This is a genomic window from Clostridium sp. HMP27 (assembly GCF_000765165.1).
Classification (GTDB): domain Bacteria; phylum Bacillota; class Clostridia; order Clostridiales; family Clostridiaceae; genus Clostridium_AK.
The window spans coordinates 1-115343 of the sequence record NZ_JMFY01000006.1 but is presented as its reverse complement, the minus strand read 5'-3'; the positions used below and the strand labels follow the sequence as shown (position 1 = coordinate 115343).

Here is a 115343-nt window from a genome sequence, read left to right as displayed (position 1 = left end):
AGTGGCAAGTTGGAATAAATTAATTAGATATTAAATACTCAATAAATGAACCATGGATAATTCAGCTTTAGAAACTGATATTGATCCATGGTTTTCATTTTAAATTCTAGTTAGCATGTTTCCACACATAAAACTTAATCTATGCCAACTACTTTACTTCTTCTCTCCATTAAAACTACATCATGCCATATCCCCTCATTGGTCTTAGCTATCTTTTCTCTTATTCCTATTTCTCTAAAACCGCACTTTTTATGAAGGGCTATGCTTGCACTATTTTGTCTTATAATCGAAGAATACAAAGTCCAAAAGCCACTTTCTTCTGATAGTTTAATTAAATGTTCAAAGAGGGCCGTTCCTACACCTTGTCCTTTATATTTTTCTCCTATGTAAATACTAACTTCTACTACTCCTACATAGCAGCATCTACCTGAGGTCGGACTCAGTGCTGCCCAACCTAATACATTATCCCCTAAACGTGCAACTAATCTGCATGAATTAATATGACCACTATTCCACTCTTCCCAAGTAGGTGCTTCCGTCTGAAATGTTGCTCTCTTTGTCTTTATTCCCTCTAAATAAATATTCTTTACCTGTTCCCAATCAGATGATTTCATTTCTTCAATTTTATATTCCATGCACTATCCCCCTATTATTTTTATTAAATTTAATAACAATTTTCATGCTCTGTTTAATTCTTTTTAATCTAGCTCCCAGAAAGCCTTTTTGCTACCTTGTCTAACCAGCTTCCCCCTAAGTCCTTTTAGAAAACTCTGTTTTGCACCTTGAGCAAGTAATTGTAACTTTTCCCTTCCCTTTTGGTACACGAAGCTTTAGCTTACAGTTTGGGCATTTGAAAATTCGGTGGGTCTTCATAGATTTTATTTCATCAGACTTATTTATAAATTTATGGGATATCTTATTCCACCACTGTAAAAATACCATATTCTCTTTTCGTCGTTTTATAATGTCACGAGATAATATTCTAAATAAACATATTCCCCACAAAATATAACCAATGATCATTAGAGCTTTAATACCTGTAATAGAAACTATTAAAGAAATTGCCATATAACCTACTATTAAAGCTATACATATATAATCTACACCATTTCTCCCAATCATAAATCTTCTTAACCAGTTCATTATTTTTACCCCTTCCGAAATTATACTTTATTTAATTTCCTCATAAATTTTATCCACAGTTTCTTTATTAATTATTATACTATTCCACAACTCCTGTGCCTTTACCGCTTGCCCTATTAACATATATAAACCATTTACTCCTTGTATTCCTTGCTCTCTTGCGTATTTAAGCAATAAGGTTTCTTCAGGATTATAAATCAAATCAATAACAGAGCTAAACTTTGAAACGTCTTCCTTACTTAAAGGAGAGCTTTCTACATTAGGGTACATTCCTAGTGGAGTACAGTTAATTACTATATCTTCATTATTTAGATACTTAATTTTATTATAATCAATAGCTTTAAATTCATTAAACTTTTTCTTACATTGTTCTTCATTTCTGGTTGCAAAAGTAACTTCATTCACACCATTGTCTAAGAGGAATTGAAGCACAGCTTGGGAAGCTCCCCCTGAACCCAAAATAACTGCATTTTTTCCTTTTACTTTCACATTAAATTTATCCAGCATCATTCCAAAACCATAATAGTCTGTATTATATCCTATAGTTTTTCCATCTTTAAAGCATATTGTATTAACTGCCCCTATGTTCTTGCCTTCTAGTGATACATCGTCTAAATATTTTACTACATCAACCTTGTAGGGAATGGTGACATTTACTCCTGTTACTTTTAGAGCTTTAAACCCTAAGACTGCATTATGCAGCTCCGCCTTATTCACTTCGAATAAATGATAGTATCCTTCTATATCTAATTCTTTAAATATTAGTGAATGTATTTGCGGCGAAAAACTATGCCCAAGCTTTTCTCCCAATAATCCATATAATTTTTTCAAAATATTATCCCCCTTTATTATAAAATAGTATATACACAATACCTATCTCTACTATTTTAATTTTTATTTGTTATTATAGCATAATTAAAGGAAATTGCGACGTTTTTAATGTTGAATCTTCCGTATGGGATTTGTATTTAGGAAGGCGTTCACTACGTAAAGAAGCTCTAATATTTCTCAATTTAAAGCACCTAAACTTTTTAAACTCGCTGTCGCTCAGACAGTAAAAAGTTCTTTACGGTGCTTTAAATTCATAAATAAAGAACTTCTAATTACTTGTTCAAAGCCTTCTACAATGCAAATCCCATACTAAATTCAACATTAAAAATGTCTTCATGTATACTGCTGAAGGAAGAAATTTCGCCTTGGCGAAAGTTTCTTTAAATGGGCACTTATCAAAGGACTGATAAGCCCGCAGACCGATAGGTCGTAAAATGTTAATCATTCTATTTTCGCTAAAAACCTTTATTATATTATCTTATCTTTAACTTGTAAATTAAATTTTCTCATTTATTCCGTATCAGCTCTTGTAACGTCCGGGCTGCCGCCCTAAAAGATCTTTGTGTACTAATTCCTAAAATATTTTAGAAATTCAGTTTGCTGAATTTCTTCCTTCAGCTGTTCACATGAAGAACTTTTTAATGCTCTAGAAGTATAGAATTTTCATCGTAGAAGGTATTGGATGAGCCTTAGAACGGCTTTATTTATAAATTTAAAATACCGTTAAGAACCGCCTACTGTCTGAGTGATAGCGAGTTTAAGCGGTTTAGGAATTTTAAATTTATAGATATTAGCTGTTCTCGGCAAAATGAACGCCTTCCTAGATGAAAATTCTATACGACCCAGAGCATTAAAAATGTCGTAATATTTCTAGTTTTTGATTTAAATCACATTATTTTTAATGCTAATGATTTACAATTTAAACATAGAAGATATAAAAATAATTTATAAGGGGTGTTATTTATGAAAGCGTTTGTTGATAAAGATACCTGTATAGGATGCGGATTATGCGCTGGAATGTGTCCGGAAATCTTTGAAATGAAAGATGATGGGAAAGCAGAAGCATCAGAAAATGAAATTTTGGAAACACTAATAGAAAGTGCAAAGGATGCTGAAACAAGCTGCCCAGTAAATGCAATAATAATTGAATAATATAAGCTTGCTTAAAGCATAAATCTTTCACAGAAATTTATTTATGGAGGGATAATTATGAAAATAGAAAAAATATCAGATAAAATGGTGTACTTAGATGAGACTATTACAAAGAGAGTTCTTTTTAATGAAAATAAGATTCTTAATTTTATTTTAAATCTAAAACCTGGCCAAGAAGTGCCTCCTCACAACCATGAAAATAGCGATCTTATTGTTCATGTGCTTGTAGGTGAAGGAGAAGTTACTGTAGAGGGAACTATGAGTAAGCTTACTGAAGGTGATGTTTTACATTGCGATGGAGCAGCAATGTTTGCTTTAAAAAATACAGGAGATAAAAACATGTCCTGCTTTGTTATTCTAACGCCAAACCCATCCACTATATATTCTAAAGAAATATAGAAAAAATGCTAAGCATTTTTTAGCAGCCAGTTACTAGTAACCAGTGACCAATAAAATATAGTTTTGCCTTATAAAACATCTACATTGGTTACTGGTTACTAGCATACTGATTATTATAAAATTAAATCATCCAACTCTCTCTTAGGTACATGGTGCACTGCATTTTCATCTCGCCAATATTTAATGTCTCCATTTTCATTCATAGATTCAATAACCACTTCTTCCTTTGGATAACCTAATGCTAATACAAGCGTTATTTCATATCTCTCATCTAAATTAAGCGCCTCAGCTAATTTTTTCTTATTAATATTTTTAATGAAACACCCTCCAAGACCTTTTTCAACAGCACCAAGTAAAATGCTTTGACCTGCTATTCCTTCATCCTGTGGTAAAGTAACACCTAGAGACGTATCACTAACAACTACTAAATACGCACTTGGTCTTTCTCCTTCTTCTGGGCCGCTCCAGTCTTTCAAATACCCTGCCCACCCTAAGCAATCATATATCTTATCATTTTTCTCCTTAGTATTTGATATAAAATATTTTAATCCCTGTCTATTAGCACCTGAAGGTGATAATCTAGCCAAATCTACAAGCTCTCTTAAAGTGTCCATTTCAATAGTTTTATCCTCATAAAATCTTCTATAGGATCTATTTTTTAATATAAATTCTTTAATCATTTTTTACGCCTCTCAATCTTATTTCCATTTTTAAGTATATGCTTGAATATTTCTGTTATATATCTATTTTATCTCACTTTGTGCATTACTCTTTTCTGCTGAAACTATATTAGAAACCTCATCATGATATGCAAATTTAACTCCTGCTAAGTATATAAGTATTGCTATTATTATAAGATATAAACTTATATATGCTGCGTTTAGCATACTTGCAGGGACTGAACCATATAGTGTTAAAGTTCCAAAGAACATAAATATTATTCCTGCTATCCACTTTATGTATACCTCAGGAATATTTTTGCACATCCATGCTCCACCTATAATTCCTATACTATCTGCAACCATCATACCAACGGTTGTTCCCATAAGTATATAAATTGGTTGTTGATATTGTGCTGAAATAGCTATAGTCATAAGCTGAGTCTTATCTCCCATTTCTGCTAGAAAAAATGCTATAGCTACGGTAACAACTGGACCAAACTTAGCCTTTTTCTCATTTTCATCATCAATTTTATCTCCTCTTAACGTCCAAAGACCAAAGATTAAAAATGATATTGCTGCAACAATTTTTACATTATTCATTGGAATAAAAGCACTTAAATAGCTTCCAACTGCTACAGCAAGAGCATGATTAAAAATAGTAGCAATAAAGACTCCTATAAGTACCTGCTTTGCCTTGTATTTACTTGCCATAGCCATTGCTAGCAGCTGAGTTTTATCACCCATTTCTGCCACAACTACAAATAATAATGCTTTGATAAATGCTGTCATTATTATGACCTCCTTTTTAAACTAAAATATAAAAAATTAAAGACCTTCAGCACAACGCTTATCTTTGTGTTGAAAATCTTTTTTAACATAATTATTACGCTAAAAAAGACCTTCAACACAACGACAAATAAGCCATTGTGCTAAAAGTCTCACTTGACTAAAATAAGCCACGATAAAGCCAGACTCGAAAGCCAGTATGTTGACTTTATCACCCTAATACGGGCAGCTACTCCCTTTTAACATTAAAGTAATTTCTTTACTAATTTGTTTTCATAGTATCACAAATAAAATAATTAATCAATATTAATAATTTTAGCTATTGTCTACTATTCACTTGCCATGTGGGTGGCACGTGACATCTGAGCTTCCATTTTATCACTTGCCACTTGCCACGTGGGTGGCACTTTATTTTACTTTATTTTATAAAAGTGTCGTCTACAAGCTGGTCAACATCTGTTGCTTGATCAAGTATTCCTTGTTTTTTCATAGCATCTAAAGTATTTTTAAAGTCTACCTTTGCCTTTTCTTTATCAGATACAAACTTATAATCTCCAATTAGTTTGCTGTTTGCAACTTCATCTCCGCTACTTACATATTTCTTATCAACGGCCATTTTTCCTGCATCTTCATGATTGTGTTGTACCCATTCATTTGCTTCTTTCCAAGCATTATCAATTGCCTTTGCAATTTCAGGTTTATCCTTGGCAAGTTTTCCATTTACCCCTAAGAAGCAGCAGTAACTGTCCTGTGCACCATTTTCACTATTGTTGTTTCCAAATATCTTTCTAGCCTTTCCTGAAGATACTGCCATGGCTCCATATGGATCCCAAGCTGCAAATGCATCAATATCCCCCTTGTCAAGAGCCTGCTGCAGGTTGGCCTGAGGATATACTCTCCACTCTACATCAGTTTTTGCATCAATATTATATTTACCAAGTTCAAGAGTTAAAAGTACCTGAGGAACTCCCCCTATAGCATCTATACCTATTTTCTTACCCTTTAAGTCCTTAACAGATTGTATTTTTGAGTCCTTTGATACAACTCCTTGGATACATCCTGTATGTACTCCATTTGTAAGTTTAATATTAAGTCCCTGTTCTATTGCCTTAAACATTCCTGGAGAAATTTGAGCTCCATCTATTTTTCCTGAAGCAAGTCCTTCTTTAAGAGTTTCTGAGTTTATATTTACAAGTTCTACATCTAAACCATACTTCTTAAAAGTACCATTTTCAACTGCTGCATATAGTGGCGCCTCACAAGTACCGTTATATGTTCCAAGCGTAACCTTTGTAAGTTCACCCTTTGCATCCTTTGAAGCAGTTTCTTTTGATTTGCTTGAACATCCTGTTGCAAGCACCGCTGTAATTGATAATACACTAATAATTCTTATAATACCTTTTTTCAAAATTGTTACCCCCTAAATATTTATTTTGCATGATTTATATGAATATTTAAATCCGTTATAAGCCAATATGCCTCAATTTATCATATATTTCATCTCAATCCTTTTTAGCAAAATTAAGCACTTCTAATATTTCATTTCTAAGTTCCGTAAATTCCTTACCATTTCTTCTTCTTGGTCTAGCCATATTAACATCTATAACCTTTTGAACTCGACCAGGGCGTGGTGACATTATTACTATCTTGTCGCTAAGATAAATTGCCTCGTCCACATCATGAGTAACCAGAATCATTGTGCTTTTACGTTCTTTCCATATTCTTAGTATTTCATCCTGCATATACATACGAGTGAAAGCATCTAGCGCTCCTAAAGGTTCATCTAAAAGCAGCACCTTAGGATGATTTACTAAGGCTCTTGCAATAGCTACTCTCTGAGCCATTCCCCCAGATAATTGATGAGGATAGGACTTTTCAAAACCCTTAAGTCCAACAAGGTCAATGTATTCTGTTACATCATTTTTTCTTTCCTTATACAATTTTCTAGCAACAAGCCCTGTAGCCACATTATCATGGACATTAAGCCATGGAAATAACGTTGGGTCTTGAAATACTAATCCTCTTTCATAACTTGGACCATTAATTTCATCATTGTCTAATAATGTACCTCCATTACTTGGCTTTTGAAGGCCTGCAATTATTCTAAGTAATGTTGACTTTCCACAGCCACTTGGTCCTACAATTGATACAAATTCTCCAGCATTAAATTCTAAATTAACTTTATCTAAGGCTGTCATTTTATTACCTTCATGGTCTATAAACTCACAGCTCAAATTTTTCACTAATATTTTTCCTTCGCTCTTTACCATTTTATAAGCCCCCTTTGCCATATCAGTATTCTATCTCTAACCTTAAATAATAGCGTTATAATTGTAGAGAATAATAGGGACATAACAACTAAGCTCGCATAAACCTTTTTATATTCTGCCCATCCTTGAGCCCAGTTAATATACCATCCAAGACCAGCTTTAACTCCTAACATTTCTGCTACTATTAATGTAACAAAAGATGTTCCAAGACCCATAAATAATCCTATAAATATATTTGGCAAAGCTGAAGGCAGTGCTACTTTAAATATTAAATACCACTTGTTAGCACCAAGGGTTTCTGCTACCTCAAAATATGACTTTCTAACATTTGCAATTCCAGAGCTTGTCATAACCGTAACTGGAAACCACACTGTTAGTGCCAGTATAAATATACTTGCAGCAAAGCTTGTAGGAAAAACCGTCATTGCAATTGGAATCCATGCTGTTGCCGGTATTGGTCCTATGACCTTTTGCAGCGGGGAAAGCCAATAGTTTAATTTTTTATTCCAACCAATCATTGTACCTGTGATAAGTCCTAGAACTGCTCCTACAAAATAACCTAAAAACAGCATTCTAAGTGAATATAGCGCACTTGTTAAAAGCATTTTCCAATCAGTTATCATAGCATCCACTACTTGTCCTGGTGCCGGAAAATATGGTAGTGGTAATATCCTTGTTTTAGCTGTTAATACTTCCATTAAGGATAATATAAAAATCGCCACCGTAATTAATGGTGCCTTTTCCTTTAAATTATGTAAAAGCTTTTTGTTTTTCAATGAAATAAGTATTAATAATAAAAATATTATTGCAAATGTACAAATAAAAGGAACCCAGTAAACTGTTCTATATGCCTGTATTTTATTAGGTACAAATTTACTAATAAGCATTGCAATAGCTGAAGCTACTAATGGTAAAAAAATCTTAAAATTAAGCCTACTCTTCATTTCAACACCTCCAGATTGTTATAGTATTCATATATAAATACTAGGTTTAACTATTAATTAATACATCTCAATTTCATTGAGATGCTTTATTTTGTAATTTATATAATTTTATTATTTTACTTTAAATTGACGTCATCTTTATAACTATTCCTATAGGTTTACTTAGTTTTATTATGTTCATTTTATATTTTTATTCATAATATGTCAATACATATAGTTAATTTCACCAAACAATTACTTTTCAAAATGTTTACCTCTATTTAATAATTTGTTAAATAACATATTGAATAAAAAAATATAAAAATTTTACTGAAAAACTAATATTTTTTATGAATACTACTAATAATAAACTGGCAACCTTTTAATATATTTTTAAAATTAATAATCACTTAAGATAAATGACGTTCTAAGGAGGTATTCAAGGTGACAGTTGGTTCAAAAGTCAAACAAACTCTTGCTAATTTAAAAGGAATTGAAAGTACACTTAGGATTTATTCACTACAAAGCAGAAATGAAGAAGAAAAAAGTGCTTATAAAGAAGCATTAAAAGATGCTGAATCTGTAATTTATGATATGGAAAATAGAATTAAAACACTAGAATTTGAAGAACCACAATATAAAGGTAATTAAGTGAGGGATATATATGCAAGCTTGGTTTATAGTACTTTTAAGAACTGTAGTTTTATTTTTTGTAGCTTTAGGCATAACTAAAATTGTAGGAAATGAAAATTTATCGAAGTCTTCCCCTTTTAAAGTCATAAGTTACATATTTGTATCTATAATAACGGTTTTGATTTCTTTAGGTTTAGTACCAAACATTGCTTTTGCCTTTGTTGCCCTAGCAAGCTGGGTTTTACTCTTGCTTGCACTAGATTATTTATCGTTAAAAAGTAAAAAACTTCATGATTTCATAAATGGAAAAGAAACAGTTCTTATGAAAGACGGTAAAGTTCTTGAAAACAACTTAATGCAAGTAAAGTTTACAGGTGACGAGCTTTTAAGGGAGCTGCGTTCAAAAAGTGCCTTTAACTTAGCTGATGTGGAGTTTGCAGTTATGGAAACCACAGGAGATGTAAACGTCCTATTAAAATCTGATAAAAAACCTGTAACCCCTCATGACTTACATCAAAAGGTTAATCCCACTTCAGAGCCTGAGACTGTAATATTAGATGGAAATATCCTTGATGAAGGCTTAAAAAATATAGGGCTTAACAGAGAATGGTTAAAGGTTCAATTATCCAGCTCTGGAGTATCACTAGATAATGTATTTATTGCTCAAGCTGATTCTTCTGGTGATTTGTATATAGATCTTTTTATGGATTCTATAGACGTACCTCAGGCTAAAGTTAAGGAATTGCTATATGCAAGTATTGCCAAAGCTCAATCTGATTTACTTTCATTTTCTTTAGAGGTAAATAACCCGGAGGTTAAAAAGGCATACTTTAACAATGCAAATAGATTAAAAAAGGTCATGGATAAATTAGAGCCTTATCTTATGCGTTAGATAAATTTTATTGGAAGGTGATTTTTGTGTCTAGCAAAAAAAAGAAAGAATTAACTCCTACTCAACAGGAATATCAAGACTTTGCAAAGGATAGAGAACCCAAACGCCCTGTTTTTAAGAACTGTATAAGAGCTTTTTTAGTTGGAGGACTTATATGTGCTATAGGTCAAATCTTACAATTCTTTTTTATTAAAAACTTTAACTTTACTCCTGAAACTGCAGGCAATCCGACTTCTGCAGTACTTATAATAGTTTCTATTACACTTACTGGCTTTGGAGTTTTTGACCATATTGCACAATGGGCGGGAGCTGGTACTGCAATCCCAATTACTGGTTTTGCAAATACCATGGCATCAGCTGCCATTGAACACAGAACTGAGGGATATGTTTTAGGCGTTGGCGGAAATATGTTCAAACTTGCAGGTTCTGTTATTGTATTTGGAACATTTTCTGCCTTTGTAGTTGCAATAATAAAACTTACTCTTCAATGGTTGGGGGCGATGTAAATGCTTAAAGGCAATCAATCATGGATTTTTGAATCAAAACCTGTAATTATATCTTCTGCTGCTGTAGGTGGACCTTTTGAAGCAAAAGGTAATTTGGCTAACGACTTTGATATACTTCATGAAGATACATGGATTGGCCAAGATAGTTTTGAAAAAGCAGAAAAAACACTTTTACAAGAAGCTTGCGAAACTGCAATTCACAAAGCCAATATGAAAAAAGAAGATATCACTTTTTTCTTAAGTGGTGACCTTATGAATCAAATAATTTCTAGCAGCTTTGCAGCTAGAAGCCTTGGAATACCCTATCTTGGAATATTTGGAGCCTGTTCAAGTGCTATAGAAGGTTTAGCTATAGGTTCACAGCTTATAGACAGTGGTGCTGCCAATTACATAATTGCCGCTGCATCAAGTCATAATGTAGCTGCAGAAAAACTTTTTAGATATCCTACAGAATATGGAGCACAAAAACCTCCAACTGCTCAATGGACCGTAACTGGTGCTGGAGCAGGCCTGGTTGCTTCAAAGGGCACTGGTCCTAAAGTAACTTCAGCTACCATTGGTCATGTGGTTGATATGGGAATTACAGATCCATATAATATGGGAGCAGCTATGGCCCCTGCTGCGGTAGATACAATTGAAGCACATTTTAGAGATTTAAACATAGATCCAACTTACTATGATTTGATTGCAACAGGAGATTTAGGAAGGGTTGGTCATCAAATATGTGCTGATTTATTAACTAAGCATGGATTAATAATCCCTAAAAAGACTTTTACTGATTGTGGACTATTGATTTATAAGGAAGACCAGCCAGTATTTGCTGGAGCTAGTGGATGTGCTTGCTCAGCAACAGTATTACATGGTCATTTATTAAACCGCATGAAAAAAGGAGAGCTTAAAAGGATATTAATCATTGGTACTGGGGCACTTCTATCTCCTTTGTCCTATCAACAAAAGGAAAGTATCCCTTGCATAGCTCATGCAGTATCTATAGAAATGTAAAAGAGGTGCAAACATATGGAGAAAATATTTTGGGCATTTATTGTAGGTGGTGGAATATGTGTTTTAGGACAAATAATGATGGATGTATTTAAACTCACTCCTGCCCATACAACAAGTACAATGGTAGTTATGGGAGCTATACTTGGAGGTCTTGGATGGTATGATCCTCTGATAAAGTTTGCAGGAGCTGGGGCCTCTACTCCAATAATGAGTTTTGGAAACGCCTTAGTTAAAGGAGCCCTAGTGGAAGCGCAAAAGACTGGATTTATTGGTGTACTTACGGGGATTTTTGAAATAACCAGTGCAGGAATTTCCGCTGCTATAATATTTGCGTTTTTGGCATCACTTATATTCAAACCAAAAGGATAATGAAAGGAGGTGATTTATATGACAGTAGGAACTCAAATGCAACAAGCTATTGCTGGTATTCAAAGTGCTTCAGCAACTATGAAAACTTTTGCTCTAGAAACTGAAGATACTCAGGCTAAAAAAGACTTCCAAAATATTGCTCAAGACCTTGATACTGCACTTCAAACATTACAGCAAAGACAGCAATATATACAACAACAAGAACCTCAATACAATCAGCAATAAAACCATTAATTTACAATTAAGTAGGGCATTTTAGTTTTAGCTAAGATGTCTTTCTTAATTACTGTAAATTACTCTACATTACGAAGGGTGGTAATATACATGGGAAATGCTCTAGTGGAAGGATTGTCCAAGCTAACTACTTCTTCCATGGAAATTATTTCAGATATTTTAATTTTAGAATTTACTGTTGTAAATGCCTTTTTAGTTGGTAATCCTAAGGATAAGTCTTCTAAATGGGTACTTGTGGATGGTGGCCTTGAAAATTCAGCAGATTTTATTTTAGAATCCGCTGAAAAACGCTTTGGAAAGCATGGTCGCCCTGAAGCAATTATACTCACTCATGGACACTTTGACCATGTAGGATCAATAATACAGCTTATTAATACGTGGAATGTGCCTATTTATATCCATGAACTGGAACTTCCCTATGTAACAGGCAGAAAAGATTATCCCTTAGCAGATCCAGCCGTTGGTGGAGGAATGGTTGCAAGATTATCACCTACTTTTCCTCACACAAGTATTGATTTAAAAGAGCATGTAAAAGCTTTGCCATCCGATGGTACCGTTCCTGGTATGCCAGATTGGAAATGGATACATACTCCTGGACATACTGAAGGCCATATATCGTTATTTAGGGAAAAAGATGGAGTCCTTATAGTTGGTGATGCCTTTACGACAGTAAAACAAGAATCTCTTATATCTGTAATAACTCAAAAGGAAGAGATAAGCGGTCCCCCAAAATATCTTACTACAAATTGGGATTCCGCTGAAAAGTCCGTAAAAGTACTAAAAGATCTACATCCTTCGTTAGCTCTTCCAAGCCATGGCCAGCCCATGGGAGGTGAAGAACTTTCAAAACACCTATCCTTACTTGTTCATGAATTTGAAGAAATTGCAGTACCTGATCAGGGAAAGTTTTTAAAAGAATAATATTTATTTAAGTGAATTTTAGTTTGCTAAATAGTCCCTAGTCACTAAAATATTGTTACATATAAAAAGCTAGTTTTAAATAGACTAGTTTTTTTATGTTAACTACAAGCTAACCATTAACAACTGCTATATAAAATTATCAAGTGGTTGGTTATAGTTAACTACTAGAGACTAGAGATTTAGGTCTATATAAAATCAGAGACACCACAAATCCTCCAATTAATCCCCCAATATGTCCGAAGTTATCCACATTAGCCATAGAAAAACCTATAATTAAATTTACAACTATAACAGACATAATGTTATTTACAAATCCTCTTCCAACTTTATCTTCAGATCTAACTGCAAATACTAAAGATGCTCCTAAAAGCCCAAATATAGCACCAGAGGCACCTACAGAAATACTGCTGGAAAAAATATAGCTTAAATAAGAGGAAGTAATTGCTGAAACAAAATATATAATAATATATTTAACTTTTCCAAATACCTTTTCAACAAGTGGCCCTAATGCAGTTAAGGCATACATATTAAAGCCTATGTGCATTAATCCTCCATGTAAGAAAGCCGCTGTAATAAGTCTATAGTACTGCCCTCTATCTATTAAGGGGTTAACCTTTGCTCCTAAAAACACTAAAACTCTTGTATTACTGTCTATTATATTTCCTGATAGAAATGCAGTAATTAAGTACATAAGCACATTTAATCCTACAAATATATATGTAAGTATAGGTTTTTCTTCTTTTACTTTCTTTTCATCTTGTATGATATTACCTCTATTTAAATAATAAGAAATCGTCTGTAATAATTCTTCCTCATCCCCTGTATAAAAGGCAATAGCATTACTTTGTAAATCTACAGCTATATAATTATCACCATTTAATGAATTGCTATTAGCTTCGTCCATTACCTTCCTAGCTGCTATCTCTCCATCTATTAAATATACCCTAGTAATTTTCACAAAGGATTCATTGGTATTTTTGCTGAAGTTATATTTAACCCAATTGTCATCAGATACATTATAGTCTTCTCTGCAAAACACTATCCCCTTTAGCTGGCCCTCTTCATTTTCCTTTAAAAGTCCCCAAGGCGATGCAATTCCTCCGCTCTCACTTTCAAGCTCTATTAAAGTATATCCAAAATGTTTTGTTAAAGCCTCTATAATATATGTTGTAAATTCATTCATTAAACCTTCCCCTTTATATAATTATCAGTTTATAACTACGAATCTTAACTTCCCAGCTCTCAATTAGAACTATTATAGCATAGCAGTGAATTAGTCACCACATAATAGTTAAGTTTCCATATTTATTAATACATTCATTCTTATTTCCAATTAAGTATGCCCATGAACTTAAAATTTTATTGATTTTTATCACCTAATTTTTCATATTGTTACTTAAAATATTACCTTAATACATATATAGTTAAAATTAAAATTTTATGAATAAAGTTTTAATTTTTATAGCATAATAACATGGTAATCCATTCCATAAAATAAGTATTTTTGCTTCATATAATCTTTATATTTAATTATTAAAATCCATTATATACCATTCAGGTGTACTTTATATTTATTAGGAGGTTTCATCAATGAAAAAACTAAAATATTTGAAATTTATTACCCTATCAACACTGCTTACTTTATCACTAACAGCTTGCGGCAGCACAGTTAAAGAAACTAAGGAGCAAACTCCAAATAATGATCAAAAACAATCACAGGTAGAAAAAAAACTATCTCCTGTTGTTTATACCGCTAACGAAGGTGGAACTGTATCTAAAATCGATGGCACCACCTATGAAGTACTTAGTACAATTAAAAATGAAGGTTCTCCTCATAACGTTCAAATTTCTCCAGATGGAAAAGTTGTAGCATTTACTTCTGCGGTGAAAATGGAAGAAGGTAAAACAGAGCATGGCTCTATGAATATGAAGGGTTCCGCATTATTTTATGATGTAGAAACTGACAAATTAATAAAAAAAGTTGAAGTGGGTGTACACCCAGCTCATATAGTATTTACTGAAGATGGTAAGTATGTATTGGTTACAAATAATGATGATAATAACGTATCTATAATAGATACTAAGGATTATAAATTAGTGAAAAACGTTTCAACTGGAAAAGGCCCTCATGGCTTTAGAATATCATCAGACAGCAAGTATGCTTATATCGCTAACATGGCTGAAGATACAGTAAGCGTTATAGATATTGCAAATGCCAAGGAGCTTAAAAAGATTAAAGTTGGAAAAAAACCAGTAACTACTGGCATAACTAGAGATGGTTCGATTTTAGCTGTTACTTTAAATGGAGAAAATGCAGTAGCTATTGTGAACTTAGATACTGATAAAATGGATAAAGTTGCTGTTGGCGCTGGTCCTGCACAGCTTTATATTGATCCTAATGATAAAATTGCTTTTGTTGCAAATCAAGGCACTAAGGAAAAGCCTGGAAACACCGTATCTAAAGTTGATTTAGAACAGAAAAAAGTAATTGCTACCATTGAAGTTGGCAAAGGTGCTCATGGAATCGCTACTAGCGCAGATAACAAATACATACTTGTAACAAATATGTATGAAGATACAGTTAGCGTAATCGATATAAATAAAGATGATGTAACTAAGACAATAAAAGTTGGTGCTGAGCCAAACGGAATTAGTGTCAGATAATAAAAATTACTAGCCCCTATATCTAATCACCGCGTTAAAGTAACAACACTGCGCGGTGATTAAAGACTAGAGGCTAGTAAATTATTAATTTATAACCTATAACTTTCTACTAGGTAATAGTAAATGTTTTCCTAACTTATAGTCCCTATGTCCTAAGTCAGATTTAAATAACCATTTCAACAACCAAACTGGGATTTTTTAACAAATCTATTTCATAAAAAGGTATCGGGGATTTTTGCTCTGCGTCATAAAACATTCTAAGTACAGGTCTATCTGGGAATCCCTTATTTTGTCTTATAACATATCCTTCCTCACCATTAGAAATTCTCACTCTACATCCTAAAGGATATATAGCGAAAGTATCTTTAAATTTTTGAACAACGCTCATATCAAAACTTGTTCCCGCACCTGAAAGTATAAGTTCATATGAATCATTGGGGCTAAACTTTCTTCTATAACATCTATCATTACTTATAGCATCGTACACATCACAAATGCAAATTATCTTAGCTGACTTAGATATTCCATTACCAGAAAGCCCATATGGATACCCTTTTCCATCCACCCTTTCATGGTGTTGCTCTACCATATGTACAATGGAATCTGAAATACTTATATTTTTCTTTAAAATTTCGGCCCCATACACAGGGTGCTTCTTTATTTCTCTAAATTCCTCATCTGTAAGCTTTCCTTCTTTATTTAATATCTTACTAGGAATCTTAGTTTTTCCTATGTCATGCAAAATTGCACCTATTCCTAAATCTTTTAAACTTGCCTCGTTAAATCCTGAGCTAAGCCCTAAAAATGAAGTCATAATGCAAGTGTCTAGCGAATGTACATATGTATAGTTATCAAAAGTTTTTATATCATTTAAGCTTTTATTTACATCGCCTAGGTCTATAATGTATTCGATTAGATTTTCTACAACATTTAAACATTCTTTTAATTCCTTCTTATTTACGTTATTTACATTCCTTATAAGACTGCCCATGGTTTTCATGGTAATTTGCTTAAGTTCTGATAAATGTTCATCTTCTACTTGTACATCATCTAATCTTTCGTCTTCCACATAAATATAAAATACTCCTAGTTCCCTAAGCTTCTTTATATACGAGTCAGTGAGCTTCATACCTGCACGTAAAAGAATTTTTCCATCACTTGATAAAATACTTTTACCTAAAACTTCTTGCTCTTTAACTCTATTAATAAACTCCAGTCTCATAGCAATACTCCTTAATTTTCCTCATATTTTATGCTATCTTAAGTAAATAATACCACAGGTGTCAAATAAATAGAATACTTTCCTCGCTATTTTATTGAATTTTCAGCAAAGTTCAATAAACAGCTCAGTAGTTTCAAGTAAAACTTAAGTTTAACTTGAAAATCGAAAAAAATTTATATTCTTTCATATCATTTTCTAATATTTAATTATAATCTTGATTAATATATAATATATTTATAGTAAAAAGCTTAAAGGTGATGTTATTGAGAAATAAAAAGATTTTAAAGTATGTAGTTTTATTATCGGTGGTTTCAATTCTTTCTATAGTATTACGCACTCGAATTATTAGCTACAAATCTCAAGAAATTAACTATGCAGTAGAGTATAATCTTACCCATGGAATATTTAATCGCTATAAACTTTACAGTATCAACAATCTTGAAATGTCTTATTCAGATGGTAACATTGCAGTAGTAAGAGTTGAAGGTGTTGAAAAAAACAAATCTCATCGAAAAGCACTTTATAATGTATTCCTTGAAAGAACCTCAAGAGGAGTATGGAAAGTTAAAAAACTATATCCTATAATGGAATAATACTAAAAAACCGCTAGTACCTACACTTTTAGAAACTAGCGGTTTTGATTATTTATGCTTTTTTACAGTGCAATCCTTACAAACACCTTGAAATTTTAAATCCAAATGTGTGTCTTCAGTTAAAGTAAATCCAGTTTTATTTCTTATAAGCTGCTCTACTTGCTGCATCGGACAATCTATTTCTACTTCCTTATGGCATACAGCACACTCTAAAATATGCTTATGTTCTTCATGATTAATTACATAATTATACCTGCCATCACCTAGATCAAACTTGTTTATTATTCCTTTGTTTGTGAAAAGTTCAAGGTTTCTATATATTGTAGAAAGGTCTAAAGACTCTCCTCTATTTTTAAGCTGTTCATTTATCTCGTCCACAGAGAGAGCATTTTCACTATTGCTTAAAATACTTATTAAGATTAGCCTTCCTTGAGTTATCTTTATTTTATGCTCTTTTAAAATTTTCTCCATAATCATTTCACTGCTTTCAATTTAATCATAAAATCTTTAATTAATTTTATCATTAAATAGTACAATTTTCAATGATGTTAAAAGTAAAGTCTTCCCTCTATTCTTCTTTCATAAGCAGTCCATGTATTAGGTTCTAAATCCTTTGTAATTATATCTAACTTATTGAAAATTGCATCCGTATAATCAGCCAAATGTACTACATAGGCCTCCTGTGTGTTTGGCGATTTTGGAGAACCATATTCCTGCTTTCCATGATGCTGAATTATACAAGCTTTCATCCTAGTTTTAAAATCCTCACTATAACATTTAGGATCTGCATTAAAAGCTTCTTCAAGCATGGATACCCCAATTACAATATGACCTTCCATATCACCTCTTAAAGTATAGGAAAAAGGTCCATCATAATATAGCTCCTCTGTTTTTCCTATATCATGAAGCTTTGCTGCTAAAATTGCAATTTCCTTATTTCTAATATCATATCTATGGGCAAACACTCTAGCAAGATACATAACATTTAAAGTATGTTCTGCTAAACCACCTAAATAATTATGATGTTGGCTTACCCCTCCTATTCCTCTTTTAAACTTATCTAAAAACTTCTCATTCTTAAAGAAATAATCATCTAAAGCTTTAGTTTCTCTGCTTAAAAACTCCTCTTTAGATATATCCTCTATATCCTTCATAATATCCTCTATAGGACGCTGAACTTTAGGAATATAATCATAAATATCATAGGAATCTACTCTATTTGCACTTTGCACATCAAAAAAATTTCCTTGAGTACCTTTGATATTTAATACATCCCCTACCTTTAGCTTTTGCTTCACATCAAGCAAAGTAACTTTAATATCCCCTGTAATATCTCCTACATATGCGGTGATGCTTGTTTCTCCTTTGCTGACTATCTTTTTTATCATAAATGTAGATTCTATAGTTTTTCCTGGGGCTATGTCCTTTATAAAAACACTTTTCATATGTATCACATCCTTCTCTTTTAGTAACCAGTAGCCAGTATGAATGTTTTGCAAGGCAAAAACTAAATTTTACTGTTTACTGACTACTGGCTACTGATTTTACTTTTCAACTTGCTACTATTATTATGGACAAATATGTTTTTTATTATTAGTTAACATAATAGCAGCTATTTTTTAACCCGCAAATTAACTTTAAAGCAAGTTAAATATATTTGCAATTTGCATTAATACAAGTGTGTCCGTATTTGTCATTATTGCATTTATTAAAGCATCCTTTTCATTTTGACTAAGTCCTCTATATATCCCCTTCACCACTGCGGCATCATTACTATAATTATAGGATGGATTAGCTATAAGCTTATTTAATGTCTGTATCATAAGTGATATTACTTTATTTCCTTCTTCAGATCCTGTATTATTTTTAACTCCTGAAAGTTGATTTCTCGCCTTTGTAAGAAGATTTATTTTTTCTTGATCTGCATTATTATTTCCCTGATCATTTTTATTATCTTCAATTGTTTTATCTACACCACTTGCTATATCTTCTGCTTGCTTTTTACCCTCTGTACTTTTAATATTTTTTGAAATATCTTTTAATCCATTTGATATCTCATTTAATATATTTTGCGATGGGTTTTTAATTCCTTGTTGAAGCCTATTTAAAAGTTCCTCAATTTGTTTTTTCTCTTCGCTGCTTAAGGCCTTTTTTCTTAAATCATTAAGCTTATTTTTCAAAGCTTCCAACTGGCTTTTTATTTCATTATTATTAAATAACTTTGATGGATCAAATTTATCTATTTTAAGAGTTAATATGCTATTATGTAGCACAACAGAGCTTATGTCCACAGGTACTATATCCTTATTTATATATATCTTCTCATTCCTTACCTCTAAGCCCTGAGCTTTATTACTCTTAAGTCTATTTAAAACCACAGCTTTAGGAATAGGAAATTTACCTACTTTGAAATTTGCAGGATTATATATTATATTACCTTCATCATACCCTATGCTCCCAGTACTCCAAACTACTACACTTACCCCTTTATATATTGCAGGTATCCCCACGGTTAATTTATCATCATTAAATTTAAATTGAGGAGTTTTTATTGTAATATTTGCCACTTCCTCCGGGGACTTATATACTGCTGCAAGAAGTTCATTTACCTCTTTTTCAGTAAATGCAGCTGTTCCTCCTGTTTTTTCTGCAGCTATAACTCTATCTAGTGCCTTAAAGGAAAGTTCCTCTAAAGTATATCCTGATTTATTAAAAGCTAAGCCTATAGATATCCCTACTGCTAAAATTAATATTAAAATAATTGAAAAGATAACTTTTATTATACGTTTCATTAGTACCACCTCTGTACATATATTTTCACTTTATTAATACGATACTTTTTATTATATCATGCTATTCAATTAAATAATTTCATATAAAACTTAAAGATGGGCCTTTATTAAATCCTATCTCGTAAATGTAAACTTTTATAAATGTACCCAGCTCCAAAACCAATTAATGAAGATATAATTTGAGCTTTAACCTTACCCCCGCTATTAGGTCTTATAATACAAGTATCAGGCTTTATAACTAGCTTCTCAATATACTTTGGTTCATCCTTGGCTTGCAGATGAAACCAATAATAATATCCCGACCAAATAAACCAACTGATATACCAAATAATATACGAATAAAATATATTATATCTGGGCCCATAACTTATCAAATTAGTATACCTCTCTGCAAAAAATTCAAATACTATTAAAATAGTAGTCCACTTCAGTGCCTTAATAGCCTTTGCCTTTAACCCTTTTGGTGAATATCCAAGCCATAATAAAGCTAAAACTGGTATTAAGAAAAAGTTAAATGCTACTGAAATAATTGGCATATTTATTATTCGTGCTGGATAAGTCCATAAATTAAGAGTCTTTGCTGTCCAAGCCCAGGTTCCTGAATATACTATGACGAAATACTTCATATATATACACTTCTTAAATTTGCTTCTTTTCAATCCATATACAATTATTGAAATTATAATTATAGCATATTGAGCTATTATTTCTATCATTTTAAAACCCCTCACTAATTCATAATTGTATATATTATTTGTTACTTACACATATTTAATTCTCAAGTATTTTATACTATTTTAGTCTAAATTCAATAAATAAGCTTCATCAACTGCTCATATCTCCCATTTTATTTATATTTTTAAAATTGACATATATATTTTTATATGGTAGTTTTATATTGTAGTAATAGTTCAGTACATTAATTTATATTTAACATATATTGTTTGTAATATAACGTACATTAAGCATAAATTTTATATATATCGTTAGGAGGTTGTTGTTATTGAAAAATGAATGGATGGGATTTAATGAAGGATTATGGACAGGCGAAATAAATGTTAGAAACTTCATTCAAAAGAACTATAAGGCCTATGCTGGAGATGATAGCTTTTTAGATAATCCAACAGATAGAACAAAAGAGCTTTGGTCAAAAGTTGAAAAGCTATTAATAGAAGAAATCGAAAAGGGACTATTAGATGTAGACACAAAAACTGTGGCTGGAATAAATAATTTTGCCCCTGGATACATTGATAAAGAAAATGAACTTATTGTAGGTCTTCAAACTGATGCCCCACTTAAGAGAATGGTTAACCCTTTTGGTGGAATAAGAATGGCCGAACAATCTTTAAATGAATACGGTTATGAAGTTGACCCTGAAATGCATGAGACATTTACGCAGTATAGAAGAACTCACAATCAAGGAGTTTTTGATGCTTATACAGATGAAATTAAAAAAGCTCGTAGTGCAGGACTTTTAACTGGACTTCCTGATGCTTACGGCAGAGGACGTATCATAGGTGATTTCAGAAGAATAGCTCTTTATGGAATAGATTTCTTAATTGGACAAAAGAAGATTGACTTATCCAAAATTAAGGGTCCACTAGTTGAGGAAACAATAAGACTTAGAGAAGAAGTAAGTGAACAAATTAAAGCCCTAGAAGAAATGAAAAACATGGCCATGTCCTATGGCATTGATATATCTAATCCTGCTAAAGATGCTAAAGAAGCAATTCAATTTTTATACTTGGGATATCTTGCAGGAGTAAAAGAAAATAATGGTGCAGCTATGTCCATTGGAAGAAATACTACATTTATAGATATATATATTGAAAGAGATTTAAAAAATGGACTATTAACTGAAATTGAGGCTCAAGAGCTTATAGATCAATTTGTATTAAAGCTTAGACTTGTAAGACACTTAAGAACTCCTGAGTATAATCAGATATTTGCAGGAGATCCAAACTGGGTAACAGAATCCATAGGCGGAATGGGACTAAACGGAAAAACATTAGTTACAAAGACTGCCTTCAGATTTATAAATACTCTTACAAATTTAAGCCCAGCACCAGAACCAAATATCACAGTTTTATGGTCAGAAAAGCTTCCTGAAGGATTTAAAAAATATTGTGCAAAGATGTCTATAGAAACAGACTCACTTCAATATGAAAATGACGATATTATGCGCCCTTTATATGGAGATGATTATGCTATAGCTTGCTGCGTATCTGCTATGCAGCTTGGAAAGCAAATGCAATTCTTTGGGGCAAGATGTAACTTAGCAAAATCCCTACTTTACGCTATAAATGGCGGTGTAGATGAAAAGAAAGGCACATTAGTTGTACCTGGAATTTCTAAGATAGAGGATGAAATACTCGATTATGAAAAAGTTAAAGAAAACTACTTTAAAGTATTAGAATATGTGGCAACTATTTATATAGACGCTTTAAATATAATTCACTTTATGCATGATAAATATGCTTATGAAGCAGGACTTATGGCTCTTCATGATACAGTAGTTCATAGATTTTTGGCCTGTGGTGTAGCTGGATTATCCGTTGCAGCAGATTCATTAAGTGCTATAAAACATGCTAAAGTTAAACCTATAAGAAAAGATGGCATAGCTGTAGATTTTGAAACAGAAGGAGATTTCCCTAAATACGGAAATGATGATGATAGAGCTGATGACATTGCTGTAGAAATAGTTAAGAGATTTATAAAGGAACTTAGAAAAAATCCTACTTATAGAAATGCAGAACACACATTATCTGCTCTTACTATAACTTCAAATGTTATGTATGGTAAAAAGACTGGTTCAACTCCAGATGGAAGAAAAGCAGGTGAAGCTTTAGCTCCTGGTGCAAATCCTATGCATGGACGAGATGTGAATGGAGCTCTTGCATCACTTAATTCTGTAGCAAAAATACCTTATAGAGATGTTTGCCAGGACGGTGTATCAAATACTTTCTCTATAATTCCTGATGCATTAGGAAAAGATGAAATTTCAAGAATTGACAATTTAGTATCAATACTTGATGGATATTTTGCACAAGGATCTCATCATTTAAATGTAAATGTGCTTAACCGTGAAACTTTACTAGATGCTATGGAAAATCCTCATAACTACCCTACTCTTACTATCAGAGTGTCTGGTTATGCAGTAAACTTTGTGAAACTTTCAAAGGAGCATCAGCTAGAAGTTATTAAGAGAACTTTCCACGAAAGAGTGTAATACGGAGGGTTTAATATGATAAAAGGATATATTCACTCCACTGAAACTATGGGTTTAGTGGATGGACCAGGCATTAGAACTGTGGTGTTTTTTCAGGGCTGTGCACTTAGATGTTCCTATTGTCACAATCCTGACACATGGAACTTTGAAGGCGGACAGGAAATATCCCCTGAGGAGCTTTTAAAGAAGGTTCTTCGCTTTAGGCCCTACTTTGAAAAATCCGGTGGTGGAGTTACATGCTCTGGCGGAGAACCCCTAATGCAGCCAAAGTTTTTACTGGAATTTTTAAAACTTTGCAAGGAAAATAATATTCATACAACCCTTGATACTTCAGGAGTTGGCCTTGGAAATTACGACAAAATTGTTAAATATGTGGATCTTGTTCTTTTAGATGTGAAACATTATGCTAAGGACGGTTATGAACAAATCACTAAGCATAGCATGGACAAATTTAATGAATTTGCCGAAAGCCTCATTAAATCAAATGTTCCTCTTTGGATTAGACATGTAGTAGTTCCTGGAATTACTGATAGTCAGGAACACATGCTTGAGCTTAAAAAGTTTATATCTAAATTCAAGAACATACAAAAGGTAGAACTTCTCCCCTACCACACCTTGGGAGTAAATAAATATGAAAAGCTTGGAATTCCATACAATCTGGATGGCGTTGAGGCAATGGAAAAAGATAACTGCAAGCAGTTAGAAAAATGGTTAATATAGGTTTACCCCAGGGATCATTCCATAAAGTGGAACGACCCCTGGGTGTTTTTTATTACATTCCATTGTTCTCAGTTTTAGAAATTCGTCTTTTAACTATTAAACTAATTCCTTGCAGAGTATACCACGTGATTGTTCCAAAAATGGCTCCTGAAAAATCTAGCAGTATGTCCCCTACCTCAGAGGTTCTGCCTTTCACAAAACTTTGATGAAACTCGTCTGATACCGCATAAAATAAAGTTATAAATAAAACATATACTATAACATTTTTATTTCTTATACCAAACTGCCAAAATACATTTGCGATTAAAATAGCAAGTACAATATATTCAAGTGCATGTGCCCCTCTTCTTACAAGATAGTTTTGAAATTTGAGCTCTTTATCATTTGCAGCATTGTTAGATTTTTTTATCGTACTTGAATTTGAACTATTACTTTTTATAGAGTCTTTGACATTCCCTTTAGTGATTTCAGTGCTATTATTTTTACTTGCAATATTGTTATTTTTATCTCCAGAACTATCTGCTTTCTTAGCTTCATTGTCAGCATTAAAGCTTTCCACGCTCTTAGGTTTTTTCACAGTATTCTTCATTTCTATATAGTATTTTTTTATGTTTTTTAAAAACTCTTCACTTCTAGCATTTGATTCTACTCCATTTTGAGAGGAATTATAAAATATAAATCCCATCCATGCTAGACATAGAATTATAGATATAATTTTCTTCAAAACTTTACCTCCATTTTCTCCAAGGAACTAGGCATATGGATTGTATTCCCAGGAACCTAGCCCCTTTTACTCAATTATATCACACTTTCAACAAATGATTTATTTCTCACCTTCATTTTTCATTGTTATCTATGATTATTGACATATAGTGAAATTTTAAACCATTAACCAGTGGGCCAGGCCGATGGAAAAAATAACCATGGGTCTGGCCCCAAAATGATATTTCTGTTATAATACTATTGTTTATTACAGGGCCCTGCCCTCTTAAAGGAGCATATTTATGGATAAAACACTCAAAGATTATTACTTTAATATATTTTTAAACCTAATTAGAGCTACTTACATGAATTTAGAAAAGGATTGGGAGAGCTTAGCCATAGAAGCTGGTTTAACCCATGCTCAAATGCATGCCCTTTGGATATTACATCTTGACGATGGTTTAACCTTAGAGGAGCTTGGAAATATTGCCCTTTGGAATAAATCCACCACCTCTGCCCTCATAAGCAGATTAGAAAAAAAAGGTTATATAGAAAAGCAAAAGTTTTTAGATAACAGCAGAACTATCAAAATTTACATAACTGAAACAGGAAAAGAAGCTTTAGAAAAAAGTGTAGGAACTAAGTCTGCTTTTCAATTTATGGGACTTTTTGAGCACTTTGAACATGATGAAATTGAGTCCTTTCTAAAAACCCTTCAAAAAATTTCAGACATGGTTGGGACTTGGGATTTAACTGATTTTCAGAAGTTTCTAGAATCTTCCTCAGAAAAACTGTTAAAAAAATAACATATTTCTCTTGATTTTTTTATTTATCTCTATATAATATTACATATAGAGATAAAATTCGCCTCCAAATGTTATTATTTTACACTATACTCTGTGTAAATTTAATACCCTTTTATCAAATCTAACATATTAAATTAGCTGTTTATTTTTTTACCAATAAAATTCGTTAACGAATACAACTGTTTTAATGCTGCTAATAAAAAAATATTAAAATTGCCATACTATCATAGAAATTAGGAGGTATTTATTATGTCAAAACTTTTTACACCTATTAAAATTGGTAACCTAGAATTAAAAAACAGATTTATGCTTGCCCCTATGGAAAATGGTTTAGCAGACCTTGGGGGAGAAGTTAATCAAAGAATAATTGATTTCTTTGTTGAAAGAGCTAGAAATGAAGTTGCTATCATAATCTCAGGATCTGTTGGAATCTCCCCTGAGGGCCGAGGACTTCCTACTCAGCTAAGTATATATGATGATAAATTCATTCCAGGACTTAAGAAAATGACTGATGCAGTACATGAAGCTGGTGCTAAGATAGGCGCTCAGATATATCATGCAGGCAGACAGGCTAGTGAAGCTGTAACTGGCATCCAGCCAATAGCCCCTAGCGCTATTCCATGTGCAATACTTGGAAATAATCCTCGTGAAATGACTAAGGAAGATATTATAGAAATAAAAGAAAAATTTAAAAAGGCTGCAGAAAGATCCATAGAAGCTGGCTTTGACTTAATAGAAGTTCACTTTGCTCATGGCTACTTACTTCACAGCTTCCTATCCCCTCACAGCAATAAGAGAGAAGATGAATACGGCGGCTCATTAGAAAACAGAATGCGTTTTCCTATGGAAGTTTTGAAAGAAGTTGTAGAAGTTTCTAAGGGAAAGGCCCCTGTAATCATAAGAATAAGTGCTGACGAGTACCTAGAAGACGGCTTAAAATTTGAAGAAGTAAAAACTATATGCAAAGAAGCTGTAAATGCTGGTATTGATGCTATAAGCTTAACTGCTGGAAGCTATGATGCTGTTGAATACACAATCCAGCCAATGTTTATTAATCAAGGGTTTTTAATACCGTTTGGCGAGCAGCTAAAAAAGGAAGTTAATATTCCAATTATAGTAGCTGGAAGACTTAACAGCGCAGAGCTAATCGAAAGCATAGTTGAAGAAGACAAAGCTGACATGGTTGCCATTGGAAGAGGACTTATTGCAGATGAAGAACTTGTAGTTAAGATGAAAAATAAAGATTATGAAGACATACGTTACTGCATTGCTTGTAATCAAGGATGTATTGATAAAGTATTTTTAGGTCAAGGCATAAACTGCTTAGTTAATGCTCGTGCTGGATACGATAGAGAAAGAAAATTTAAAAAAGCACCTGAAGTTAAGAATGTTGTAATCATTGGTGCAGGCCCTGCTGGACTTGAAGCTGCTAGAGTATCAAGACTTAGAGGTCACAATGTAACAATTGTTGATAAAGAAAATAAGGTTGGCGGTAAGATGGAAACATTATCTACTCCACCTGAAAAAGATACATTCCTATTCTTTAGAGATTACTTATATAATCAATATGTAAGACTTGGAATTAAATTTGTACAGCAAGATGTTAAATCCCATGAGGATATAAAAGACTTAAACCCAGATGCAGTAATTATAGCAACTGGTGCTTCACAAACTGTTCCTCCAATAAAGGGAATCGAATCTAAAAATGTAGTTCTTGCTGAGGATGTATTAAATGGAGATGCTAAGGTTGGCTCCACCGTTGCAATCATAGGCGGAGGACTTGTAGGAACTGAAACAGCAAAATATCTTGCTACTCAAGGCATTAAAGTTCATATTATAGAAATGATGGATGCCATAGCAAAGGATATCGGTGCTACCTTTGTAGGACACTTATTTGAAGTTTTAAATAAAAATGGCGTCGAGCAGCATGTTAATGCTAAAGTAAAAGAAATAACTGAAAGTGGAGTTATTCTTGAAGATGGCGAAATTAAAGCTGACAATGTAATTATTGCCGCTGGATATAAGCCTAATGATGAAATTGCTGATGACATTAAAAACAACTTCAAAGAAGTATATACTATAGGTGATGCAAAGAAAGCAAGAAGAATCATGGATGCTGTGGAAGAAGGATTTACAGTAGCCTGTGAAATATAAATTTACTAAGGGACCAAACCCCTGGGATTTGCCCCCAGGGGTCTGGCCCCTTTTTTACATCAACTTGCCACTTGCCACGTGGGTGGCACTTTTTATTTTCATAAGTATACCTGCAAAAATCCCACCTGAAGTATCAATTAAAACATCTCTAAACTTTCCTTCTCTTCCTGGAATAAAGATTTGATGAAACTCATCGGAGCAGGCATATAAAAATGTTATTACCAAGGATATAATCAAACTTTGCCTTAAAGAAGATGTGTCTTGTAAAGCATTAAATAACAATGCATATAATATAAAATATTCCGTAAAGTGACCCGCTTTTCTAACTATAAAATTAGCAAGTTCTCCAAAATAACTGTTTAAGTCTATGCCTAAAGCATTTAAGATTTTTAATACAAATCCACTTTTTTCATCTGATACAGCTGCAGGATCATTGGAAAATAAAAATATGACTATCATCCAAGCTAGTACCAATATCCATTTAAAATATGTTTTATTCCATTTCATAATAAAACTTCCCCATCCTTTATTTCAACTTTCTTAAAATCATATAACAACAATTTAAGTATATCATAATTATTAATGAAAATGTTGCTGTCTACAATAAGAGCCAAACCCCTGGTTAAATTACCCAGGAGTCTGGCCCCTAATTTATTACTTTAACCTTTGTTACTGTTTCCTTTCTTAACTTCTTGCCCTCTTCATCCTTTACCTTGTCACTTACTACAAGATAGTACGAGCCCTGTTGTAATTCATCTTTTAAGCTTATGGTAGCTTTACTACCCTGTGTTACTTCTATATTTGCTGATATACGCTGTCCAGTATCCCCATTTATTAGTTCAATAGTTTCATTATTTGCAGTTTTAGGATCTACTGCCTTATTAAACTTTATGGTAAATGTTTTATCTTTACTATTTTTAGTTAAGCTTTTTAAAACCTTATCGTTAGGATATAAAAGATTTGTCTTATCTTCCAAGTTTCTATCTAAACCTTCACTAGCAAAACTTGTCCATCCACTTCCCTTACCTAAGAACAAGTTATCAGTATCTGTATTATCTATAAGATATTTATAAGCTTCCCAGTTTTCATCTTTTCTAGCTTCATTCATATTTATATAAAAGCTTTCATTATTAATTAAAACCTTTATATAACCTTGTTTATTATCTAATGACTCTATATTCTTACTATTATCTGCTTCACTTAAAAGAAGATCTGATAAATATAATGAATCAATATCCTTATCATCCACCTGAAAATCTGGACTTACTCCCACGTGATTAATAGTATTTTTATATGGAGATAAAAATTCATAGGTAGTGAGCTTAATAAAACTTCCATCACTTAAAGGAAATATACCTTGAGCAACTCCCTTTCCATAAGTAGTTTTCCCAATAAAAATAGCTTTCTTATAATCCTTTATCGCTGCTGATAAAAGTTCAGAAGCACTGGCACTATACTGATTGATTAAAAAGATTACCGGCTTGTCTATTATCATGTCATGTTTATAAGCTTTAAAACTTGTCGAAGCTCCTGTCCCATTTTTTATTATCATAAGAGACTTGTCTCCTATAAAATATCCCCCAATGTCCATAGCTGCCTCTACATATCCTCCTGGATTATATCTTAAATCCACTATATATGACTCTACATTTGCCTCTTCCAGCTTTTCTAGGTTTTGTTTAAACTCATCTGGTGTACCTTCTCCAAATGAATTAATTTCTATATATCCTATATGATTGTTTAAAACTTCACCTTCTACTGTAGGCAGAGATATTTGCTTTCTTATTACATTAACCTCAAAGGTGCTTGAATCTCTTTTTATAACAAGATGTACACTTGTTCCTTCTTCTCCCTTTATGTAACTTATAGCCTGTTCTGAAGATAATCCCTTTAAAGCAATATCATTTGCTTTTACAATAATATCTCCCACTTTTAATCCCGATTCTTCTGCTGGAGAAGTGTTAAAAACACTAGTTATCTTTACCCCCTCTTCATCCGTAAGCACCTGTATACCAATACCCGTAAAGTTATTATCTATACTACTGATGAAACTTTCATATTCTTCTTTAGTAAAATAAGTAGAATAAGGGTCGTTAAGCTGCTTTACCATGTCTTCTATAGAACTAGAGTTTAAGACCTCATCAGAAACATCATTTAAATAATAATTTTGGATTATATTTCTAGCTTCTAATAAAGGACTAGCTTCTGCTGCATTGACATATGAATAATTAAAGCTGCTTATAAATATTACTAAGGTTGCAACAATTCCTATGGTTTTAGTTTGTGCCTTTTTCATATTAAATAATTTCATAAAGTTCTCCCCCGTATATCACATATGTAATGATATTAAAGTGTATTCTGTTGATATTATTATATCAAATCATTTAATATAAAAATACATTTTTTTCTAGATGGAAGCTAGAGACTTCAGGTAGAGTTGCTTTTAGATAGTGGGAAGAACCTATCTGTTATTAATGTTAAAGTATTATGAGTAAATAAGAAACTGGGTCTGTCGCATTAAGAAATTAAACCGCAATATATTGTTTTAGAATTTAAAAATCTAATACAATATATTGTAGTTTTTATTCTTTGTGCGACAGCCCCAGTTTTTATTAAACTAGAAATTATCTAGGATCTTCCTCATTACAAAAGTATTTAAACCTTGGCTGTGTCTGAATATAATATCCTGACCTGACATGGCAAGTCCAGCTTTGAAAAATTGATTTCCAGTCAGTTCTTTGGAAAAAGGTCTCAATAGGATTTATTACTGTAGAATCCCACTCTAATATTAAGAATGGAGAAATTCCAAAAGACCATATTCCATTTTGCTCTACACCTGTTTCCCTAATAAGAAGTAAGGGTAATCCGTATTCATAAGCCATTGCAGGTTCAATTTGTGCAAAAGGACTTCCTACCCATGTTGTAGTTTCTATAGGCTGCAAAAGATTGTCTTCAATAATATTAACCCTTCGTTGCCTTAAATTAAGGGACACCATTCCGTAGCTGGATAAAATCATTCTGCGAATATTGGTAATCGGTGTTTCAGGATATTGTTCAGTTATAGGTAATGTTCTTGGAAAAAGCAGTTCTTTTCTAATCTTTCTTATTATGGCATCCACAAACTGCTGCTGAACCACATTTAGTCTACTTGGGTGACTTAAAAACGTTGGTATTCTAAATGAAAGATTTGAAGATTCTTGCATCAATTCTGTGGGATGCTCTGGACATATCGTGGCAATATTTTTTTGTATATTTACGGATTGCTTTTGAGAATTTATATTAATTTTGTTATCTACTCTATTCATTTCCATGATATTCACACCCCAATATATATTATGGAACGGGGTTCGAGTATGTGCAATAATCAAGAGTATATGAATGTGGATTCAGGTGAGAAGCTGGAATTCTTCATGAAATATTCATTTTCTTAGTTTAGAGGCTTGTTTACTTTTGCTGATCCTTGTGATGCAGGTACTGTCTTTGGTTCTGACATAATCTCTAGTATTCTCTGTTCTGCTTGTTCCTGGGTTAACACCTTGCCCTTATTCGGCTTTTTCATAATAAAAATCAACTCCTTTAAAAATTTATAGTTTCTATAAATAAAAGTTTTTAATCAAATAATATAGAGACCATAATGACTTTTATTAGCATTATGGTCTCCAACTAAATTTGCCTCAATTTATATTATATCACATTTAAACAAAACTTGCTGAAAATACACTTTTTTGTCACTTACACTTTCTCCCAGGGGTCTGGCCCCAAAACTTTTCCGTCTTTTATTTCAATTATTCTGTCTGCCTTTTTAGCAATCCTCTCATCATGAGTTATTATGACAAAGGTGGTTTTAAAGTTTTTATTTATATCTCTAAATATGTTATATATATCCTCTGCTGAGTTAGAATCTAGATTTCCTGTGGGCTCATCTGCCAGTATAATCTTAGGATTATTCATAAGTGCCCTTGCAATGGCAACTCTTTGCTGCTGCCCGCCAGATAAATCATAAACCCTTTTCTTCTTAATTTCTGAAAGTCCAACTAAATCTAAAAGCATTTCTGCCCTTTCTCGAGTTTTTCTCCCGTGAAAAATGTTACTTATAGTATGGGGCATAAGTACATTTTCTAGAGCATTAAACTCCGGGAGAAGATAATGAAATTGAAATACAAATCCTATCTTTTTGTTTTTAAGTGCTGCTAAAGCTCCTCTCCCCATTTTATCAATTCTTTTATTTTCAATATAAACCTCTCCACTTGTAGGTTTGTCTAATGTTCCCATTATATTTAAAAGAGTAGTTTTGCCACTGCCCGAAGCTCCTATTATGGAGTTAAAGGAACCTTCCTCAATAGATATATTCACATCATGTAATACTTCAGTCTTAACCCTTCTTCCATATATCTTGCTTATATTCTTAAGTTCTATAATACTATCCATTTTTAATTACCTCCATTGCACTTAATCTAAGTGATTTTAATGCTGGAAATATTGCAGCTAAAATTGAAGCTCCTACAGAAATTAAAGAGGAAAGAACTATAAACCTATTATTGATAATTATGTTCACAATCGGCTTTCCATCAGAGGCAACTATGTATCTATTAAAACCTTTTATATATAATAATGTGAATAAAATCCCTAAGGCTGTTCCTATTACTCCTAAAATAATAGCCTCCAGTAAAAATATAAGAGCTGCAGTAGCATCTTTTATTCCCATGGCCTTTAAAATACCAATTTGCTTATATTTTTGTACCACACTTATATTAAGAATACTCGTTATACTAAGTACCGCTGCAAGGAGCACAAAAAACTGAATTATAATGGAACAAATCTTTTGCCCAACTATAGCACTAGCTACAAACTTATTTTGTTCCTTCCAATTTTCCACTTTTAAATCTCTGTCCTTAAGATGATTTTGTATGTCCCTTCCAATATAATCTGCATTGTAAGCATCTTTAACTGAAATCTCCATAGAAGTAATCTTATCTCCAAGGCCAGATAAACCCTGAGCAGTATTTAAATCAGTTATAATCCATGCACTATTTAGCTTTACTGCCCCTAAATCATAAAAGCCTGCTACAGTAAGCTGAGTCTTCATTCCCTTAAAATTTACTATATCTATTTTATCTCCAATATTTATATTTAACTTATTCTTTAATTCCTTTCCAATAAGAGCTTGTCCGGATTTATTAATCATCTTTCCTTCATAAACCTTATTTTTCATATCATAAAGTGTATTAATATCCTCAGGAAGTAATCCTCTAACTTGTACATTTTTCTTCTTATCCCCTAAACTTATAAAGGTATAATAATCAGCTACTGGTGCTACCGTAGTTATATCCATATCTACAGAGCTTATCTTATCTTTTACATTCTTCCAAGCTTCTATATCTTCTTTAGTTGATGATGTGACACTAATATGTACAAAGCTTCCTACTACCTTGCTTAAAAGGCTTTTTTCAAGTCCCTGGCTTATAAGTCCTATAAAAATCTGCACAGATACCGCTATAGCAATACCAATAGCTATAATACAGGTTTGTATCTTGCTGCTTTTTAAAAATCGTACGGCTATTTTTAAAGATGTTAACATAACTAATCCCCCATTAAGTTATAATTGTTATATCAATAACTTAAGTATACCATAACTTTTCCAAATTCAACGCAGTATAATATTTACCAGCATAGTATTATACTTTAACTGCACAATCATAGTTAAAGCTATAAATTATAAAATATAAAACTTTACCCCTGAGATAACTACTCTCAGGGGCTGCTAACTACAATTCTATTTCAGTTTTTTCTCTGTCTACCACGTAAGCACCGCTCTTGCTGACTAAATCGCCATCTTTAGTTTCAAATACATTTTGAGCAATTATAGTGTCCATAAGAGTATTTGCTTCTGCAGGAGTTACCGCATCCTTTATATTATTCACAGTAATGCTTGTCTTTTTTCCTCCAACGTTCACAAAGGATAAAACTAAACTCTTAGCCATAAATCATTCCTCCTTTTTAATTAGCCAAGCACGCTATCTTCTTCTTTTTTAACATATAAAAGTCCATTTTTAAGTACAGGTGCCATTGCCTGTGCCACAGCATTTAAGGCATCATCAGTTGCAGCAGTCTTGATTTTGGAGAATCTTTGACTTCCAAGAACGTCTTTGCCCTCGTCGTCTGTTCCCACTACATATTCAAGAATTAAAGACTTTTTAACCATATCAGCTGTAACAGCCATACTATCCACTCCCTTCATTATCACATCTCAATTCATTAAGATGTTTCACTATTTAATATGCAATAAAAAAGAAAGTGAGAAAAAATAAAACTCAGCAAACTCTCTCTATTCTTTGCTGAGCTGTTTCATTATTACTTGTGTTTTACCCAAAGTGTCTGACCCCTATATTAAATAATCTTTTTCTTTTCTTACATTCATAATCTTCCGAATAATAATTATAGTATCTAGCTCCATAATATCCTTTATTACTTGTATCTACCTTATTTAATACTACACCCAGTATCTTAGCTCCTACCTTATCTAAAAGACCTTTTGCCTTCATAGCTGCACCTCTATCCGTCTGACCTGATGCTACAACAAGTATGCAGCCATCTACATATGTGGATAAAAGCTGAGCATCTGTTACTGCAACTATAGGTGGAGTGTCTATTATAATTGAGTCATATTTCTCTTTTAGCCTCTGTAAAAACCTTTTCATTTTTTCTGAGGATAAAATTTCTGATGGATTTGGAGGCTTGGTTCCTGAAGGAAGCATTTCTAAATTCTCTATTTGTGTTTTATAAACTGCATCTTTAAATTCCACTTCATCTGCTAGTATATTTGATAATCCACATTCATTGGATAATCCAAATACCTTATGGATACTTGGTTTTCTTTGATCACAATCTATAAGTATGGTTTTACTTCCCGTTTGAGCCATTACAATTGCTAAATTACAAGCAGTTGTAGATTTTCCTTCATTAGGACCTGAACTTGTAATAACTAAAGATTTTATTTCTTTATCAAAGGATGAAAATTTTATGTTAGTTCTAAGTGTTCTATACGCTTCTGATATAGGATTCATAGGGTTCTTTATGGAAATTAAGTATGATTCATTCATCTTTCTCACTCCAATTACACTATAATAATTATTTTTAAAAAAGAAAAATGCGAGCTTAAACTTCTACTTGTTTTGATACCATTGTTCTTTTTGACAGGATAGTTGTGTTTGTATTTGCCTCTGGCAGCTGTGGAATTATTCCTATACCAGGTAGTCCTAAATATCTTTTAACATCATCTTCAGTTTTTATAGTCTTGTCCATATATTCTAGTACAAATGTAACAGCTACAGATATCATAATTCCTAAGAAGAAAGCCATAACTACGTTAAGAGCCCTTTTAGGAGTTATTGGGCTTTTAGGAACACTAGCTCTATCTAATACTCCAATGGTTCCTCCTGTTGGGAATACTGCTTTAGCTTCCTCCATGAAAGCTGAAGTTACTGCATCTATTACTGCTGCAGCTTCTTTAGAACTTTTATTTTCTGCCTTTATCTCAAGTATTTGAGTCTCCTGCTGAGGCATCACACTTATCATAGATAAAATTTGCTTAGGTGTATATTTAAGCTTTAACTTAACGGCTGCATTATCCGCCACTCTTTCAGACTGTGCAATTACAGCATAGGTTTTTAATAACTTTTGGTACATTGTAACATCATTATTTTGTAGTTTACCTTCAGCTAACTGTGCTTTACCCACTATTATACTTGTTCTTGCTTCGTATATGGGTTTTATTATAAAAAAACTTACTATTGCCGATAACAATGTACATGCTATTGTTATGGCTGCTATTAACTTAATTCTTTTTCTAAGGATCATAAGAATTTCTCTAAAATCTAGATTTATTTCCTTTTCCATAAAGCTCCTCCCCCTTTGTTAAGCTTAATTTTATATATTTATTCACCGCTTAGTGACTGCATAAAAATTTAATCTCCAAATCTGTCCTAAAACCATTATACAACACACTTTATCCATATTTCCATTAATTTTGGTAAATAATTCAAGGTATTTTTTTCTATAATTTCTTTTTAAATTTCATTTAAATATCCCTATTAATAGGAGACTTAAACTGCAATAAAATACAAAAAACTCGATAATTATGAATTATTACCCTTCGTAATTGTCGAGTTTAATAAGTATGGTATTTTTAAGTTTTAACAAATTATTTAGTTGCTACTTTAAAAACTCCTTAAGTTTTTGAAGTATCTGCCGCATCCTATACCTGCCCTGATTATAACTAATCCCCTTTACCTTTGAGTATTCCTTAAGACTTTTCCTATCAATATACACCCATTTAATCATTTCCTTTTCTTCTTTACTTAATTTTTCAATGCCCTGTCTAAGTCTTTTGTAAGTTTCCTTCTTTAAATACTCCTCCTCTAAATTAAAGTTATTCTCTAGTCCGTCTTGCAGTGTCAGCCCTTCCCCTGTTTCAAATTCCATGCTGTATTCCGTATTGTGCCGGGATTCCTGTCTTATAAGGTAATAAAAGTTTCTCTTAATTGATGCCAGTGCATAATAATTAAAATTCTTATTACTGGGCTTGTACATTTTTATTGCTTTTATAAGGCTTACATATCCCATTTGAATTAAATCCTCCATTTCATAACCCTTTACATAGGTACAGTGAGCTTGTTTTGTTATATAGGGGTTAAAATACTTAATTAAGTCTTCTAAAGATTTTTTATCTCCACTTTGAGCTTTAAGAGCTAATTCTTCTAAATGCATAGAGTTTTCTTTCTTAAAGTCATTCATATTCAAAAGGTTCTCCTTTCAATAATAATGCTAGTGGATATTAAAATTAAGCTGATATATACTTAAATACCTCTGCCATAAGCTCTGCCTCATCTTTATGTTCTTTCCCCCACATATACATTTGCTCCTTTGCTTGTCTTTGAAACCTTTCAATCCTTTTTAAAGCTGTATGATATCTTAATCCTCTCTCCCTTGCATAGGCTTCAACAGTAATATCTTGATTTTTTAAAATAAACTCCAGTACATCTTTACTTTGATCACTTAACTTATCCTCAATAGTACTAATTAAAGGACTATATACAAGTTCATCTTCTACAGTGTGAAGCATTACTTCACTAGATTCTTCAGCAAGCATATCAAGGTATCCATCTTCGCCATAGGTTTCTCTTAAATATTTATCTTCCTTCCTCATTTTTCTTCTTTTCTCTCTTTTTCTAAACATATTTATAAAAAAGTTTTTCATTGATTTTATAACATAATATTGATTTACTTTTTTATTTTCCTTTTCAATTTTTTCATACAGCTCAAAAAGAGCCATAATTGATTGTGAAATAAGCTCCTCTAAGTCCTGCCAAGCAAAATATTTGCTATTACAGCATCTTTTAGCATATGAAATTATACATCTTTCAATATCATCCCAATGCTGTGATGTTTCTTCTCCAAACACATACTGTATTTCATCTAATAATCTTTTAGCTTCATAATCTGTCATGTTATAACACTCCCCCCACATAATACTTATATTTACACATTAGTATAATTTATCCCTGTATATTATATAAAACAAATAAGTCTCTCCAAAAAAGACAGCGAAATAAAAAAAGTTTTTTTATTTTGCTGTCTTTTTTGAGAAAGCTGATTTGTTTATGTATGTAGGAGCATTTTTAAGGAGGAAAACATAATGGATAAAAAATGTGTTGTTATTGATGTAAATCTAGCAGTAGTGCTTGGAGTATCTGAAAGTATAATAGTTCAGCAGATGAGCTATTGGCTTGAAAAATCCACTCATATCATAGAAGGAAGACCTTGGATATTTAATAGCTATGCAAATTGGCAAAAACAGCTGCCCTTCTTTTGTGAAAGCACCATAAGAAGACTTATAAAAAAACTTGAAGACATGGGAATAATCCTATCTGGAAATTTCAACAAATGTAAGATGGATAAAACTAAGTGGTACAGCATAGATTATGATGCCTTAAATAGGCTTCAACAAAAAGATGATAACTTAACCTATGCTAATAAAGAGCAAATGGATGAAACCACTCACGAGGAGAACTGCTCAAACTTAGCAGTGGATGAGATTAATTTAACTAAAGCAATACCAGAGAGTACTCCTGAGACTACTCCAAAGGATGTTGTAGTAGTAGAAGAGGTCAGCCGCTTGGAAGAAAAAGCAGGCTTTGATGAGGTTATAAACTTTTTCAGCTCAAACCTTCACCTGCCCACTCCCCATGAGCGTGAAAAGCTAAGGCTTTTGTATGAGGATTTAAAAGGCGGAGATTTAATCATAAGGGCCATGGAAATTGCTGTGGAAAACAGAGTTAGAACCTTTAGATACATAGAATCTATCCTGTATAACTGGATAGATCTTAATTTGCATAGCTTAAGTGAAGTTCATGAGTATATGCAAAACTATAAAGCCTCTACCCCTGGGGTAACAAAGGAAAGAAAGGATGATAATCATGGAACAAAGAAATATTCAAACTGGGGAGACAGACAACATTCAATCTATAATAAAAAGGCTCAGGGAGAAGTCCAAGGAAAATATGCAGGATTTAGAGCTGAGGAACCAGAGCTTCCAGAATTCACAGAAGAAGACTTTGATGAATTTTTATGATGTTTGTCCTATATGCCGTGGAGTTGGATTTATTGTGAAGAGTGATGGAAAGTATCAAGATATTATAACTCCCTGCAGCTGCACTATGAAAAGTAATATTAAGTCCAAGTGGAAACTTGCAGGGCTAAATGTGGATAGCTCCCAGCTTAATTTAAAAAACTATAAGATATATAATGCTGTAAGCAGAAAATGCAAAATGGCAGCTTTAAACTACCTTAAAAGTTTTAATGAAATAAAACACACAAAAAATAACAGCATAGCTTTTCTTGGACAAGTTGGCAGTGGTAAAACTCACCTGTGCACGGCTATAGCTCTTAATTTAATGGACAAGGGAGTAAAGGTTATTTACATGCCCTATAGGGATGTTATAACTAAAATTAAGCAAAATATGCTGGATGGAGAATGCTACAGCTTAATTCTTGGAAAATACAAAACCTCAGAGCTTATAGTAATAGATGACTTATTTAAAGGCAAAATCACCGAATCAGATATAAACATTATGTTTGAAATAATAAATTATAGGTATTTAAATAACTTTCCCATGATAATTTCCAGCGAATACACCATGGAAAAACTTCTAGAACTTGATGAAGCAGTAGGAAGCCGAATACTTGAAATGTGCAGGGGTAATACCCTAGAAATACAAGGGAAGGAAAATAACTATAGGGTTAATGGTGAAAATTAATGAATAAAATACCCAATGTGTTCTCCCTACTTTTGTATAGCAGATGGTAACCACCGAGTAATGGCCAAGTATGCAGCAGGTGAAACTACAATTCAAGCATATATACTAGATCCTGAACATCACCTTGAAGCGATGCTTTTTAATGTTCATCGCACCTTATTTAAAGTTCATTATAATCTTAATGAGCTTAGTAAATGTATGAGCTTGGAAAGACCCATTAGGTATATGAAGTTGCTGCCACTAAAATAGAAATAACGAATAATAAAAAACTCAGCAAAATGGAGAGCATATCATTTCTCTTCATTCTACTGAGTTCTACTATCTTGCAGTTAATCTCAGGCACCTGACCTCTGGATTTATTTGGTTGCTGCTGCCTCTTCAGAAGAAATAGTAGAGCTCTTAATTTCCTCTGCTTTAATTGTATTTAATAAGTATTCCATGAAAGGTTCTCTTAAATCTTCTCTTTTTAAAGCCATTTCAACTGTGGCTTGTAGGTATCCTAATTTATCTCCAACGTCATGTCTTCTGCCTTCAAACTCATAGGCATAAATTGCTTGCTGAGATAATAATGTTTTTAATGCATCCGTTAACTGAATTTCTCCACCCTTACCTGGCTCTGTGTTTTCTAAAATATTAAATATTTCAGGCATAAGTATATATCTGCCTAGAATTGCTATGTCTGATGGAGCTTCTTCCATGCTTGGCTTTTCTATTAAGTCTTTAACCTTGCAAATTCTGCCTTCTATCTTTAAATCTTTAACAATACCATACTTAGAAACTTCACTTTGTGCCACACGCTGAACCCCAAGTACTGATGTCTTATATTCACTAAAACAATCTATAAGCTGCTTTAAACAAGGTACTTCATTGTCTACCACATCATCACCAAGCATTACAGCAAAGGGCTCGTTGCCTACAAAGCTCTTAGCGCAATGTATAGCATGTCCTAGCCCTTTAGGCTCCTTTTGTCTAATGAAATGTATATTTGCTAAATGGCTTATATCCCGTACCACCTTAAGCAAATCCTGTTTATTTTTTTGTTCTAGTTCTAACTCTAATTCCACAGATTTATCAAAATGATCCTCTATACTTCTCTTATTTCTACCAGTAATTATAAGTATTTCTTCTATCCCCGACTCTACCGCTTCTTCTATAATATATTGAATAGTAGGCTTGTCTACTATAGGAAGCATTTCCTTTGGCTGAGCTTTAGTTGCTGGTAGAAATCTTGTTCCTAATCCTGCTGCTGGAATTACTGCTTTTCTGATTTTCATTTATAACTCCCCCCAATAAATTCTGTAACTCTTTTCTTGGCTACTGTCGATTTTTGTACTATTTTTTCTGTGTTTTTTCGATCGCCTGTAATTTTATAGATACAGGCTTAATTATAACTTATTATATAAGTGACTACCTCTCAAAAGCTAATTCAGCATTATTCATCTTGCTGAACTTTTTTAAAAACACAAACTTTCAAACACATGTAGCATCTAACACATTTGCTCTCATTTATCACTGGATATACAAATCCTTCTTCATCTGTTTTCATACTTATTGCATCTTTTGGGCAAATAGCATAACATGCAGTACAACCACAACAATCTTCTTTTTTTTCATACAAAATAGGTAAATCCTTTTCTGATTTGATTAAATTAATTGCTCGCATAATAAATTATCCCTTTCCATTTCCAATATTATCTGGTGAATTGTTTATTGACTTCCATATAAAAGCTATATAATTAATCTTTATAGTTAAATAGCCTAAATTATTTTATCAATTGTTTTTAATTGAATATTAATATAATGCACTATTAATTGGTACCAACCTCTATCTTCCTCGCAAAAGCTTAAAAGTCTTATATTTTTGCTGCTCTACCATACTCAATATTAGCTCTTATCATTATCTTAAATATTTATTAGTCACCTTGCCTTAAGATATTGATAGAGATAAATTATGTGTTAATTAAAAAACTCAGATATTTATTCTTCTACTATGTAATCAAATATGAAACTCTCTCAATTGTCTAAAAAACTTTAAATTATTAAATAATATTCTTTTAATTTCTATTTTTAAAACTATAATCTATTTATTTTTCTGAAACCTTTATATACCGCCCAAACTCTAATGCATAAAACGACAAATTCAGTTAAGCATGTACAAATGCAAATGGTGTAAACATTTAGTATATCTAAATAATACAAGGCTATTAAACCTAAACATTGAAATATTGAACCAATTACATTAGAAGCATTTGCATATTTGGTCATATTTAATGGTGTTAGTACTGGATATCCTAATAAATAACTAGGCAAAGCAATGATAATCAATGGTAGCATATACCTTAAAATATTAGTCGCTTCTATATATTCCTTGCCAAACATAATCATACATATTTCTTTTGCAAATATAGCTATAATTATGCAACTTACAACTAAAATAACCTCACCTATTAAAATTATATTTTTTATCAACCTATAATTTTTATGTCGAATCATATAAGGATATATACTATCTGAAATCGGCGTTATTGCCCCTCTTCCAGCAGTAATTAGTCTTTCTGATGCTGAATAAAAACCCAATATGCTTCCAGAAGGATATATAAATCCTAAAACAAGTGTATTCATTGCCGTATAAGCTGTACTTGCAGCCCTAGAAACAAAGAATTGAACCGACTCAAATAATGTTTCTTTCACCTCATAAAAGCTAACTTTTACAAATCTCAACTTTAGCTTTTTTAATACATGTGCATATACTGCTAATACAGCTCCTAATGACCCCAAAATATAAAAGCATGGTACAAATCTATACTGCGTTTGATCTTTTACTGTTATAAAAATACATATAGTAAAAAAAATTTTTACCATAACTGTTCTAAAAGTAACAATCTTCATATTTTCAATGCCACGATACAAAAAATCTGGAATTAACGAGTTGATGGACATATAGAGAAAATATAATACATATAATACCCAATCACTTCGGAATATTGGAATAAAAATCAAAATTATACCTATACATACTGATGAAATTAAAATTAAAATGAGTTTACAAATAACAACGCTAGTCATAATTTTTGATAATTTAATATTATCTGCCCTATTAGCAGCTACTCTAGCAGTAGCAGAATATAAAAATCCAAAATCAAGTACCAATTGAATATACACAGCAAATGCAGTAGCAAATCCAATTTTCCCGTAGACTTCAGCACCTAATACACGAGTTAGATATGGAACTGTAATAAATCCAAAGACATAATTAGAAAAAGTAAGAATATATAGCATTATGGTATTTATTAAAAGTTTATTTTTCATCTTATCTATCCCTTCAAATATGTACACATTAGTAAAGAGTAAAAATATAATTCTATTCTTTTAATTTCACATTTACTAATGAAAAAGTAATACACCTGATATCATAAAACTTCATAATTATATAAATAATGTATAAACTACAATATACCAAAAATATAAACTTCTCCGTACATTTCATACTTCGTTGTAAGATTTTAAGTTATTCCAACTTTTTCAATTAAATGTTTATAATAATTTTTTTATACGTTCTAAGATTCCAAGTTTATATAATATTGGTTTTAGAAATGCTTTGATTTTGTTTTTTAGTTTTGGTGGTAGATACTTATTTATTAATCTCTTATAATCTAGTTTATCTAAATCAAAATAAAAGTCATTTCTAAGTTTATTAGGAGTAGCCGCCTGATCAACCATGATCCCATCTAATTTTACCAACACAGTTGAATCATATTCTTGCTTACGCAAATCAGTAATCTTGTTAAATATCTCCTGACCCTTTTTCGTATTGATTAAAACTGATGTAGTTCCCTTATCATCATCAAAATCTGCAGAAATCTCCCCAATGCTCCAACAATCAAATATTGTAAAATCAGAATAATGATTTCTTCCTTTGACTCCGCACTTATAGCAAGATTGCCTACTAAGAATCTCATTTACAAATAGAGCTAGCATAGAATCTGATTCATGCCCTTTTCTATAAACTTTGCCATTAGAAAATTTTAATTGCATTGAAGGACTTGAAAAACCTAGGCTTTTATCACGAAATTTAACATCAATGACTTTACTTTTATAATTATGTTCCTGAAATCGAATGTATTTTTTCCATACCTTAGGAGATGGAACACCTTTACACGCAACATCTACTGTAATCAAATTATACTCACCATTTCCAATAAAAGCCTTTAATCCCATTATTTGGCAAGGCGTTCCACTAAAACAAACAGAATAATTCTTGGATAATAGTTTTTTTACCATTCTAAAACAATCTCCTAAGTCACTTTGTACATACTTAGAACCACGGAGTTTGTACAAATCTTCTCGCTTATCTACCATAATGTGCCTAACACAATTATCATTATCTATTGTTGCGCCAAAAACTACCCCATTATTATTAATCACAAATTCAGCAATTGCAGTAAATGCACCACCTGAAGTGCTCTCATATTGGATATTGTTATCAAAATGCTGTACTACATATCCTATCTTTTTATATAAATATCCTCTTTCATCAACTTCCATTTTCTGCCTCCACATTAGATAATTGAGCTTTTAAATACGATGTTGATTTTTCAATCAGCCTTTTAAGTTTATTTTCAACTAAGTTATAATCGATATCATCAGAAATCAACGATAATGCCTCAGCTTTAACTTCAGTATCACTCATTTTTCTAGAAGTTAAGCATAAACTATCAAGCAAAGTATCAATTCTTGAATTTGTAGATCCTTTTGATTTATTTACATGCCTACTAAAAGTTAAAAACTTTTTATTATATAGAATTGAAAATATGGTTCCATGAAATGAATCTGTACATATATATTCAGCATTTTTAATCAATCCTAAAAATTCCGAAGGTCCAACATCAAATAACTTATAGTCACCAAAATCAAAATCTTCTTCCACAATTTCATCCATATAAGGTAATGTAATAATTTTGAATCCTGTTTGTCTTTTTAATTTTTCTGCAAATTCACGATGAAATTTATTGTTTCCGAGAAAATAGCAAAAAATATATTTTTCATCTAACATATTCGGCTGTCTAGCAATAGTGTCCCAATGAGATTTCGGTAATAATAATGTTGGATCTAATACCACAGGTACATCTTTACCAGTAAATTGTTTAACTATTAACGCTCCTGAATTTTCCCGTACAGAAATTGAATTAATCTTACTAAGATATTTACATGTTGCTTTTTGTTGAATCTTAGGTATATAAGAAACGCCAAAACTTGCAGCATAAGTTATTTTATATTTGTTATGCGGTATCCATTCCATGGTATAATAATGACTACCTAAATTTATGGGATGCCATACTTGATCACTCCCCAAAACAAAAGCTGAAAAATCATCAGCATATTTTTTTAAGTTGTCAATACCTATATAATGACTTGAACAGTTAAAATTATTTTGAACAAACTTATCAAACTTTAAATTTCTTTGTAAAATTAATTTATTTAATTCTTTATTTTTAAATTTCAAATACAATTTCTTATGAACACCTTTATATTTCATAAGTACAACTTCTTTAATCATAAGCTGTGGTAAATACTCCATATATTGCTTGAGTCCTCTATCCTTATTATAATAAATACTTACTGCGTTATATCCCAGATTTTGTATTGCTTTTTCCATTGCATATGATTGCAATACACTACCATAATTCTTTATTTGAAAACAGTTCAGAACTCCAATCTTTAACATAATTATCTCTCACTTTCCCTATAAATAATTGGTTTCAACATTTTAGGTCCGCTAATTTTTCTACATAAAAAGTATATAAATGGTATAAAATATAGAATGGCTGTTTCTATATATGATAGTCCATACCAAACAAATCTAAAAGATGCAACCATTAAAAAAATGTATAGATAATACCTATATGCAGAACTTTTTCTTACAATTTTATATAAGATAAACATATATATATTGGTAACAATCAAAACTCCAATAAAACCAAAGTTAATAACAGGTTCCGTTAAAATATATTCTCCTCCTGGCGTACCGTATAAAGTTTTTATTATACCTCCAGCCCTTAACGGTGTATCAAACATTGGTATAGCCCCTTGTATATATGTTATATACGATCTTCCTTGTAACAATCCATAGTCTTCTACATATTTTGTACTACTATGAAAAACATATCCTATATCAGATGCTGTATTTTGTGACACTATATGCTTTAATAACATAGATAAATCTATTGAAATATTCCCTGCTCTTACTTCTCCTATGTATACCAAAAATCCAAAAATTATGAATATCATTATTCCATATCTCATAATAAATTTTGCATTAATTTTTAAATTCTTTTTTATTGCAAATAAAGATATAAATGCAAAGCAGAAACCAACTATATCTACTCGCTCATAATGAGCTAGAAACCAAAATACTATAAATACTAACGATATTTTGATAAACATGCTATCTTGAATTCTTGTTACTGCAAAAATAAGTGCAACTATAGCCAAATGATTCCATCCATTTCCTGGAAGCAGTGATTGAAATCTAGTTGAGCTGTCAAAGGTAAATATCATTTGTGGGAATGCAATTATAACAGCAATGATTGCAATAATTGCACATGTATTAGCTGCAATCCTATTTATCCAATAATGTCTTTTTAATAATATCTTTTCATAGTCCAAGAATTTAGTTAATGTAATCCAAATATAAATAGAGAAATTAAACATAAGATTATATATTAGCATCTCACTATAGTTAAGATCTTTTACATGAGCTAAGATACCATATGCTTGTCCTGTTTGATAATAGAAAAACAAGTTAATTAAAACATAGTTTGATATAACAACTACTAATGTAACTAATGAAAACTGACATTCAGAAATAATTGCTAGTACCAAAACCATATTTGCCCAGAATATTATATTGGGGTTGCAATTTGAGAATATATATAAAGTAAAAAAAATTAAAATTATAAACATACATTTTAATATTGTTAATATTGGCGTAGCCATATTATCTTTTTTTATTTTTAGCACCATATCTTCCTCTTATATCAACTAATTTTTTATATAAATCACTTAATTTCTTACTTTCAACCAAAATATCATACCCGGCATTGGTTAAAGCTTCTTTGTAATAAGTTGTTTTGTTGTCATTGGGAGATAACATCCTATCTACCCATAGTGAATTGTTTTGAGTCAATGGAACAAACTCCACCAAATCCGTAATCTTAGCTGTATGTGCTACTGTATCACTAAAAATACATCTTAATCCTGCTGCTTGAGCCTCAAGGCTTACAACTGGAAGCCCTTCAAAAAGTGAAGGAAGAACAAAAATATCCATAGCTCTATACATTGGTACCATTTTACTAATTGTACCGATAAATTTGATTTTACTATTTAAATTAAGTTGATTGCCTAATTCTTTGATGTTATTCTCTAATTCACCTGTACCAACCAGTAATAAAACAGCATCTTCTCTAATTTTTACAACGTCATTAAATATTTCAATTAATCGCTTATGATTCTTCTGTTCTGTGAAACGACCAACATGGCCTATAACAAAATTATTAGAAACTCCTAAATCTTCTCTTACTAATTTTCTATGTTTTTCATCTGGTGCATATTCATCAAGGTTTATTGCATTATTGATTATAGTAATTTTATCTTTCTGCATTCTTTTCTTGCCATATAAATACTCACCAGCTTCATGTCCACAAGCGAAAAACTCATTAGAAAACATAATAATCAACATCTTGCAAAAATTTGCAAAAATGCTGTAATAAAAACTTTTGTTTTTCTCAGCTATATGTGAATGACTTATTCTTATTTTGGCACCACATATATATCCTACGAACATTGGGAAGAAATTCATCAAATTCATATGTGAGTGAATAATATGTGGTTTGTATTTTCTAATAAGTTTATAGCTTTCAAATAAGTTTTTAACTGGATTTTTTTCCTTTGAAGTTACTCTAAATGTTTTACATCCTGCATTTTCAATTTTTTCAATGCAAACTTTAATTGGATCATGCTGATACACAACTATAAACTCAAATTCATCTTTATCCATATATGAACAATAATTTACTAACATCTGTTCAACTCCACCAGATACTAATCCTGAAACAAAATGCATAACTACTATTTTTTCAGACACATTACACCTACTTTCTACTTACATTCAGCACCGTTTTATCTAAATTAGTTTATCAGTTTCTTTCCTACTACTGTACTTTACATGTATTTATCAAACATCATTATTGCTTATATAGATATTTACGATTGTAATTATCTATACCTCAAGAGTACTGAAAGCGTCGCTTTTTATTATTCTATACATCTTATTTTTTATAAAGATATCACAGTACAAATTACATAATACTGACCTATGATGAGAATTAATCTGGATTTATCTAATTTGATTCTCCTAATTTATATCTTTCTTGTATTTTTCTAATGCATTCATTCCTTCCAATGAATATTATACTTAGCCTTAATCAACAATGGTCTACCATATGCTTGTAGTAATCCAGATAATCTAACTGATACATTAATAGGTAGTTTCTTATACAACCTTAAGTAGATTTCCTTCCATCCTTGATTAACCTTATAAATTCTTAACTTCTCATCCTTCCATGGACTCATATTTTTATACTCAATCCACTTTTCTGCATATGGATGCTTACTTCCCTCATTCCAAGCTCGCCTAGAAAGAAAACTTGTTGTAAAATGAACAATTACAGGATTATCTCTAGCATTCTCTATTTCACTTTTACTGTAATAGTAAGGTGATTTACGGTATATCATCATGTCTTCATAAGTAAAATCATAAAAAAGTGTTATAGCATTAAACTTCGGATGTATTAATAACGTTTCTTTACTAAGAATAGCCCCTAATGCTCCTTGATCACCTTGCGGAATAAGACCATTATACTTATTTATTAAACTTAATAATCTATCTTCAACATTATTTAACTTCCATTTCTGAAAGTTAATAAGCATAACACCTGAATTGAAAAGAACATCATTTTTCTCTAAACCAAGATTCTTTCTATATAGAATACTAAATGGATCGAGCAATGCTGCAATTGTCTTACCTTTAAAATCCATATTCCACAATTCTGAGATTGATTTATTAACAATAATATCACAATCAAGGTACAAAACCCTATCTAAATCTTCTGGAAGAACTCTTGAAATAAATAGTCTTGCAAACTGGCTGATAGAACCTCTATCTTGCCTGACCTCAATACCAAGAACATCATTTATATTTATAGCTGGAATCCATACGGGAAGTTCACGGTTGTATGTTCTAAACACCATTTCAACTCGCTGTTTATTCTCATCATTTATACCACTGTCTAATATGTAAATTATAATTTCTGACACATCCTTATTATTCTGAAATAAGGACAAAATGGACACGCCCATAATTTCGGCAAAATTGTCATCGCTAGCATAAACGATATGCATTTTACTCTTATAATCTCTTGATTGCACCATTACACAACTCCACTTTTCTTAAAATTCTTATCATTTTATTAAGTATTTAATATGATATTGCACGTAAAACTGCTATGTCTTTATGAAATAACTTTGCCATCTCTCTTGTAATACTTTATTACTATGACTTTATCACTTATAATTTCATTTTACTACATATGACTTCATTAACTTTTCACTTTATCTGTATTCTAAGTAGAACTAGAAACATTGTCTTATTTTCAACATTCGCTAATATCAATATAGTCACCCTATTTTAAACTATTGTTTTAAAGTATATATCATATTTATTTTTTAGCTTGCATTCTCATCCCCAAACAGCACGCCGAAGGTTTTAAGTATTAGTTTTATATCCGTTAAGGTGTTTCTTTCCTCTACGTATTTAATGTCTAGTTCCATCCATTCTTCAAAGCCTATTTTGTTTCTGCCGCTTACCTGCCAGTAGCAAGTTAGTCCTGGTTTAGCTATAAGTCTTAACTTTTGACGCTTTGTAAACTTCATAACTTCCTTTGGAAGGCTTGGTCTTGGGCCTACTAAAGACATGTCCCCTTTTAACACATTAAATAGCTGTGGAAGTTCATCTATGCTTGTCTTTCTTATAAACTTTCCTGCTTTTGTGATTCTTGGATCTTCCTTTATCTTAAACATTGGACCTGTCATTTCATTTTTTTCTTGAAGCTTGTCTAAAAGTTCCTCAGCATTTATTACCATGGAACGAAACTTGTACATTTTAAATATCTTGCCCTTTTCTCCTACTCTTTCTTGAGAAAATACTATAGGGCCTTTAGATTCAAACTTAATACATATTGCTGTAATTAACATTATGGGAGACATAAGAACTAACCCAGCTAAGGCACTAATTATGTCTATTGTCCTTTTTATAAAAAAATAAGTTCTACTTTTATCATATTGTTTTGAATAAGTCCGTGGTACTTCTATTTCCTTTGGAAATAACATATCTTCGTTTGTTTCAATTTCTCTTTCAAGCCTTACCTCTTGCATCCTTACTCCCCCTTCTACCCTTTATTATACATTTTAATTCGTTAACAAATCATTAATAAATAGTTAACAGCATAGTTATTATATAACAATTTGCTAATGCCCTTAAACCGTGATTATTTAGACTCCTTGGTAAATAGGTCAGAAATACTCGGTTTAACTTAAGATACCTGTCACATTCTTTGCTATACTTCCATGATTTTCTAAAAAAGATGCTTATAGGGTTTTTTTTAATTTAGCTGAAAGTAGAATTAAAGCTTTTTTATCGATTATTCCAACATATGTAATAAACGTTACATTTTTTATGTATTTCATGTTTTTATTTTCAGGTTTTGGTGTAACAATTTTGAATTTAATTCCATTTTTCCTTTTGAAAACCTTCTCCTTATTAAAATATATTTAAAATATTCATGTTATTAAATAGTTATCTCGCTAAAGTAACGTAAAGTTAAATGTTTAAAAAAATTTTGCGACAGTTTTCTACAAGATAAGAGGATAAATAGAAATTCTGCAAGATTCACTTAATAACTCCTGCAGAATTTCCTATATGCCGCTTATTTATTTTTATCACTGCCATCTTCTTCTGCATAATAGCTATAGTAAGCTCCATAATATCCCTTATGAGTTGTGTCTACTTTATTTAATACTACTCCAAGCATATTAGCATCTACCTTTTCTAATAGCTCCTTTGCTTTTATAGCTGCGTCTCTATCTGCCTGCTGTGATGCTATTACAAGTATACAGCCATCTGCATGTCTCGACAATAGCTGAGCATCTGTTACCGCAACTATAGGAGGGGTATCTATTATTATAGTATCATATTTTTCTTTTAAAGATTCTAAGAACTCTTTCATCGTTGCTGAAGCTAAGAGTTCTGCAGGGTTTGGTGGCTTTGTTCCTGATGTTATGATATCTAAATTTTCTTGTTCAGTACTTTGAACTGCATCATCAAATTTTATTTCCTTTGCTAAAATGTCAGATATACCTCTTTCATTAGACAGTCCAAATACTTTATGAAGCCTTGGTTTTCTTTGATCACAATCTATAATTACAGTTTTATTACCTGCTTGAGCCATAACTGCTGCAAGATTTGATGCCGTAGTAGATTTTCCTTCTCCAGGGCCCGAACTTGTAACAACTATAACCCTTATTTCCTTATCTACAGATGAAAACTTTATGTTGGTTCTAAGTGTTCTATATGATTCTGAAATAGGTGACAGTGGTTTTCTTATTGTAATAAGTTCTGAAACTTTCATCTTCTTCACTCCATTTAATTTTAAGTCGTACAACTCATTTAATTTGCATTAAAAAGCGATTTTCCTTTAAAAAAGCTAAAAATACTCTTTCTCTCTCTTATAAACCTATAATTAATTTCTATTGGTTTATCTTCTAATAAACATTTACAATTTTGTTCTATATCTTCTACAATTCTTGGTGAGATTTCATTTATTATTTTGATTCCATTTACTATACCTGGACATCTTTTATTTAGGGTATGGCAGTCTGATCCTATGAAATTTACTATTCCATGCTCTATGAATGTCACTGCAGTATCTTTAACCGCTTTTCCAAATAACCCCTTTAAACTCACTGCATTTATTTGAAAAAGATATTCCTCTTCTAAAAAGCTATTTATCAATGATGGTTTTTCTATAAAATACTTATATCTTTCAGGATGAGCTATAATTGGATTAACCCCTCTAACTCTTAACTCATATAAAATATCTAGGGCATTTTTAGGTAACTTATCCATAGGAAATTCTACAAGCATATAACTTGTATCTCCAATGCACCCTAAAAGCCCGTTTTTATAATCCTTTAAAGTGCAATCATCTAAGTACACTTCTTGCCCATGGAGTACTTTTATATTCATACGGTTTTCCTGTATAATAACATTTAATTCCTTTACCTTTTTCTTTATGCTTTCATATGAATTTTCATAATATCCCCTAGCATAATGAGGAGTTGCAACAATATAATCAAATCCCTCTTCTTCTGCAATACCTACCATCTTTAAGGATTCCTCTAATGTCTTTGCTCCATCATCTATACCATGTACTATGTGGCTATGTATATCAAACATAGAATCTCACCTCTTTTAACCTTCTACTTGCTTTGATATAACTTTTCCTACAGACGCAGCTGAATAATTCTTTTGCACTTCTTCTTCATATTTTGGAATAATTCCTATAACAGGCATACCTAAATATCTTTCAACATCTTCCTCTGTCTTTATAGTCTTGTCCATATACTCAAGCACAAAGGAAAGTCCAACAGACACCATAAGTCCTAAGAAAAAAGCTATAGCTACATTGAGAGCCTTCTTAGGCTTTATTGGGTCTTCTGGCACCTTTGCTCTATCTAGTATTTCAATGGTTCCTCCTGTTGGAAATGATACCTTGGCTTCTTCTACAAAGGCTGAAGTTATAGCATCGATTACCGCTGCTGCTTCCTTAGAATCCTTGTTTTCCGCTTTTATTTCAAGGATTTGTGTATCCTGCTGTGGTGTTACATTTACCATTTCTTGAATCTCTTTTACTGTATATCTATCACCTAATTTAGCTGATGCATTTTGAGCAACTCTTTCAGACTTTGCAATTACAGCATAGGTCTTTATAAGCTTTTGATACATTGCAACGTCATTGTTATCAAGCTTTGATTCAGTTGTTTGAGGCTTTCCTACTATTATACTTGTCCTCGCTTCAAAGGTAGGTTTTATTATAAAAAAACTTAATATTGCTGAAAGTAATGTGCATGCAATAGTTATAGCTACTATTAATTTAACTCTTTTTCTAAGCATTATAAATAAATCCCGAAGATCTAGGGTTATTTCCTCTTCCATTAACTTTATTCCTCCTTAAAAACTAAGCCGGCAAAAATCCGGCTTGTTAATTATTTAATTGATAATCTATAGGTTACACTGCTACCATTATCATCCCTTATTGTTATGGAGCTATTATTAAGCATCATAATGCTTGAGGCTGATAATCCATCTCCCTCTGTATCTAACCCCTGATCTCTTAGATATACTATTAAATCCATGTTTTTTCTATCATCCCCATAGAGTCTTTTTATTGTAGCTGCATCTACTTCTGTTCCTGCAACCTTTGCACTCTTTATATCCTTTGATGCTGATACTATTATCTGAGTAATCTTACCATTGAAGCCATCTGGCAAATCTACGATAACCTTGTCGCCATTTATAGAGGTAGGTACCTTAGTTCCATCATCAGTTTTTAAATTAACAGATTGAACTTCCACTGGATCAGACGGAACTACTACTCCGCCACCGCCTCCTGGAACTTCAGGATCTACAGGCACTTCTGGTTCTACAGGTACTTCTGGATTTTCAACTTCTGTACCTTGTCCTTTATTTGCCTTTATTTCATTTATGACACTGTTTGAAACCACAGCTTCTCCGCCTAGAGCAAATAATTTTGCTTCCTTTGTAAGATCAGAAGCGATATAACTTTTTATTTCCTTAGGTAATGCTTTATCTGTGAGTATCATAGGTGCATTCATCTTTGCAGCTAGTGCAGCTCCAGATAATGCATCTGCAAATTCATTACCCTTTGGTCCGTTTCCTAGGGCAGCAAATACATTTGCGCTGCTTAATTCACTGCTAAATTCCTTTAAAATTGCCACGTTAGTTGCAAATCTATTTTCACCATATATTCTATGGGAGTTTCCAATGTTATTTTTTAAGGTTTCACTTACAACTCCAGTTCCACCTATTATGTAAGCTTTATTTACTGTCTTTCCTTTTAGATAATTTGATGTATAGCTTGACAGATTATCCTTAGGAGTTAAAAGTATTGGCATTTCTTTAACTGCAGCTATTGGCGCCATGGAAAGTGCATCTGCATAACTTACTGAGGAAGTTAATGCTACTTCTCCTTTAAAATCCAGCTTTTCTGCAATTTTAGTTGAAGTTTCAAATCTATCTTTCCCACCAATTCTTTCTAATGCTGCACTTTTAAATGTATCTTTTATATATTTTTCAACCTTTGTAGATATGGAACCTTCTCCCCCTACAATTATTATATTTTCAGGGCTTAACCTTGTTAGCTCTTCTTCTGCTTCCTTGACTAAAGTATCTTTTGACGTTAAAAGTATTGGTGCATTGTATTTTTTTGCAAGTGGTACTGCGCAAAGGGCATCTGGAAAGTTTTCTCCTTGAGCTATTATTACATAATTTGAACTTGTCCACCCATAACTTGAAATTGCCTTTGCAGTTGCATATCTGTTGTTACCACTTAACCTTTGAAAGCTTTCTGCATCTTCTGCAGCCTTTGCTGTCATCGGTGCTAGTAATAGTGCTAGTGCCAATGCTAAAGATATTTTTTTGTTGTTCATCATAACCCTCCCATTAATTATAGATAATAATTTATGAGGAAACTTTGTTTTACAAAATTTCTACTATAATTATTAATTATTTTTTGTTAATTATCTCTGATATTGTTACATTCCTAGAAGCTGTCTTATTTGACTTACATTATTCATATCTACATTTGAAAATATAGCATTCTTTACCTGAGCCTTTTCCTGCGGAGTTAGCTTATTATATAAGCCTCTTGCAGCTGCTGCATCTCCTCCATAATTATAGTATGGATTTGAAGCCATTTTACCTGCTGTTGAAACCATTATGCCTATAGCTTGCTTTCCTACGGGCGAACTTACAGCTGACTGTGCTGCTGATAGCTGTCCCGATAATCTGGCAAGTGACGCTTTAGCTTGTGCTTGATTTTTATTTATTTCCTCTTGCTTTTTACTTGCCTCTTCTTTCACCTTTTCAACTTGCTGCTTTTTATTTCCATCTTTTATACTTTTCGATATATTATCTATATCCTTTACAATATTCTGCAATATTTCCCGGGAATTAGAGTTTATATTTTTATTTATTTTGTCTATAACTTCTTGTATCTTTTGATTTTGCTCTGCTGTTAACCCTTTTTCTTTTAATGAATTTAATTCATCCTTTAATTTGTCCAGTTCAATTTTAGCACTTTTCCCTCCATCAAACAACAAACTCGGGGAAATTTTGCTAATTTTTATATTCATTGTATTATTTCCCACATTTATATCAGCTACAAAAAATGGAAATGCCTTTTTATTTACTAATATATTATAATCCTCTATAATTATATTTTCATCTTTGAGCTTAGATTTCAACTTACTTATAACCACTGCCTTTGGCACTGTAAGCTTTCCTACTTTAAAGCTATCTGGCGAATATATTATATGTTCTCCATTTTGGGAGACACTTCCCTTTGTCCACAAAACCACTTCCATGGATTTATAAGTCACAGGTATCTTTGCTATTACCTTGTCTTCTTCTAAATCAACTTGAGGAGTTTTTATAATCACATCTCCCTTTTGTTTAGGATTTTTATAAACCATTGAAAACAATGAGTTTATTTCATCTTTTGTTAAAGCTATTGCTTTTTCTTCTTTCTCAGCAACGGTTATTTTATTTATAACACCTTCTGCTGAAGAGTTGTTTATGGTATACCCTTGTTTATTAAAAGCAAGAGCTACAAAGCCTATAACCAATAGGGCTATTATTATCAAAGTCAAAAAAAACTTTCTTAATGTTTTCACCATTACTTTATCCACCCTTAATTATGAATTATGAATTTTCAACTTACCATCTTTAATTTATCGATAATCGAAAATTTTATTTAATTAAATTTAAATTAACCTTTAAATTTAACTATTTACATTATACATTATATTTATCATAATTTTTAGTACAATTTGTCGAATTTTATTAAGGTAATTGATGTTATTAGTGGAATTAATCATTATCATAAACTAAAAAATAACTCAGGTGAGATTATCACCCGAGCTTATTTTTAATTACTTAGTTAAAGTTAACTTTCAATGTATAAGTTATAGCTTTTCCTTTAGCATCTTTTACTGTTAATTTGTAACTGTCTTCAAAATCACCATAAGTCATTCCTTCATAGTCAGTTCCAAACATTGCATCCAAGCCTGCTTTTAAATCACTACCCTTAGCATTTTCAAAGTTTACTTTTACGTTTCCTCTTTCAATGCTTTGTAATGTTAGTCCATCAACTGTCACAGCTGGTGCTGTTACGTCAAGCTTATTTGTTATCAATCTTTCTGCTACCTTAACTGCATCATTGAAATCAAATTCATCTTCTGCAATTCTAGCAGCTATAGCGTTGTAGTTTACTGAACCATCTTGATTCATATATTTTTCAGAAGCTTGTTTTGAAGCTACATATTGCATTAATGTCTTATTTCCAACTTTAATATCAACGTTACCCATAAGGTCATTTAACTTTTCTAATCTAGTTGCTGTTATCATTTCTTTTTTAGCATTAAATGTTGTTGAAAGTTTCTGTTCCTTCTTAGCTTTGTCTATAGTAACAGTCATAACTCTACTGCTATATTGTACTTCTGGATACTCTGATACTTCACCTGGGTGTTGATCTACAAATGCATTATATGCAAGTATAGCCTTACCAATTTTTTCTTTTAGCGGGTCAGTAGTTACTGTTCCACCGCCGCCACCGCCTGGTGTGCTATCTCCTGGTTTTACTGCATCTGAAGCTCCCTCTCCAGTTACGTTGTCTGGATTTGCTCCTTCAACCTTAACTTCAGTTCCAGCTGGAACATCTATTTTAGATGAATTTTTAGCCTTATCAGTCTTTATCTTTATAAGAACCTTAGTACCTGCTTCTGTTCTTAGCTGAACTGCACCGTGAACTTCTACAATTCCCATTTCTCCGTAAAGTCTTATTTTATCATCACCCTTTAAGGAGATAGTTCCTGTATAGTTTCCTAAAAATTCTACATCTTTTACATATAAGTTATCAAGTACTACAACTGTTGATCCAAGTGTATTTTTAGCATCTAATATTGCTGAAGAGAATATTTCTATATTTTTAATGTTAGAAGTTCCTTCATTAACTATTCTCACTTGGTTCTTACTTGAAATAAATAATGTGTCAGTAGTTACATTATCAAAATGTATACTTTCCTTTGCTCCAGAAAGAACTACTATTTTCTTTGCAGTAACTCCATTTAATTTTGCATTTCCTTGTGCTCCTGGATTTATAAATAAAGTACCATCAACTTTTACATTGTAAAGTTCTGCATTATTTCCTTCTAAATAAAGATTTCCTGTAACTTTCATGTCACTTAATTTTACACTTTCTTTGGAAACTACAGCATTTCCAGTTACATCTTTAGAAGCTTCTATAGTTTGTCCCTTTACCTTGTATGAGTTTATTAATGAGTCAGATAAATTAGCTGTTCCACCAATAGCTGTTAATTTAGCTGTTGGAGATAATTTCTCTTCTAAAAGTGATTTTGTAGCAACATCTGCTGCATTATTTGATATTATTACAGGATATCCACCTCTAGCAGCTATAGCTGAAGCTGTTAATGCATCTGCAAATTCTTTTCCTGTAACACCATTTGCTAATGCAAAGTATGCTTGATCAAAGTTAAAGTCAAGTGCAAAGTTTTTTACTATTTCAGAGTTAGTTTCCCATCTGTTTTTTCCACCAAGTCTTATAGCATCAGGAACTTGCCCCTTAACTTTATCACTTACGGAAGCTGTTCCACCAACTACAAAAGTTTTCTTTATTCCTTTTGCCTTTATGTAGTCAGAAGTTGCCTTTGGAAGTTCTCCTGCCTTAGTTAAAAGTACAGGTATTCCCTTTACTGCTGCTGCTGGTACTGCAGATAATGCATCTGCATAACCTTCTCCTGAAGCAAGCATAGCTTCAGAAACTGTTCCAAGCTTTTCTGCTATTTTTGCGGAAGTAGCATATCTATCTAATCCACCTATTCTTTCTACGTCAGTTGTAACATTCTTTTTAATTGCTTCTAGTATGCTATTTGGCATAACACCAGTTTCACCAATAACATATACCTTTTTAACTTTTAATCTTTTAAGTTCGCTTATAGTTTCATTTGATATTCCTTTTGAGCTAGTTAAAAGTATTGGAGCATTGTTTTTCTTTGCAAAAGGTCCTGCAGATAATGCGTCTGCATATGCTTCTCCATTTGCAACTACTGCATATTCTGATCCCTCTACCCATCCAGCTTTAGAAACTTCTACAGCTGTTAAATATCTATCCTTACCAGATAGTCTTTGGAATTCTGCATTAGCTGCGGATACTTGGTGTGCTGGAATGATTCCTGCAATAAGTGCAGTAAGTGCAGCACTAGCTAAAGCTTTGCTTGTTGTTTTCTTCATGTAAAAAAACCTCCCCTTAAAATTATAAATTATTTCATTAAATTACATTTGGTTAATTATTGAAAAATATAATTTAACATTGAACTTTGTCTGATGGTTCCAAATCATCTCATTCTTAAACTATTATACTACAATATTTACATATTTCCAAGGATTTAGGAAATAAAGCAAGTAAAATTATGGTTATTACTTTTTATTATCGAGCTTTATGTAAAATTCTTTATATCAGTTTTTTATAGCTTATATTCCAATTAGCGTGTTTCCCAACAAATTAATCATAATAAAAGCTGGATACTTACTAGCATTTATTCACTATTCTTTGTTATATCAGCTATGCACTCATGTACCACATTATAATTACATTTTGTAAATACAATTATATCACAAATAACTGCTTCAATAATTAATCACCTAAAGTTGTAGCGTGTAAATTTATGGAACATCATCTATGGCAGTTATATTTTCGCCATAAGTCCTTGGTTTCCTTTATAAAAAAATCATCTTAAGTCCAAATAATATAAGTATTATTCCGCCTATATAATCTGCATATTTACTTATAATTTCTATTTTACTCAAATACTTTGCTATAGCAAGAGCTAAAAGACACATAATTAAGGTTACAACTCCCACAAGTAATGTGCTTTCAAATATTGCTGCAATACCTTGTATTTCATGAAGGGCAGTAAAACCTACTACCATGGCATCTATACTTACGGAGATTCCAAGAACTATTGCAGTCCCCGGTCTTAATAGTGCACACTCTTCCTTTTCCTCCATACCTTCTTTTAGCATTAAAACTCCCACTATACCAATTATGATTCCACCTAGTATTTCAGGAATTGACGCTATATATGTATTAAATAAAAATCCTGCATAAGCTCCAATTAGTGCAAATAAAAATTGAAAAAATGCCGAAGATATTACACAGAGCATCTTATATTTTACGTTTGCCCCTCTATTAAGTCCTACACAAAGTGTTACCCCAAAGGCATCTAGTGATAATGCTAGTGCAATTAACAGCAACGAATAAAAATCCATGTTATCACTCCTTTTTAAATACATTATCTATTATATTCAACTTCTTACCATAATAAAAGACTTTACTAAAATTTAATCTCCCCAATGTTGCGCCCCTGGGGCAGACCCATAAAATGTCAGTACCCCAGGGGTACTGACATTTTTTTCTTTCACCCCCAATGTAACTTTTTCATATATTAAATTGAGGTGATGTTTGTGCTAGAAAACTTAAAAAAGTTTCCTGCTACCTTCATATTTTCTTTATTTATTTTTACGCTTTCTTTGGCCACCGGACTTTTATCTGAAGTAGTGTTTCCTTCACTTATATGTTCTTTAGTCTTTGCTTTTGCATTAATCACAGCAATATATATTGAAGAAATCACTTTTAAATATATTTTATGTGTAATTTCCCTTATAGTTTTAGTCACCCAAGTGGTTTTGTTCGGCATAAGCTTTACAAATTATGCTTCAATCATATTTTATGTGCCAATTATTTATGTTTATATCGTTCCAAGTATAATATTCCCAAACCTTGCTAGCGTAGTGCTTAGTCTATTATTTTTTAGATATAAATATTTTGAGTCATCACAAAGCCTGCGACCATTTTTAGATATAATGATATATAAAATTATGCCTGCCCTTGTTTTATGTTCTATACTTTTTACAACAATTGGCTTTCTGATAAGACAACTTGTTAAAGAACGCGACAAATATAAGGAGCTCAGTATTATCGATTCTCTAACAGGTCTTCCAAACTTAAGTTATCTTATTAATTTGGGAGAAAAGATGTATAATAGACACTCCAGCATCACTATCTTTATTATAGATATAGACAATTTTAAACATCTTAACGATACCTATGGACATCTCATTGGAAATAATGTTTTAATCCAGATGGGGAGAACTCTTGACGAAGAGTTAATGGATGTTCAAGGAATTGTAGGACGACTTGGCGGTGATGAGTATGTAGCACTGGTTGAGAACTTAGCCAAGGATGAAGCTCATGATATGTTTTTAAAACTAAACCAATCTCTGGCAAGTAAGCATTTTAAGTGCGATCCTGCTCTAAGCCCTATTACTATTTCTTGTTCCATCGGAATGTCTTATGCAGAAAATGGTTCTGTTGTAAGGCTTCAGGAACTTTTGCATTTAGCAGATATGAATATGTACTATAATAAACAAAAAAGTCGTGGTTCTTCAGTAAACCTAAACTCCACTAATCTAATTCAAGATAAGTATAAAAGTCTTCTCATCACACTGGCAGAAAAGGATATGTATAGCTATGTGCATTCACAATATGTTGTTTATTATGCTGTAACCCTTGCAACGGCCTTAGACCTTCCAAGTGATACTATTGACCAAATATACTTGGCTGGTTGGTTCCATGATATAGGAAAAATTTTGATTCCAAATGATATTTTGCGAAAAAAGAGTCCCCTTACAAATGAAGAGTACAATTTAATAAAAGGACATGTAGTGGATGGACTAAATATACTTGAGAGGTTTCAGCTATCCGATGTAGTAATAAATTCAATAAAATATCATCATGCAAGATATGATGGCAAGGGCTACCCTTTTGAAATAAAAGGACAAGATACCCCCATTGAAGCAAAAATACTTCAAATTGCAGATGCCTTTTCTGCCATGACAGTAAAAAGAGTATACCGAGAGCTTATGTCTGAAAAAGATGCTCTTCAGGAAATATGTTCTCATAAAGGTACCCAGTTTGATCCAGAAATAGTAGATATCTTTGTTAAGACAATGAAATCTTAAAAGGGTTAACAACTCTTTGCCTTGCTCAAATAGTTGTTAACCCTTCCCTATTTTTTAACGATTCTTGCATCTATATTAAATTCAGGTGAATATTTTGAGAAGGTTTGAAGCACCATGCTGTCATCATCATATTTTTCTATGCTTTCTTGAATTTTAAGATATCGTCTTCCCTGTGGAAATCTTGTAAAGAAATCATAGTCTACATACTTTACCCCATCCCTTGTGTATTCATGGGTTGGATCTGCTGGAATCCATCCGTATTCTGGAAGATAAAATTCCACCCAGGCATGTCTAAAGTAATTCCCATCATTATTTGCTGCTTTAAGCTCACTGTCATAAAAACAAAATCCTGTATTTACTCTAGCCGGCACGTTTCCTGCTCTTAAAAGCGCTGTCATAAGTGCCGCATAATCTTCGCACACTCCTACCTTAGTTCTAACAGCAGATAATGCCCCTTGATTAGAATAAGGGCTATTTAGATCATATTTCATATTTAAAACCACATAATCAAAGGCCTTCTTTGCCTTTAAATAAGGATTTGTCACCCCTTTAAAGAGACTGTTTGCCAAATTTGTGATTTCCTTTTCATTACTTTCCACATGATAGGTTGGCTTTAAATAGTAACTTATATCACTTGTTATTTTTGAGTAGTCACCCTTGGTCCTTGATAAATCCACTGTGGATTTTATATTATTTACAGTGTAGGTTTTCGATACTTTAAAGGATTTTTGCACTCCACCCTTAACAGTACCTGAGGCCAATGAAGTTATTCTTGTATCATCTTCCTTTAACTTAAAATCTGTAGACCTCGAACTTATATACTTTTGGAAGGTTCCATTAATTTTCCCTAAATTAATTGCCACCCTATAGTCATTATTTACAGTGGAAATGGAGTTATATTTAAACCTAATATCATATGTAAGCTCATAGGTTGCCTGATCTATTGTACTAAAGACATTTCGGACAGCACCTGGAGGATTTTCTACCACAAAATCCATCTTAGCTGGAGTATTTAAAGCTGTACCTTTATTAGTTTTCAAATCATAAATGTATAATGTGTAGGTTTCTCCATACTTAATCTTTGTATAATCTGGAGTAACCTTAAAAAACTTATCATTTGTACTATATTCAAAAGTTAAAGGTATAGCTTCCTTGGTAGATTTACTTACAAGCTCTATATTGGTACTATTTACTGAAATCCCATCTAAAGGATATGTAACTTTTACCGTCCAAGCCTTTTGAAGCGGCACATCATATTGAGTTTCTAATATTTTATAGTTCGTTAAATCCCTTATGGTCTCTGCCGCATAAATTGTGTTTGAATTAAAAATCATACATAGAAAAATGAGTATTATAGATAAAACTCTTTTAATATTTTTGCTACTTGCCATTACCCGTCCCTCTCTTATCCATTTTCTGGCGGCCACCCCTGAGGTAAACCCATAAAATAGATCTACCCCAGGGGTAGACATTTAACTAAACCTCTTTCTATATCCGCACTTTCTGCATAATTCTTCTACTACTTTTCCTCTTGAGAATCCATCAAAAAGGTTGCTCGCTCGCTCCCCTTCTATTATTTCAGAAAAATCAGTGCTGTTTATATTGCCAAGATTAATTACCGCTTCTCCATCAAGACAGCATGGAACTACAGTTCCATCTACAAGCACAGCTACTTGATTTCTAAGCCCATGACAAAATCCACTGCCAGTATCTTCATCTTCATCTAAGCTTGGCCATGTAAATTCATAATCTTGATTTAAATATAGCCTGTCATCAATTTTAACTCCTCTTCCTGGAATAATTTTTTCTTCAATTTTATATGGCAGATTAAATTGATTTTCAATTAGCTGCAGTATGTGCCGATTTCTTTGTCTTTGAAGATTAGTTACATTATCTTGATCCAAATTCCATAATCTAAGGGATATTAACATATTGGTACTATTTAAGGCTTCCTTTGTAAATGAGATAATATTATTAATATAAGAATCCTTATCTTTCCCACCTTCGTTTCCATCAAAGCTATGAAGGGAAAAGTTAATTTGTCTTAGTGCAGGTTTTGTTATAAGTTTGTCCTTGGTTTTATTTATCAAAGTTCCATTTGTTGTTATATTGACCTTTAGCCCTTTTTCATAACTTAAATCTAAAAACTTATCTATCTCAGGGTGAAGAAGCGGCTCTCCTTTTACATGAAGATATATATAATCCGTGTAGGGTCTTATTTGATCTAATATCTTTTGAAAGGTTTTTATACTCATAAACTCTGATTTACGCTGGGTTTGTGGGCAAAAGCTGCAAGCAAGATTACATACATTTGTAATTTCAATATAAAACTTCTTAAATTTTTTCATAAATTTATACTCCTTCTAATTTATGGCACCACTCCCTAAGTAAATCCATTTAATGGATTTACTTAGGGAGTGGCACTAAAAAAGGATGCACCTTATTCCAAGATGCATCTTAATTTAAAAATATCCGTTAATATATACTATAATCTTAATTATCTGCTAACCATCATCTAATCACGCAAACTAAATATAAGCTTTGCCCTTGTTAAATCAAATTCATCTTTTAATAAAATGTCATTTTTAACAACAACACTTAGAATCCTTGCTTTCTGCGCGCTTATCTTAAAATCCTCCAATGTATACATTGCCGAAAATATTACATCTTTATTTTCATCCTCTAATGTAAGCGGAAGTTTTTCAAGCGTAACTTCTTCATCCGCTCCATTTCTAAAGACTAAAGTTAAAAGTATGTCTCCATTTTTATATTGAAGCATTGTAAATACATTAGCTGCAAACTGTCCTTTTTCAATCTTACGGATTTTTGTTAAAAAATCATTGAAGGCATTTTTATCTTTTTCCGTCATATCTTCAGGAAACTTTTCAAATTCAATTTCTGCATACTTTACAGCTTGTATATTTCCATCAAATACTAGTTTCCAATCATCATGTTTTATTTCATCAACAAATACATTTCCCTTGTTGAAGTAAACTTTTCCAGGTCTTGCAGAACAAGGTGGAATCTTTCCCATTTCTTTCAGGTCAAATACTTGATATGCAACTTCTTCACCTGTTGAATTTATAATTTTTAAAGGTATTTTCCCAATGCTAATCTCCTGGTTAAATCCATTTGCAATATAAAATTTAACTTCTAGCTTGTCTCCATCTTTATAAGCATAAACTCCTGAAATATTGATTTGTCCTTTTTCCATTTGTGGAATTGTTTCTGCCATTTCTTCTTCTAAGTAGTCCTTTTGTACTTCAGACATCACAGTTTCTACTTCTGGTGCTAATGAAAGCTTTATATCAAGTGCATTTTTATCCTGCATGTTAATCCTCCAAAACTTTGTATTTTAAATATTTAAAAGTAATACTTATTACTCTATGGAGATTACCTCTAAATCTCCTGTTGCCTCTGCTACTGCAGTATTTATTTGAGTTTCAAGTGCTTTAGTAATAACTCCTGTTCCTCCAACTATTTTAACCTGAGTATCCTGAGCCACCGTACTTCCTATGAATGAATTTGCTCTTGTTATATCAGCACTTCCTGCTCCAAGTCCTGATAAAACTACCATTGATCCATCCTTTGCAGCTGCTGCTGATGCTACTAATGCATCGGCAAACTGTGCTTTTGAGTCTGCTCCCCCAGCTGCTACATACATTTTAGTAAGAGACATCGTAGATTTATATTTAGTTAATACATTTATATTTGTTTCGAATCTATTCTTTCCTTGAGCTTCTCTTGTGCCATTTACAGCTTTTAAAATAGAGTCTGCTAAAACTCCACTGCCCCCAACTCCCATTACCTGAAGACTATTGTCTGTTATAACCTTTTTAACCTCAGGGTCCATTGAAGTAGCACTTGTTATAAGTACTGGTATATTCATAGTTGCAGCAATTGAAGATACACTTAAAGCATCTGCATAGCCTAATGCTCCATTTACAAGAAATGCCTTTTTAACACCTGCTTTTTTAACAACTTCCTGTGCAACAATGGCATTTGTCGTATATCTTGATCCTGTAGAAGTACCATAACGAGTTACCTTAAGACCTTCTTTTTCTAATTCAGCTTTAATTCCATCGCTTACAACTCCAGTTCCTCCTACTATGTATACATTTGTAGCTTTTAGAGTTTTTATAGTACTAAGCACTCCGCTTGACAGAGTCTTTGCTTCAGTTAAAAGCACCGGAGCATTTAACTGTTTTGCAAGAGGCGTTGCACTAACTGCATCCGCAAATCCTTCTCCATTTACAAGTATTACATTAGTGCTTGTACCAAAGGTTTGCTTAGCTAAATCTTGAGCTGTTGAATATCTATTGCTACCACCTACTCTAACTACGCTGGCAGCCTTTACTCCTAAAAAGTTAAAGGAAGTGCTTATAATAAGTCCTGCCACAGTAATTCCTAAAATGGTTTTTAAATTTCTCTTCTTCATTGGTAATTATCCTCCTCATAAACTATACTATCTTTTAATATACGTTATAATTCTATCTTAAGTTTTTCACTTTATGTTATTTTCTAATTATATCACACTATAAGTAAATTGTGATATAATTTCCTTAATTGCTAATCACCAGTCACTAGACACCAATTCCTATGGGATTTAACATCCTAAGTTTCAGTGCCCAGGACTAGCAACTAGAGTTTGAAAAAGAGCTTTGCACTTTTTCTAAGGTTATCATGGCTATTATCGATAATTTTTTTCAAAACTTTATTTACAAAATATTCATTATATACTACATAATACCTCTAAATTTTCTTTAAGTCAAACTTTCTATGTCTTCCTCAATGTTTTCTAGCGTTGATTCTACGCCGTCTAATCTAGACTCAATATCATCCAATCTTTCTTCTATTTCCACAAGCCTTAATTCAATACCTTCTAGTATTACATTTATGGGCTCCAGCTTTTGATCCAATAACTCTTCTATTGCTTTTAACAACAATTCATTTTCCATAACTTTCACCACCAAAAATTATTATTTACATTTTCACCCAGAGGTCTGGCCCTTCAGTTGCGATTTTCCCATTTCTACCCAAGGGTCTGGCCCCTTTGGGGTAACCCCTTTTCTTTATTATCATTATATGATATTGTATAATATTAACATACCAATTTATAGACAGGGGGCTTATTCAAAATGGAAGTACAAAACTTGGAATGTGAACATTCCACTAGTTTGAAAGAGGGGTTTATTTCAGGACTGCCTATTGTTATTGGATATATTCCAGTGGCTATGGCATTTGGATTACTTGCAAAATCCATGAATGTCTCTTTTAAAGACAACTTTTTATTTTCTTCAGTAGTCTTCGCTGGGTCAAGTCAGTTTTTAGCATTGGGGCTTATACAAGCTGGCATTTCCGCAGGAAGCATTATTCTTTCCGTATTTTTATTAAATTTACGTCACTTTATGATGAGTGCTGCTTTGTCCATGCGCCTTAAGGGAGTCAAAAGAAAATGGTTATTTTTAATTGCTTTTGGAGTTACAGATGAATCTTTTTCTATAGCATCCTTAAATAACAAGAAGCTTACTTTACCTTTTATACTTGCATTAGAAGGTATGGCATATGCTTCTTGGGTAGGCGGCACTGTGCTGGGGTATTTAGTAGGGTCTATTTTACCCGAAACTGTGCAAAGCAGCCTGGGCGTAGCTCTGTATGCTATGTTTTTATCAATACTCATTCCTGAAATGAAAAAATCTTTAAATGTAGTATTTTTATCAATTCTCTCAGGTATTATATATGTAGTAATTTCCCACTTCAATATTGTTCCAGAAGCTTGGAGCATTATCACTACTATAATACTAGCCTCAGCACTGGGAGTTATGATATTTAAAGACGAAGAGCAATCTAAAGATGAGGATTTATCATCACATGAAGGATTAATAGAAGACGAGACAAAGGAGGCTACAATATGAAAAGTTATTTACCTCTTATATTAGGTATGGCAGCTGTTACATATATACCTAGACTGCTACCTTTAATTACATTAACAAATAGAGAGTTAAATCCTCTGCTTAGAAGATTTTTAACTTATATTCCTTATACTGCTTTAAGCACTATAATTGTTAAAGGACTTATAGATTTAAATGGCAGCATGCTTGTGGCAACCTTTATAGGTCTTGTCTTTGGAGGAGTTTTATCTTGGTTTAAAGGAAATATGGTATTATCCGTTGGAGCATCAATAATTGCTACATTCTTCATACTGCAAATGTAGTTAAGGGCCAAACCCCTGGGATTTTTGCCCAGGGGTTTGGCCCCTATAAATTATTTATCTTTTCCTTTACTTTTACCTTTTTCACTTTTTTCGCTGTTTTTATTCTTCTCGTTACCTTTATTAGTTGAAGTGTCTTCTGATACAGCTTCTTTTTCAACTACTTGTGATTGGATAGTTTCTGGCTTAGATTTTTCTTCTTTCTTTTCTTGAGAACTATTAGGCTTGTCTTGTTTTTTCTCCTCTATATTTACATTTGCTTTTTTATTTTCTGAAGCTTTAACCTTTACTTCCTTTACTTTATTCACAGGTTCTTTAACCTTTTTTACCTCTTTAGTTGATGTTACTTGCGATTGTATCTGTTGCTCTGCAGCTTTTGTTATTGAAGCTTTTACTGCACTACCTTCTGCTTCTTCTACCTGCTTATCTAATTCAGCTTTCTCTTCATCTGTTACTTCATCTACTTTATCTTGTTCTCCTGTACTTCCATCAGTTCCTTCTGCTGCTTCCTCACTACCATCTACCACTTCTTTAGGCTGACTCTTTACAGCAGCTTGTTTCTTATCAAATACTTCTACCATAGTTACTTTATCTGTTTCATAAATAGCTTTGCTTTCTTCTAATGCTGTTTGAGCTGCTGCAATAGCTGTTTCATCACCTGACTTTTGGGCTTTTATTAAAGCAACTTTAGCTTTATTCATAGCCTTTCTTGATGCATTAAGTTTATGTCTTTGTGCAACCATAGCTTTAACAGCTTCCCTTTTTGTTATCTGCATTTCTACAACATCGGAAATAACCTCTTGCGCGTCTTCTCCTGCTTCATCTTCTAGGTTTTCTAAAACCTCTAAAGACTCTGTCTGTGCACCCTGTACTATTTCTTCTAGTTGTTCTAATTCTTCTAGTTCTTTTGGTTCCTCTGGAACTGTTACCTCTCCTGATTCTTGTATTACTGCTTCACTATTTTCAAAGTCTTCTTTAATTTCAGCTTCAGTAGTTTCTAGTACTGTCTCAAGAGCCTCAGCAGCTTCCCCCATTTTGTCATTATATGCTCCCAAAGCTTCACTAGCGAGTTTAGTATTGCCATCTTCAAACATTATCTCGCTTTCTCCTAGTCTTTCTTGTGCTTGGGCTGCTAGTTCTTCTATCCTCGCCCCATCACTTAATGAAAATTTAACTTCTAAACTTTCTAAGGACGTATCAATTGGATATAATATACTATCTGGCGTAATTCCCGCTTCTTCCTTTAGAGTAACCTCTTCCGCTGCAAAAACACTTGTTGAAAAAGTCAATGCTGCAAACATAGTTAAACTTAAAAGTAATTTTTTCTTCACATCCGATCCCCTCCATGATTTTTAAAATATTATTTAATTATATTAACGAACTCATTTAACATTTCTGAAGAGATTTAGGAATAAATAATTTTATAGTTTAAAATCATAAAAGCCAGGGCACTTGTCCCTGGCTTCTTATGCCAGCACCCCAGGGGACACTCCATAAAATGGATTGATCCCTGGGGTGCTGACTAATTTTATCTTATTGTAGTAGCTTGCACGTTTGTAAGAATACACCTGCTTGGATTGATACGAGTTAAAGTTCCCTGTATTGTCATATTTCTTAATTCATAAGTATTGGTGTCGCTACTTTCACCGCCAATGGTTATATTACCATTTATTGTAGCTCCATTGCCTTCAATTAGAACATGGTCATTATCAAAGGCATTAGGTCTTGATATCGTTATATTTTGAGGCAGAGTAATATTTAATGCACTATCAAACTTAATATATCTAACGTCATCATCATTTATTGCATCAGCTAAAGAATTTAAAATATCAGATGCTGAGCCGCTGTTCCTTATCACACGGTAATCACGTGTGTTAGAATATGCAACCTTAATCAAATTAAGTTCCTCATTAAAATTTGTTAAAGCATAATTTAAGGTTTTTAAATCCTTCATAAGATCATATAAAGTAACGTTTTTATCGGATTTAGAACCAGATGATGTTGAAGTTATATAGTCACTTATAATGAAGTCTTTTGTCTTATCGTCCCCAATTCTAGGGACTATAGTTCTCTTATCTACTAATTTTCCATTTGTATCATAGGCATAAATATTTACCTTATATGTTGTTGAAGTTTCAATATTCAAGCCAGCTTGTCCTAAAGTAAATCCTTTAAAGTCACTTCTAGGCTCTAATATTTTACTTTCCATAATAACTCTTCCTCTTGAATCCGTTATATTCACTATGACTTTTTTAACATCATCAAGTGTAAGTATATCAATATTAGTTAGTTTAGGAGCCGCATTACTTTTTGTGGAATTTGATACTCCATTGTATTTATGAATTGTTTCTATCTTAGTTATGTATCTTTTAGGAATAAATACATTTACATCCCTTGGCGCATTGTATCTCAAAATATTATCATTAATCTCAGATGCGCTTCGTTTTATAAAAACATCTTCAAATCCGTCAGCAAATTCGCTTGATGAAAATGCAATTTTAAAATTAGAAAGCTGTGTATACTTATCAAATTCTATAACTCCTGGCTCTATAGTTATCTCATAATTAATAATATCAGGATCTAAGTCACCTACAACAATCTCAACTTCATTGCTATCTATTGAATTTACTGCATACATTTCAACAATTCTAGGTGTTCTCATTAGTACAGCATTCCCTGCAGCTGCAATTCTTACTCTACTTGCAATTTGACTATCATTGATTGAATCAACATATATACCCTCATCAAATGTAATCTTTATGATATTACTATTATCTTCTCTTGCTAAAGTATATGTATAGGGTACTGCTGCCTTAGCCTCTGAGGAAAAAAGAACAGCTTGCACCATTACAAAAGACATTATTAATACTAGATTAAGTAAAAACTTGCTCGAGATACTTTTGTACGCTTGTTTTAACATTATTTTACCTCCTCCTTACTTTATGTTACTTAATAGTTTCATCTTTTGTATCAAGTAAAGTTTTATCATAGTCATAGGCACTTATCTTAGCTATATCTCCTTTTTTAAGCGCTATAGTCGTCGTATAAACTCCATCGCCTTCATAGTCTAGCTTTGTGCCGCCTACATATACATTAAATACCTGTGATGATGTTTTAACTTTTACCTTATAAATACCTAAGTATGAATAATACTCCATATCAACATCATATATATGTTTTTCTTTAATATCTTCATCATTACTTTCATCGTCATTTTCTACTTTAACTTTAATTACAGGCTTTAAATCTGAGTTTTTAATTTTACCTGTAACTGTTTTTGTTCCAGTAGCACTTGTGCTGACAGAGCCCCACGTTACATCTACATATCCTGTACTATCATCTGAATATGTTACCTTTACTCGTTCGGGCAAATCAACTTTTTCTCCCTTGTTTACAGTGATTGCATTAAGCTCATAAATTTCTTTTATCTCCAAAGCTTCCTCAACATTAAAAGATTTAGTTGCAGCTAATTTAATATTTTTGCTTTTTTGTTTATTTTTAATTTCATTTGTAACTACTACTGTATATTTTTCTCCAGCAATCAAGTCTTTCTTTGCCTTGATAATTACAGTGCTATCATCTGGATATGAATATGTACAAGAAATCTTCTCATTAGTACTTTCCTGTATAACATATAGTGTTTTGCTATTTATTGAGCCTTTATAATATTCTCCCTTAAACTTAACTGTCCACTGAGTTTTATTAGTATCTGCATTTCCCTCAGAAAATTTTTTAGATTCTCCTGCCAGTGTTGTACTATTCACTAAAAATACAAAGCACATACAAAGTAATAGTGCATTAATATAATTCTTACTTTGAAATTTTTCTTTAATTTTCATTCTCATCACATCCTCCCACTTAGATTATTTTACCATAATTACGAATTGTTGTACACATTCTGCCTCTCAATTGATAACTGTTATTACTTTACAAACTAATGCGACAAATATGGCTACTTTTAATGAACAAAAAGAAACAAGGACACGCTAAGTGTCCTTGCCAAAAGATATGCATTAATTTTTTTCAGTTAGGGATATGATCTAACCATTTTATGATAATAGAGATGTAAAATCCGCTCATTTATTTACATGGGAGAAGGATAACCTGCAGATTATCCCTCTTTTACTTATAATTTGTTTCTTCGTTTATGACCTTTAAGGTCTAGTAGATTTTATTAGAAATCTACTTCTACTGACTTAGAAGCAACAGCTTTTCCATCTGTATCAACAACCTTAAATATTATAGTACCATCATCACCTGATTCTACTGTAACTCCGTCTTCTAAATCATAAACATCAGAATAGTCAACTTCTTCACCGCCAATAGTTCCTACTGCTGAAATTACAAATCTACCAATTTCCTTATCGCCATCACTCCATAATCCATCTGCATCCTTGTCAATATATAGAGTTCCAGCTTCTAATTCGCCTCCAGCCTGTAATTGTATACGGATTGGTTGAGACACTGATTTACTTAATGTAATGCCACTAACCTTTGGATCATTACCTGAACCAGTTGTTGTTAATGCTGACTTATAATCAAATGTCTTACCATAAGTAGGATCAGCTATTGATTTAAAGCTTACAGATTTAATAGTAGTTCCTTTATCAACAACTGTAATTTTCTTTGTATAAATTACGTTAGTATCTGTATTTGTTACTTTTATTGTTGCAGTTCCTTCTTTACCTGCTTTAACAACTATCTTATCATTATTAGCACCAGCGATAGCATAGTCAGCTATAACACCAGCTTTGGATTCTGCTACATCTACACTTAAAGTAGTAAGAGGATCTAGCTTTACATTTTCAGAAGTATATCCGTTTAATTCATAAACAATATAATTGTCATCTGAAACATCAATAGTTGTATCATCAGAGAAATTATCTGTAGTTAAACCACTATCTCCATCAAGAGCAAGAGCATCAGCAGCATCATCATCTACTGGCTCATATAAGTCTAATACATATTTAGAAGCATCAGCATTTTCTGTTGTCTTTACTGTTAATACAGAGTTAGCAATTTTATATCCGTCTTCATCTTTAAAAGTAATAGTAGCGCTACCTTCATCTACAACAGTTATTCCTAGTACTGTATCTACATCTGCATCAATATCAATACTATCAGGAACTGTAACTATTGATGTATCTGAACTTATAGGTTGAACATTATCAACTGAAATCGGGTCACCGTATTGGTCAAGTGCTACTATTTTTACTTCTGTTGGAGTATCTTTTATAACAGCTTTAAGTGAAGTAATTACTGTATCTGTGTTTAATTTATTAATTTTTATTTTTTCTAATTCACGTTCATCTTTTTCTACTGTTATAGAAACTGTTTTAGTAACGCCTCCATAAGTAATAGTTAATGTTGCTGTACCAGGTGCAATAGCTGTTAATTCTTGATCTGCATTCACATATACAACTGCAGCATTGGAAGACTTAACTGTATAACCTGTTGTTACTGTTTCTTCAGAACCATCAACCATTACCTTTATATTCTTGAAATAAGCTGTATCATCTACAACTAATTTTGTACTGTTCTGGTCGAATTCTTCTCCTGTTACAGTAGTATTTCTTAATTTATAACCTGAGATTGAGCTTGCAGCTAAATCTATATTTCTAATTGTAACTTTCTGCAAGTTAGAAGTGATTACATCTGCACCTTTTGTTAAGGTAACTTGAATATAAACATCAGTACCTTTGCTTGCTATTGTCATTACACTGTCTAAATCATTATTTAGCTTACCAGTAGTTGCATCTGCAAAGAAGTCATCTATAACAGATCCACCTGTTTTCTTATCTACAGCTGTAAATTCTACATCATAACCAGCTGCAATAAGATCAGACGCAGTTGTTTCTTTTCCATTTGCTAAAATAGCTACATACTGTTTAGATGTATCATTGTCATAAGTAGCTTGTTTTACCTCTACTGTATCAGCTTCTACTGAGAAAGTAACTTTATATTCTTTAGAATTTACTTTTACAGTTGTTTCTTCATCTGCAGCTAATGCATCTTCTAATACAACTGTTGCTGTTGTTCCAGCTGTATTTACTGTTAATGAATCTACTGTATGATCTGCTACAGTAACATCAGCAGCTTTTAATTCAGCTAAATTTTTACCGCTTATTTCAATCTTAGTGCTGCTAACAGCTTTTACTGTGCTAACAGTTAATTCACCATTTTCATTGATTATAGCTTCTATATCATTGAATATAGCCTGTGAAACTGATCCTGTTCCACCGATTACAGTAACTTTAGTGTCTGCTTTCTTGTTGTCACCAATGTAATTGTTAGCATTGCTTACAGCTGTTGTGCTAGCTCCTGCTCCAGTTAATACAACTGGTGCTGATGCTTTTGCTGCTGCTGCTGATGCAACTAATGCATCTGCAAATCCTGTAGGAGTTGCTCCACCTGCTGCAACATATATATTTTCTAATTTAAGATCAGCTTTGAAGTGATCTAATACTGCTAAGTTAGTTTCAAATCTATTAGCACCTTCTGCTACTCTTGTAGCGCTAACTGTATTTAAAACAGATGCTGGTAAAACTCCTGCTCCACCAACTGCTACTACATCAAGTCCTGCAGCTACAGTTTTAACTGGTGCTGGAACTTCATTTTTGTTTCCAAATAATACTGGCATTCCTTTAGCTGCTGCTATTGATGCTACTGATAAAGCATCAGCATATCCTTCAGCGCTTACAAGAACTCCTGCTTTAGCGCCAGTTTTAGCTAAAACTGCTTTAGCTACTTCAGCGTTAGTTTCGTATCTTGAAGCTCCACCTATTCTCTTTACTCCATAGTTAGCTTTTAAAGCTGCTTCCATAGCTGGAGTAACTGTTCCAGTTCCACCAACGATAACTATGTTTTTAGCTCCTAATGTAGCTAATGTAGCTTTTAATTCAGCTGTAGGCACGTCTACTTTGTTAGTTAATAATATTGGTGCGTTTAATGCTTTAGCAAGTGGTGTTGCACTTACTGCATCTGCATATCCATATCCATTAACTAAAACTACTGTTTCAGCAGTTCCAAATACCTGTTTTGCAACTTCCATTGCTGTAGTTTCTCTGTTAGCTCCTGGTACTCTTGTAACCTCAGCAGCTGCTTGTACATTTGTTGCAGTAACTGTTGAAGTTAATACTAAGCTAAGTACTGTAGCACTAGCTAGTGCTCTGTTTCTCTTTTTCATTAAAGATAACCTCCTCAAATTAAGTAAAATTGTTTATATGTTAAAATATATTTAAATATTTTACTAACTAATGTAACTATTGTAAATTATAAAGGTTAATTATTCCAATTGACTTAAGGTTTATTATAGCATAGTTTATTTTGCATTTCTATACCAATCATTCATTTTTTTTAATAGATAACCAATTTTTTATTTTTTCATAATATATGTACGTAATCTTGAGTGCATTAGTTCGTCATATATTACTTTTTTATAAAAAATTTCTTTTTTTACTATTATTAACCTCATTTCCCATTATACATCAATATTTACCTTTTTTCTATACCTTTTATTTTGTAATTTATGGTAAATGGCTCCAGGTATTTCTGATTAAATTTTACTTATCGCCTATATTATTCTACATATTGTTAGAAAATCCTTCTTTAGTTTTTAACAAATTTTAAATATTAAATATTTTTATACTTATAAGTTTCAATGACTAAAGCTCTAAATAACATTACTTCTCCCCTTTTTCAAAGGAACTCAATTCCAACAAATGTAAATATAATATGTCACTTTTGCAGACTTTTGAAACCTATCTATTATAATATTGCAATTTTCAAGGCTTAAATAGTTATTAACTAAAAATAGACTAATAATTTAATAGCTGTTTCTAGTAATTAACAATTTAATTCTTTCTACTATCATTCCTATGAGTAATGTACCGGAAATACAAATTATAGTAGATGATATCAGAAAGAAGCCGCTTTCTAATGGCAAATCCACTTCCTTCATCCAATTCATATAATAGTAAAGTATTGAAGGATGTGACAAATACATTACATAAGATTTATCGGATATAGACTTTAAAAACTTAAATGGTAAGTTATTCCTATATGTCATTGAAAAAATAAGTATAATCACACTTAATGAATATCCTATTATAGAAGGCCTTAAAAAAGTTGTATAATAATCTATTGGTTTACTCTGCACCAGCCCCTGTATAGCTTCCATTATTATTAAAGCAGTGCAGATTATAAATAATAGAGTTGTGAATTTTTTGTATCCTTTAAGCTTACCTATATATGTATATAACCTCCCACTTGTATATATGCCTAATGAGAAATAAAATATCCAAAATAATATATTCCTTTTGGAATAAAAATCTAAGGTTAAATTTGGGATATTGTAATAGTGACCTGTAGTTAAAATTCCTGCTGTTATTAAGAAGGAAACTAAAAGTCCCATTTTTTTCTTCATCACAATATAAAGTATCGGAAATAATATATAAAGCTTTACTATCATAGGAACAAAATAGAAATGATAGTATGCTTTATCTCCGCTTAATATAAGCGAAGGCCATGTACCAAAGTTCTTATTACCGCTTATTATATATAAGTAAATAAAACACCATATTAAATATTCTGGTATTACAGATGAGAGTCTTTTAAACTCAAACTTAAAGTAATTAGTATTTTTTTTATAACTAAGCGCCAATCCAACTCCTGATATAAATACGAATGCAGGCACAGAAAATCTAGCAAGTTGATTTACTATTAAGGTAATATAATAAAGTTCACTGCCTTTATCCTTAACTCCTGACAAAGTATAAGCTGATGTATGAATTACAATTACTGCTATAGTAGCAAGTGCTCTACATACATCCATTTCTAAAATTCTCTTCTTATTGCCTTTTGTATTTCCAGCATCTTTATTAATATTCAGATTTTCTTCATGCAACTTCATCCTTTGAGTCACCGTCCCCTAATGATAAATTTTAAGTATTCATTCTCATAAATTCTTTTTAATTATCAATTATTGGCAATTATTTGTCAACTATTTCTAACACTGGAAACCTTGGGGACGGTTATCACCTATAATTACCTTTTGAGGATGGTTAGCAATCATTAGTTAAATAATAACTTCTATTCATATATTATTTATTAACTAATTATTAAGTATTTATTAAATTTTGCCAAATATGCACTATATGTGAATTATGTACATATTTTATTTTAATATTTAATTGTCACAATCTGGTTACAACTTTAATACATTTCCCTTATGCTCCTATGCTTCACCCTCGTCAAGTTCAACTTGAAAGCCATTTTTATTACTATCACATATATATTTAATACGACTAAATAATCGTTAAAGTTACCCATTATATTCTTTTCTTATATAAAAACTGGAAATATATTGTCTTAAGTTGAAAATATATTGTTTTTTTATTATAATTAAAGCTACATAGTTAATTTATTATAAAGGAGAAATAAAATATGGGGTTATACAGTAAGTGGAAAGATCTAGTTGTATACTTTGTTCAAACTCAGGGGGAAGATGCCTTTTGGGGTGAATACGTAAATGTTGAAGAAGATATAATTAAAAAAATTCTTATTAACCATAAAAACGTTTTTAATGGACAAGTTGTTGATTTATCTAAAGAATTTAATACATCTCCTGCATTATTCATTGGAGTAGTTGATGGATTAAATACGGCTTTAAAAACTCCTCTAAATTTAGAAGACATAGAAGAGGATACAGAAATATCACTTGATATAGACTTTGAGAAATTATACATAAACTTAGCAGAAGCTGAAGCTGAAGAGTTATCAAATATTCCTGAATGGAATGTAATTTTACCAAAAGAAAAGCTTGCAGGGCTTAAGCTTAAGTACAGCCCATCTAAAACACTAGTTACTCCTGAAAAAATAGGAAGAAACGAAGCTTGTCTATGTGGTAGCGGTAAGAAATATAAAAACTGCTGCGAAAAGTAAAAAGTCAGCCCTCGGGCTGACTTTTTTATTTATGTCATTAGCTAAAATATATATCTGAAAACTCTATATTTATCTTTTCTGCCTTATTTGTACCTGAAGGTATATCCATATTTTTATTTTCATCCTGAGAAAGTACTTTTACAGGAAGTTTAACAAAGAATTTAGAACCATCTCCCCAGTTACTGCGAGCCCATATTTTCCCTCCATGGAGTTCTACTAGAGATCTTATAAGAGATAACCCTATGCCACTACCTTCATTGTTCCTTGATAAGGATTTATCCACTTGTACAAATCTATCAAATATGGACTCTAATTTATCATTTGGTATTCCTATACCATTGTCCTCTACGGATATTAGTACGTACTTATCTTGATCTTCAAAATTCACTTTTATCTCTCCACCCTTAGGAGTAAATTTTAGGGAGTTAGAAAGTAAATTAAGTATTATTCTCTCGACTTTATCCTCATCACAAGCCATTATCTTTTCTTCTACATTGGTATCAAATATAATATTTATATCTTTGTTTTTCCCATATTCCGTTACAGATAATGTTATATCCTCAATAAGACTTACCATATTGCAGTTCTTAGGGAAAAGTTGAAAGTATCCTGCATCAATTTTGGTTATATCTATCAAATTATTTACAAGTCTTATAAGCCTGTAAGAATTTTGCTTAATCAAATCCTTATATCTAAAAAGCTTTTGTATGTTATCACTTTTATCAGTTATATTCATGTCCTCTAATATTATATTAGTTACTTGAAGAGATGTTAGTATTATATTTAAAGGAGTTCTTAGTTCATGAGATAGATTTGCAAAGAAGTCTGTTCTTAACTTTTCGTATGCCACCGCTTCATTTAGCTGGCGAGTTTTTTCAGCCACAGTTGTACGCAGCCTTTCCTTTGCCCTTCTATCTGAAATATCCTGAGATACTATAAGCATGTGGTTTTCTCCATTGTAAGGACACCTAGCTCCAATTCCTTCTAAGTATATATATTTCTTGTCCTTGACTCTAAGAAACCTACATTGACTAAAGGGTTTTTCGTTGCTTTGTATTACATCCTCATAATCCTTTTGAAACTGCTGCTCTTGGTTTTTCGTAAATTTTAAAAAATCGCTTACTTTGTTTCCTATTACCTCATGAGATTCCTTGGCCCCCAGTAGCCTAGCTCCTGCTTGATTGCAATATAGATATCTTTCCTTATCTCTTATGTATACTCCTATAGGCAGCAACTCTACAAGCCTTTTATATTGTTCTTCACTTTCCCTTAAAGCTTCTTTCACTTGCCTTATTCTTTCTTGTTCTTCTAATAGTTGATTATTATTTTGCTGAAGCTCTACATTCCGCTGTTTTAATTCTTCTTGTAGCTGCCTATTACAAACTTCCACCTGATTTCTCAATTGGATTTCCTTAATCTTACTTAATCCCATTTCTGCAAATATCTTTGCAAGACTTTTATAATAAGAAATTATATCTTCAAGTCGTTCTTTCTCTACTATAGGTACACTTTTTATGCTTTCCAAATAAGCCTTTTCATCCATCTCAAGCCTTTTAGCTTGGCTTTTAAACATCTCTAAATTGGGCTCTTCTATAAAAAATTGACCGATAACAAAGTTTGCAATAACCTCTCCATCTATTTCAATAGGAATAAATGCACTCATGAGGCCATTTTTACACTGATTAAGAATATAATCTTCTCCTCTTTCTACTTCTCTATTTTTCATAAATCCTGTGATACAGTGTTCCTGAGAATTAGGTATTTCGCTATGAAATCTTTTACATACCATTTGCCACCTTGTACTTATTAGCAATTTTCCTTCTAAATTCAGTACCCCGTGGGGAAGCCCTGTAATATTATAAAATTTATCCATTAATTTTTGAAGTTTTTCCATATCCACCAATTTTTCAAGTTTATATTTAGCCATGCTATGACCTCCAAGTGCTTTATCATAGGTAATACATTATATATTAACAATTTTTCTGCATTTTTTGACAATCATTGATGTTTATATGATATATTCTACACAAATAAAAAAACTCCTTGAATTTTAACCAAAATATTATTTCTTTAATTTTTGTCCTTAAAACTTCTTATCTTTTTTCTATAATAAGTAATCGTGGCGGATAATTTATTTGGTTTGTAAACTCTAATTGCACCACATTATACTCCTTTTGATTTAATGTTTTTGTATAATTTTCTAAGGCTTCCTTTTCAGCTTTCCCATTTTCATGTCCATGGTATATTACAAGCATTACCACTCCCTTAGGTACTAAAAGCTCCAGGGATTTTTGTACTGCTTCGATTGTGGTGTGTGCTTTCGTTGTAATGCTATGGGAAAAAGAAGGTAGATATCCTAAGTTAAACATAACTATTTTCACTCCACCTTCTACATATTTATCTATATTTTCGTGCCCATCTAATATTAAATTTACTTTAGTCTTTATATTATTATTTTGGAGCTTTTCCTTTGTGGCCTGTATAGCTTCACTTTGTATGTCAAAGGAGTATACCTCTCCCTCTTCCCCTACAAGACCTGCTAAAAACAAGGTATCACTGCCTTTTCCCATGGTTGCATCTACCACCTTGTCTCCATTCTTAATCTTTAACCTGCATATTTCCTTTGCTATATTCATAGAATTTGTAAAAAACTCACTCATAATATCCTCCGCTTTTGTTTAAGTATAAATAATAGCTAAGATTAGAATCTAGCAATAACTGAATTCTCTACCAATTATTACTTATTGTTTGCTATTTATATTTTTATTTGATGATTTCATCTAAATTATATCCGCTTTTTCTTAAATAATCCAATTGCATTTTTAAGTTTTGTTCATTTTCCAAATATATATTTAATGCTTTGAAGCTCCCTTTTAATTCATATTCTCCTAAGGATGCAGGTATAAATACCGTTTGTCCCTTAGAAAATGTTTCTTCAGCTTTATTAGTTATCAATCCTTCCTTATTTTCAAGGGATAATGTTTCTTCATCCTGTGAAGATAGTTTCTTCTGAGATTTACTATAAATTATAGTGCCTTCACCTTCGAGAAAAGTATATATATGAAACTTTTCTCCTTTTGTACTTTCCTTAAATCCACAAGACGTTTCATAAAGCTTTACACAAAAGTATTTATTTAAGGCCATGTATGTTATAGTCGTGTTTTCATCTTTGATTAATTCTTCACTTACTTTATTTTCAATAGAATTTATTACAGATAGGCCGGCATTTTCAGTTAGTCTCATTCCTTTGTATTTTTCTTTACAGATTTGTTTATTACCTGATTCATTACTTGTTTGGCTAAAATTTATAACTTCTAGTGCCTTATTTAGATGAAGCTCTCTTTTACTTCCATTAATATCTTTTCTATTATAGTCATATATTCTGTAAGTTATATTTGAACTTTGCTGAATTTCTGCAATTAAAAGTCCTTCCCCAATAGCATGTACCGTTCCTGAAGGTATATTTATTATATCTCCTTTAGTTACTTCTATATAATTTAGGCACTCCTCTACCCTTTCTTCATCACAAGCTTTCTTAAACTTTTCTTTGTCTATACTATCCCTTAACCCACATATAAGCTTTGATCCAGGCTTTGCAGCAATTATATACCACATTTCATTTTTACCTAAGGAATTATTCTCGTATTTTTTTGCATATTCATCATCAGGATGCACTTGAACAGAGAGCTTATCATTAGCATCAATAAACTTTATAAGTATGGGGAATTTATCTTTATATGCTTTATATATATCTTCCCCCAAAATTTCTGAACCTTTTTCCTGTATAACCTCATATAGCGTTTTTCCACTAAACTCTCCATTATCTATGACACTAAGTCCATCCTCATGGCAAGAAGCTTCCCAGCTTTCGGAAACCTTTCCTTCTGGCAAAACCTTTCCCAAGAACTCCAGATTTCTCCCACCCCAAATATAATTCTTGTAAACCTCCCTAAATTTAAAGGGGTAATACATTTACTAAATCCCTCCAATTAGTCATATCACTAAAATATATGAAGGATTCACAAAAAAAGTGCCACCCACATGGCAAATGGCAAGTTATATTAACTTGCCACTTGCCACGTGGGTGGCACTTTTATATTTTTTCTTCATCTCTCATTTCTATTTCGGTTCCTTCTGGGGCCTTTAGCTTAAATAAATACCCATTTTCAACTTTGTATATCTCACTGCCATTTTTTAATTTAAAATTATTGTATCCAAGTCCCTTTATTCTATTATATTCTTCTTGAACGTTATCTACTAAAAAGCACATGTGTACTATTCCTTCGTTTAATGAATTCCATTTATTTAGCTTATCTCCCTTTTTTGCAGTTTGAAGTTCAATCATAAAGGATCCTAGCTTTATCCAAGTATTAAAATCTCTAGTATGAAAATCTGGGGTCTCTTGAACTATTTCAAAACCTAGTATCTCTGTATAAAATTTTAATGATTCCTTGTAACTTTCTGTTTGAATACATACATGATGTATAGATTTTATGCTCATGTTTATTTCTCCTTACCTACTTCACTCTTTTTATATATAAATTATAAATTATAAAAACGGTTAACAACAATTAAATCTAGTAAATAGTTGTTAACCGTTCCTACTTTAAAGTTTCTCGTTACTTCCCATAACCTCACCAAACTGATATTGTTCTCTCATTTTATTGTCTTCCTCTGTAAAAGGAAATGGTTCACTCCCTACATCTGAACCTTGTGTTATATGCTCTGGCATGCTGCTTAAGTTATCTTCAACTTTTCTTATGGAATAAGCCTTATGATTAGGATTATCATTTCTCATGCTTCTCATGCTTTTCACCTCTCTTAAGTTGTTTGTAACCTCATTAACTACTTATTTATTATTTGTTTCCTAAATAAATCTATCCAAAATAGTGCCACCCACGTGGCAAGTGGCAAGTTACACTAACTTGCCACTTGTCATGTGGGTGGCACTTTCCTTCTATTTAGCCACCAAGCGTTACGTCTTGTTTATCATACCACTCTAGAGCCTCTGAAAAATGATTAGGCTTGAAATCTGGCCAATAGTCATCTATTACATAAAAGTCTGAATATACAGATTGAACCGGAAGCAGTCCGCTTAATCTTCTTCTTCCTCCCCATCGTATAATAAGATCTATTCTTGATATATCATGAGACTTTATATTATTTATAATATTCTTTTTAGATGAATCAGCTGTCTTTAGCTCATTTAAATCCCATTGCCAGCCATAATTTATTAGGAAATTAACTCTAATTCCTCCCTTACCAAAGGTTCTTCTAGTGGTGAAGGATTCTAGCTCCTTTGGAAAGGCTGGTGAATCTGTATTTCCAACCACTAATATTTCTGCATCTTCCTTTGTAATTAGGTTTACGGATTCAATACATGCATCTGTAAAGGCCTTCTTTTGTTCACTTGGCCTTTTTGTATTATCTATGGTAAATCCATAGTATGTGATTTCCTTAATTCCAGCTTCCTGGCACAACTTAAAGCTAGCTAGCCCCGGATCAATTCCTATTTCATATCCCTTATCTTTAGGCATTCCGTTAGCAACTGCCCATCTTCTATTACCATCAGGAATTATTCCAATATGGTTTGGTAATCTCATTTTATTGTCACCCCGAATTCTCATTGTATTTTTAATGTTTAGTATGATGATATATTAAAATTTTATAATATCTCTATTATATATGAAAATATTCCTAACCTCTATATTTTATATTAATTATACATCATTATTTATTTTAGCCAATAAACCCCTATTTATATCTTAAACTTCTAATAATTTAGCTTATATTTTAATTATAGCTGTTTGCCGTCTCTTGTTTTTAATTATGTGTTAATTATTATATTTTCGGTAATACTGTATTTAATGTAATAATTATTTAAAGACAAGGAGGATTTTAAATGAAATTAAAATTAATCTCATTAATATTATTTATGTTCACTATACTATCTTTTGGATGTGCTAGAAATATCAATCCTACACCAGTGCCAGGAACAACCAAAAATCAAACCAACTCTCAAGCTCAATATCAAACACCTCTTCAAGCACAAGACCAAGGCAAGGCTCAAGAAAATAAGACCGACGTTGTAACAACTGCATCTGTAGTAGACAATGCCACTGCTTTTGAAAAGGCAATTAGCAACAAAGGCACTTGGATTATTGCTATAGTAAAAGATTTAACTATTGATAAAGAGTTAGTACTTGATGGTGAATTTAAAAACGGTAAAAAAGATAAAGATGGCAAGGATATTGTTCAACGTAAAGTAGCTCTGTACACTCAAGATGAAAATCGTAATGTGACTAATAGATTTACTTTAACTGCACCAAAATTTACCATCAACAGCCCAAAAGCTAGTATTCAACATGGAACTTTTAAAGGAGATCTCTATGTTTCCTCTAAAGACTTTCAATTAATTGATGCTAAAGTTGACGGAAATGTATATTTTACTAATAATGAAGCTAAATCAACATTTAAAATGGATAGCGCAAGCAAAATAATAGGAAAACAAGAATTAAAGAAATAGCTTTTAATTAGAAAGCTTATAAAAGTTTAAGGGACGGCTAACAACTATTAATAATAAATAATTGCTAACCATCCCTATTTTTCACACTTGCCACTTGCCATGGGGGTGGCACTTTATTTTAGTATATATCAGAAAACTCCGTTGCCAATTTTTCTTTATATTTTGATTCAGAGGATTCTTCACTTACTACATTATTTTCTATCTCTTCAACATTCACTACTTTCACAGGAAGAGTTATAGTAAACTCACTGCCCTTACCTAGTTCACTTTTTACACTAATAGTTCCCCCCTGTATTTCAACAAGGGATTTTACAAGAGCAAGACCTATCCCACTTCCTTCTTTTTTTCTAGTTATAGACTTGTCAATTTGAGCAAATCTCTTAAAAATAAAATCTAACTTATCCCCTGGTATACCTATTCCTGTATCTCTTATAGATATTTCTACAAACTCGCCCTTATCATAAATATTAATAAATATACTTCCTTTTGAGTCTGTAAACTTTACTGCATTGGATAAAAGATTTAATATAATCCTTTCAATCTTTTCTTCATCAAATGCGATAATCTTCTCCTCTACTTCTGTATCAAAGATTATATTTATTCCTTTTGACTGAACAAAATCTGCAACTGATTGCACCAGTTCCTCAACCACATATACTATATTATCGTTAGTTAAATTAAGATTTAAGTATCCCCCATTTATCTTTGTGGTATCAATTATATTATTAATCAATCTAAGAAGTCTTAATGAATTTTGATTCATTATAGTAAAATAATATTGAATTCTATCATCGGCCAAGTTTTTTGATTCATCTAAAGACCTTAGCAGCTGTACCGTGCTGCTTATGACATTTAACGGAGTTTTAAGTTCATGGGACATGTTTGCAAAAAACTCTGTTTTTACCTTATCATATTCCATAAGCTCTTCTACTTTTTTAGTACTTTCATGATTTTTAACATTAAGTGTTTCAATTCTCTCATTAGCCACTGATACCTTCTTTGCAAGTGACAACGCCTCTTCTACTGAATCCTTTAACGTTAGCAAAGTATTTACTCTTGATAACAGCTCATATTTATTAAATGGCTTTCCGAGGTAGTCATTAGCACCACTTTCAAAGGATATCACTAAATTTTCCGGTCTATTATCTGCCGTCATAATAAGTATAGGCAGCTGAAAAATTGAATATTTTTTTCTAATTATATTGCATATCTCATAACCTAACAAATCTGGAATCATCATATCAATAATAACTAAATCTAAGTCTTCATTTTTTTCCATAATTTCTAATGCCTGTTTTCCTGTTGAAGCCTTTAGTATAAGCTGACTAGGATGTGAAAGATATCCTTCCAGCACTCTTTGATTCACATATTCATCATCTACTATAAGTATTTTATAGATTTTACTAACCCTAGTTCTTAAATTCCTACTTAATCCACTAGACCTATCATCTGATATAAGATTTAAAGGCTCATAATTTAATTCTTTTAATATATCCTTTGAATCGTCACAAGTATTATTAACTTCTTCTTCAGAACTCAGTGGCAAACTAAATGTAAACTTAGTCCCTTTTCCTGTAGAAGATTTAACCTTTATATCTCCACCATGAAGCTTAATTAATTTCTTCGTTATGTAAAGTCCTAATCCCGTACCCCCATACTTTTCAGAAATTCCCTCACCCTGTTCATATATATTAAAGATTGTATTAAGTCTTTCTTTTGGTATCCCAATTCCAGTATCCTCTATAGATACTTCTATATAATTTTCTTTTATGCTGTAAGATGCTATTATTTGACCCTCATGTGTGAATTTAATTGCATTCCCAATTAAATTATAAAAAATCTGCTGTATCCTATCTTCATCTCCATCAACATAAGGGGCTCCCTCATCTACCAAATTAACCAACTGAACAGATTTATTATTTGCTGATAGCTCGCAAAATTTTATTACCATTTCTAGTAGTTTGTTAATTTTTACTGGCTTCTTTTGTAATGTTATTTCGTTATTTTTAAGTTTAGAAAACACTATAATATCATTAACTAAGTTAGATAGTCTTATTGCACTTGATTTAATTAAAGACAAGTTATACTTTTCATCTTCAGTCATATGGTCTTTAGCTGCCGTAGCAAGGCTTTCAGATAAACCGATTATCCCATTTAGCGGCGTTTTAAGTTCATGGGATGTTACAGCTAAAAAATCATCTTTTAAATTATTTAAAGATTTTAGCTTTTCACCTATGTCTTCTGATCTTGAAAGAGCTCTAGCTTGCCTTTCTGCTAAAACATAGTAATTAGCCACTATAAATATAAACACTCCTAGTGGTGCAAATGAATTGGTTATAATTATGCTGTACTCATATAAAATATCATTTATTCTTGTTATAAATAGTGCAAAAAGGCCTATTACAGTAATATAATCATTGGTTTCTACATTAATATATACTTTACATATTTTACACATCATATAAATTATTAGCGATAAGGCCAATGCTTCAAAAGGAACTAGTAATTGCATATAATGATCTGCTGGAATTATAAGTACTAGAAAAAAATATAACAGAGCTGTAAAATTTGAAAATTTCACAACTTTTTTTGAAAGTATCCCTCCATAGCTCTTGTCAATAAATAATACAATGAAGGGCATATATAAATAAAATGTCCAAATCATTATTCTTACTGCCTGTATATAACTAAAGTTAGGAAATATAGAAATAACAAATCTCTCTCCTAAAAATATTGTTCTAATAGCAATTAAAATACAAACTATTGCAAAATATAAAGGCGCTTTATTCTTTTTCCTTTTAGAAAATACTGCCAAGTTATAAATTGCAGCTAAAACACTGCTTCCAAAAAGGAATAAATCAAGGGCTTGCTTTTTTTCCTTATAAGTATCTATTTTTGAAGCTTCCCCCATTAATATAGTATCTATGAACCCAAATTCCGAGTAAAAGTTACTAACTTGAAGGGTCAAATATACTTCTCCATTTTTTGTATAAAAGGAACCTGCTTTGGGCAGCATTTGTGGCTTCATTTCATTTTTATTTTTACCTACTTCTCCTACGGATACTACTGCATGATTATTTGCCCAAAGTTTATATGCGTTTTGAATATAGTCAATTTTAACTGAATATAGATAATCATCACTGTCTATAAGAATCTTCAATCTATAGGTTCCATATCCAGCTCCCCCCAAGGCTCCTGGAATAGTAGCATAGGTCTTTTTAAAATGTGTATTATCAAAGTCTTCAGGTTCTAAAAATTCACTTTTATAAAACTCCCACTCCCCATTTAACTTGGTCATTCCATCACTTTCAAAATCCCAATTTCTTAAATCTATCACACCATTTTTAGCCACAGGACTTGGCTTACTGGTATTACTTACATTTAAACTTCCATTAATTATGTATATAAATATTCCTAGGGTAATCAAAAGCAAGCTAAATAATTTTATTTTTGACATTTTAATATTTTTCATAAAACTTCTTCACCTTTACCCTTTTTTTATATTAATAATAACAAAGGTGCCACCCACGTGGCAAGTGGCATGTTCTTCTCACTCTATGGTTTTAAGCATAATTTTATAATTTCAGCAATTTAGAGGACAGCTAACAACTAATGTTAGTTATTAATTATCTCCTTTTATAATAACGTAACTTTTCATTAAAAAATACAAAAATACGTGTTTTTTTGTCAATTTAGCAAATAATATATTTGTATTAATAATAATCAGTAGTAAGGAGGATTTTATATGAAAATTAAGGTTTTATTATCAGTACTAGTTCTATCACTTACTCTATCCGTTGGATGCGCTAGACAAAATAACACTAATCAAACACCTAATACAACACAAAACCAAAATCAAAATCAAGGAAGCAAACCAGATGGTGTAACAACTGCATCAATAGTTGATAATGCCGCAGCTTTCCAAAAGGCAATTGGAACAAATGGTACCTGGATTATTGCTATAGTAAAAGATATAAGTACTGATAAAGATTTAGTGCTTGAAGGTGAATATAAAAATGGTAAGAAAGATAAAGATGGTAAGGATATAATTCAGCGTAAAATAGCTCTTTATACTCAAGATGAAAAACGTAATGTAACTGCTAGATTTACTTTAACCGCTCCAAAGTTAACTATTAACAGCCCAAATGCTAGTATCCAGCATGGAACTTTTAAAGGGGATCTTTATGTTTCAACTAAAGACTTCCAATTAGTTGATGCCAAAGTTGATGGAAATATATATTTCACTAATGCTGAAGCTAAAGCTGGATTTAAAATGGATGACAAGAGCAGTGTAACTGGAAAGCAGGAAGTAAAGAAATAATTTATATAATACTGAACTTAATTTATCAATTAATTCAGATTACCTTTAAACCCTATGCTTGCGTAGGGTTTTCACCTTTTATGCATAGTTATTGCAGTGAATTATATGTTCTTTACTCCTTTGCCGTTAATTACCCACCATTCCCATCAATTTCCTCATACTTTTTTATGAAATAATATCGAAATATATACTATTTTAGAATAATTTATATTATAATATAATCTGTATCAAAAATTTTTATACATAGGGGGATCTTAAATGAAAATTAAGGTTTTATTATCAACACTTGCTCTATCACTTACTTTATTAGCTGGATGCGGAAGCAGACCTGCTGAACAAACAGCAACTAAGCCTGAAACTAAGACAGAAACTAAGGCTCCAGCTGAAAAGGTTGACACTGTAACAACTGCTTCAATAGTGGACAAGGCAGAAGCTTTCGAAAAAGCTATAAGCAAAGATGGTACTTGGATCATTGCAACATTAAATGATTTAACTATTGACAAGGACCTTGTACTTGAAGGCGAATTCAAAAACGGTAAAAAAGATAAAGATGGTAAGGATGCTATCCAACGTAAAATAGCTCTTTACACTCAAGATGACAAGCACGTTGTAACTGCTAGATTTACTTTAACTGCTCCAAAATTAACTATAAAGAGCCCACAGGCTAGAATCCAAAGCGGAACTTTCAAAGGTGACGTATACGTTGAAACAAAGGACTTCCAATTAGTAGATGCTAAAATTGAAGGTAACGTATACTTCGCGAGCGAAGAAGCTAAAGCTGGATTTAAAATGGATGAAAAGAGCAGCATAACTGGAAAGCAAGAAGTAAAGAAATAATACATAATTTTTAGTGCCACCCACATGGCAAATGCCAAGTTAATGTAACTTGCCACTTGCCACGAGGGTGGCACTATTTTATTAATGCAATTATAGTTATTAAATTAAAGGTTATGTGCAGAATATTTGTTACACGTATTCCGCTAGTTTTTGGTCTAGAAACCGTCTTATAAGCCTTAATAGCTATTGGCAAGGTTATATAAACTAGTAATGCTAATATGGGTAAGCCCTTTGTAATAACTAATATAGTTGTCATTAAATATGCTGCAACTATTATTGAAACATAAATTGCTTTACCAGCCTTAATACCTAGTATAACTGTAAGTGTTCTTATCCCAAGATTTTTATCTCTTTCGTAATCTCTTATCTCATTTGACATCATAAGCAGTGGAATCATCAATCCTGCTGGCAGTGCACCTATTACAGGGGTGATAGAATATTCACTTGTAAATACAACATAAGAACCTAATACCATTAAAGGCCCCATAAGTACAAGGGACAATATAGCTCCAAGTCCCCTTTTCTTATATACAAAGGGTTCTCCAGTATAGGCATAAGAACCTACAATACCAGCTATTCCAATATAAATGAGCTTTGGAGTGCTTAAATACATGAGTATTAGTCCTATGAGCCCAGTTCCCGCTAAGCATAACATGCTAAATGAAAATACTAAAAGGTCAAAGGCAGTTCTTTCGTACTTTAAAAATTTATAGGTCTTTTCTCCTGGCCTATGATATTTAAAAGACCCTTCATAAAAATCATTTATTAAGTTCGCACATCCCTGTACAAGCATGCCTCCTATAGTAACTAATACTATCTTAAGTACATCTAATTTAAGGTTTCCTGTGAATAACTTCCCTTCCCTATGAGCCATTAACATACCTAAAGTGGTTGAGGCCACAGCAAGTGTAAGAGATAATGGTCTTAACGCAATCCATAAGTCCTTTATGAGTTTTATAATATATTCCTTTGTATATTTCATGATCACATCTCCCGAAAGTTTATATAAGCTTAACAATACACACTTAATTATACATGAGCGTGTTGAAAACTCAACAACAAAGTACTACAATTAAATAGTGCCACCCACATGGCAAGTGGCACGTTAGCGTCAACTTGCCACTTGCCATGTGGGTGGCACTACAAAAACAGATGGGGGATGTAAAAATGAAAAATATTAAGAAGTTATCAGCAGTACTATTAGCTGTTATGATGGCATTTGCAGTTGGATGCAGCTCGAAGAAAACTGGTGATGATACTACAAAGGAAAATTTAAAATTAAAAGTTGGAGTTATGCCTGCAGTAGACTCAGCACCTATATTTCTTGCAGCTAAAAAGGGATATTTCAAAGAACTTGGATTAGATGTAGATGTGCAAGTTTATACAAATGCAATGAATAGACAAAGCGCTCTCCAAAGTGGTGAATTAGATGGAGCCATGACAGATGTTATTGCTTTAGTAAATAATGTTCAAAATGGTTTTGATATAAAGGTTACAACAAGCACAGATGGATCCTTCCCTTTCTTAATAAAAAAAGGATTTGAAGAAAAGAAAGATATCAAGGTTGGAATGATGGAAGTAAGCGTGTCCAACTATTTATCTGATAGAAGTTTGGCAGATAAATACAATATAGAAAAGGTTTATATAAATGAAATTCCTGCTAGACTTGAAATGATTAATAAGGGCAATTTAGATATGGCTGTTATTCCTGAGCCAATGGCTTCTCAAGGAGAATTAAATGGACTTGGCAAAAAACTAATACAAAATACTGATGAATTTTCACCAGATATAATGGTGTTTACAGGAAAAGCTATAAAGGAAAACGAGAAAGCCGTTAAGCTATTTCATGAAGGTTACAACAAGGCTATTGAGGACATAAATAAAAACGATACTGAAGCAAGAGAAATATTAATAGAAAAGTTAAAATTAAAGCCAGAGATTAAAGATAAAATCATTTTACCAAAATACAATAAGGCAAGAGTACCTAGTAAAGAATACCTTGAAACTATTATGAATTGGAACGAAAAGGTACTAAAGAAAAAAATAGATTTAAAATATGAGGACTTAGTTGAAGGGAAATTCGTAAAATAATGATTAAAGTAAAAAACATAGAAGTATGTTATGGCGAAGAGAAAGCTTTAGATAAGCTTTCTCTAAATATCGCTAAGAATACTACTTGTGCTGTAATTGGTCCATCAGGATGCGGAAAGACTACACTTTTATATACGTTAGCGGGAATTATAAAACCAGCTTCAGGTAATATATTTATTGGCGGCCAGGAGCTCACTGGTATAAGAAAAGATACAGGGTTAATTCTTCAAGATTATGGGCTTCTTCCCTGGAAAACTGTTTGGGATAACATTGCATTTCCTTTAAAATCTAGAGACTTTAACAAATCTGAAATTACTGATAAAGTTTCCTCTATTTTAAAAAGCTTAAGTATGGATGAATATGCAAAAAAACTTCCTGGCGAGCTTAGCGGTGGACAAAAGCAACGAGTTGCAATTGGAAGAACCTTAGCCCTAGAACCCGATTTGCTTCTTATGGATGAGGCCTCCTCTGCCCTAGATGCTATAACAAAGGAGCATATTCAAAATCTTATATTAAATATATATAAGGAAAGTCATCTCACTTTAGTAATGGTAACCCACAATATTGAAGAAGCTGTTTTCCTTGGACAAAGGATTATAGTTATGGGTGATGGAAAGATCAATCATATAATAGATAATCCATACTTTGGGGATGAAAATTTAAGAAACAACTTGGAGTTTTATAAAATATGTCTTGAGGTAAGGAAGTGGTTAAATGGCTAGACTTAAAGCGTTCATATACAACAAAACTTTATATGGAATCTTTATAGTAGTGCTATTTTGGTACATACTTCATTTAACTGTAAGTTCTTCGGCAATACCTTCTCCCTATAAAACAATTTTGAACTTTATTGAGATTTTTCCAGGAACATTAAGCCTTCATCTACTAGTAAGCCTAGCTAGAATAACTACAGCAATTTTAATTTCATTAGTATTTGGAAGCTTAATTGGACTTTGGATTGGCATGAGTGAGAAAGCCGATGAACTTATAACGCCCATAGTATACATACTATATCCGCTGCCTAAAATAGCTTTTCTGCCAATACTGATGATTTTATTTGGTCTTGGTAACACCCCTAAGGTTGTACTTATAATTATAATAATTATTTTTCAAATCATTGTAGCTGCGAGGGATGGAGTTCGAGAAATACCAAAGGAACTCTTTTATTCCGTAACCTCCCTTGGATTAAACAAAATTCAAACTTATAGGCATTTAATAATTCCAGCGGTGCTTCCTAAAATAATAACTGCCTTAAGAATTAGTGTTGGTGTGAGCATATCCGTGCTATTCTTTGGTGAAAATTTTGCAACAACCTATGGCATTGGTTACTTTATAATGAATAGCTGGCTAATGGTAAACTATGTTGAGATGTTTAGCGGAATATTAGCCCTTAGCATAATGGGATTTTTAATATTTAAGATTATTGATATACTGGAAAATAAGCTCTGCAGATGGATTAAAATATAGTGCCACCCACATGGCAAGTGGCAAGTTAAAGTAACTTGCCACTTACCATGTGGGTGGCACTTTTATTTCCTTAAAGATTTAAGGCTATGTCCTTTAGATGTTGAAACCGTTCTTCCTATAGACCTTATCTTTCCTGAAATACAATTAAAGCAATGACCTGGTGTATCATTTATGCATATCTTACCTGGATAAAGAGCATATAGTTTTCTATAGTCCCCCTCAGTTATATTAGGCATAACAACGTTGGCACCACTTTGAAGCGCTATTATTCTTCCATTTTTATTTAGAGTCTCCATAGCTGTTGTAGCAGGTATGTTTATATCCGGTAACAGGAGCCTTGTTAATGCCATAACCTTTAAGCTCATTGTAAACTCCCTGCCCTTGGCATCCTTTAAAGGAGTATCTTCATTAGGGATAAATGGTCCAAGTCCTATCATGTCTGCATCTATTTCTTTAAAAAACAATATATCATCTGCCAAAGATTCTATAGTTTGGTTAGGCAGCCCTACTAAGTTACCTGTTCCTATTTGATATCCTAATGATTTTAAATCTCTAATACATCTTTTTCTATTTTCATGACTCATAGCTGGGTCTAACTCTTCATATAGCTTTTCATCTGTAGTTTCTATTCTAATTAAATATCTATCTGCTCCAGCTTCCTTGTAAGCCTTATATTCTTCAAAAGTTTTTTCTCCTAAACTTAAGGTAACCGCTATGTCCATTTTCTTTAAATTAGATATTATAGATGCAAGCATGTCTACTGTGTAGTAATCATCTTCTCCAGATTGCATAACAATACTTTTGTATCCATAACCTACTGCTTTTTTTGCTAATTCTATTATTTCATCAGGCATCAATCTATATCTTTCAACATTTTTATTAGCTGCCCTTAATCCACAATATAAGCAATTACGTTTACATGTATTTGAAAACTCAATTATTCCTCTTAAATGCACATCGTCTCCTACATACTTCTTTCTAACTCTATCAGCTGCACTAAAAAGTTCCTCATTTATGCTATTATCTTTAAGTAATATAACCAGTTCTTCTTTGTTTAAATTATGAGTTTCCTCAGCTTTTTTAATTAATTGTAAGCTTTTATCATCCATTGCACGATCCTCCTAAGGTGCCACCCACATGGCAAGTGGCAAGTTACACTATTTTATTTCTTGAAATTAACTTACTTATGGTGGAAGGTGCCGCATTAAAATATTCTGCTATTTCCCTTAAGGAATAACATTCACTTAATGCACATCTTATAATTATTATTTTTACTGCGGTAAGGCATTGTTTCCTGGTCCCATTCCTAATCTCCATAAGTACAGATTTATTTATATTTAGTTTTGAAATTACTTCATCTAATGACTTACGATTTAGTCTTACAAAATTACTAAAATCGTTGCCCTCATTTGAAAATGGCGTTTCTTTAAGATTAAGTGCTGCCTTTGTAATTTCATAATCTTTATCTTCATCAATTTCATCTCCAGGTGAATTAACAAGTTTTAAATACTGCTTAGAAGCCCCTTCCCTACTATTCCCTAAGATATTTAATATAAAATTAGCATTGATACCTGAATTTATGTTGTTTTTATAAAAATAATGACTGCTCCAAGGATAATCCTCTAAACTATCACATATATCAGCCTTTATTGGATTTCTATGTATATACCTTAAAAGCCATACTAAATAAGCATTGTTATCAACTAACTTACTCTTATATCTACTATCAAATGCGTGACCAGTCCTATTTAATATACCTTTTATATATTTTCCTAGTAAATTGTCCAAATAAAACATTATTTCATTTATTGGAGATTTATTAGTTTTCATAAGTAAATGATAATGGTTATCCATAATTACATAAGCTAAAATCTCATAGTCAAACTTGATATTATATTTTTTCAAGCATCTTAAGATAAATGATTTTACATTATCATCTTGAAATATGTATTCTTTGTTGTTTCCTCGCTGATAAATATGATATATTGCTCCTTCATAGATAATTCTATTCTTTCTTGACATATGCTTTCACTCCTGTAAATGGTTTATCTAAACTATTCACACTTTTATAAAAAATATACATAAAATCAGAAATTCTATAAAGTATCATTAATTTAATCAGCTAAAAATTGTCACTTGCCACTTGCCACGTGGGTGGCACTATTATTTTGATTTTATACTAGTTGATACCTTTATGGCAAGTGGTAAGTTGAACTATCTTAATTTAAGAGAGATTTAGCTTAATAAGTGTAATTTAGGTTGCATTAAAAATAATTTATTTCTATTAATAACCTGAAGATTTTACAGCTAAGGGAACCCCTACAAGGTTCCCTTTAATAAAATAATTGAATTTTATATAGCTTAAATCTCAACTTGCCACTTGTCACGTGGGTGGCACTAGGCACTAATGTGTACCCTCTATTACTTCTATGTTATGATTTTCAAAAATTTGTTTTATTTCATGAGCCCTATTAGCCGTGCACTTTTTAATAATACAAACCGCTAAATGAATTCTTTTAACACCTGATTCTTGAAGTTTTTTTGCAGTCTTTAATAAATTTTCATCAGAATTTTTGGAACAAGCATCACATGTAGCAAATGCCATCATTTCCAAATCCTCATCCTTTTCATAAATACTAAAAGCCTTATTTCTATTATTATAAGCCTTAAAACATCCCATGGTTGAGCATGTACCATTTGTGTTTTCACATGCTATAATAGCTATTTTCATATATTATTCTCCTCTTTTCTCATTATTGTAAAGTCATAAAACAAATAACCCTTCAACGTTTAGTTAAAGGGCTGTCTATCCAAAATGCATATAAGTCATTTTAATCTTCCTCCCCCTATTACTCGTAGAGTTTTTGGCAATATAAAACAGGCAGGTGTTCTGACTCGAGCGTCAACATTTTTTCAGCCTTCCCAGTTTCCCAGTGGCATATTGAAAAAACTATTCTCTTACAGCGGCGAGACCGTGCGGGACTTTCACCCAGCTTCTCTTTTAATCAACAGATAAAAATCTATTGAACCCATTTTATAAACTACTAATTTAGTATACTTATTGTACTATAAATCCTGCTTATATGGCAAGTGTTAACTCATTCCATATAAACTTATATAAGAAATTTTTATTTGTAAAATAATGGACCTATTTTATCAACACGATTTGTCCAAATACCTCCAGTATAGTTATGCGGTAGATTTTTCAAGTCTTCGGCAGTATCAAATCCTTCAGAAAATTCCCCGCTGCCGCCTACAACAATTACACGAGTATTTACACTATCCATTCGATTTAGAAATCGGCCTCCCCATCCCCATAGAATAGGAGCGTATTTTAATGGTATATGCAATTCAGTATTTCTACAGGCCTTTGGAACATACCCTGTCCACCCTATAGCAATATAAGAAATCAGTGATTTTTTCAGCGTTGCCTTTGACATAACTCGAAGATTAGGTAACTCTTTCTGTAGTAAAGCAATAGGTTTGTCTCCTCCATATACAGCCAATTTATTTAAACTTTCTTTGGGTAGCTTAGAAAGATATTGAACAAGCTGCTGCCCATCTTCTGTTTTATCAGTTTTAATATGAATCAAAAAAGAACCTTCTGGGAATTTAGTAAGAACATCATCTAATGAAGGCATAAGTCCTGTTCCTTTACCTCGAAAAGGAAATGTCTTCCCTCCATCCGCAGTGTAGTTATACCCAACGTCAAGTAATCTCAAATCGTCCATTGTATAATCTTTTATAAGGCCTTTGCCATCAGTTCTATATTCTAGTGTCCAATCATGAAAAACAGCAAATTTCCCATCCTTGGTTGGCTGAACATCAAGTTCAACTATATCAGCTCCATATTTAAAAGCTGATTCCATAGAAGAAATTGTATTTTCTAAAAAAGGATGTTCAGGCTTATGAATGCGCTGAGCTGTATTGGTTTCATTGGTTATTCCCTCCATACTAAAGGTTTGTGCAAGCCCACGATGTGCAAGTATAGTTGGTTTTCCTGTTCGCTGTTTTGTAAACAGAGAGCTGTTATTCACGTAGACAAATGCAAATAATATTATAAAAAATATTGCGGATCTTTTCTTTATTATCTTTTTAAATTTGTCCATTTTCCCCCCATAGTTCATAAATTAAGTGCCATCTACTTGCTAACTTGCCACTTGCCACGTGGGTGGCACTAATCAACCTAATCATCTATAATACTCAAAAACTTCTTCAAGCGCTCATTGCCTGTATTTTCAAAAACCTGCTCTGGTGTACCAACTTCAACAATTGACCCATTTTCCATGAATACAACCTTATGAGCTGCATCTCTTGCAAAACTCATTTTATGAGTTACTACTACCATAGTCATTCCTTCTTTAGAAAGATCTTTCATTACCTTTAGGACCTCAGCTGCCAGCTCTGGATCTAATGCAGAAGTAGGCTCATCAAATAACAAAACTTCAGGTTCCATTGCCATGGCACGGGCAATAGCTACTCTTTGCTGCTGGCCACCTGAAAGTTCACAGGGATACTGATCTTTTTTCTCTAAAAGTCCAACCTTTTGTAAAAGCTTAAGACCTTTTTCACGAGCCTCTTCCTTTGAACGCTTCAATACTGTTACCTGTCCCTCCATTATATTTTCTATAACGGTCATATGAGGAAAAAGATAAAAGCCTTGAAATACCATCCCAGTTTGTTTTCTTAGCGCTTGTACTTCACTAGTAGAAATCTTTTTATTTCCACTAAACATTACCTCATTTTTCCCAATTGCTATGGCACCCCCGTTTGGAGTCTCTAATAAATTTATACATCTTAATAGAGTGGTTTTCCCTGAACCCGATGGTCCAATAATAACCGCTGTCTCTCCCTTATTAATCTGTAAATCTATACCCTTTAAAATCTCATTCTTACCAAAGCTTTTGTGTAAGTTTTTTATGTTTATCATAAAACCCCTCCTTTACCTAGTTGTATATCTTTCAAGTCTTTTTTCTAACCTATTCTGAAACACTGATAATACACTACTGAACATAAGATAGATAACTGCAGTTTCAATATATAACCAAAGAGGTTCATAAGTTGCAGCTGTAATTCTCTGAGCTATCATGAACATTTCAGTAACGGTTATAGTTGCAGCAAGTGATGTATCTTTAACAAGACTTATAAAAGAATTAGCTAGTGGAGGTATGGAAACTCTAGTAGCTTGCGGAAGAATTACTCTTCTCAATGCTTGTTTATATGTCATACCTATGGAGTATGCAGCCTCCCACTGACCTTGAGGTATGGATGTAATAGCAGCTCTTATAACCTCGGAGTTATACGCACCTACACTTAATGTAAAGCCGATTATACCCGCAGTCAGCGCGTTTAATGTTACGCCTGCTGCTGGAAGCCCATAGAATATGATAAACAATTGAACTAGGAGCGGTGTCCCCCTTACTATCCAAACATAAAACTTAGCTAATAATACCAATGGTTTAAAATTCGATATTCTCGCTAAAGCTGTAAGCAAAGCAAGAACTAATCCAAGAGAAAAGGATATAATGGCAAGGGGGACTGTAAATTCCAATCCCGCCTTTAATATAGGTAAAAATGAGCTTATTAGTATATCTATTATTCTTGTCGCTCTTTCATCAAAATTCATCTTGTCACCTCGTTATTTTGATACATCAGTACCAAACCACTTTTGAGAAATTTTTAAGTAAGTACCATCTGCCTTCATATCTGCAAGTGCTTTATTTACTGCATCTACTAATTCCTTATTTCCTTTTCTAAATAATACAGCACTTTGCTCAGCATTATTATAATCAGCTACTGACTTTATTGGTGCATCTGGCTTTTGCTTTTTTAAATCTAAGAAAGATAAGCTATCATTAATAGTGGCATCTACTCTCTTTGAAGTTAAAAGGTCAATGGCTTGATTAAAACCATCAATTTGAACCAGCTCTGCTCCATTACTTTTTGCAATCTTACCAAGATTACTTGTTAAAGATTGAGCAGATTTTTTACCTTTTAAGTCTTCGAATTTTTTAATATCTTGGTTATCGCTTCTTACGATAAGTACAGCTCTTGATGTTATATATGGAGTTGAAAAATCATACTTTTTCTCACGCTCAGGATTTATTGAAACTTCATTTAATACCGCATCAAACCTCTTTGCATCAAGGCCTGCAAACATACCATCCCATTTTGTTTCAACAAACTCTGCTTTTACACCAAGACGTTTTGCTATTTCATTTGCTATTTCCACATCAAATCCCGTTAAGGTTCCATTGCTATCATGGAAAGTAAATGGAGCATATGTTCCTTCAGTACCTATACGAATTTTACCATCATTCTTTATTGTTTCTAATAAGTTTTTGGGTGCAGTTTCTTTACCTGCATTATTATCTTTTGTTGAACATCCTGTACCACCTATAATTAAAGTTAAAGCTAAAACAGCACTCACAAATATATTTCTTTTTTTCATTTTTATTTCCTCCAATTTTTATAATATCCTTGATATTAATTTTATTTATAGTATCTTATATTTCTTGAAAAATTATTTAATCAATAACTCCCCCTTATTTCGATTTTTTCTATGTTATAATTATTTAAATACATTAGTATACCTTGAAAACAAAAAACTCCTGCCTCTAAAACATAGAGGTAGAAGTTATATTCTACGGTCCCACTCTAATTATCACGAATATAAACAAATTCATGACTCTCATCAATTCAGGTACAAACATACCTTAACGCTTTAACGAGCGTACCCGCTGCCGTCTACTTATTTTCGAGACAGTGCTCAAAGATGCATTCACATAGATTACACTCAAAACCCCTTTCAGCCTAGAGGGTTTCTCTCTGTAAGTTTAGTCTATACTACTAATTCTTATCACAGCATTTTTATTTTCATCTGTATACTTTAAAAGTATTCTTATAGGAATACTATATATTATCCTACTTTTATTGTCAAGATTTTTATAAATTTGTTTAATGGTAATTATTATCAGTTATAATCATACCTGCATATTTTCCCTTATAATTAAACTATTATAGTTACTTCTGTTCCATCTCCAGCTTTTACTTCTACCATCTTTAATCCCTTATAAGCTTTTAACACATCAAAACCTTTTTTAAGTTCCTTAAGGTCAATATTTTCAATATATTTTCTTTGCTCTTCAGTAATATATCGCTTTGCAATTGATATTCCAAAGTTGCCACAGCCAAGAGCCATTTTTATAAGTCCTATTGGTGCTGGTATTTTAAAGCTTCTTCCAGTATTAAGCTTTATATAAATTCTCAATCTTATTCTCCCTTTCATTCAGCGTACAAATTAAACTGAGTGTATTTATATTGATTAGTTAATAAAGTCTTTACTCAATAGAAACTTCAACTATATCCCCATTGCTACTTTTTACATCCACTATCTTTCCTTCAAGACCTGAATCAATGGCTTCCATGATCATCTTTATATCTATTCCCTCTTGCTCTGAGACACCTGGTATTTTAATATTATTAACTGCATTTCCTATAGCTTTTAAAAACTTAACTGGTACATTTACATTTACGGTATCATTGGTGCTTGATAGCACTCTAACTTTAAGCATTTTATCTAAATTTTGTGATACAGTAAGCTGTTGTGCACTACTAGACTTATCAAGTGCTTCAATAAGTTCTGTAGCCCTTTCTGAATCGATTTTACCTTCTTCAACCATTTTTAAAATTCTTTTAACCTCTTCCTTCATTTTACAATCCATCCTTTCAAATTTTAATTGCCCTTCATCATATTTACAGCCTGCTCAGCTGATATTTCACCCTTTTCCAGCATATCAAGTATTTCCTTGTTGTCTACTGAAGGCTTTTTTACTACGGTATAGCCAAGAGCTGAAACAACCTCATCTAGCTTAGCTCTTACAGTGGGATAAGATATCCCAAGCTCCTTTTCAACATCCTTAATATTGCCTCTACACTTTAAAAAAACTTCCATAAAATTAAGATATTCTTCTCCTAAATACTCGAACTTAGAAAATTCAAAGTCATTTTCGATAACAGTGCCGCATTTATCACATCTAAGCTTGATAGCTTTTAATTTTCCATTACATATAGGACATTTGCTTATTACCCTATAAGCCATAATCATCCTCTCCTTTTCTGTATCTTCATTATAATACTATTTTTACAACAACTCAATAATGTAATTAAAATATTTAATTTTAATTCAGGTTATTTTAAAATAAATCAATCGTAAAATTAATTTATTTAATTTAATCTTTAATAATTTAAATATAAGTTTCTTTAACAAGATTTTGGATAAAATTTCCTTATTTTTTATTTATCTTAACCAACTTTATTAATAACAATGAAAAATATCATTAAATTCATTTTTGTTTTTTGAAAGCAAAAGGCACCTTCCATTGGAGGTGCCTTTTGCTCTAATCATATAGACTACATATTTTGTACAAACTGAATCTTTAACCCATTTGGATCTGTCACATAGAAAAACTTAACATGTGGATTAGGCTGAAATGTTTCACTATATTCTATGCCTTTATTCTTAAGTAATTCCATCATTTTATCCACAGATTCTATTTCAAATCCCCAAGAAATATCTCTTCCCAGATTAACTTCTTTATTATTTTCATTATATATTAACTCAATCTTTGTTTCTCCGTCTCCTAAAAATGCAATTTCAGTTCCTGGACCAGCTTTAAATCTTTTATCCACTGTAAGTCCAACTATTTCTTGATAAAATTTTAAAGAATCCTCCATATTTTTAACCATTAATGTACTCCAACAAAATTTCATAACTTATTTTCCCCCTTGAATAAATATTATTTTTATATTTAAATTTTAAGCTAATTTTTCAATAATCAAGTCATTACGTATAGATGTCAAGAACAGCTGCTTGGCTTTTTCCTTATCTTTGGTTTGTCCAAGTACCCACATGAGCTTTGTTACTATTGCCTCTGTCGACATATCATAACCTGGAATTACTGCATACTTTAAGGCCTTTTGTCCAACTTCATATTTGCTCAAATCAGTGCCCTCTAAAAGCACCTGCGTTTTTATAACTACAATCTTTCCCGCCTCATCCAGCATTTTTAACTTAGCTAAGAAATTCTTTTTATTCTCAAAAGGAATTCCCCCGCTGCCATAGCTTTCTATAATTATTCCCAAATACTTATCACTTAAATAGTCAAGTATATCAGGATCCGTTGCAGGAGTTAGCTTTAATAAGAAAATATTAGTACATAGAGATTTATAAAATATAAGCTCCTGTTCTTTTTTATAAATAGAAACTTGATCATTATATTTAATCTTATTTTCTTCAATACTTGCTAAATAAGGATAGTTAATACTTTCAAAAGCATTATAGCTTTTTGTTCTTAATTTTTCCGCACGAGATCCACAGATTACTTTACCATCAAAGACAATGAATACTCCGCCTACCCCATTGCATGCAAATTGAATAGCATTTACTAAATTTCTTTTTGCATCTGTTTCTTTAAATATAATAGGCTTTTGAGCACCCGTAATAACAATTGGCTTGTTAGAATTTTGTATCATATAAAAAAGTGCTGCAGAGGTATATGCCATAGTATCCGTTCCATGAGTTATAACAAACCCATCATAATTATTATAACTTTTCTCAATATATTCAACAATATTTACCCAATATTCTGGGTGCATATTAGTACTGTCAATATTTAATATTTGTACGGCATCAATTTGGCAGATATCCTGTACTTCTTTTGTGTAACTTAAAAGACTTTCTCCCGTAAGAGCTGGCGCAAGTCCATCATTACCTTCTGCACAAGCAATAGTCCCCCCTGTAGATAACAGTAATATTTTTTTCATATAACTTTCTCCTTATATAATAATTCTTTCCGCTAATTTAAACAACAAAATCATACACTGCACTTATAGTGCATGCCTATATAATAAATAATTATAAACCTGCATAGGAAGTAGTCAATATAAAAAAACATAAAAAAGTTTTGTTAAATAAAGTATATTTGATTAATTATTTAACAGCATTAATTAATTTATCTTCCATCTTATTACCATTCTTTACTATAAAAATCACGCATAGTGCAATTATTGCCCATACCCACCATGGTACTATTATATTCGAAGATCCCAATGCAGATGCAGCTAGTATTTCCCACGGTCTTGCTAAAAGCATTATTGTGAAGTATCTGCTTAAGCTCATCTTGCTAAGTCCAACTAAAAAGCCAATAATATCGTCTGGCAAAAACGGAAGAAGAAACATTAGCATAATTAATAGCTCTCCCCTTTTGGATGAAATAATCTGCTCATACTTATCTGAAACCTTATGACTTACAAACTTGTTTGTAAAAGACCTTCCAAATTTTCTTGCGAGAATAAATACCACTATAGAGCCGCTTATTATGGCTACCATACTAATAAAAAATGATCCCCACATGCCAAATATCATTCCGCCAACCACAGCACTTACATTACTAGGTATGGGTGCAATAATAACAGATACAAATTGTACTATGAAAAATATAATATATGCATTTTTACCATATCCCTCAATATACTTTTTTAAATCCTCCATAGAAGTCATATGACTTAAGATTCCGCTGGATTTAGCATAAATAAATATTCCTGCTAGCCCACCTATAGTTACTAATAATAAAAAATAGAATTTTAATTTATTCTTTTGTATATTCATAAACAGCATTCATCCTCCTAGTTATCTATTTTATATACTGATTATGAAGTATATAATTTAAAATTAGATTAAAAACCTCTTAAGAAAATCTTAATTTTGAGCAAAAATGATCAACGTTAATAAAACATTATCTTAATTATACTTGCCACTTGCCACGTGGGTGGCACTATGATATAATATCACCAATGTAATATTGTTCGTGAATAATAAGCACAAAATGGGGTACACCACCGAAAGGGTGTAAGGCCATTTTGTGCTTTTTTTGCGGGTATTTTGGAAAGGAAGTGAAAATATGAGAGTAAATGGAACCGATATTTCCTTAAATAGAGCTCAAAGTTTATTTGATTTCTTAGAAGAACAAAATTACGATATTACTAAAATTGCAGTAGAGCGTAATGGTGAAATCGTTCCGAAATCAACATATAAAAAGCTTATGCTTGATGATGAGGATACTTTAGAGGTTGTTAGATTTGTAGGAGGAGGCTAATAAATGAAAGTAACAGTAAACGGCAAAGAAATGGAGCTAACTTGCAGCACAGCCTTTGAGCTTAGAAATCAAATTGGAAGTGAAACTGACATTATAATTTTAAATGGCTTTCAAATGGATGGTGACTGCAAAATATCAGAAAATGATGTATTAAGTATAATACGCAAAGGTGTTATGCCTAAGGAAGACGAACTTGAAAGCATGATGATGGCAAGACACACTCCAAATGTACATAAAAAGATTAAAAAAGGCAAAGTAGCCGTAGCTGGTCTTGGAGGTCTTGGATCTAACATTGCAGTTATGCTTGCAAGAATAGGTGTTGGGCAGTTACTTCTAGTGGATTTTGATATTGTGGAGCCAAGTAATTTAAATAGACAAAGCTATAACATCGGTCACTTAGGGATGCCGAAAACATTAGCTCTAAAAAAACAGATAGAAGAAATTAATCCCTTTATCAAGGTGGAAACTCAAACCACAAGAGTAACAGAAGATAATGTTAGTGAGCTTTTTAACGGATATGACATAGTTTGTGAAGCCTTTGATAAACCTGAGGCAAAATCTATGCTTGTAAATACAGCATTGGAAGAACTTACTGATGCTAAAATAGTAGCAGCTTCTGGCATGGCTGGATATGATAGTTCAAATTTAATCAAAACAGTAAAACCCATGAAGCGCCTATATTTATGTGGGGATTTAGAAAACGGAGCAAAAATCGGACAAGGTTTGATGGCACCAAGGGTACAAATATGTGCTGGTCATCAAGCAAATATGATTTTAAGATTATTGCTTGGAATAGAAGATGTATAGGAAAGGATGTTAAAAATGAGTGATAAGTTAATAATTGGCGGGCATGAATTTAAATCAAGATTTATATTAGGTTCAGGTAAATTTTCATTGGATCTAACAAAAGCAGCTATCGAGCATGGCGAAGTAGAAATGGTAACCCTTGCACTACGCCGTGCCAATGTAGGTGGAGAAGAAAACATATTAGATTACATACCAAAGGGAATTACATTACTTCCAAATACTTCTGGAGCAAGAACTGCAGAGGAAGCAGTGAGAATTGCTAGACTTTCAAGAGAAATTGGCTGCGGCAATTTTGTAAAAGTAGAAGTTATTCATGATTCTAAATATTTGATGCCAGACAACTATGAAACAATTAAGGCTACAGAAATGCTATCCAAGGAAGGTTTCATTGTTATGCCATATATGTATCCAGATTTAAATGTGGCAAGATCACTTGTAAATGCTGGCGCTGCAGCAGTAATGCCATTAGCTGCACCTATTGGAAGCAATAAGGGGATTTGTACAAAAGATTTTATACAAATCTTAGTAGATGAAATAGATCTACCTATTATTGTAGATGCTGGTATTGGACGTCCATCTCAAGCCTGTGAAGCAATGGAAATGGGCGTGGATGCTGTTATGTGTAACACTGCAGTTGCAACAGCAAAGGACATTTCAGTAATGGCAAAGGCATTTAAACAGGCTATTGAAGCAGGACGTAGCGCCTATCTTGCAGGCCTTGGTAGAGTATTGGATTTAAAAGCTGAAGCATCTAGTCCATTAACTGGGTTTTTGGAGGATTAATTATGGAATCAAATAAACTAAATCATATGGAATATTTAGACGGAATGGAAGCTATGGATTCCAATATCATGGACAAGGTATTAAATTTAGTTCATAAGTATGATTATCATCAATATACCGACAGTGATGTAGAAAATGCCCTAATGAAAGATAACCTTTCATTGGATGATTATGCAGCTATACTTTCCCCTGCGGCTATGCCCTATTTAGAGGACATGGCAAGGAAAGCACTGTCAAAGACTAGAAAGCATTTTGGTAATTCTGTTTGTATGTTTACGCCATTATATATTTCTAACTATTGTGAGAATCATTGTGTTTACTGCGGCTTTAATTGTAAAAATAAAATTCACCGTGGAAAACTTTCTTTAGAGGAAATAGAAGAAGAATTAAAAGAAATTGCTTCCACTGGTTTAAAGGAGATTTTGCTTTTGACAGGTGAATCTCGTCCCATGTCTGGTATAGAGTATATTGGGGAATCAGTTAAATTAGCTGCAAAATATTTTTCTACAGTTGGTATTGAAATATATCCATTAAACTCAGAAGAATATGAATACTTACATGAGTGTGGCGCCGATTTTGTTTCTGTTTATCAAGAAACTTATAATCCAGATAAGTACGAACAGGTTCATTTAAGCGGGCCAAAGAGAATTTTTCCCTACCGTTTCCATTCACAAGAACGTGCCTTATTAGGTGGCATGCGTGGTGTTGCTTTTGGAGCGCTGCTTGGCTTAGATGACTTTCGAAAGGATGCTTTTGCAGCAGGGTTACATGCATTTTTTATACAGCAAAAATATCCTCATGCAGAAATCTCCTTCTCCACTCCGCGCTTAAGGCCTTACATAAACAATGCAGATAATAATCCTAACGATGTTCATGAAAAACAGCTTTTACAAGTAATGCTTGCTTACCGCTTACTTATGCCTTTTGCGGGGATCACAATTTCTACAAGAGAAAGAGCAGGCTTCCGTGATCATGTTATCGGAATGGTAGCTACAAAAATATCAGCAGGTGTAAAGGTTGGCGTTGGAGGTCATAATGGGGATGAAAAAGGTGATGAGCAATTTGAAATTTCCGATCCTAGAAATGTAGACGAAGTTCATCAAGCTATTTTAAACCGAGGACTACAGCCTGTTTATACAGATTATGTTAGAATTTAGGAGGACAGCATGCTGATTTGTTTAACCAATAGAAAACTTTGCAAAGATGACTTTTTAAATAGAATAAATGAAATAGCAAAGGGAAAGCCTCATGCAATAATGCTCAGAGAAAAAGATTTAAGCCTAGAAGAATATGAATGCTTGGCTATAAAAGTAAAAGAAATCTGTGATATAAATGAAGTACCGCTTATTATCAATAAAAATATTCAGGTAGCTTCAAAACTAAAGCTTCCTAATATCCATTTATCAATATCCGATTTAAGAAAATATAAAAGTGAGCTCCATCAGTTTACTAATGTAGGCGCCTCTGTTCACTCCCTGCTTGAAGCAAAAGAAGCAGAGGATTTAGGCGCTTCCTATTTAATCGCAGGACATATCTTTTCTACGGATTGTAAGAAAGGAGTTCCACCAAGAGGTCTGTTATTTTTAAAAGAAGTATGCGATTGTACTTCAATTCCGGTATTTGCTATAGGCGGCATAACAAAGGATAAAGTAAAAGATGTTACAAATGCAGGGGCAGCGGGAATGTGTATAATGTCTGAAGCTATGACTTGTCCAAATCCAGTTGAGCTGAGTGACAGTTTTAGGATATAGGTAGAAATTAAAATTAGGACTTTTAAACTTCACCTGAAAAGACCGCCTTTTTAGCAGACGGTCTTTTTTATTAAATTATAAGTATAGCTATGCTTGTGATCCAAAGATAGCAACATTTTGGTTATCCAAAACAAACCTGTTATCTTTCCATTTCAATGTATTCAAAACGTATCCTAAAGAATCTGCATTATACCTGCCAGCTATTTTTTGATATGCCAATAACTCATATACTCCATTTGAATCAAAATCCACAGGATATAGTCCACTTAAAGGATTTACAAATCCACTAATTGGCTGCTTTAACTTTCCGTTCACATCATATATTTCACTTAAATAATCTTCTTCCCTGGTAGATATATCTATAATGTACTTCTCATTATTATTCTTACTGATAACTTCAACCTTGTAGTTATCTTTATAAGTAATATCATAATTATATTCTTCATTATATGCATTAAAGTCAAATAATAATTTTGCTACATTGTTAGCAAAGGAATAAATATAGTGATACATTATTCCGCCACTTCCACCTGAATTAATGCTGACTAAGATATCATCTACACCATCTCCAGTAAAATCTCCTAAAAATAGCGTAGGATTATATCCTGCATTTTCACTAAGATGTATCCCCTTAGGCCTGCCTGTGGTTCCATCCTGTATTATAAGGGTAATATTTTGAATAAATGGACTATCGGGCATTTTTCTACCAGTTAGATATACATTATCGGGTATCCTATCACCATTTACGTCCCCTGTAGCAAAAGCAACAACTCTTGGATATATCTCATTAGATCTAAAATAACAATTATACATGGCAGCTCCTTTTCAATATAAACTTTCATAATATCTTATGTACTAAACAATAACCTTGTTACATTCCATTAAATAGAGAACTGTTTTAGTATAAAAGTTGTTAATCATCTCCTATTTTTTTGTTAAAACAAACTTGCCACTTGCCATGTGGGTGGCACCTTTTTTATCTTTCCGAATACAATATAATTGATGAGGATTTAACCCTTAGTAAAATCCAAGGAGGTTTCCAATGTATAATCGTTTTTTTTATTGTCCTAATTGTATAAATCAAGATATTTGCCCATTTTCAAATAATCAAATGCGAAGTGTTGAGGACTTTGATGAATTTGAAAACTTTGAACCCTTCTATGAGGAAGATGAACTTGAAACCGTTCCCTCCTTTTATGAAGAATATGAATTCGATAACTTTAGAGCTCCTCAGCAGGAAGTAACTAGAATATTATCATTACTTAATACTCAGCAGCCTCAACTTAACAGAAGTTTTCAACCTATAGTGGATAATTACTTTAGAAATGTTATAAACTATACACTAGACAACGAAAGAAGACATAGCGGAAACATAAATGCACGAACAAATGCCATATTTAATGACTTCAGAAGAAATAATGAGTCGATATTCTCTGCTCTTCGTTCAGCCGGTATCCCTAACAACGTAATAAATTCAACCATTAGAGATATAATAGAATTTGTTTTAAGAAATATTGGCAGACCTCCTTCACCTGGACCTGGTCCTGGCCCTGCTCCTGGTGATAGGTGGAGTCAATGGGAGGATCTTGGTGGTGTCTTAAATTCTGCTCCCGGCGTTTCCTCATGGGCACCTAATAGACTTGACGTATTTGCAGCTGGAAGTGATAATGCTTTATATCATAAATGGTGGAATGGTTCCCGCTGGAGCGATTGGGAAAACCTTGGCGGAACATTAACCTCTGCCCCTGCTGCAGTTTCCTGGGGAAATAATAGAATTGATGTATTTGCTCGCGGTACAAATAATGCTATGTGGCATATATGGTGGGACGGTTCTCGCTGGAGCCAATGGGAAGACCTTGGTGGAGTTTTGACATCTTCCCCTGCTGTTTCTTCTTGGGCAGCTAACAGACTTGATACCTTTGTACGAGGTACAGATAATGCTTTATATCACAAATGGTGGGATGGCACCCGCTGGAGTGATTGGGAAAACCTTGGTGGAACGTTAACCTCGGCGCCTAGCGCAGTTTCCTGGGGAAATAATAGAATTGATGTATTTGCCCGTGGTGAACGTAACCGCTTATATCATAAATGGTGGGATGGTTCCCGCTGGAGTAACTGGGAGGACCTTGGTGGAAACTTAACCTCAGCTCCTGCAGTATCCTCCAGAGCAACCAATAGACTTGAAGTATTTGCTAGAGGACAAAACAATCAATTGATGACAATGTCTTGGAATGGTTCTCGCTGGAGCAATTGGAGCAACCTCGGAGGAAGAATAACTTCTGATCCAGCTGCAGTATCTTGGGGCCCAAGCAGAACTGATGTATTTGCTCGCGGTACAAATAATGCTCTATGGCATATTTGGAGAGATTAGGTAATTTATTAGAAAAAGCCGGACCAGGTGCTATTTAACCACCTGGCCCGGCATATTTATTTCTATTGAATTTCAATTTAAATATTAAACTTGCCACTTGCCACGTGGGTGGCACTTTTATATCCCATAATTACTATCCAAACATAGGCCAGGGTCTTTGGTATCATCAACATTCCAATCCATCTGATTTCAGTAGCCCAAATCACAACAGGGATATAAAATGCAAAAGAAAGTACAATTGCAAACCACATAAATTTAAAATTGTTATCATTGTGATTTTTAGCTTCAGAATAAAAAATACATATTATTATAATCCCCATTATAGCAAATGGAATATTTCTATATATTCCCCATGAAACTGGAGCATAATAGTTTAGCCAGTCATTTTGAGGAAATAAACATAATGCTATTCTAACAATGCCTAACACATAAATTAAAAGTGTAAGTTTTTTATATCCTTCAATATTATAACGCTGTCTCCATATGTGATACAAAATCACATAAAATATGGTCATAGTAATAGATGTTACTAATTTTCCAAATCCAAGTGCCGCAGCATTTGCCTCAAGTCCAGTTGTTAAAAGTGCATAGGATCTAGGCACTAGATGAAACGCATCCCCTGCTCCTAGTAAAATTGCCATCCAGCCAAAGAGCTTATACTCTTTATTGTCACCACTGTTTCTTGACATTTTTAATCCTAGCGTAATAACACTAAGTAAATAAACTACATCAAATAAAGTTTCCATAATTGCTTGCATATTAATCCTCCTATTTTTAAATATGAACATTGTTCATTTTTGTTTATATTAAAAATCATACATAAGTATGACCTTTAATTACATAATATTCTTTTTAAAATTATAGTTAAAAACTTCATGTCCTTTTCATCTTTTCTAAGCATCATAAGCATATTTTCAAATATAAACTGTGCTGTTCTTTCCTTTGAAACAATGTGATTCCAAGGGTAATCTCTTAAGTCATTATCCATATCCATCAAAGTTATAATTCTTGAGTACATTTTTTTAAAGTATTCATTTTGCTTTTGTTTTCCAAACAATTTTTCCTGTGTTTTTAAAAGCGAAAGCTGGTCTAACCAGTTTTCCTTGAACTTATGAAGATAAACATATAATAAATCATATATTACCTCTAAGTTGCTATAAAAATCATTATAGGCAAGGCCTTGCCAATCAACATTTGAGAAGGCTCCCTCCCAAAAATCCTCGATAACAGCTACCAATAAATCTCCCTTTGAAGGAAAATAATTATATACTGTTCCTATAGCAATACCACTTTGTTTTGCCACAGATCGTATATCCATCTTTGTGATGCCTTGACTTGCAGCAATATCCTTAGCTGCTGATAAAATGATATCCTTATTGTTTCTATTATAATTCTTCATGCCCTCATATCACCACCTGAACATTGTTCATTTAGATTATATAGCATACTTATATAGTTGTCAACTGATGTATTTGCTTAACAAATCATTTACCTTAATTATAAATCTCTTATATTTAGATACTTAATAATAATTATGAAATTACTGATTATAAATATTTAGCATATTTTTAATTCGTCGAATAATTTCCTCTCTCACATGCACTGGCTCTAAGCATTCACATTTGTCCCCAAAGCCAAGCAAAATATTATAGCCAAACTCATCTTCTACAAATGGAAAGTTTACAATTAACTTATTATCTCCATAGCTTTCAATATTCTCTTCCCCACAACGTTCTGACATCTGCTCCCTGAGAGACTCATCAACTAGTAATTTTATTTTAATAATATTTTTCTCTATGTAATCCCATGCCCCTAATGGTTTTGCTTGAAATTCACGAGGAATAAATGCATCCTCTAGAACTTCGAGCTCTGAAATACGAGATAATTTAAAAATACGAAAATCTTGTTTGGAAATACAGTAGCCCTGCAAATACCAATTTGTATCTTTTAACACTAGCCTATAAGGCTCAACTTTCCTACTGCTTTGTTTACTGCTGCGGTCCAAATACTCCAAATATAAAATTTTATTCTCGTTCATTCCTCTTTTGATTTTTTGAAGATTAGGCTGTAGGCTCTTATTACCAATCCATGAGGTAAGATCAATAGTAATTTGACTTGATTTTAATTCAATATCCCTAATTTGCTCCTTTGGTATCATACCTTTTACTTTTGCAAGGGTATTAACAATTTCTCCGCTTGACAATGTTGAAGAAATGCTTCCAAGACCCATTAAAAGTGTTGAAATATCCGAGGTTGTAAAAAGTTTCTTATCTACTTTATACTCTTCCATAATTCCAATGCCACCATTAACCCCAGGATAAGTAATAATTGGGATGCCTGCCTGATTTATTGTTTCTATATCCCTATATATAGTTCTAGGTGTCACTTCAAACATTTCAGCAAGCTTTGTAGCACTGACTTTTTTACGTTCAATTAATACCATAATAATAGATATTAACCTATCTATTTTCAACTACCAGCACCCCCTTAATTTTAAATTTATTTATTTTATCATAAAACCATGACATACTGCTGTCAAGATTCCGTGATAGAATAAATCTGTATTGAGGAATGGGTTTAAATTATAATTCAAAATAAGTTATAAAAGGAGAATGAAAATGGATTTTTTACAAGAGTTTAATAGAATAATGGAAACCACTGATAACTTGGCTTTAGCCACTTCTGTGAACAACGTTCCTAATGTGAGAGTTGTAAATTTTTATTATGATACTGAAAATCAAGGTATTGTTTATTTTGCGTCTTTTAGAGGAAATACTAAAACTTTGGAGTTTTTGCAGAACAATAATGTAGCATTCACAACAATTCCAACTGAAAATAGTGAACAAATTCGAGTTACTAATGGAAGAGTTCAAAAGAGTGATTTAACAATATACGACTTGAAAGAAGCATTTATAAAAAAACTTCCAAATTATGAAATAGTAATAGCACAGGCTGGCAATATGTTAGATGTCTATGAAATTCATTTTAAAGAAGCATCTGTGACTTTGGATATTGATAAGCATGGAAAAGTAACCTTTTAATTTATTTATGCTTAAGTTTATAAGGAGAATTCCTTTCATTTTAGGATTCTCCTTTCTTATTTTTTATCATGTAATTTCTCAATTTACTAGACCTTAATTGAAGTTGCTGCAGAATAAATAAACTAATATTTAAATTTCTTACCTAATTATTGTTTTGATAATATATACTGCTTTAAATACTTTCCTGTAATAGAAGCCTCTTGATTAATCAATTCTCTAGGCTGTCCTTCAAATATAATTCTGCCTCCATCTTCCCCTGCCCCAGGACCAAGGTCTATAATCCAATCCGCTTGAATCATTACATCAAGATTATGTTCTATTACAATTAAAGTACTGCCCTGATCCACAAGAAAATCCATAATTTTTATCAGCTGTGTTATGTCAGACATGTGCAGTCCTGTAGTAGGCTCATCTAAGACGTATATCTGACCTGAATTTTCTAATTCCACTGCAAGCTTAACCCTTTGAAGTTCCCCTCCTGATAAGGTATTTAGAGGCTGACCTAAGGTAATATATCCTATCCCTACATTTATTAATTTCTTTAGAGCAGTGAGTATTTCCTTTTCATAAAAAAACTCCAAAGCCTCCTCAATGGTCATTTGTAGAACTTCACTAATATTTTTCCCCCGTAATTTAAACTTAATAACTTCTTCATTAAATCTTTGTCCACCACATACTTCACAAACACTTTCTACTGTATCCATAAAAGCTAAGTCTGTATATATTATTCCTAACCCCTTACATTCTGGACAAGCCCCCTTTGAATTAAAACTAAAAAGAGAGGCCTCAACTCCATTTTCTTTTGCAAATAAATTTCTAATAAAATCAAAAATCCCCATGTAAGTTGCAATATTAGACCTACTAGAAGCTTGAATAGCTCCTTGGTCTATAAAAATTGCTTCAGGATAATGCTTTGCAAATACCTTATTTATGAGGGTGCTCTTTCCTGAACCTGCTACCCCTGTAACTACAGTCATAACACCTTTAGGAATATTAACACTGACGTCTTTTAAATTATATAAAGATGCATGCTCTATAGAAAACCATCCTTTAGATTCTCTAAGTTCTTTTTTTAAATAAGCTTTATGATTTAGCAAGGTCCCTGTCAATGTATCTGATTTTAATAGCCCATCTAAATCTCCTTCATACACTACTTCTCCACCTTTGATACCTGATTTAGGACCCATATCGATTATATGATCTGCAATTTCAATTACATCTGGATCATGTTCTACGATTATAACGGTATTTCCCTTATATTTTAATAACTTTAAAAGGTTATTAATTTTACTTACATCATGAGGATGGAGCCCAATGCTTGGTTCATCAAAAATGTAAGTAATATCAGTTAAGCTGCTCCCCAGCTGACGAACCATCTTTATCCTTTGGGATTCACCTCCAGAAAGAGTAGATGTTTCTCGATTCAAACTTAGATAACCTAACCCAACGGAAGTTAAATGTTCTAATCGACTAAGAATAGCTTCCACTACTGTGTAGTAAGCAGGTTCTTTGATTAATTGAATAAAGTTAATGAGCTCTGTAATTTGCATTTTTGTACAGTCCCCAATATTCTTTCCATTTATTTTGCAATCAAGTACCTTTTGATTAAGTCTAGCACCTTCACATGATGGACAAAGGCCCATTGTAACCACATAATCAATATCCTCTTTGTATAATGCTGCATCCCTGCATTCTTTACTTAAAAAAGACCGTTCAATTCTTGGAATGATGCCTTCATACTTTGAAGTAGTAGGCCATCCTTCAGTGGGATTTGGAGGTTTAAAACCTGTTTTATAAAGAAGTGTATCCCACTCATCCTCAGTATAATCTTTTAACTTTTTATCATTATCAAATAGCCCAGTACAAACATAACGCTTCCACCTGAACTCTCCTGGTCTAAAGGTTGGAAATTGAATTGCTCCCTCATTTAATGACTTTTCTCTATCAATCAGCCTATCAATATTAAATACTTTTGCTATTCCCAATCCTTCACATTTGGGACACATACCCTTTGGATTGTTAAATGAAAACATATCTGAATATCCAACAAAGGGCTTTCCAAGGCGAGCAAACAATAGCCGTAACAATGAATATATATCAGTAATGGTTCCAACTGTGGATCTTGCATTACCACCAATTCTCTTTTGATTAATGATAATTGCCACGGATAAGTTTTCAATTGAATCTACGCTAGGTTTACCATAGTGCGGAAGGCGATGGCGTATAAAGCTTGAGTAAGTTTCATTTAATTGACGCTGGGATTCCGCTGCAATTGTATCAAATACAAGTGCTGATTTCCCCGATCCTGAAACACCTGTAAAAACAGTAATCTTCCTTTTAGGAACTTTCACATTCACAGCTTTTAAATTTTTTTCCCTAGCCCCAATGATTTGTATATTATTTTGTGAGCCTTGCTCCTTCATAACAACTCCCCTTTCTATGCTACAAACTTTGATGAGATTGCTTTGACTAACTATCATAGATAATATATACTTTTAACACGACAATTATTGTCTAGTTTTAGTTAAAACTATGTTTTTATATAAAATAATTCTATGTATCGAGTATTTAGGAGGATTTATGTCAAAGGCAAAACAAATATTTGATTTAATTATGTATGTAAATACTAAGAGGAATTTTACTGCCCAAGATGTTGCATATGAATTTAATATATCTGTTAGAACTGCACATAGGTATCTAATGGAGCTAAGTGAGCTAGGAGTTCCCTTATATACAGAGCAAGGGCGAAGTGGCGGTTATCGTGTACTAAAAAATAGAATTCTTCCCCCAGTTATATTTGATGAAAATGAAGCATTAGCAATTTTTTTTGCCTTTCAATCTCTAAAATACTACAAATCACTGCCATTTGATGCAAACATCAATTCGGCATCTAGAAAATTACTTGCTATTGCTCCTGAGGATGCTAGAAATAAGATAAACCGTTTAGAATCTGTTTTATCCTTTTGGAATCCAGAAAGAACCGTTGCTTCTCCTTTTTTAAAAGATATAATTGAGGCCTCTATCGAAGATAATATACTAATAATAAAATACCGTTCAAAGTCAACAGATAAAACGAGGGAAATTAAGCCCATTGGAACATATGCCTATGATGGACTTTGGTATATGCCTGCTTTAGATACTGAAAATAATAGAATTAAGTTATTTAGAGTTGATAGAATATTGTCTTTAGAAAATTCCAATAAAGTCCTTAATTTTGAAATGAATTTAGCAGATTGGTTTAATAGTTATAATGCAATTAAAACACCTATACGATTATATGTTACATTAACAAGAGAAGGAATTAGGCAGTGTCAAAGTAAGTCCTGGCTGCAGCCTCATATAGTTATCACTGAAACTGAAAATGGATATATTGACACACTAATTGATGAAAGTGAAATAGAATTTGTCTCTAATTACTTTTTTCAATTAGGCACTTGTGCAAAGGTACTTGAACCGAAAGAGATAGTAGATAACATAAAAAAGAAAGCTCATGATATAGTAAACCATTATCTATAAAAAATTATTTTTGTAATCGATATGTAAATCCTATGCCCATTAATTAGCGTCAAGCAGTTTTATTGTACATAAAGAAGGACTTTTCACAA

114 protein-coding genes, 1 riboswitch and 1 other annotated feature are annotated in these 115343 nt (G+C 32.4%); of the genes, 35 read left to right on the top strand and 79 right to left on the bottom strand.

Translation table 11 applies throughout. From position 1 onward, the window contains the following. Positions 1-134: 134 nt before the first annotated feature. The 3 genes from DP68_RS03850 to aroE form a co-directional block, all read right to left on the bottom strand. Entirely contained in the window at positions 135-635 is a 501-nt protein-coding gene (locus tag DP68_RS03850) for a GNAT family N-acetyltransferase (protein WP_035306313.1), read from the bottom strand. Between the two features lie 115 nt (positions 636-750). Beyond that, positions 751-1143: a hypothetical protein gene (locus DP68_RS03845; protein WP_035306312.1), complete on the bottom strand. Its 393-nt coding sequence runs from the start codon at positions 1141-1143 to the stop codon at positions 751-753. A gap of 27 nt (positions 1144-1170) precedes the next feature. Next, positions 1171-1974: a shikimate dehydrogenase gene (gene aroE / locus DP68_RS03840; RefSeq protein ID WP_035306309.1), complete on the bottom strand. Its 804-nt coding sequence runs from the start codon at positions 1972-1974 to the stop codon at positions 1171-1173. Between the two features lie 963 nt (positions 1975-2937). Here aroE and DP68_RS03835 point away from each other — a divergent pair. After that, a complete protein-coding gene (locus DP68_RS03835) occupies positions 2938-3126 on the top strand; it encodes a ferredoxin (RefSeq protein WP_035306306.1) in 189 nt (62 codons plus the stop codon). A 57-nt stretch (positions 3127-3183) separates the two neighbouring features. After that, positions 3184-3525 carry a cupin domain-containing protein gene (locus DP68_RS03830; RefSeq protein ID WP_035306303.1) on the top strand — a complete coding sequence of 114 codons (342 nt, stop codon included), beginning with the start codon at positions 3184-3186 and terminating at the stop codon, positions 3523-3525. 113 nt (positions 3526-3638) lie between these two features. Here DP68_RS03830 and DP68_RS03825 read toward each other — a convergent pair whose 3' ends face one another. From DP68_RS03825 to DP68_RS03805, 5 genes are all read right to left on the bottom strand, one after another. Further along, the gene (locus tag DP68_RS03825) at positions 3639-4205 is read right to left on the bottom strand and encodes a nitroreductase family protein (RefSeq protein WP_035306302.1); all 567 of its coding nucleotides are present in this window, start codon (positions 4203-4205) and stop codon (positions 3639-3641) included. A 63-nt stretch (positions 4206-4268) separates the two neighbouring features. Beyond that, positions 4269-4976, bottom strand: coding sequence for a TMEM165/GDT1 family protein (locus DP68_RS03820; protein ID WP_035306299.1), 708 nt, complete (start codon positions 4974-4976; stop codon positions 4269-4271). Positions 4977-5391: 415 nt separating this feature from the next. Then, positions 5392-6381: an ABC transporter substrate-binding protein gene (locus tag DP68_RS03815; protein ID WP_052085636.1), complete on the bottom strand. Its 990-nt coding sequence runs from the start codon at positions 6379-6381 to the stop codon at positions 5392-5394. Between the two features lie 94 nt (positions 6382-6475). After that, entirely contained in the window at positions 6476-7243 is a 768-nt protein-coding gene (locus DP68_RS03810; protein ID WP_291547094.1) for an ABC transporter ATP-binding protein, read from the bottom strand. Continuing rightward, positions 7237-8187 carry an ABC transporter permease subunit gene (locus DP68_RS03805; protein ID WP_052085635.1) on the bottom strand — a complete coding sequence of 317 codons (951 nt, stop codon included), beginning with the start codon at positions 8185-8187 and terminating at the stop codon, positions 7237-7239. The genes DP68_RS03810 and DP68_RS03805 overlap by 7 nt, the downstream gene beginning before the upstream one ends. 423 nt (positions 8188-8610) lie before the next feature. Here DP68_RS03805 and DP68_RS03800 point away from each other — a divergent pair, with 423 nt between their 5' ends. The 7 genes from DP68_RS03800 (at position 8611) to DP68_RS03770 (ending at position 12723) form a co-directional block, all read left to right on the top strand. Continuing rightward, entirely contained in the window at positions 8611-8817 is a 207-nt protein-coding gene (locus DP68_RS03800; protein WP_035306293.1) for a DUF1657 domain-containing protein, read from the top strand. Positions 8818-8830: 13 nt separating this feature from the next. Further along, complete coding sequence (locus tag DP68_RS03795; protein ID WP_035306291.1) at positions 8831-9691, top strand: DUF421 domain-containing protein; 861 nt, start codon at positions 8831-8833, stop codon at positions 9689-9691. 26 nt (positions 9692-9717) lie between these two features. Beyond that, positions 9718-10197, top strand: coding sequence for a stage V sporulation protein AC (spoVAC, locus tag DP68_RS03790; protein WP_035306288.1), 480 nt, complete (start codon positions 9718-9720; stop codon positions 10195-10197). Beyond that, positions 10198-11199, top strand: coding sequence for a stage V sporulation protein AD (spoVAD, locus tag DP68_RS03785; protein ID WP_035306286.1), 1002 nt, complete (start codon positions 10198-10200; stop codon positions 11197-11199). A gap of 15 nt (positions 11200-11214) precedes the next feature. Next, positions 11215-11568, top strand: coding sequence for a stage V sporulation protein AE (gene spoVAE / locus DP68_RS03780; protein WP_035306283.1), 354 nt, complete (start codon positions 11215-11217; stop codon positions 11566-11568). Between the two features lie 18 nt (positions 11569-11586). Then, the gene (locus tag DP68_RS03775) at positions 11587-11793 is read left to right on the top strand and encodes a DUF1657 domain-containing protein (protein WP_035306280.1); all 207 of its coding nucleotides are present in this window, start codon (positions 11587-11589) and stop codon (positions 11791-11793) included. 99 nt (positions 11794-11892) lie between these two features. Then, positions 11893-12723, top strand: a complete 831-nt coding sequence (locus DP68_RS03770; protein ID WP_035306278.1) for an MBL fold metallo-hydrolase — start codon at positions 11893-11895, stop codon at positions 12721-12723. 157 nt (positions 12724-12880) lie between these two features. Here the strand turns inward: DP68_RS03770 and DP68_RS03765 are convergent, their stop codons facing one another. Next, the gene (locus DP68_RS03765; protein ID WP_035306275.1) at positions 12881-13906 is read right to left on the bottom strand and encodes a rhomboid family intramembrane serine protease; all 1026 of its coding nucleotides are present in this window, start codon (positions 13904-13906) and stop codon (positions 12881-12883) included. Between the two features lie 407 nt (positions 13907-14313). Between DP68_RS03765 and DP68_RS03760 the strand changes: the two genes are divergently transcribed. Then, the gene (locus tag DP68_RS03760) at positions 14314-15387 is read left to right on the top strand and encodes a YncE family protein (protein WP_035306274.1); all 1074 of its coding nucleotides are present in this window, start codon (positions 14314-14316) and stop codon (positions 15385-15387) included. A gap of 163 nt (positions 15388-15550) precedes the next feature. Here DP68_RS03760 and DP68_RS03755 read toward each other — a convergent pair whose 3' ends face one another. Next, the gene (locus tag DP68_RS03755; protein WP_035306271.1) at positions 15551-16609 is read right to left on the bottom strand and encodes an HD-GYP domain-containing protein; all 1059 of its coding nucleotides are present in this window, start codon (positions 16607-16609) and stop codon (positions 15551-15553) included. A 263-nt stretch (positions 16610-16872) separates the two neighbouring features. Between DP68_RS03755 and DP68_RS03750 the strand changes: the two genes are divergently transcribed. Further along, entirely contained in the window at positions 16873-17202 is a 330-nt protein-coding gene (locus DP68_RS03750) for a hypothetical protein (RefSeq protein ID WP_291547080.1), read from the top strand. Between the two features lie 48 nt (positions 17203-17250). Here DP68_RS03750 and DP68_RS03745 read toward each other — a convergent pair whose 3' ends face one another. The 4 genes from DP68_RS03745 to DP68_RS03730 form a co-directional block, all read right to left on the bottom strand. After that, positions 17251-17673: a Fur family transcriptional regulator gene (locus DP68_RS03745; protein WP_306345891.1), complete on the bottom strand. Its 423-nt coding sequence runs from the start codon at positions 17671-17673 to the stop codon at positions 17251-17253. Between the two features lie 77 nt (positions 17674-17750). Next, positions 17751-18647, bottom strand: coding sequence for an HD domain-containing protein (locus DP68_RS03740; protein WP_035306263.1), 897 nt, complete (start codon positions 18645-18647; stop codon positions 17751-17753). 192 nt (positions 18648-18839) lie between these two features. Further along, positions 18840-19994 carry a hypothetical protein gene (locus tag DP68_RS03735; RefSeq protein ID WP_035306259.1) on the bottom strand — a complete coding sequence of 385 codons (1155 nt, stop codon included), beginning with the start codon at positions 19992-19994 and terminating at the stop codon, positions 18840-18842. A 107-nt stretch (positions 19995-20101) separates the two neighbouring features. Then, positions 20102-20710 carry a CBO0543 family protein gene (locus DP68_RS03730; protein ID WP_035306256.1) on the bottom strand — a complete coding sequence of 203 codons (609 nt, stop codon included), beginning with the start codon at positions 20708-20710 and terminating at the stop codon, positions 20102-20104. Between the two features lie 287 nt (positions 20711-20997). On the opposite strand from DP68_RS03730, the gene pflB reads away from it, so the two are divergent. Both pflB and pflA read left to right on the top strand, forming a co-directional pair. After that, positions 20998-23223, top strand: coding sequence for a formate C-acetyltransferase (pflB, locus tag DP68_RS03725; RefSeq protein ID WP_291547076.1), 2226 nt, complete (start codon positions 20998-21000; stop codon positions 23221-23223). Positions 23224-23238: 15 nt separating this feature from the next. Next, positions 23239-23943 (top strand): pyruvate formate-lyase-activating protein, encoded by a 705-nt coding sequence (gene pflA / locus DP68_RS03720; protein ID WP_035306254.1) that lies wholly within the window; start codon positions 23239-23241, stop codon positions 23941-23943. Positions 23944-23995: 52 nt separating this feature from the next. Here the strand turns inward: pflA and DP68_RS18825 are convergent, their stop codons facing one another. Then, positions 23996-24667, bottom strand: a complete 672-nt coding sequence (locus DP68_RS18825) for a VanZ family protein (RefSeq protein WP_052085634.1) — start codon at positions 24665-24667, stop codon at positions 23996-23998. A gap of 280 nt (positions 24668-24947) precedes the next feature. On the opposite strand from DP68_RS18825, the gene DP68_RS03710 reads away from it, so the two are divergent. After that, the gene (locus DP68_RS03710; RefSeq protein WP_035306251.1) at positions 24948-25451 is read left to right on the top strand and encodes a MarR family winged helix-turn-helix transcriptional regulator; all 504 of its coding nucleotides are present in this window, start codon (positions 24948-24950) and stop codon (positions 25449-25451) included. Positions 25452-25700: 249 nt separating this feature from the next. Beyond that, on the top strand, positions 25701-27605 hold the full coding sequence (locus tag DP68_RS03705; RefSeq protein WP_052085633.1) for an FAD-dependent oxidoreductase: 1905 nt from the start codon (positions 25701-25703) through the stop codon (positions 27603-27605). Positions 27606-27659: 54 nt separating this feature from the next. Here DP68_RS03705 and DP68_RS03700 read toward each other — a convergent pair whose 3' ends face one another. From DP68_RS03700 to DP68_RS03650, 12 genes are all read right to left on the bottom strand, one after another. Next, positions 27660-28112, bottom strand: a complete 453-nt coding sequence (locus tag DP68_RS03700; RefSeq protein WP_035306248.1) for a VanZ family protein — start codon at positions 28110-28112, stop codon at positions 27660-27662. A 139-nt stretch (positions 28113-28251) separates the two neighbouring features. After that, positions 28252-29916, bottom strand: a complete 1665-nt coding sequence (locus DP68_RS03695) for a S41 family peptidase (protein WP_052085632.1) — start codon at positions 29914-29916, stop codon at positions 28252-28254. A gap of 313 nt (positions 29917-30229) precedes the next feature. Beyond that, positions 30230-30910: a hypothetical protein gene (locus tag DP68_RS03690; protein WP_363330943.1), complete on the bottom strand. Its 681-nt coding sequence runs from the start codon at positions 30908-30910 to the stop codon at positions 30230-30232. 122 nt (positions 30911-31032) lie between these two features. Next, positions 31033-31164: a hypothetical protein gene (locus DP68_RS19430; protein ID WP_291547071.1), complete on the bottom strand. Its 132-nt coding sequence runs from the start codon at positions 31162-31164 to the stop codon at positions 31033-31035. A 173-nt stretch (positions 31165-31337) separates the two neighbouring features. Beyond that, the gene (locus DP68_RS03685; RefSeq protein WP_035306245.1) at positions 31338-32033 is read right to left on the bottom strand and encodes an ABC transporter ATP-binding protein; all 696 of its coding nucleotides are present in this window, start codon (positions 32031-32033) and stop codon (positions 31338-31340) included. Next, the gene (locus tag DP68_RS03680) at positions 32026-33183 is read right to left on the bottom strand and encodes an ABC transporter permease (RefSeq protein WP_035306243.1); all 1158 of its coding nucleotides are present in this window, start codon (positions 33181-33183) and stop codon (positions 32026-32028) included. The genes DP68_RS03685 and DP68_RS03680 overlap by 8 nt, the downstream gene beginning before the upstream one ends. Before the next feature lie 187 nt (positions 33184-33370). Beyond that, positions 33371-33586 carry a DUF2922 domain-containing protein gene (locus DP68_RS03675; protein ID WP_035306241.1) on the bottom strand — a complete coding sequence of 72 codons (216 nt, stop codon included), beginning with the start codon at positions 33584-33586 and terminating at the stop codon, positions 33371-33373. 20 nt (positions 33587-33606) lie between these two features. Then, the gene (locus DP68_RS03670; RefSeq protein ID WP_035306239.1) at positions 33607-33825 is read right to left on the bottom strand and encodes a DUF1659 domain-containing protein; all 219 of its coding nucleotides are present in this window, start codon (positions 33823-33825) and stop codon (positions 33607-33609) included. Positions 33826-33967: 142 nt separating this feature from the next. Continuing rightward, the gene (locus DP68_RS03665; RefSeq protein WP_035306237.1) at positions 33968-34705 is read right to left on the bottom strand and encodes a CpsD/CapB family tyrosine-protein kinase; all 738 of its coding nucleotides are present in this window, start codon (positions 34703-34705) and stop codon (positions 33968-33970) included. A 55-nt stretch (positions 34706-34760) separates the two neighbouring features. After that, on the bottom strand, positions 34761-35501 hold the full coding sequence (locus DP68_RS03660) for a Wzz/FepE/Etk N-terminal domain-containing protein (RefSeq protein ID WP_052085631.1): 741 nt from the start codon (positions 35499-35501) through the stop codon (positions 34761-34763). 315 nt (positions 35502-35816) lie between these two features. Next, entirely contained in the window at positions 35817-36398 is a 582-nt protein-coding gene (locus DP68_RS03655; protein ID WP_052085630.1) for a sigma-70 family RNA polymerase sigma factor, read from the bottom strand. Between the two features lie 46 nt (positions 36399-36444). After that, on the bottom strand, positions 36445-37110 hold the full coding sequence (locus tag DP68_RS03650) for a hypothetical protein (protein ID WP_035306235.1): 666 nt from the start codon (positions 37108-37110) through the stop codon (positions 36445-36447). A 189-nt stretch (positions 37111-37299) separates the two neighbouring features. Here DP68_RS03650 and DP68_RS18820 point away from each other — a divergent pair, with 189 nt between their 5' ends. Then, positions 37300-38235, top strand: coding sequence for a DnaD domain protein (locus DP68_RS18820; RefSeq protein WP_052085629.1), 936 nt, complete (start codon positions 37300-37302; stop codon positions 38233-38235). Next, entirely contained in the window at positions 38222-38920 is a 699-nt protein-coding gene (locus tag DP68_RS03645; protein ID WP_052085628.1) for an ATP-binding protein, read from the top strand. Before DP68_RS18820 ends, DP68_RS03645 begins: the two co-directional genes overlap by 14 nt. 356 nt (positions 38921-39276) lie before the next feature. Here the strand turns inward: DP68_RS03645 and galU are convergent, their stop codons facing one another. The 16 genes from galU to DP68_RS03560 form a co-directional block, all read right to left on the bottom strand. Further along, positions 39277-40194: a UTP--glucose-1-phosphate uridylyltransferase GalU gene (gene galU / locus DP68_RS03635; protein ID WP_035306231.1), complete on the bottom strand. Its 918-nt coding sequence runs from the start codon at positions 40192-40194 to the stop codon at positions 39277-39279. Between the two features lie 158 nt (positions 40195-40352). Beyond that, positions 40353-40583 (bottom strand): 4Fe-4S dicluster domain-containing protein, encoded by a 231-nt coding sequence (locus DP68_RS03630; RefSeq protein WP_035306229.1) that lies wholly within the window; start codon positions 40581-40583, stop codon positions 40353-40355. A gap of 410 nt (positions 40584-40993) precedes the next feature. Then, positions 40994-42229: an oligosaccharide flippase family protein gene (locus DP68_RS03625; protein WP_052085627.1), complete on the bottom strand. Its 1236-nt coding sequence runs from the start codon at positions 42227-42229 to the stop codon at positions 40994-40996. 225 nt (positions 42230-42454) lie between these two features. Then, positions 42455-43465 carry a Coenzyme F420 hydrogenase/dehydrogenase, beta subunit C-terminal domain gene (locus DP68_RS03620; RefSeq protein WP_052085626.1) on the bottom strand — a complete coding sequence of 337 codons (1011 nt, stop codon included), beginning with the start codon at positions 43463-43465 and terminating at the stop codon, positions 42455-42457. After that, positions 43455-44645 (bottom strand): polysaccharide pyruvyl transferase family protein, encoded by a 1191-nt coding sequence (locus tag DP68_RS03615; RefSeq protein ID WP_035306227.1) that lies wholly within the window; start codon positions 44643-44645, stop codon positions 43455-43457. Before DP68_RS03615 ends, DP68_RS03620 begins: the two co-directional genes overlap by 11 nt. Positions 44646-44647: 2 nt before the next feature. Beyond that, positions 44648-45943: a hypothetical protein gene (locus DP68_RS03610; protein ID WP_035306225.1), complete on the bottom strand. Its 1296-nt coding sequence runs from the start codon at positions 45941-45943 to the stop codon at positions 44648-44650. After that, positions 45918-47063 carry a glycosyltransferase family 1 protein gene (locus tag DP68_RS03605; RefSeq protein ID WP_035306223.1) on the bottom strand — a complete coding sequence of 382 codons (1146 nt, stop codon included), beginning with the start codon at positions 47061-47063 and terminating at the stop codon, positions 45918-45920. The genes DP68_RS03610 and DP68_RS03605 overlap by 26 nt, the downstream gene beginning before the upstream one ends. Before the next feature lie 305 nt (positions 47064-47368). Further along, positions 47369-48409, bottom strand: a complete 1041-nt coding sequence (locus DP68_RS03600) for a glycosyltransferase family 8 protein (RefSeq protein WP_291547060.1) — start codon at positions 48407-48409, stop codon at positions 47369-47371. Positions 48410-48703: 294 nt separating this feature from the next. After that, on the bottom strand, positions 48704-49366 hold the full coding sequence (locus DP68_RS03595) for a sugar transferase (protein ID WP_052085641.1): 663 nt from the start codon (positions 49364-49366) through the stop codon (positions 48704-48706). Positions 49367-49962: 596 nt separating this feature from the next. Further along, positions 49963-50664 carry a CpsD/CapB family tyrosine-protein kinase gene (locus DP68_RS03590; RefSeq protein WP_035306219.1) on the bottom strand — a complete coding sequence of 234 codons (702 nt, stop codon included), beginning with the start codon at positions 50662-50664 and terminating at the stop codon, positions 49963-49965. 38 nt (positions 50665-50702) lie between these two features. Then, a complete protein-coding gene (locus DP68_RS03585; RefSeq protein WP_035306216.1) occupies positions 50703-51491 on the bottom strand; it encodes a CpsB/CapC family capsule biosynthesis tyrosine phosphatase in 789 nt (262 codons plus the stop codon). A gap of 15 nt (positions 51492-51506) precedes the next feature. Beyond that, positions 51507-52250, bottom strand: coding sequence for a Wzz/FepE/Etk N-terminal domain-containing protein (locus DP68_RS03580; protein WP_081957078.1), 744 nt, complete (start codon positions 52248-52250; stop codon positions 51507-51509). Between the two features lie 50 nt (positions 52251-52300). Continuing rightward, complete coding sequence (locus DP68_RS03575) at positions 52301-53764, bottom strand: cell wall-binding repeat-containing protein (RefSeq protein ID WP_052085625.1); 1464 nt, start codon at positions 53762-53764, stop codon at positions 52301-52303. Between the two features lie 105 nt (positions 53765-53869). Then, positions 53870-55012 carry a hypothetical protein gene (locus DP68_RS03570; protein ID WP_035306214.1) on the bottom strand — a complete coding sequence of 381 codons (1143 nt, stop codon included), beginning with the start codon at positions 55010-55012 and terminating at the stop codon, positions 53870-53872. A 259-nt stretch (positions 55013-55271) separates the two neighbouring features. Further along, positions 55272-57644 (bottom strand): cell wall-binding repeat-containing protein, encoded by a 2373-nt coding sequence (locus DP68_RS18815; RefSeq protein ID WP_052085624.1) that lies wholly within the window; start codon positions 57642-57644, stop codon positions 55272-55274. Between the two features lie 486 nt (positions 57645-58130). Further along, positions 58131-58682 (bottom strand): manganese efflux pump, encoded by a 552-nt coding sequence (locus DP68_RS03560; RefSeq protein WP_035306209.1) that lies wholly within the window; start codon positions 58680-58682, stop codon positions 58131-58133. A gap of 195 nt (positions 58683-58877) precedes the next feature. Here DP68_RS03560 and DP68_RS03555 point away from each other — a divergent pair, with 195 nt between their 5' ends. Then, the gene (locus DP68_RS03555) at positions 58878-60434 is read left to right on the top strand and encodes an HD domain-containing phosphohydrolase (RefSeq protein ID WP_052085623.1); all 1557 of its coding nucleotides are present in this window, start codon (positions 58878-58880) and stop codon (positions 60432-60434) included. 47 nt (positions 60435-60481) lie between these two features. Here DP68_RS03555 and DP68_RS03550 read toward each other — a convergent pair whose 3' ends face one another. The 5 genes from DP68_RS03550 to DP68_RS03530 form a co-directional block, all read right to left on the bottom strand. Then, positions 60482-61825 carry a transglutaminase-like domain-containing protein gene (locus DP68_RS03550; RefSeq protein ID WP_291547052.1) on the bottom strand — a complete coding sequence of 448 codons (1344 nt, stop codon included), beginning with the start codon at positions 61823-61825 and terminating at the stop codon, positions 60482-60484. Positions 61826-61906: 81 nt separating this feature from the next. Next, entirely contained in the window at positions 61907-62782 is an 876-nt protein-coding gene (locus tag DP68_RS03545; protein WP_035306204.1) for a radical SAM/SPASM domain-containing protein, read from the bottom strand. A 167-nt stretch (positions 62783-62949) separates the two neighbouring features. Continuing rightward, positions 62950-63765 (bottom strand): SLAP domain-containing protein, encoded by an 816-nt coding sequence (locus DP68_RS03540; RefSeq protein ID WP_052085622.1) that lies wholly within the window; start codon positions 63763-63765, stop codon positions 62950-62952. Between the two features lie 48 nt (positions 63766-63813). Beyond that, positions 63814-64872, bottom strand: coding sequence for a cell wall-binding repeat-containing protein (locus DP68_RS03535; RefSeq protein ID WP_035306197.1), 1059 nt, complete (start codon positions 64870-64872; stop codon positions 63814-63816). A gap of 325 nt (positions 64873-65197) precedes the next feature. Next, positions 65198-65392, bottom strand: coding sequence for a hypothetical protein (locus tag DP68_RS03530; protein ID WP_035306195.1), 195 nt, complete (start codon positions 65390-65392; stop codon positions 65198-65200). Positions 65393-65572: 180 nt separating this feature from the next. Between DP68_RS03530 and DP68_RS03525 the strand changes: the two genes are divergently transcribed. Next, positions 65573-66349, top strand: a complete 777-nt coding sequence (locus DP68_RS03525) for an AzlC family ABC transporter permease (RefSeq protein WP_052085621.1) — start codon at positions 65573-65575, stop codon at positions 66347-66349. Further along, positions 66346-66648 (top strand): AzlD domain-containing protein, encoded by a 303-nt coding sequence (locus tag DP68_RS03520; RefSeq protein WP_035306192.1) that lies wholly within the window; start codon positions 66346-66348, stop codon positions 66646-66648. The genes DP68_RS03525 and DP68_RS03520 overlap by 4 nt, the downstream gene beginning before the upstream one ends. Positions 66649-66698: 50 nt before the next feature. Here the strand turns inward: DP68_RS03520 and DP68_RS03515 are convergent, their stop codons facing one another. The 5 genes from DP68_RS03515 to DP68_RS03495 all read right to left on the bottom strand — a co-directional run bounded on the left by DP68_RS03515 (position 66699) and on the right by DP68_RS03495 (position 75556). Continuing rightward, entirely contained in the window at positions 66699-67976 is a 1278-nt protein-coding gene (locus DP68_RS03515) for a DUF5667 domain-containing protein (RefSeq protein WP_035306189.1), read from the bottom strand. 197 nt (positions 67977-68173) lie between these two features. Continuing rightward, entirely contained in the window at positions 68174-69565 is a 1392-nt protein-coding gene (locus tag DP68_RS03510; protein ID WP_035306187.1) for a hypothetical protein, read from the bottom strand. A gap of 25 nt (positions 69566-69590) precedes the next feature. Continuing rightward, positions 69591-70484: an Ig-like domain-containing protein gene (locus tag DP68_RS03505; RefSeq protein ID WP_035306185.1), complete on the bottom strand. Its 894-nt coding sequence runs from the start codon at positions 70482-70484 to the stop codon at positions 69591-69593. A 335-nt stretch (positions 70485-70819) separates the two neighbouring features. Beyond that, positions 70820-73831, bottom strand: coding sequence for a cell wall-binding repeat-containing protein (locus DP68_RS19150; RefSeq protein ID WP_081957074.1), 3012 nt, complete (start codon positions 73829-73831; stop codon positions 70820-70822). Positions 73832-74470: 639 nt separating this feature from the next. Then, positions 74471-75556: an acyltransferase gene (locus tag DP68_RS03495; RefSeq protein ID WP_052085620.1), complete on the bottom strand. Its 1086-nt coding sequence runs from the start codon at positions 75554-75556 to the stop codon at positions 74471-74473. Positions 75557-76089: 533 nt separating this feature from the next. Here DP68_RS03495 and DP68_RS03490 point away from each other — a divergent pair. After that, on the top strand, positions 76090-76587 hold the full coding sequence (locus DP68_RS03490) for an SEC-C metal-binding domain-containing protein (RefSeq protein ID WP_035306182.1): 498 nt from the start codon (positions 76090-76092) through the stop codon (positions 76585-76587). A gap of 37 nt (positions 76588-76624) precedes the next feature. On the opposite strand, the gene DP68_RS03485 is transcribed toward DP68_RS03490, so the two are convergent. From DP68_RS03485 to DP68_RS03460, 6 genes are all read right to left on the bottom strand, one after another. Continuing rightward, on the bottom strand, positions 76625-78514 hold the full coding sequence (locus tag DP68_RS03485; protein WP_052085619.1) for a PocR ligand-binding domain-containing protein: 1890 nt from the start codon (positions 78512-78514) through the stop codon (positions 76625-76627). A 166-nt stretch (positions 78515-78680) separates the two neighbouring features. Then, positions 78681-79247 carry a class I SAM-dependent methyltransferase gene (locus DP68_RS03480; protein ID WP_035306180.1) on the bottom strand — a complete coding sequence of 189 codons (567 nt, stop codon included), beginning with the start codon at positions 79245-79247 and terminating at the stop codon, positions 78681-78683. Positions 79248-79350: 103 nt separating this feature from the next. Then, positions 79351-80559, bottom strand: coding sequence for a type I phosphomannose isomerase catalytic subunit (locus tag DP68_RS03475; protein WP_035306178.1), 1209 nt, complete (start codon positions 80557-80559; stop codon positions 79351-79353). A 121-nt stretch (positions 80560-80680) separates the two neighbouring features. After that, a complete protein-coding gene (locus tag DP68_RS03470; protein WP_035306176.1) occupies positions 80681-81088 on the bottom strand; it encodes a VOC family protein in 408 nt (135 codons plus the stop codon). A gap of 105 nt (positions 81089-81193) precedes the next feature. Next, positions 81194-81394 (bottom strand): hypothetical protein, encoded by a 201-nt coding sequence (locus DP68_RS03465; protein WP_035306173.1) that lies wholly within the window; start codon positions 81392-81394, stop codon positions 81194-81196. Between the two features lie 154 nt (positions 81395-81548). Then, the gene (locus DP68_RS03460) at positions 81549-82190 is read right to left on the bottom strand and encodes an undecaprenyl diphosphate synthase family protein (protein ID WP_035306171.1); all 642 of its coding nucleotides are present in this window, start codon (positions 82188-82190) and stop codon (positions 81549-81551) included. Between the two features lie 299 nt (positions 82191-82489). Between DP68_RS03460 and DP68_RS03455 the strand changes: the two genes are divergently transcribed. Then, positions 82490-83113 (top strand): hypothetical protein, encoded by a 624-nt coding sequence (locus DP68_RS03455; RefSeq protein WP_035306169.1) that lies wholly within the window; start codon positions 82490-82492, stop codon positions 83111-83113. Positions 83114-83231: 118 nt separating this feature from the next. Here the strand turns inward: DP68_RS03455 and DP68_RS03450 are convergent, their stop codons facing one another. After that, positions 83232-86585, bottom strand: coding sequence for an ATP-binding protein (locus DP68_RS03450; protein WP_035306166.1), 3354 nt, complete (start codon positions 86583-86585; stop codon positions 83232-83234). A 273-nt stretch (positions 86586-86858) separates the two neighbouring features. Here DP68_RS03450 and DP68_RS03445 point away from each other — a divergent pair, with 273 nt between their 5' ends. Both DP68_RS03445 and DP68_RS03440 read left to right on the top strand, forming a co-directional pair. Then, complete coding sequence (locus DP68_RS03445) at positions 86859-87434, top strand: hypothetical protein (RefSeq protein ID WP_035306164.1); 576 nt, start codon at positions 86859-86861, stop codon at positions 87432-87434. Positions 87435-87692: 258 nt separating this feature from the next. Further along, positions 87693-88271, top strand: a complete 579-nt coding sequence (locus tag DP68_RS03440) for a hypothetical protein (protein WP_035306161.1) — start codon at positions 87693-87695, stop codon at positions 88269-88271. A 73-nt stretch (positions 88272-88344) separates the two neighbouring features. Here DP68_RS03440 and DP68_RS03435 read toward each other — a convergent pair whose 3' ends face one another. Next, positions 88345-89253: a prenyltransferase gene (locus DP68_RS03435; RefSeq protein WP_035306158.1), complete on the bottom strand. Its 909-nt coding sequence runs from the start codon at positions 89251-89253 to the stop codon at positions 88345-88347. A 185-nt stretch (positions 89254-89438) separates the two neighbouring features. On the opposite strand from DP68_RS03435, the gene DP68_RS03430 reads away from it, so the two are divergent. The 3 genes from DP68_RS03430 to DP68_RS03420 are packed head-to-tail and all read left to right on the top strand — an operon-like array spanning position 89439 to position 91829. Beyond that, positions 89439-90362 carry an ABC transporter substrate-binding protein gene (locus DP68_RS03430; protein WP_035306155.1) on the top strand — a complete coding sequence of 308 codons (924 nt, stop codon included), beginning with the start codon at positions 89439-89441 and terminating at the stop codon, positions 90360-90362. Beyond that, complete coding sequence (locus tag DP68_RS03425) at positions 90362-91084, top strand: ABC transporter ATP-binding protein (protein ID WP_035306152.1); 723 nt, start codon at positions 90362-90364, stop codon at positions 91082-91084. The genes DP68_RS03430 and DP68_RS03425 overlap by 1 nt, the downstream gene beginning before the upstream one ends. Then, the gene (locus tag DP68_RS03420) at positions 91077-91829 is read left to right on the top strand and encodes an ABC transporter permease (RefSeq protein ID WP_035306148.1); all 753 of its coding nucleotides are present in this window, start codon (positions 91077-91079) and stop codon (positions 91827-91829) included. Before DP68_RS03425 ends, DP68_RS03420 begins: the two co-directional genes overlap by 8 nt. 62 nt (positions 91830-91891) lie before the next feature. Here DP68_RS03420 and hydE read toward each other — a convergent pair whose 3' ends face one another. The 13 genes from hydE to DP68_RS03355 all read right to left on the bottom strand — a co-directional run bounded on the left by hydE (position 91892) and on the right by DP68_RS03355 (position 102498). Beyond that, positions 91892-92938: a [FeFe] hydrogenase H-cluster radical SAM maturase HydE gene (hydE, locus tag DP68_RS03415; RefSeq protein WP_035306145.1), complete on the bottom strand. Its 1047-nt coding sequence runs from the start codon at positions 92936-92938 to the stop codon at positions 91892-91894. A 43-nt stretch (positions 92939-92981) separates the two neighbouring features. After that, a complete protein-coding gene (locus DP68_RS03410; protein ID WP_035306143.1) occupies positions 92982-93851 on the bottom strand; it encodes a transposase in 870 nt (289 codons plus the stop codon). Between the two features lie 382 nt (positions 93852-94233). After that, entirely contained in the window at positions 94234-94560 is a 327-nt protein-coding gene (locus tag DP68_RS03405) for a CGGC domain-containing protein (RefSeq protein ID WP_035306140.1), read from the bottom strand. 131 nt (positions 94561-94691) lie between these two features. Continuing rightward, a riboswitch (cobalamin riboswitch) is annotated at positions 94692-94877 on the bottom strand. 80 nt (positions 94878-94957) lie between these two features. Then, positions 94958-95938 carry a glycerophosphodiester phosphodiesterase family protein gene (locus tag DP68_RS03400; protein ID WP_035306137.1) on the bottom strand — a complete coding sequence of 327 codons (981 nt, stop codon included), beginning with the start codon at positions 95936-95938 and terminating at the stop codon, positions 94958-94960. Between the two features lie 77 nt (positions 95939-96015). Next, a complete protein-coding gene (locus DP68_RS03395) occupies positions 96016-96759 on the bottom strand; it encodes an amino acid ABC transporter ATP-binding protein (protein WP_035306133.1) in 744 nt (247 codons plus the stop codon). Between the two features lie 12 nt (positions 96760-96771). Continuing rightward, the gene (locus tag DP68_RS03390) at positions 96772-97455 is read right to left on the bottom strand and encodes an amino acid ABC transporter permease (protein WP_035306129.1); all 684 of its coding nucleotides are present in this window, start codon (positions 97453-97455) and stop codon (positions 96772-96774) included. 12 nt (positions 97456-97467) lie between these two features. Continuing rightward, entirely contained in the window at positions 97468-98280 is an 813-nt protein-coding gene (locus tag DP68_RS03385) for an amino acid ABC transporter substrate-binding protein (protein WP_035306126.1), read from the bottom strand. Positions 98281-98452: 172 nt separating this feature from the next. Beyond that, positions 98453-98701: a binding site (T-box leader), on the bottom strand. Between the two features lie 137 nt (positions 98702-98838). After that, a complete protein-coding gene (locus tag DP68_RS03380; protein WP_035306110.1) occupies positions 98839-99099 on the bottom strand; it encodes a hypothetical protein in 261 nt (86 codons plus the stop codon). Between the two features lie 70 nt (positions 99100-99169). Continuing rightward, entirely contained in the window at positions 99170-99541 is a 372-nt protein-coding gene (locus tag DP68_RS03375; protein ID WP_035306108.1) for a hypothetical protein, read from the bottom strand. 23 nt (positions 99542-99564) lie between these two features. Next, positions 99565-99930, bottom strand: a complete 366-nt coding sequence (locus tag DP68_RS03370) for a DUF2089 domain-containing protein (RefSeq protein ID WP_035306106.1) — start codon at positions 99928-99930, stop codon at positions 99565-99567. A 311-nt stretch (positions 99931-100241) separates the two neighbouring features. Continuing rightward, entirely contained in the window at positions 100242-100601 is a 360-nt protein-coding gene (locus DP68_RS03365) for a VOC family protein (RefSeq protein ID WP_035306105.1), read from the bottom strand. 45 nt (positions 100602-100646) lie between these two features. Further along, positions 100647-101654 carry an asparaginase gene (locus DP68_RS03360; RefSeq protein ID WP_035306103.1) on the bottom strand — a complete coding sequence of 336 codons (1008 nt, stop codon included), beginning with the start codon at positions 101652-101654 and terminating at the stop codon, positions 100647-100649. Between the two features lie 166 nt (positions 101655-101820). Then, on the bottom strand, positions 101821-102498 hold the full coding sequence (locus tag DP68_RS03355) for a TVP38/TMEM64 family protein (protein WP_291547033.1): 678 nt from the start codon (positions 102496-102498) through the stop codon (positions 101821-101823). Between the two features lie 292 nt (positions 102499-102790). On the opposite strand from DP68_RS03355, the gene thiS reads away from it, so the two are divergent. Genes thiS through DP68_RS03330 form a run of 5 tightly spaced genes read left to right on the top strand, consistent with a single transcriptional unit; the run spans position 102791 to position 106326 of the window. After that, positions 102791-102985 (top strand): sulfur carrier protein ThiS, encoded by a 195-nt coding sequence (gene thiS / locus DP68_RS03350; RefSeq protein WP_035306094.1) that lies wholly within the window; start codon positions 102791-102793, stop codon positions 102983-102985. Positions 102986-102988: 3 nt separating this feature from the next. Then, positions 102989-103792 carry a sulfur carrier protein ThiS adenylyltransferase ThiF gene (gene thiF / locus DP68_RS03345; RefSeq protein ID WP_035306092.1) on the top strand — a complete coding sequence of 268 codons (804 nt, stop codon included), beginning with the start codon at positions 102989-102991 and terminating at the stop codon, positions 103790-103792. Between the two features lie 15 nt (positions 103793-103807). Then, a complete protein-coding gene (locus DP68_RS03340; RefSeq protein WP_035306086.1) occupies positions 103808-104575 on the top strand; it encodes a thiazole synthase in 768 nt (255 codons plus the stop codon). Between the two features lie 2 nt (positions 104576-104577). Further along, the gene (gene thiH, locus DP68_RS03335; RefSeq protein WP_035306085.1) at positions 104578-105732 is read left to right on the top strand and encodes a 2-iminoacetate synthase ThiH; all 1155 of its coding nucleotides are present in this window, start codon (positions 104578-104580) and stop codon (positions 105730-105732) included. Positions 105733-105741: 9 nt separating this feature from the next. Beyond that, on the top strand, positions 105742-106326 hold the full coding sequence (locus DP68_RS03330; protein WP_035306077.1) for a thiamine phosphate synthase: 585 nt from the start codon (positions 105742-105744) through the stop codon (positions 106324-106326). 87 nt (positions 106327-106413) lie between these two features. Here DP68_RS03330 and DP68_RS03325 read toward each other — a convergent pair whose 3' ends face one another. Continuing rightward, a complete protein-coding gene (locus tag DP68_RS03325) occupies positions 106414-107139 on the bottom strand; it encodes a spore coat protein (RefSeq protein WP_035306074.1) in 726 nt (241 codons plus the stop codon). Positions 107140-107437: 298 nt separating this feature from the next. Between DP68_RS03325 and DP68_RS03320 the strand changes: the two genes are divergently transcribed. Next, positions 107438-108697, top strand: coding sequence for a sialidase (locus tag DP68_RS03320; protein ID WP_363330942.1), 1260 nt, complete (start codon positions 107438-107440; stop codon positions 108695-108697). A 77-nt stretch (positions 108698-108774) separates the two neighbouring features. Here the strand turns inward: DP68_RS03320 and DP68_RS03315 are convergent, their stop codons facing one another. From DP68_RS03315 to DP68_RS03305, 3 genes are all read right to left on the bottom strand, one after another. Next, the gene (locus tag DP68_RS03315) at positions 108775-109455 is read right to left on the bottom strand and encodes a hypothetical protein (protein WP_035306068.1); all 681 of its coding nucleotides are present in this window, start codon (positions 109453-109455) and stop codon (positions 108775-108777) included. Positions 109456-109529: 74 nt separating this feature from the next. Further along, on the bottom strand, positions 109530-110096 hold the full coding sequence (locus tag DP68_RS03310; protein WP_035306066.1) for a TetR/AcrR family transcriptional regulator: 567 nt from the start codon (positions 110094-110096) through the stop codon (positions 109530-109532). A gap of 141 nt (positions 110097-110237) precedes the next feature. Continuing rightward, the gene (locus tag DP68_RS03305) at positions 110238-111170 is read right to left on the bottom strand and encodes a YafY family protein (RefSeq protein ID WP_035306064.1); all 933 of its coding nucleotides are present in this window, start codon (positions 111168-111170) and stop codon (positions 110238-110240) included. Positions 111171-111315: 145 nt separating this feature from the next. On the opposite strand from DP68_RS03305, the gene DP68_RS03300 reads away from it, so the two are divergent. Continuing rightward, complete coding sequence (locus DP68_RS03300) at positions 111316-111738, top strand: pyridoxamine 5'-phosphate oxidase family protein (RefSeq protein ID WP_035306062.1); 423 nt, start codon at positions 111316-111318, stop codon at positions 111736-111738. Positions 111739-111884: 146 nt separating this feature from the next. On the opposite strand, the gene DP68_RS03295 is transcribed toward DP68_RS03300, so the two are convergent. After that, positions 111885-114161 (bottom strand): excinuclease ABC subunit UvrA, encoded by a 2277-nt coding sequence (locus DP68_RS03295; protein ID WP_035306057.1) that lies wholly within the window; start codon positions 114159-114161, stop codon positions 111885-111887. Between the two features lie 157 nt (positions 114162-114318). On the opposite strand from DP68_RS03295, the gene DP68_RS03290 reads away from it, so the two are divergent. After that, on the top strand, positions 114319-115254 hold the full coding sequence (locus DP68_RS03290; RefSeq protein ID WP_035306056.1) for a YafY family protein: 936 nt from the start codon (positions 114319-114321) through the stop codon (positions 115252-115254). Positions 115255-115343: the final 89 nt, after the last annotated feature.

What these genes read in the sequence shown, in the direction of transcription:
- DP68_RS03850 (WP_035306313.1), bottom strand. Translation starts at nt 635, where the DNA reads ATGGAATATAAAATTGAAGAAATGAAATCATCTGATTGGGAACAGGTA.
- DP68_RS03845 (WP_035306312.1), bottom strand. Translation starts at nt 1,143, where the DNA reads ATGAACTGGTTAAGAAGATTTATGATTGGGAGAAATGGTGTAGATTAT.
- DP68_RS03835 (WP_035306306.1), top strand. Translation starts at nt 2,938, where the DNA reads ATGAAAGCGTTTGTTGATAAAGATACCTGTATAGGATGCGGATTATGC.
- DP68_RS03830 (WP_035306303.1), top strand. Translation starts at nt 3,184, where the DNA reads ATGAAAATAGAAAAAATATCAGATAAAATGGTGTACTTAGATGAGACT.
- DP68_RS03825 (WP_035306302.1), bottom strand. Translation starts at nt 4,205, where the DNA reads ATGATTAAAGAATTTATATTAAAAAATAGATCCTATAGAAGATTTTAT.
- DP68_RS03820 (WP_035306299.1), bottom strand. Translation starts at nt 4,976, where the DNA reads ATGACAGCATTTATCAAAGCATTATTATTTGTAGTTGTGGCAGAAATG.
- DP68_RS03810 (WP_291547094.1), bottom strand. Translation starts at nt 7,243, where the DNA reads ATGGTAAAGAGCGAAGGAAAAATATTAGTGAAAAATTTGAGCTGTGAG.
- DP68_RS03805 (WP_052085635.1), bottom strand. Translation starts at nt 8,187, where the DNA reads ATGAAGAGTAGGCTTAATTTTAAGATTTTTTTACCATTAGTAGCTTCA.
- DP68_RS03795 (WP_035306291.1), top strand. Translation starts at nt 8,831, where the DNA reads ATGCAAGCTTGGTTTATAGTACTTTTAAGAACTGTAGTTTTATTTTTT.
- spoVAD (WP_035306286.1), top strand. Translation starts at nt 10,198, where the DNA reads ATGCTTAAAGGCAATCAATCATGGATTTTTGAATCAAAACCTGTAATT.
- spoVAE (WP_035306283.1), top strand. Translation starts at nt 11,215, where the DNA reads ATGGAGAAAATATTTTGGGCATTTATTGTAGGTGGTGGAATATGTGTT.
- DP68_RS03775 (WP_035306280.1), top strand. Translation starts at nt 11,587, where the DNA reads ATGACAGTAGGAACTCAAATGCAACAAGCTATTGCTGGTATTCAAAGT.
- DP68_RS03770 (WP_035306278.1), top strand. Translation starts at nt 11,893, where the DNA reads ATGGGAAATGCTCTAGTGGAAGGATTGTCCAAGCTAACTACTTCTTCC.
- DP68_RS03765 (WP_035306275.1), bottom strand. Translation starts at nt 13,906, where the DNA reads ATGAATGAATTTACAACATATATTATAGAGGCTTTAACAAAACATTTT.
- DP68_RS03760 (WP_035306274.1), top strand. Translation starts at nt 14,314, where the DNA reads ATGAAAAAACTAAAATATTTGAAATTTATTACCCTATCAACACTGCTT.
- DP68_RS03755 (WP_035306271.1), bottom strand. Translation starts at nt 16,609, where the DNA reads ATGAGACTGGAGTTTATTAATAGAGTTAAAGAGCAAGAAGTTTTAGGT.
- DP68_RS03745 (WP_306345891.1), bottom strand. Translation starts at nt 17,673, where the DNA reads ATGGAGAAAATTTTAAAAGAGCATAAAATAAAGATAACTCAAGGAAGG.
- DP68_RS03740 (WP_035306263.1), bottom strand. Translation starts at nt 18,647, where the DNA reads ATGAAAAGTGTTTTTATAAAGGACATAGCCCCAGGAAAAACTATAGAA.
- DP68_RS03735 (WP_035306259.1), bottom strand. Translation starts at nt 19,994, where the DNA reads ATGAAACGTATAATAAAAGTTATCTTTTCAATTATTTTAATATTAATT.
- DP68_RS03730 (WP_035306256.1), bottom strand. Translation starts at nt 20,710, where the DNA reads ATGATAGAAATAATAGCTCAATATGCTATAATTATAATTTCAATAATT.
- pflA (WP_035306254.1), top strand. Translation starts at nt 23,239, where the DNA reads ATGATAAAAGGATATATTCACTCCACTGAAACTATGGGTTTAGTGGAT.
- DP68_RS03710 (WP_035306251.1), top strand. Translation starts at nt 24,948, where the DNA reads ATGGATAAAACACTCAAAGATTATTACTTTAATATATTTTTAAACCTA.
- DP68_RS03705 (WP_052085633.1), top strand. Translation starts at nt 25,701, where the DNA reads ATGTCAAAACTTTTTACACCTATTAAAATTGGTAACCTAGAATTAAAA.
- DP68_RS03700 (WP_035306248.1), bottom strand. Translation starts at nt 28,112, where the DNA reads ATGAAATGGAATAAAACATATTTTAAATGGATATTGGTACTAGCTTGG.
- DP68_RS03695 (WP_052085632.1), bottom strand. Translation starts at nt 29,916, where the DNA reads ATGAAATTATTTAATATGAAAAAGGCACAAACTAAAACCATAGGAATT.
- DP68_RS03690 (WP_363330943.1), bottom strand. Translation starts at nt 30,910, where the DNA reads ATGAATAGAGTAGATAACAAAATTAATATAAATTCTCAAAAGCAATCC.
- DP68_RS19430 (WP_291547071.1), bottom strand. Translation starts at nt 31,164, where the DNA reads ATGAAAAAGCCGAATAAGGGCAAGGTGTTAACCCAGGAACAAGCAGAA.
- DP68_RS03685 (WP_035306245.1), bottom strand. Translation starts at nt 32,033, where the DNA reads ATGGATAGTATTATAGAACTTAAGAATATAAGCAAGATATATGGAAGA.
- DP68_RS03680 (WP_035306243.1), bottom strand. Translation starts at nt 33,183, where the DNA reads ATGTTAACATCTTTAAAAATAGCCGTACGATTTTTAAAAAGCAGCAAG.
- DP68_RS03675 (WP_035306241.1), bottom strand. Translation starts at nt 33,586, where the DNA reads ATGGCTAAGAGTTTAGTTTTATCCTTTGTGAACGTTGGAGGAAAAAAG.
- DP68_RS03670 (WP_035306239.1), bottom strand. Translation starts at nt 33,825, where the DNA reads ATGGCTGTTACAGCTGATATGGTTAAAAAGTCTTTAATTCTTGAATAT.
- DP68_RS03665 (WP_035306237.1), bottom strand. Translation starts at nt 34,705, where the DNA reads ATGAATGAATCATACTTAATTTCCATAAAGAACCCTATGAATCCTATA.
- DP68_RS03660 (WP_052085631.1), bottom strand. Translation starts at nt 35,501, where the DNA reads ATGGAAAAGGAAATAAATCTAGATTTTAGAGAAATTCTTATGATCCTT.
- DP68_RS03655 (WP_052085630.1), bottom strand. Translation starts at nt 36,398, where the DNA reads ATGAATGACTTTAAGAAAGAAAACTCTATGCATTTAGAAGAATTAGCT.
- DP68_RS03650 (WP_035306235.1), bottom strand. Translation starts at nt 37,110, where the DNA reads ATGACAGATTATGAAGCTAAAAGATTATTAGATGAAATACAGTATGTG.
- DP68_RS18820 (WP_052085629.1), top strand. Translation starts at nt 37,300, where the DNA reads ATGGATAAAAAATGTGTTGTTATTGATGTAAATCTAGCAGTAGTGCTT.
- DP68_RS03645 (WP_052085628.1), top strand. Translation starts at nt 38,222, where the DNA reads ATGAATTTTTATGATGTTTGTCCTATATGCCGTGGAGTTGGATTTATT.
- galU (WP_035306231.1), bottom strand. Translation starts at nt 40,194, where the DNA reads ATGAAAATCAGAAAAGCAGTAATTCCAGCAGCAGGATTAGGAACAAGA.
- DP68_RS03630 (WP_035306229.1), bottom strand. Translation starts at nt 40,583, where the DNA reads ATGCGAGCAATTAATTTAATCAAATCAGAAAAGGATTTACCTATTTTG.
- DP68_RS03625 (WP_052085627.1), bottom strand. Translation starts at nt 42,229, where the DNA reads ATGAAAAATAAACTTTTAATAAATACCATAATGCTATATATTCTTACT.
- DP68_RS03620 (WP_052085626.1), bottom strand. Translation starts at nt 43,465, where the DNA reads ATGGAAGTTGATGAAAGAGGATATTTATATAAAAAGATAGGATATGTA.
- DP68_RS03615 (WP_035306227.1), bottom strand. Translation starts at nt 44,645, where the DNA reads ATGTTAAAGATTGGAGTTCTGAACTGTTTTCAAATAAAGAATTATGGT.
- DP68_RS03610 (WP_035306225.1), bottom strand. Translation starts at nt 45,943, where the DNA reads ATGGTGCTAAAAATAAAAAAAGATAATATGGCTACGCCAATATTAACA.
- DP68_RS03600 (WP_291547060.1), bottom strand. Translation starts at nt 48,409, where the DNA reads ATGGTGCAATCAAGAGATTATAAGAGTAAAATGCATATCGTTTATGCT.
- DP68_RS03595 (WP_052085641.1), bottom strand. Translation starts at nt 49,366, where the DNA reads ATGTTATTTCCAAAGGAAATAGAAGTACCACGGACTTATTCAAAACAA.
- DP68_RS03590 (WP_035306219.1), bottom strand. Translation starts at nt 50,664, where the DNA reads ATGAAAGTTTCAGAACTTATTACAATAAGAAAACCACTGTCACCTATT.
- DP68_RS03585 (WP_035306216.1), bottom strand. Translation starts at nt 51,491, where the DNA reads ATGTTTGATATACATAGCCACATAGTACATGGTATAGATGATGGAGCA.
- DP68_RS03580 (WP_081957078.1), bottom strand. Translation starts at nt 52,250, where the DNA reads ATGGAAGAGGAAATAACCCTAGATCTTCGGGATTTATTTATAATGCTT.
- DP68_RS03575 (WP_052085625.1), bottom strand. Translation starts at nt 53,764, where the DNA reads ATGAACAACAAAAAAATATCTTTAGCATTGGCACTAGCACTATTACTA.
- DP68_RS03570 (WP_035306214.1), bottom strand. Translation starts at nt 55,012, where the DNA reads ATGGTGAAAACATTAAGAAAGTTTTTTTTGACTTTGATAATAATAGCC.
- DP68_RS18815 (WP_052085624.1), bottom strand. Translation starts at nt 57,644, where the DNA reads ATGAAGAAAACAACAAGCAAAGCTTTAGCTAGTGCTGCACTTACTGCA.
- DP68_RS03560 (WP_035306209.1), bottom strand. Translation starts at nt 58,682, where the DNA reads ATGGATTTTTATTCGTTGCTGTTAATTGCACTAGCATTATCACTAGAT.
- DP68_RS03550 (WP_291547052.1), bottom strand. Translation starts at nt 61,825, where the DNA reads ATGGCAAGTAGCAAAAATATTAAAAGAGTTTTATCTATAATACTCATT.
- DP68_RS03545 (WP_035306204.1), bottom strand. Translation starts at nt 62,782, where the DNA reads ATGAAAAAATTTAAGAAGTTTTATATTGAAATTACAAATGTATGTAAT.
- DP68_RS03540 (WP_052085622.1), bottom strand. Translation starts at nt 63,765, where the DNA reads ATGCAGGATAAAAATGCACTTGATATAAAGCTTTCATTAGCACCAGAA.
- DP68_RS03535 (WP_035306197.1), bottom strand. Translation starts at nt 64,872, where the DNA reads ATGAAGAAGAGAAATTTAAAAACCATTTTAGGAATTACTGTGGCAGGA.
- DP68_RS03530 (WP_035306195.1), bottom strand. Translation starts at nt 65,392, where the DNA reads ATGGAAAATGAATTGTTGTTAAAAGCAATAGAAGAGTTATTGGATCAA.
- DP68_RS03525 (WP_052085621.1), top strand. Translation starts at nt 65,573, where the DNA reads ATGGAAGTACAAAACTTGGAATGTGAACATTCCACTAGTTTGAAAGAG.
- DP68_RS03520 (WP_035306192.1), top strand. Translation starts at nt 66,346, where the DNA reads ATGAAAAGTTATTTACCTCTTATATTAGGTATGGCAGCTGTTACATAT.
- DP68_RS03510 (WP_035306187.1), bottom strand. Translation starts at nt 69,565, where the DNA reads ATGTTAAAACAAGCGTACAAAAGTATCTCGAGCAAGTTTTTACTTAAT.
- DP68_RS03505 (WP_035306185.1), bottom strand. Translation starts at nt 70,484, where the DNA reads ATGAAAATTAAAGAAAAATTTCAAAGTAAGAATTATATTAATGCACTA.
- DP68_RS19150 (WP_081957074.1), bottom strand. Translation starts at nt 73,831, where the DNA reads ATGAAAAAGAGAAACAGAGCACTAGCTAGTGCTACAGTACTTAGCTTA.
- DP68_RS03495 (WP_052085620.1), bottom strand. Translation starts at nt 75,556, where the DNA reads ATGAAGTTGCATGAAGAAAATCTGAATATTAATAAAGATGCTGGAAAT.
- DP68_RS03490 (WP_035306182.1), top strand. Translation starts at nt 76,090, where the DNA reads ATGGGGTTATACAGTAAGTGGAAAGATCTAGTTGTATACTTTGTTCAA.
- DP68_RS03485 (WP_052085619.1), bottom strand. Translation starts at nt 78,514, where the DNA reads ATGGCTAAATATAAACTTGAAAAATTGGTGGATATGGAAAAACTTCAA.
- DP68_RS03480 (WP_035306180.1), bottom strand. Translation starts at nt 79,247, where the DNA reads ATGAGTGAGTTTTTTACAAATTCTATGAATATAGCAAAGGAAATATGC.
- DP68_RS03475 (WP_035306178.1), bottom strand. Translation starts at nt 80,559, where the DNA reads ATGTATTACCCCTTTAAATTTAGGGAGGTTTACAAGAATTATATTTGG.
- DP68_RS03470 (WP_035306176.1), bottom strand. Translation starts at nt 81,088, where the DNA reads ATGAGCATAAAATCTATACATCATGTATGTATTCAAACAGAAAGTTAC.
- DP68_RS03465 (WP_035306173.1), bottom strand. Translation starts at nt 81,394, where the DNA reads ATGAGAAGCATGAGAAATGATAATCCTAATCATAAGGCTTATTCCATA.
- DP68_RS03460 (WP_035306171.1), bottom strand. Translation starts at nt 82,190, where the DNA reads ATGAGATTACCAAACCATATTGGAATAATTCCTGATGGTAATAGAAGA.
- DP68_RS03455 (WP_035306169.1), top strand. Translation starts at nt 82,490, where the DNA reads ATGAAATTAAAATTAATCTCATTAATATTATTTATGTTCACTATACTA.
- DP68_RS03450 (WP_035306166.1), bottom strand. Translation starts at nt 86,585, where the DNA reads ATGAAAAATATTAAAATGTCAAAAATAAAATTATTTAGCTTGCTTTTG.
- DP68_RS03445 (WP_035306164.1), top strand. Translation starts at nt 86,859, where the DNA reads ATGAAAATTAAGGTTTTATTATCAGTACTAGTTCTATCACTTACTCTA.
- DP68_RS03440 (WP_035306161.1), top strand. Translation starts at nt 87,693, where the DNA reads ATGAAAATTAAGGTTTTATTATCAACACTTGCTCTATCACTTACTTTA.
- DP68_RS03435 (WP_035306158.1), bottom strand. Translation starts at nt 89,253, where the DNA reads ATGAAATATACAAAGGAATATATTATAAAACTCATAAAGGACTTATGG.
- DP68_RS03430 (WP_035306155.1), top strand. Translation starts at nt 89,439, where the DNA reads ATGAAAAATATTAAGAAGTTATCAGCAGTACTATTAGCTGTTATGATG.
- DP68_RS03425 (WP_035306152.1), top strand. Translation starts at nt 90,362, where the DNA reads ATGATTAAAGTAAAAAACATAGAAGTATGTTATGGCGAAGAGAAAGCT.
- DP68_RS03420 (WP_035306148.1), top strand. Translation starts at nt 91,077, where the DNA reads ATGGCTAGACTTAAAGCGTTCATATACAACAAAACTTTATATGGAATC.
- hydE (WP_035306145.1), bottom strand. Translation starts at nt 92,938, where the DNA reads ATGGATGATAAAAGCTTACAATTAATTAAAAAAGCTGAGGAAACTCAT.
- DP68_RS03410 (WP_035306143.1), bottom strand. Translation starts at nt 93,851, where the DNA reads ATGTCAAGAAAGAATAGAATTATCTATGAAGGAGCAATATATCATATT.
- DP68_RS03405 (WP_035306140.1), bottom strand. Translation starts at nt 94,560, where the DNA reads ATGAAAATAGCTATTATAGCATGTGAAAACACAAATGGTACATGCTCA.
- DP68_RS03400 (WP_035306137.1), bottom strand. Translation starts at nt 95,938, where the DNA reads ATGGACAAATTTAAAAAGATAATAAAGAAAAGATCCGCAATATTTTTT.
- DP68_RS03395 (WP_035306133.1), bottom strand. Translation starts at nt 96,759, where the DNA reads ATGATAAACATAAAAAACTTACACAAAAGCTTTGGTAAGAATGAGATT.
- DP68_RS03390 (WP_035306129.1), bottom strand. Translation starts at nt 97,455, where the DNA reads ATGAATTTTGATGAAAGAGCGACAAGAATAATAGATATACTAATAAGC.
- DP68_RS03385 (WP_035306126.1), bottom strand. Translation starts at nt 98,280, where the DNA reads ATGAAAAAAAGAAATATATTTGTGAGTGCTGTTTTAGCTTTAACTTTA.
- DP68_RS03375 (WP_035306108.1), bottom strand. Translation starts at nt 99,541, where the DNA reads ATGAAGGAAGAGGTTAAAAGAATTTTAAAAATGGTTGAAGAAGGTAAA.
- DP68_RS03370 (WP_035306106.1), bottom strand. Translation starts at nt 99,930, where the DNA reads ATGGCTTATAGGGTAATAAGCAAATGTCCTATATGTAATGGAAAATTA.
- DP68_RS03365 (WP_035306105.1), bottom strand. Translation starts at nt 100,601, where the DNA reads ATGAAATTTTGTTGGAGTACATTAATGGTTAAAAATATGGAGGATTCT.
- DP68_RS03360 (WP_035306103.1), bottom strand. Translation starts at nt 101,654, where the DNA reads ATGAAAAAAATATTACTGTTATCTACAGGGGGGACTATTGCTTGTGCA.
- DP68_RS03355 (WP_291547033.1), bottom strand. Translation starts at nt 102,498, where the DNA reads ATGAATATACAAAAGAATAAATTAAAATTCTATTTTTTATTATTAGTA.
- thiS (WP_035306094.1), top strand. Translation starts at nt 102,791, where the DNA reads ATGAGAGTAAATGGAACCGATATTTCCTTAAATAGAGCTCAAAGTTTA.
- thiF (WP_035306092.1), top strand. Translation starts at nt 102,989, where the DNA reads ATGAAAGTAACAGTAAACGGCAAAGAAATGGAGCTAACTTGCAGCACA.
- DP68_RS03340 (WP_035306086.1), top strand. Translation starts at nt 103,808, where the DNA reads ATGAGTGATAAGTTAATAATTGGCGGGCATGAATTTAAATCAAGATTT.
- thiH (WP_035306085.1), top strand. Translation starts at nt 104,578, where the DNA reads ATGGAATCAAATAAACTAAATCATATGGAATATTTAGACGGAATGGAA.
- DP68_RS03330 (WP_035306077.1), top strand. Translation starts at nt 105,742, where the DNA reads ATGCTGATTTGTTTAACCAATAGAAAACTTTGCAAAGATGACTTTTTA.
- DP68_RS03325 (WP_035306074.1), bottom strand. Translation starts at nt 107,139, where the DNA reads ATGTATAATTGTTATTTTAGATCTAATGAGATATATCCAAGAGTTGTT.
- DP68_RS03320 (WP_363330942.1), top strand. Translation starts at nt 107,438, where the DNA reads ATGCGAAGTGTTGAGGACTTTGATGAATTTGAAAACTTTGAACCCTTC.
- DP68_RS03315 (WP_035306068.1), bottom strand. Translation starts at nt 109,455, where the DNA reads ATGCAAGCAATTATGGAAACTTTATTTGATGTAGTTTATTTACTTAGT.
- DP68_RS03310 (WP_035306066.1), bottom strand. Translation starts at nt 110,096, where the DNA reads ATGAAGAATTATAATAGAAACAATAAGGATATCATTTTATCAGCAGCT.
- DP68_RS03300 (WP_035306062.1), top strand. Translation starts at nt 111,316, where the DNA reads ATGGATTTTTTACAAGAGTTTAATAGAATAATGGAAACCACTGATAAC.
- DP68_RS03295 (WP_035306057.1), bottom strand. Translation starts at nt 114,161, where the DNA reads ATGAAGGAGCAAGGCTCACAAAATAATATACAAATCATTGGGGCTAGG.
- DP68_RS03290 (WP_035306056.1), top strand. Translation starts at nt 114,319, where the DNA reads ATGTCAAAGGCAAAACAAATATTTGATTTAATTATGTATGTAAATACT.